General features: G+C 68.0%; 104 protein-coding genes, 1 tRNA gene and 1 pseudogene (2 of these 106 only partly in view). 61 read left to right on the forward strand and 45 right to left on the reverse strand.

From position 1 onward, the window contains the following. A protein-coding gene (locus OXR60_RS00800) for an arylesterase (protein ID WP_267393099.1) crosses the window boundary here: on the reverse strand, nt 1-464 show its 5' portion. It extends 154 nt beyond the left edge of the window; only the first 464 of its 618 coding nucleotides appear in the window; the start codon lies at nt 462-464; its stop codon lies off the left edge, out of view. A gap of 109 nt (nt 465-573) precedes the next feature. On the opposite strand from OXR60_RS00800, the gene uvsE reads away from it, so the two are divergent. Next, on the forward strand, nt 574-1737 hold the full coding sequence (gene uvsE, locus OXR60_RS00805) for a UV DNA damage repair endonuclease UvsE (RefSeq protein WP_267393100.1): 1164 nt from the start codon (nt 574-576) through the stop codon (nt 1735-1737). A gap of 123 nt (nt 1738-1860) precedes the next feature. Here the strand turns inward: uvsE and acs are convergent, their stop codons facing one another. The 3 genes from acs to OXR60_RS00820 form a co-directional block, all read right to left on the reverse strand. Continuing rightward, nucleotides 1861-3798 carry an acetate--CoA ligase gene (gene acs, locus OXR60_RS00810; protein WP_267393102.1) on the reverse strand — a complete coding sequence of 646 codons (1938 nt, stop codon included), beginning with the start codon at nt 3796-3798 and terminating at the stop codon, nt 1861-1863. Nucleotides 3799-3913: 115 nt separating this feature from the next. Next, complete coding sequence (locus tag OXR60_RS00815; protein WP_267393104.1) at nt 3914-5686, reverse strand: cation:proton antiporter; 1773 nt, start codon at nt 5684-5686, stop codon at nt 3914-3916. A gap of 107 nt (nt 5687-5793) precedes the next feature. Next, nucleotides 5794-7014 (reverse strand): NADP-dependent isocitrate dehydrogenase, encoded by a 1221-nt coding sequence (locus OXR60_RS00820; RefSeq protein WP_267393106.1) that lies wholly within the window; start codon nt 7012-7014, stop codon nt 5794-5796. Between the two features lie 190 nt (nt 7015-7204). Here OXR60_RS00820 and OXR60_RS00825 point away from each other — a divergent pair, with 190 nt between their 5' ends. From OXR60_RS00825 to OXR60_RS00900, 16 genes and pseudogenes are all read left to right on the forward strand, one after another. Further along, entirely contained in the window at nt 7205-7927 is a 723-nt protein-coding gene (locus OXR60_RS00825; protein ID WP_267393108.1) for a phosphatidylserine decarboxylase, read from the forward strand. Next, the gene (locus OXR60_RS00830; RefSeq protein WP_267393110.1) at nt 7924-8751 is read left to right on the forward strand and encodes a phosphatidylcholine/phosphatidylserine synthase; all 828 of its coding nucleotides are present in this window, start codon (nt 7924-7926) and stop codon (nt 8749-8751) included. The genes OXR60_RS00825 and OXR60_RS00830 overlap by 4 nt, the downstream gene beginning before the upstream one ends. 536 nt (nt 8752-9287) lie before the next feature. Further along, a complete protein-coding gene (gene rpsB, locus OXR60_RS00835; RefSeq protein ID WP_267393113.1) occupies nt 9288-10139 on the forward strand; it encodes a 30S ribosomal protein S2 in 852 nt (283 codons plus the stop codon). Nucleotides 10140-10301: 162 nt separating this feature from the next. Further along, a complete protein-coding gene (tsf, locus tag OXR60_RS00840; RefSeq protein WP_267393115.1) occupies nt 10302-11234 on the forward strand; it encodes a translation elongation factor Ts in 933 nt (310 codons plus the stop codon). A 412-nt stretch (nt 11235-11646) separates the two neighbouring features. Beyond that, nucleotides 11647-12357: pseudogene (pyrH, locus tag OXR60_RS00845) on the forward strand (UMP kinase); the annotation flags it as partial. A gap of 206 nt (nt 12358-12563) precedes the next feature. After that, entirely contained in the window at nt 12564-13121 is a 558-nt protein-coding gene (gene frr / locus OXR60_RS00850) for a ribosome recycling factor (protein ID WP_267393117.1), read from the forward strand. Between the two features lie 40 nt (nt 13122-13161). Next, the gene (locus OXR60_RS00855) at nt 13162-13911 is read left to right on the forward strand and encodes an isoprenyl transferase (protein WP_267393119.1); all 750 of its coding nucleotides are present in this window, start codon (nt 13162-13164) and stop codon (nt 13909-13911) included. Nucleotides 13912-13921: 10 nt separating this feature from the next. After that, entirely contained in the window at nt 13922-14725 is an 804-nt protein-coding gene (locus tag OXR60_RS00860) for a phosphatidate cytidylyltransferase (protein ID WP_267393121.1), read from the forward strand. Between the two features lie 13 nt (nt 14726-14738). Beyond that, entirely contained in the window at nt 14739-15908 is a 1170-nt protein-coding gene (locus tag OXR60_RS00865; RefSeq protein ID WP_267393123.1) for a 1-deoxy-D-xylulose-5-phosphate reductoisomerase, read from the forward strand. Between the two features lie 20 nt (nt 15909-15928). Next, on the forward strand, nt 15929-17038 hold the full coding sequence (rseP, locus tag OXR60_RS00870) for an RIP metalloprotease RseP (RefSeq protein ID WP_267393125.1): 1110 nt from the start codon (nt 15929-15931) through the stop codon (nt 17036-17038). Between the two features lie 72 nt (nt 17039-17110). Beyond that, entirely contained in the window at nt 17111-19900 is a 2790-nt protein-coding gene (bamA, locus tag OXR60_RS00875) for an outer membrane protein assembly factor BamA (RefSeq protein ID WP_267393127.1), read from the forward strand. Continuing rightward, entirely contained in the window at nt 19900-20637 is a 738-nt protein-coding gene (locus tag OXR60_RS00880; protein ID WP_267393129.1) for an OmpH family outer membrane protein, read from the forward strand. Before bamA ends, OXR60_RS00880 begins: the two co-directional genes overlap by 1 nt. A gap of 38 nt (nt 20638-20675) precedes the next feature. Continuing rightward, nucleotides 20676-21125, forward strand: a complete 450-nt coding sequence (gene fabZ, locus OXR60_RS00885) for a 3-hydroxyacyl-ACP dehydratase FabZ (RefSeq protein ID WP_267393582.1) — start codon at nt 20676-20678, stop codon at nt 21123-21125. A 118-nt stretch (nt 21126-21243) separates the two neighbouring features. Then, entirely contained in the window at nt 21244-21477 is a 234-nt protein-coding gene (rpmE, locus tag OXR60_RS00890) for a 50S ribosomal protein L31 (RefSeq protein ID WP_267393132.1), read from the forward strand. 77 nt (nt 21478-21554) lie between these two features. Further along, on the forward strand, nt 21555-21866 hold the full coding sequence (locus tag OXR60_RS00895; protein WP_267393134.1) for a PilZ domain-containing protein: 312 nt from the start codon (nt 21555-21557) through the stop codon (nt 21864-21866). A 2-nt stretch (nt 21867-21868) separates the two neighbouring features. Beyond that, entirely contained in the window at nt 21869-22012 is a 144-nt protein-coding gene (locus OXR60_RS00900) for a DUF2256 domain-containing protein (protein WP_267393136.1), read from the forward strand. An 11-nt stretch (nt 22013-22023) separates the two neighbouring features. Here OXR60_RS00900 and OXR60_RS00905 read toward each other — a convergent pair. Continuing rightward, nucleotides 22024-22113: transfer RNA gene (locus tag OXR60_RS00905), tRNA-Ser, on the reverse strand. Between the two features lie 95 nt (nt 22114-22208). Between OXR60_RS00905 and OXR60_RS00910 the strand changes: the two genes are divergently transcribed. The 8 genes from OXR60_RS00910 (at nt 22209) to mazG (ending at nt 30133) form a co-directional block, all read left to right on the forward strand. Next, complete coding sequence (locus OXR60_RS00910; protein ID WP_267393137.1) at nt 22209-23252, forward strand: lytic murein transglycosylase; 1044 nt, start codon at nt 22209-22211, stop codon at nt 23250-23252. Nucleotides 23253-23430: 178 nt separating this feature from the next. Beyond that, the gene (locus OXR60_RS00915; protein WP_267393138.1) at nt 23431-24609 is read left to right on the forward strand and encodes a D-alanyl-D-alanine carboxypeptidase family protein; all 1179 of its coding nucleotides are present in this window, start codon (nt 23431-23433) and stop codon (nt 24607-24609) included. A gap of 19 nt (nt 24610-24628) precedes the next feature. Then, a complete protein-coding gene (locus tag OXR60_RS00920) occupies nt 24629-25600 on the forward strand; it encodes an AAA family ATPase (protein WP_267393140.1) in 972 nt (323 codons plus the stop codon). 50 nt (nt 25601-25650) lie between these two features. Then, nucleotides 25651-27198 (forward strand): methionine--tRNA ligase, encoded by a 1548-nt coding sequence (gene metG / locus OXR60_RS00925; RefSeq protein ID WP_267393142.1) that lies wholly within the window; start codon nt 25651-25653, stop codon nt 27196-27198. After that, nucleotides 27198-27974, forward strand: coding sequence for a TatD family hydrolase (locus tag OXR60_RS00930; protein ID WP_267393144.1), 777 nt, complete (start codon nt 27198-27200; stop codon nt 27972-27974). The genes metG and OXR60_RS00930 overlap by 1 nt, the downstream gene beginning before the upstream one ends. Further along, the gene (locus OXR60_RS00935; RefSeq protein WP_267393147.1) at nt 27971-28735 is read left to right on the forward strand and encodes an MBL fold metallo-hydrolase; all 765 of its coding nucleotides are present in this window, start codon (nt 27971-27973) and stop codon (nt 28733-28735) included. The genes OXR60_RS00930 and OXR60_RS00935 overlap by 4 nt, the downstream gene beginning before the upstream one ends. Beyond that, nucleotides 28732-29349, forward strand: coding sequence for a TIGR02281 family clan AA aspartic protease (locus OXR60_RS00940; protein ID WP_267393149.1), 618 nt, complete (start codon nt 28732-28734; stop codon nt 29347-29349). Before OXR60_RS00935 ends, OXR60_RS00940 begins: the two co-directional genes overlap by 4 nt. A 49-nt stretch (nt 29350-29398) precedes the next feature. Next, entirely contained in the window at nt 29399-30133 is a 735-nt protein-coding gene (mazG, locus tag OXR60_RS00945; RefSeq protein ID WP_267393151.1) for a nucleoside triphosphate pyrophosphohydrolase, read from the forward strand. Between the two features lie 125 nt (nt 30134-30258). Here mazG and OXR60_RS00950 read toward each other — a convergent pair whose 3' ends face one another. Then, nucleotides 30259-30753 (reverse strand): MarR family transcriptional regulator, encoded by a 495-nt coding sequence (locus OXR60_RS00950; RefSeq protein ID WP_267393153.1) that lies wholly within the window; start codon nt 30751-30753, stop codon nt 30259-30261. A gap of 32 nt (nt 30754-30785) precedes the next feature. Between OXR60_RS00950 and OXR60_RS00955 the strand changes: the two genes are divergently transcribed. The 10 genes from OXR60_RS00955 to OXR60_RS01000 all read left to right on the forward strand — a co-directional run bounded on the left by OXR60_RS00955 (nt 30786) and on the right by OXR60_RS01000 (nt 41926). Then, on the forward strand, nt 30786-32099 hold the full coding sequence (locus tag OXR60_RS00955; RefSeq protein ID WP_267393155.1) for an HlyD family secretion protein: 1314 nt from the start codon (nt 30786-30788) through the stop codon (nt 32097-32099). Next, on the forward strand, nt 32096-33643 hold the full coding sequence (locus tag OXR60_RS00960) for an MDR family MFS transporter (RefSeq protein ID WP_267393157.1): 1548 nt from the start codon (nt 32096-32098) through the stop codon (nt 33641-33643). Before OXR60_RS00955 ends, OXR60_RS00960 begins: the two co-directional genes overlap by 4 nt. Nucleotides 33644-33651: 8 nt before the next feature. Continuing rightward, entirely contained in the window at nt 33652-35133 is a 1482-nt protein-coding gene (locus OXR60_RS00965; RefSeq protein WP_267393158.1) for an efflux transporter outer membrane subunit, read from the forward strand. Between the two features lie 84 nt (nt 35134-35217). Then, the gene (locus OXR60_RS00970; protein ID WP_267393160.1) at nt 35218-36354 is read left to right on the forward strand and encodes a histidine kinase dimerization/phosphoacceptor domain -containing protein; all 1137 of its coding nucleotides are present in this window, start codon (nt 35218-35220) and stop codon (nt 36352-36354) included. Then, on the forward strand, nt 36338-36778 hold the full coding sequence (locus OXR60_RS00975; protein WP_267393161.1) for a response regulator: 441 nt from the start codon (nt 36338-36340) through the stop codon (nt 36776-36778). Before OXR60_RS00970 ends, OXR60_RS00975 begins: the two co-directional genes overlap by 17 nt. Nucleotides 36779-36871: 93 nt before the next feature. After that, on the forward strand, nt 36872-37330 hold the full coding sequence (locus OXR60_RS00980; RefSeq protein WP_267393164.1) for a MarR family transcriptional regulator: 459 nt from the start codon (nt 36872-36874) through the stop codon (nt 37328-37330). After that, nucleotides 37327-39339, forward strand: coding sequence for an FUSC family protein (locus OXR60_RS00985; protein ID WP_267393166.1), 2013 nt, complete (start codon nt 37327-37329; stop codon nt 39337-39339). Before OXR60_RS00980 ends, OXR60_RS00985 begins: the two co-directional genes overlap by 4 nt. Beyond that, on the forward strand, nt 39336-39563 hold the full coding sequence (locus OXR60_RS00990; RefSeq protein WP_267393167.1) for a DUF1656 domain-containing protein: 228 nt from the start codon (nt 39336-39338) through the stop codon (nt 39561-39563). Before OXR60_RS00985 ends, OXR60_RS00990 begins: the two co-directional genes overlap by 4 nt. Nucleotides 39564-39569: 6 nt before the next feature. Next, a complete protein-coding gene (locus tag OXR60_RS00995) occupies nt 39570-40499 on the forward strand; it encodes an efflux RND transporter periplasmic adaptor subunit (protein WP_267393168.1) in 930 nt (309 codons plus the stop codon). Further along, nucleotides 40496-41926 carry an efflux transporter outer membrane subunit gene (locus OXR60_RS01000; RefSeq protein WP_267393169.1) on the forward strand — a complete coding sequence of 477 codons (1431 nt, stop codon included), beginning with the start codon at nt 40496-40498 and terminating at the stop codon, nt 41924-41926. The genes OXR60_RS00995 and OXR60_RS01000 overlap by 4 nt, the downstream gene beginning before the upstream one ends. 4 nt (nt 41927-41930) lie before the next feature. Here the strand turns inward: OXR60_RS01000 and recR are convergent, their stop codons facing one another. Further along, complete coding sequence (gene recR, locus OXR60_RS01005) at nt 41931-42527, reverse strand: recombination mediator RecR (RefSeq protein ID WP_267393170.1); 597 nt, start codon at nt 42525-42527, stop codon at nt 41931-41933. A gap of 56 nt (nt 42528-42583) precedes the next feature. Between recR and fmt the strand changes: the two genes are divergently transcribed. Both fmt and truA read left to right on the forward strand, forming a co-directional pair. Then, nucleotides 42584-43492: a methionyl-tRNA formyltransferase gene (fmt, locus tag OXR60_RS01010; RefSeq protein ID WP_267393171.1), complete on the forward strand. Its 909-nt coding sequence runs from the start codon at nt 42584-42586 to the stop codon at nt 43490-43492. Next, nucleotides 43489-44238: a tRNA pseudouridine(38-40) synthase TruA gene (gene truA / locus OXR60_RS01015; RefSeq protein ID WP_267393172.1), complete on the forward strand. Its 750-nt coding sequence runs from the start codon at nt 43489-43491 to the stop codon at nt 44236-44238. The genes fmt and truA overlap by 4 nt, the downstream gene beginning before the upstream one ends. Nucleotides 44239-44293: 55 nt before the next feature. Here the strand turns inward: truA and trxA are convergent, their stop codons facing one another. From trxA to OXR60_RS01060, 9 genes are all read right to left on the reverse strand, one after another. Then, the gene (gene trxA / locus OXR60_RS01020) at nt 44294-44617 is read right to left on the reverse strand and encodes a thioredoxin TrxA (RefSeq protein ID WP_267393173.1); all 324 of its coding nucleotides are present in this window, start codon (nt 44615-44617) and stop codon (nt 44294-44296) included. 61 nt (nt 44618-44678) lie between these two features. After that, nucleotides 44679-48107, reverse strand: a complete 3429-nt coding sequence (gene addA, locus OXR60_RS01025) for a double-strand break repair helicase AddA (RefSeq protein ID WP_267393174.1) — start codon at nt 48105-48107, stop codon at nt 44679-44681. After that, entirely contained in the window at nt 48094-51039 is a 2946-nt protein-coding gene (gene addB, locus OXR60_RS01030) for a double-strand break repair protein AddB (RefSeq protein ID WP_267393175.1), read from the reverse strand. Before addB ends, addA begins: the two co-directional genes overlap by 14 nt. Further along, complete coding sequence (locus OXR60_RS01035; protein ID WP_267393176.1) at nt 51032-51787, reverse strand: nucleotidyltransferase family protein; 756 nt, start codon at nt 51785-51787, stop codon at nt 51032-51034. The genes addB and OXR60_RS01035 overlap by 8 nt, the downstream gene beginning before the upstream one ends. Beyond that, the gene (locus OXR60_RS01040; RefSeq protein WP_267393584.1) at nt 51784-52749 is read right to left on the reverse strand and encodes a phosphotransferase; all 966 of its coding nucleotides are present in this window, start codon (nt 52747-52749) and stop codon (nt 51784-51786) included. Before OXR60_RS01040 ends, OXR60_RS01035 begins: the two co-directional genes overlap by 4 nt. Further along, nucleotides 52746-53186 carry a tRNA (adenosine(37)-N6)-threonylcarbamoyltransferase complex ATPase subunit type 1 TsaE gene (gene tsaE / locus OXR60_RS01045; protein WP_267393177.1) on the reverse strand — a complete coding sequence of 147 codons (441 nt, stop codon included), beginning with the start codon at nt 53184-53186 and terminating at the stop codon, nt 52746-52748. The genes OXR60_RS01040 and tsaE overlap by 4 nt, the downstream gene beginning before the upstream one ends. Further along, a complete protein-coding gene (locus OXR60_RS01050) occupies nt 53183-55516 on the reverse strand; it encodes a PAS domain-containing sensor histidine kinase (RefSeq protein WP_267393178.1) in 2334 nt (777 codons plus the stop codon). Before OXR60_RS01050 ends, tsaE begins: the two co-directional genes overlap by 4 nt. A 162-nt stretch (nt 55517-55678) precedes the next feature. Further along, nucleotides 55679-57100 carry an adenosylhomocysteinase gene (gene ahcY, locus OXR60_RS01055; protein ID WP_267393180.1) on the reverse strand — a complete coding sequence of 474 codons (1422 nt, stop codon included), beginning with the start codon at nt 57098-57100 and terminating at the stop codon, nt 55679-55681. 112 nt (nt 57101-57212) lie between these two features. Beyond that, on the reverse strand, nt 57213-57773 hold the full coding sequence (locus OXR60_RS01060) for a YqgE/AlgH family protein (protein WP_267393182.1): 561 nt from the start codon (nt 57771-57773) through the stop codon (nt 57213-57215). 107 nt (nt 57774-57880) lie between these two features. Here OXR60_RS01060 and OXR60_RS01065 point away from each other — a divergent pair, with 107 nt between their 5' ends. The 3 genes from OXR60_RS01065 (at nt 57881) to OXR60_RS01075 (ending at nt 60670) form a co-directional block, all read left to right on the forward strand. Continuing rightward, nucleotides 57881-58360: a peroxiredoxin gene (locus OXR60_RS01065; RefSeq protein ID WP_267393184.1), complete on the forward strand. Its 480-nt coding sequence runs from the start codon at nt 57881-57883 to the stop codon at nt 58358-58360. A 188-nt stretch (nt 58361-58548) separates the two neighbouring features. Continuing rightward, nucleotides 58549-60000, forward strand: coding sequence for an AMP nucleosidase (locus tag OXR60_RS01070; protein ID WP_267393186.1), 1452 nt, complete (start codon nt 58549-58551; stop codon nt 59998-60000). Between the two features lie 88 nt (nt 60001-60088). Then, entirely contained in the window at nt 60089-60670 is a 582-nt protein-coding gene (locus OXR60_RS01075; RefSeq protein ID WP_267393187.1) for a hypothetical protein, read from the forward strand. 365 nt (nt 60671-61035) lie between these two features. Here OXR60_RS01075 and OXR60_RS01080 read toward each other — a convergent pair whose 3' ends face one another. Further along, nucleotides 61036-61797: an alpha/beta hydrolase gene (locus OXR60_RS01080; RefSeq protein WP_267393189.1), complete on the reverse strand. Its 762-nt coding sequence runs from the start codon at nt 61795-61797 to the stop codon at nt 61036-61038. Then, on the reverse strand, nt 61778-62224 hold the full coding sequence (locus OXR60_RS01085) for a GFA family protein (RefSeq protein WP_267393191.1): 447 nt from the start codon (nt 62222-62224) through the stop codon (nt 61778-61780). The genes OXR60_RS01080 and OXR60_RS01085 overlap by 20 nt, the downstream gene beginning before the upstream one ends. Before the next feature lie 182 nt (nt 62225-62406). Here OXR60_RS01085 and OXR60_RS01090 point away from each other — a divergent pair, with 182 nt between their 5' ends. Then, entirely contained in the window at nt 62407-63030 is a 624-nt protein-coding gene (locus OXR60_RS01090; protein ID WP_267393193.1) for a YitT family protein, read from the forward strand. A 48-nt stretch (nt 63031-63078) separates the two neighbouring features. On the opposite strand, the gene OXR60_RS01095 is transcribed toward OXR60_RS01090, so the two are convergent. Continuing rightward, a complete protein-coding gene (locus tag OXR60_RS01095; RefSeq protein ID WP_267393195.1) occupies nt 63079-64149 on the reverse strand; it encodes an aspartate-semialdehyde dehydrogenase in 1071 nt (356 codons plus the stop codon). A gap of 84 nt (nt 64150-64233) precedes the next feature. Then, nucleotides 64234-66486: a S9 family peptidase gene (locus OXR60_RS01100; protein WP_267393196.1), complete on the reverse strand. Its 2253-nt coding sequence runs from the start codon at nt 66484-66486 to the stop codon at nt 64234-64236. 179 nt (nt 66487-66665) lie between these two features. On the opposite strand from OXR60_RS01100, the gene OXR60_RS01105 reads away from it, so the two are divergent. From OXR60_RS01105 to OXR60_RS01120, 4 genes are all read left to right on the forward strand, one after another. After that, nucleotides 66666-67325, forward strand: a complete 660-nt coding sequence (locus tag OXR60_RS01105; RefSeq protein ID WP_267393198.1) for a hypothetical protein — start codon at nt 66666-66668, stop codon at nt 67323-67325. 203 nt (nt 67326-67528) lie between these two features. Continuing rightward, on the forward strand, nt 67529-68377 hold the full coding sequence (locus OXR60_RS01110) for a MoxR family ATPase (protein WP_267393200.1): 849 nt from the start codon (nt 67529-67531) through the stop codon (nt 68375-68377). A 208-nt stretch (nt 68378-68585) separates the two neighbouring features. Continuing rightward, nucleotides 68586-69152: a CHAP domain-containing protein gene (locus tag OXR60_RS01115; RefSeq protein WP_267393202.1), complete on the forward strand. Its 567-nt coding sequence runs from the start codon at nt 68586-68588 to the stop codon at nt 69150-69152. Nucleotides 69153-69223: 71 nt separating this feature from the next. Beyond that, nucleotides 69224-70399: a VWA domain-containing protein gene (locus OXR60_RS01120; RefSeq protein WP_267393585.1), complete on the forward strand. Its 1176-nt coding sequence runs from the start codon at nt 69224-69226 to the stop codon at nt 70397-70399. Between the two features lie 56 nt (nt 70400-70455). Here OXR60_RS01120 and OXR60_RS01125 read toward each other — a convergent pair whose 3' ends face one another. Both OXR60_RS01125 and OXR60_RS01130 read right to left on the reverse strand, forming a co-directional pair. Beyond that, nucleotides 70456-70620, reverse strand: coding sequence for a hypothetical protein (locus OXR60_RS01125; RefSeq protein ID WP_267393204.1), 165 nt, complete (start codon nt 70618-70620; stop codon nt 70456-70458). A gap of 94 nt (nt 70621-70714) precedes the next feature. Beyond that, nucleotides 70715-71800 carry an anhydro-N-acetylmuramic acid kinase gene (locus OXR60_RS01130; RefSeq protein WP_267393207.1) on the reverse strand — a complete coding sequence of 362 codons (1086 nt, stop codon included), beginning with the start codon at nt 71798-71800 and terminating at the stop codon, nt 70715-70717. 166 nt (nt 71801-71966) lie between these two features. On the opposite strand from OXR60_RS01130, the gene rimO reads away from it, so the two are divergent. Beyond that, nucleotides 71967-73307, forward strand: a complete 1341-nt coding sequence (gene rimO, locus OXR60_RS01135) for a 30S ribosomal protein S12 methylthiotransferase RimO (protein WP_267393209.1) — start codon at nt 71967-71969, stop codon at nt 73305-73307. A gap of 128 nt (nt 73308-73435) precedes the next feature. Here rimO and OXR60_RS01140 read toward each other — a convergent pair whose 3' ends face one another. Next, the gene (locus OXR60_RS01140) at nt 73436-75853 is read right to left on the reverse strand and encodes a membrane-bound PQQ-dependent dehydrogenase, glucose/quinate/shikimate family (protein WP_267393210.1); all 2418 of its coding nucleotides are present in this window, start codon (nt 75851-75853) and stop codon (nt 73436-73438) included. 145 nt (nt 75854-75998) lie between these two features. On the opposite strand from OXR60_RS01140, the gene OXR60_RS01145 reads away from it, so the two are divergent. Further along, the gene (locus OXR60_RS01145) at nt 75999-77393 is read left to right on the forward strand and encodes a serine hydrolase domain-containing protein (protein ID WP_267393212.1); all 1395 of its coding nucleotides are present in this window, start codon (nt 75999-76001) and stop codon (nt 77391-77393) included. After that, on the forward strand, nt 77390-78757 hold the full coding sequence (locus OXR60_RS01150) for a leucyl aminopeptidase family protein (protein ID WP_267393214.1): 1368 nt from the start codon (nt 77390-77392) through the stop codon (nt 78755-78757). The genes OXR60_RS01145 and OXR60_RS01150 overlap by 4 nt, the downstream gene beginning before the upstream one ends. Here OXR60_RS01150 and OXR60_RS01155 read toward each other — a convergent pair. After that, complete coding sequence (locus OXR60_RS01155; protein ID WP_267393215.1) at nt 78745-79500, reverse strand: TonB family protein; 756 nt, start codon at nt 79498-79500, stop codon at nt 78745-78747. The two genes, OXR60_RS01150 and OXR60_RS01155, sit on opposite strands and share 13 nt — an antisense overlap. 59 nt (nt 79501-79559) lie before the next feature. Beyond that, nucleotides 79560-80312, reverse strand: coding sequence for a triose-phosphate isomerase (gene tpiA / locus OXR60_RS01160; RefSeq protein WP_267393217.1), 753 nt, complete (start codon nt 80310-80312; stop codon nt 79560-79562). A 125-nt stretch (nt 80313-80437) separates the two neighbouring features. On the opposite strand from tpiA, the gene OXR60_RS01165 reads away from it, so the two are divergent. Beyond that, complete coding sequence (locus OXR60_RS01165; RefSeq protein ID WP_267393219.1) at nt 80438-82378, forward strand: peptidylprolyl isomerase; 1941 nt, start codon at nt 80438-80440, stop codon at nt 82376-82378. Next, the gene (gene trpE, locus OXR60_RS01170; RefSeq protein ID WP_267393222.1) at nt 82378-83868 is read left to right on the forward strand and encodes an anthranilate synthase component I; all 1491 of its coding nucleotides are present in this window, start codon (nt 82378-82380) and stop codon (nt 83866-83868) included. Before OXR60_RS01165 ends, trpE begins: the two co-directional genes overlap by 1 nt. A 49-nt stretch (nt 83869-83917) precedes the next feature. On the opposite strand, the gene OXR60_RS01175 is transcribed toward trpE, so the two are convergent. After that, the gene (locus OXR60_RS01175; protein ID WP_267393225.1) at nt 83918-84352 is read right to left on the reverse strand and encodes a hypothetical protein; all 435 of its coding nucleotides are present in this window, start codon (nt 84350-84352) and stop codon (nt 83918-83920) included. Between the two features lie 162 nt (nt 84353-84514). Between OXR60_RS01175 and OXR60_RS01180 the strand changes: the two genes are divergently transcribed. From OXR60_RS01180 to lexA, 6 genes are all read left to right on the forward strand, one after another. Continuing rightward, nucleotides 84515-85099: an aminodeoxychorismate/anthranilate synthase component II gene (locus OXR60_RS01180; RefSeq protein ID WP_267393227.1), complete on the forward strand. Its 585-nt coding sequence runs from the start codon at nt 84515-84517 to the stop codon at nt 85097-85099. Continuing rightward, nucleotides 85096-86091, forward strand: coding sequence for an anthranilate phosphoribosyltransferase (gene trpD, locus OXR60_RS01185; RefSeq protein WP_267393230.1), 996 nt, complete (start codon nt 85096-85098; stop codon nt 86089-86091). Before OXR60_RS01180 ends, trpD begins: the two co-directional genes overlap by 4 nt. Continuing rightward, nucleotides 86088-86864 carry an indole-3-glycerol phosphate synthase TrpC gene (trpC, locus tag OXR60_RS01190; RefSeq protein ID WP_267393232.1) on the forward strand — a complete coding sequence of 259 codons (777 nt, stop codon included), beginning with the start codon at nt 86088-86090 and terminating at the stop codon, nt 86862-86864. The genes trpD and trpC overlap by 4 nt, the downstream gene beginning before the upstream one ends. Next, on the forward strand, nt 86861-87337 hold the full coding sequence (gene moaC, locus OXR60_RS01195) for a cyclic pyranopterin monophosphate synthase MoaC (RefSeq protein ID WP_267393234.1): 477 nt from the start codon (nt 86861-86863) through the stop codon (nt 87335-87337). The genes trpC and moaC overlap by 4 nt, the downstream gene beginning before the upstream one ends. Nucleotides 87338-87394: 57 nt before the next feature. Next, nucleotides 87395-88585, forward strand: coding sequence for a molybdopterin molybdotransferase MoeA (locus tag OXR60_RS01200; protein WP_267393236.1), 1191 nt, complete (start codon nt 87395-87397; stop codon nt 88583-88585). Between the two features lie 70 nt (nt 88586-88655). Beyond that, nucleotides 88656-89336: a transcriptional repressor LexA gene (gene lexA, locus OXR60_RS01205; RefSeq protein WP_267393239.1), complete on the forward strand. Its 681-nt coding sequence runs from the start codon at nt 88656-88658 to the stop codon at nt 89334-89336. A 296-nt stretch (nt 89337-89632) separates the two neighbouring features. On the opposite strand, the gene OXR60_RS01210 is transcribed toward lexA, so the two are convergent. After that, nucleotides 89633-91831, reverse strand: coding sequence for a ComEC/Rec2 family competence protein (locus OXR60_RS01210; protein ID WP_267393241.1), 2199 nt, complete (start codon nt 91829-91831; stop codon nt 89633-89635). Between the two features lie 70 nt (nt 91832-91901). Between OXR60_RS01210 and gltX the strand changes: the two genes are divergently transcribed. From gltX to OXR60_RS01225, 3 genes are read left to right on the forward strand one after another with little or no spacing between them, the layout of a single operon-like run. Next, on the forward strand, nt 91902-93329 hold the full coding sequence (gene gltX, locus OXR60_RS01215; RefSeq protein WP_267393586.1) for a glutamate--tRNA ligase: 1428 nt from the start codon (nt 91902-91904) through the stop codon (nt 93327-93329). A gap of 12 nt (nt 93330-93341) precedes the next feature. Continuing rightward, the gene (locus tag OXR60_RS01220; protein ID WP_267393243.1) at nt 93342-94625 is read left to right on the forward strand and encodes a citrate synthase; all 1284 of its coding nucleotides are present in this window, start codon (nt 93342-93344) and stop codon (nt 94623-94625) included. A gap of 5 nt (nt 94626-94630) precedes the next feature. Beyond that, nucleotides 94631-94834, forward strand: a complete 204-nt coding sequence (locus OXR60_RS01225; protein WP_267393244.1) for a hypothetical protein — start codon at nt 94631-94633, stop codon at nt 94832-94834. A 3-nt stretch (nt 94835-94837) separates the two neighbouring features. Here OXR60_RS01225 and OXR60_RS01230 read toward each other — a convergent pair whose 3' ends face one another. Both OXR60_RS01230 and OXR60_RS01235 read right to left on the reverse strand, forming a co-directional pair. After that, nucleotides 94838-96202: an ATP-binding protein gene (locus OXR60_RS01230; protein WP_267393246.1), complete on the reverse strand. Its 1365-nt coding sequence runs from the start codon at nt 96200-96202 to the stop codon at nt 94838-94840. Nucleotides 96203-96204: 2 nt separating this feature from the next. After that, a complete protein-coding gene (locus OXR60_RS01235; RefSeq protein ID WP_267393248.1) occupies nt 96205-97305 on the reverse strand; it encodes a DUF2336 domain-containing protein in 1101 nt (366 codons plus the stop codon). Nucleotides 97306-97642: 337 nt separating this feature from the next. Between OXR60_RS01235 and OXR60_RS01240 the strand changes: the two genes are divergently transcribed. Continuing rightward, the gene (locus tag OXR60_RS01240; RefSeq protein ID WP_267393250.1) at nt 97643-98194 is read left to right on the forward strand and encodes a hypothetical protein; all 552 of its coding nucleotides are present in this window, start codon (nt 97643-97645) and stop codon (nt 98192-98194) included. Between the two features lie 4 nt (nt 98195-98198). On the opposite strand, the gene OXR60_RS01245 is transcribed toward OXR60_RS01240, so the two are convergent. Together OXR60_RS01245 and OXR60_RS01250 are read right to left on the reverse strand one after the other, a co-directional pair. Beyond that, nucleotides 98199-99380, reverse strand: a complete 1182-nt coding sequence (locus OXR60_RS01245) for a hypothetical protein (RefSeq protein WP_267393252.1) — start codon at nt 99378-99380, stop codon at nt 98199-98201. A 63-nt stretch (nt 99381-99443) separates the two neighbouring features. Continuing rightward, complete coding sequence (locus OXR60_RS01250; RefSeq protein WP_267393588.1) at nt 99444-99734, reverse strand: Hpt domain-containing protein; 291 nt, start codon at nt 99732-99734, stop codon at nt 99444-99446. A gap of 82 nt (nt 99735-99816) precedes the next feature. Between OXR60_RS01250 and OXR60_RS01255 the strand changes: the two genes are divergently transcribed. After that, nucleotides 99817-102105 carry a hypothetical protein gene (locus tag OXR60_RS01255; protein ID WP_267393254.1) on the forward strand — a complete coding sequence of 763 codons (2289 nt, stop codon included), beginning with the start codon at nt 99817-99819 and terminating at the stop codon, nt 102103-102105. 146 nt (nt 102106-102251) lie between these two features. On the opposite strand, the gene OXR60_RS01260 is transcribed toward OXR60_RS01255, so the two are convergent. The 14 genes from OXR60_RS01260 to nuoG all read right to left on the reverse strand — a co-directional run. Further along, nucleotides 102252-102407: a hypothetical protein gene (locus tag OXR60_RS01260; RefSeq protein WP_267393255.1), complete on the reverse strand. Its 156-nt coding sequence runs from the start codon at nt 102405-102407 to the stop codon at nt 102252-102254. Between the two features lie 94 nt (nt 102408-102501). Next, nucleotides 102502-102768 carry a DUF1467 family protein gene (locus OXR60_RS01265; protein ID WP_267393256.1) on the reverse strand — a complete coding sequence of 89 codons (267 nt, stop codon included), beginning with the start codon at nt 102766-102768 and terminating at the stop codon, nt 102502-102504. A gap of 6 nt (nt 102769-102774) precedes the next feature. Continuing rightward, a complete protein-coding gene (locus tag OXR60_RS01270; protein WP_267393258.1) occupies nt 102775-104412 on the reverse strand; it encodes a ribonuclease J in 1638 nt (545 codons plus the stop codon). Nucleotides 104413-104518: 106 nt separating this feature from the next. Further along, the gene (locus OXR60_RS01275; RefSeq protein WP_267393259.1) at nt 104519-105328 is read right to left on the reverse strand and encodes a type III pantothenate kinase; all 810 of its coding nucleotides are present in this window, start codon (nt 105326-105328) and stop codon (nt 104519-104521) included. Between the two features lie 32 nt (nt 105329-105360). Beyond that, nucleotides 105361-106065 (reverse strand): biotin--[acetyl-CoA-carboxylase] ligase, encoded by a 705-nt coding sequence (locus OXR60_RS01280; protein ID WP_267393590.1) that lies wholly within the window; start codon nt 106063-106065, stop codon nt 105361-105363. 2 nt (nt 106066-106067) lie between these two features. After that, the gene (nuoN, locus tag OXR60_RS01285) at nt 106068-107513 is read right to left on the reverse strand and encodes an NADH-quinone oxidoreductase subunit NuoN (RefSeq protein ID WP_267393261.1); all 1446 of its coding nucleotides are present in this window, start codon (nt 107511-107513) and stop codon (nt 106068-106070) included. Then, on the reverse strand, nt 107513-109042 hold the full coding sequence (locus OXR60_RS01290) for an NADH-quinone oxidoreductase subunit M (protein WP_267393263.1): 1530 nt from the start codon (nt 109040-109042) through the stop codon (nt 107513-107515). Before OXR60_RS01290 ends, nuoN begins: the two co-directional genes overlap by 1 nt. Further along, complete coding sequence (nuoL, locus tag OXR60_RS01295) at nt 109039-111168, reverse strand: NADH-quinone oxidoreductase subunit L (protein WP_267393265.1); 2130 nt, start codon at nt 111166-111168, stop codon at nt 109039-109041. Before nuoL ends, OXR60_RS01290 begins: the two co-directional genes overlap by 4 nt. A gap of 49 nt (nt 111169-111217) precedes the next feature. Further along, complete coding sequence (gene nuoK, locus OXR60_RS01300) at nt 111218-111520, reverse strand: NADH-quinone oxidoreductase subunit NuoK (RefSeq protein WP_267393592.1); 303 nt, start codon at nt 111518-111520, stop codon at nt 111218-111220. A 2-nt stretch (nt 111521-111522) separates the two neighbouring features. Beyond that, on the reverse strand, nt 111523-112134 hold the full coding sequence (locus OXR60_RS01305; RefSeq protein WP_267393268.1) for an NADH-quinone oxidoreductase subunit J: 612 nt from the start codon (nt 112132-112134) through the stop codon (nt 111523-111525). 111 nt (nt 112135-112245) lie between these two features. Further along, nucleotides 112246-112731 (reverse strand): NADH-quinone oxidoreductase subunit NuoI, encoded by a 486-nt coding sequence (nuoI, locus tag OXR60_RS01310; RefSeq protein WP_267393270.1) that lies wholly within the window; start codon nt 112729-112731, stop codon nt 112246-112248. Beyond that, a complete protein-coding gene (locus OXR60_RS01315) occupies nt 112728-112850 on the reverse strand; it encodes a hypothetical protein (protein ID WP_267393272.1) in 123 nt (40 codons plus the stop codon). The genes nuoI and OXR60_RS01315 overlap by 4 nt, the downstream gene beginning before the upstream one ends. A gap of 11 nt (nt 112851-112861) precedes the next feature. Further along, nucleotides 112862-113881, reverse strand: coding sequence for an NADH-quinone oxidoreductase subunit NuoH (gene nuoH / locus OXR60_RS01320; protein WP_267393594.1), 1020 nt, complete (start codon nt 113879-113881; stop codon nt 112862-112864). Between the two features lie 26 nt (nt 113882-113907). Further along, nucleotides 113908-115343: the 3' portion of an NADH-quinone oxidoreductase subunit NuoG gene (gene nuoG, locus OXR60_RS01325; RefSeq protein ID WP_267393274.1), read on the reverse strand. Its footprint extends 559 nt past the window's final position; only the last 1436 of its 1995 coding nucleotides appear in the window; its start codon lies beyond the right edge, outside the window — the gene reads right to left on this strand; the stop codon is at nt 113908-113910.

A 115343-nucleotide genomic window follows, 5' to 3' on the forward strand; every position in this document is an offset into this window, starting at 1 on the left:
AAGAACGGGTCCAACGCTACCGCGTGCCGAGCTGCGAGGGTCGGGTATATCGCGTTGAACCGCCGCGCCCGCTCGCCGAGGATCGCCGGCGCCTGCATCCCGGCGAGTAGCACCGGGATCCGGCAGTCGTGCAGCATTGCGAGGATCGCATCGAGATGGTCGGCCGTGCGCGCGGGATCGACGCCGCGGATGAAGTCGTTGGCACCAAGCTCGACGATCGAAAGATTGGGCGTCCGTGGCAGCGCCGCGAGCACGCGCGGCAGGCGCGCCCGGCCGCCGCTCGTCGTGTCGCCCGATACCCCGGCATTATGAACGCTCGCCCCGGCGAACTTCGCCTGCAATCCACGCTCGAGAACGGCGGGAAAGGCATCGTCGCGGCGAAGGCCATAGCCAGCGGTGAGGCTGTCGCCAAACGCCAGGATAAACGCGTCGGCGGGCGCAGGGGGATGGTCGTGCTGGATCATCGAGTGAAGGCGATATGTGGATCCGCCGCGGCAATTCCAACCGCCGTCCGAAGCAGCCCGTGATCGTCTGCCACAGGGACCCTCAGGCCGCCGGGCTCGTTACCCGTGGATGACCGCTTCCTCGCACCCGCTCCGCCTCGGCTTCCCCGTCAAGGTAATGGGCAAGCCCGGCTTCAAGAGCAACGACACGCGCCGCTGGCAAAGCGAGCCGCACCTCAAGACCTCGCTGGAAGAGGTCGACAAGATCCTGGATTACCTGAAGTCGGTGGATCTCGACATGTACCGGCTCTCCTCGGATCTCGCGCCTTATGCGACCCACCCGGATCTGCCGCAATTCCACTCGATGGTGGCCGACAGCGACAGCGAGCTGGCCGCGTTCGGCGCCAAGGCGCGTGACTATGGCATCCGCCTGTCGTTCCACCCCTCGCAATATGTGCTGCTCAACAGCCCCAATCCCGATCTCACCGCCAAGAGCATCTGGGATCTCGCCAGCCAGGCCGAGATGCTCGACCGGATGGGGCTCGACGACGAAGCGGTGATGGTGACCCATGTCGGCGGGGTGTATGACGATCACGAGGCGAGCCGCGCGCGGTGGATTGAGGGCTGGAACGAATGCCCCGAGCACGTCCGGCGCCGGCTGGTGCTCGAGAATGACGACATCCGCTTTTCCGCCGCCGATGCGCTATGGATTCACGAGCGTACCGGCGTGCGGCTGATCTTCGACTATCAGCACTTCTGGTGCCTCAACCCCGAGCGGCTCGACATGCGCGCGACGCTGGAGAAGTTCCTCGCCAGCTGGCCCGCCGGGGTCCGCCCCAAGATCCATTTCTCCTCGCCGCGCACCGAGATGCGCGAGCTCAAGCAGAAGGTGACCGCGAAGGACCGCGAGAATGCCGCCGCCGGCAAGGCACCGCGCAAGGGGATGGTCACCAAGGCGCCGGTCAAGGCCAATGCCCGGGTCAAGACCGTGCTTCGCCCGCCGATCTGGACTGGGCACGCGGATTTCACCAACCCGTTCGAGTTCGCCACCTTTATGCGCATGGCCGAAGGGCTCGAGTTTGACGTAATGATGGAAGGCAAGGCCAAGGACGTCAGCCTCCTCAAGCTTCGGCCCGACCTGCTCCGCTTCGCCCCTGACGTGGCGGCGCGGTTCGGGATAGAGCCCGACGACGCCGAGTCGCTCGCGCGCGACGAAGCGTCGCTCGAGCAGGGGGTCGGCGTGGACGAGGCGCCGGACGTCGACGAGGGTGCCGAGACGCTGGCGGCGGAATAGCGGGGCGGCCAGCCACGGACCATCGTCACCCCAGCGAAAGCCGGGGTATCCAGCGGCTCCTGCCGACCCGCCCCATGAAGCCTCAGATCCCGTTGGGCAGACGCCGGCAGCAGAAGACCCTCGTCACGCCACCCGGTTCGCCACCAGATCGTCCACCACCGCCGGATCCGCCAGCGTCGACGTATCGCCGAGGCTGCTGACATCGCCCTCGGCGATCTTGCGCAGGATCCGCCGCATGATCTTGCCCGAGCGCGTCTTGGGTAGCGCAGGCGCGAACTGCAGCTTGTCGGGTGCGGCGATCGGCCCGATCTCGTGGCGCACCCATTGCACCAGCGCCGCATGCAATGTGTCGCTCGGCGTTTGATCGGCATTGAGCGTCACATAGGCATAGATGCCCTGGCCCTTAACATCATGCGGCATGCCCACCACCGCGGCCTCGGCGACCGCCTCGTGGAGTACCAGTGCGCTCTCGACCTCGGCCGTGCCCATCCGGTGGCCGGAGACGTTGATCACGTCGTCCACGCGCCCGGTGATCCAATAATAGCCATCTTCGTCACGCCGGCAGCCGTCGCCGGTGAAATACTTGCCGGGATAGGTGGTGAAATAAGCCTGGAAGAAACGGTCCTCGTCACCCCACACGCCGCGCATCTGCCCCGGCCAGCTCTGCGTGATGCACAGATTGCCCTGCGCGACGCCGACCAGCGGCGATCCCTTGTCGTCGACTAGCTGCGGCGCCACCCCGGGCAGCGGCTTGGCGGCCGATCCCGGCTTCATCGCCACCGCGCCGGGCAGAGGAGCGATCATGATCCCGCCGGTTTCGGTCTGCCACCAGGCATCGACGATAGGCGCACGACCCTCGCCGACCACGTCATGGAACCAGCGCCACGCCTCGGGATTGATCGGCTCGCCGACCGAGCCCAGCAGCTTTAGCGAGCTGCGGCTGGTGTGGGTCACGAAGCCGTCGCCGTCCTTCATCAGCGCGCGTAGCGCGGTCGGCGCGGTGAACAGCGTGTGGACATTGTGGCGGTCGACGACCTGCCAGATCCGGCTCGCATCCGGCCAGTTCGGCAGGCCCTCGTACATCAGCGTCGTCGCGCCATTGGCGAGCGGGCCGTAGAGGATGTAAGTGTGCCCGGTAACCCAGCCGATATCGGCGGCGCACCAGAACACCGTCCCAGGCTTATAGTCGAACGCGATCTTGTGGGTGAAGCTCGCCCACAGCAGATAGCCGCCGGTCGTGTGGAGCACGCCTTTGGGCTTGCCGGTCGACCCCGAGGTGTAGAGGATGAACAACGGATCCTCGGCGTTCATCGGCTCGGCCGGGCAATCGGCTTCGGCGTCGAGCGCAAGCTGGTGGTACCAGACGTCGCGGGGGCCCATCGCGATCTCGGCGCCGGTCGCCTTGACGACGATCACCCGCTCCAGCGTCGGCGCGCGCGCGGCGGCTTCGTCGACACAGGCCTTGAGCTTGATGCGCTTGCCGCCGCGGCGGCCTTCGTCGGCGGTGATCACCAGCTTCGAGCCGCAATCCTCGATCCGCCCGGCGAGCGCATCGGCGGAGAAGCCGCCGAACACCACCGAATGGACCGCGCCGATCCGCGCGCAGGCGAGCACCGCATAGGCGGTCTCGAGGATCATCGGCATGTAGAGGGTGACGCGATCGCCCTTGGCGACGCCTTGGCCGCGCAGCACGCTGGCGAAGCGGCACACTTCGGCGTGCAGCTCGCGATAGGTCACCCGCTTGGGGTCCTCGCCGGGCTCGTCGGGCTCCCAGATGATCGCGATCGCATCGCCATGCTTGTCGAGATGCCGGTCGACGCAATTGGCCGCAGCGTTGAGCACGCCATCGGCGAACCACTTGATATGGAAATCGTCCTTGGCGAACGACCAGTCGCCCGCGATCGTCGGCTCGCTGATCCAGTCGAGCCGCTTGCTGGCCTGATCGAGCCAGAAGCCGCCGGGATTGCTGGCAGCGGCCTCGTAGAGTTCTTCGTATTTCTTCTTGTCGAGGCTGGCGTTGGTCCAGTCGCCGGAGACGGGGTAGAGTTCTGGATCGGTCATGCTGGGTCCCGGGAAGGGTGGCAGAGAAGGGCGGGGGCTTGCCTTGAGGGTGTAACGCTAGGCGGATGGATCCGGGTTCGCTAGTGGCGACCGCCTCGTCGCTCACGCGGAGCGATCAGCCGAGATCGCGCAGCCGCCGGACTCGGCGGATCCGCGGTTCACGCTCGAGCTTCGCCTCGGCGCGGATCGACTGGCGCAGCTCGTCGCGCTTTTCATGGATCGAGGCGATCACCGGCCCCATCGCGACGCCGAGATCCACCAGCACCGCCTCGGACAGCTGCAGCGAGCTTTCCAGTGTCTCGGGCACCGCATCGGTTACCCCGGCGCGATAGAGTTCGGCGGCATGGCCCGGATCGCGGGCGCGGGCGATGATCGGCAGCTCGGGGGCGAGCGCGCGCACCGCCCGGGCAAGGCGCACCGTCAGCACCGGATCGTCCATGGTCAGGATCAGCGCGCGGGCGTTGGGGAGGTCGAGCCGCGTCACCAGCTCGCCGCGCGCGATGTCGCCGAACAGCACCGGATAGCCCTGGCGCTTGGCCTCCACCACCGTGTCGATATCCGCCTCGACGGCGATATAGGGCTGCTTGTGCACCGCCAGCAGGTCCGCAACCATCCGACCGACGCGGCCGAAGCCGATCACCACCGCGCCATGGCCGGCGTCGGGCACCGGCGCCGTGGCGTCGCCCCCGCTCGCCGCCTCGATCCGCCGCGACACCAATTGCCCAGCCTTGGCGAGCAATGGCGTGATCGTCAGCCCGATCGCGGTCACCGTCTGCCAGAACGAGGCGGTGGAAGGCAGGATCAGCTGCGCCTGCGCCGCGGTGGCGAGCACGATCAGCGTGGTCTCGGACGGGCTGCCCATCAGCAGGCCGGTTTCCGCCGCGGGGCCGCGCCGGGTCTGCGCCACCCGCAGCAGCAGATAGGTCACCACCGCCTTGACCAGCACCACGCCCGACACGGCGAGGAGCAGGTCGCGCCAATTGGCGAAGATCAGCCGCAGGTCGAGGCTCATCCCCACCGTGATCAGGAACACGCCAAGCGCCAGCCCCTTGAAGGGCGCGGTCATCACCTCGACCTCGCTGTGGTAATCGGTCTCGGCGATCAGCAGCCCGGCGAGCAGCGCGCCGACGATCGGCGACAGGCCAGCCGCGGTGGTGGCAACGCTGGCGACGATCACCACCAGCAGCGACGCGGCAAGGAACAGCTCGGGGCTTTTGGTCCGCGCCGCCTGCGCGAACAATCGCGGCAGCACGATCCGCCCGCCGACATACATGGCGATCACCGTGAGGATGCCGCGCAGCGCCACGCCCGCGATCCCGCTCCACCCGGCCGCCGCGGTAGGTGCCATCGCACCAAGCGCGAAGATGATCGGCACCAGGGCGAGATCCTCGAACAACAACATCGAAAAGGCGCCGCGGCCGACCGGGCTGGTCGTCCCCACCAGCGGCAGCACCAGCGCTGTTGATGACAGCGACAGCGCGAGCCCGAGCCCGGCCGCGCCTGCCCAGGGCTGGCCGAGCAGGTGCAGCGCGATCGTGATCAGCGCCGCCGAGCCGAGCAGTTCGGCGGGCCCGGTGCCGAACACCTGCCGCCTGAGCGACCACAGGCGCTTGAACGACAGCTCGAGCCCGATCGAGAACAGCAGCAGCACGATGCCGAACTCGGCGAACGGCTCGATCGCATGCGGGTTGGAGATGGTGACGTAATAGAGCCACGGCGCATAGCCGGTCAGCGCGCCGAGTCCTGCCGGCCCGACCAGCATGCCGACCAGGATGAAGCCGATCACCGGGCTCACCCGGAACCGCGCGAACGCCGGGATCACCAGCCCCGCCGCACCCAGGATCACCAGCGTGTCGCTGAAGCCCGCATTGTCCAATCCCATCGCCATCGGCGCACTTAAGCGGATCGGCGCGGCTTTGTCAGGCGACCGGCGCAACAAAAAGCCCGGCACCTCGCTCGAGATGCCGGGCATGGTGTCCGATCAGGCCGGGGCGCTTACGCCCAATTGGCCATTTTGGCTTCGAGGTTGGCGCGAACCTGCTCGAAGAACTGCTCGGTAGTCATCCACGGCTGGTCCGGTCCGATCAGGATCGCGAGATCCTTGGTCATGTGGCCGTTCTCGACGGTCTCGATGCAGACCCGCTCCAGCGTCTCGGCGAACTTGGTGACCTCGGGGGTGTCGTCGAACTTGCCGCGATACTTGAGGCCGCCGGTCCAGGCGAAGATCGAGGCGATCGGGTTGGTCGAGGTCGCCTTGCCCTGCTGATGCTGGCGATAGTGACGCGTCACCGTGCCGTGCGCCGCCTCGGCCTCGACGGTCTTGCCGTCCGGCGTCAGCAGCACCGAGGTCATCAGCCCGAGCGAGCCGAACCCTTGCGCGACCTGGTCCGACTGGACGTCGCCGTCATAGTTCTTGCACGCCCACACGAACTCGCCGTTCCACTTCAGCGCCGACGCGACCATGTCGTCGATCAGGCGGTGCTCGTAGACGATCCCCGCTTCCTTGAACTTGTCCTTGAATTCGGCCTCGAACACCTCCTGGAACAGGTCCTTGAAGCGGCCGTCATAAGCCTTGAGGATGGTGTTCTTGGTGGACAGGTACACCGGCCACTTGAGGTTGAGGCCGTAATGCATCGAGGCGCGGGCGAAATCGCGGATCGAATCGTCGAGGTTGTACATTGCCATGGCGACGCCGGCGGTGGGGAACTGGAACACCTCGCGGTCGATTACCTGGCCGTCGTCACCCTCGAACACCAGGCGCAGCTTGCCGGCGCCGGGGACGAGGAAGTCGGTGGCGCGATACTGATCGCCGAACGCGTGGCGGCCGACCACGATCGGGTGGGTCCAGCCCGGGATCAGGCGGGGCACGTTCTTGATCACGATCGGCTCGCGGAAGATGGTCCCGCCGAGGATGTTGCGGATCGTGCCGTTGGGGCTCTTCCACATCTTGTGGAGCTTGAACTCTTCGACGCGCGCCTCGTCGGGGGTGATCGTCGCGCACTTGACCGCGACGCCATGCTTCTGCGTCGCCTTGGCGGCATCCACCGTCACCTGATCCTCGGTGGCGTCGCGATTCTCGACGCTGAGGTCGTAATAATCCAGCTCGACATCGAGGTAGGGCTTGATCAGGCGCTCGCGGATCCACTCCCAGATGATCCGGGTCATCTCGTCGCCATCGATCTCCACGATGGGGTTTTTCACCTGAATCTTGGCCATGTCTTCTTCCTGTCAGACGGGGATTTGGGCCAGCGTCTAGGCACAAGCGGGCAGGGGATCAACCATCGCCGCCCGCACGGCGGTGCCGGCGCCCGCCGCACCCCGGCAACGCTTCGCCTCCCGCCTCCTCTGGGCACCTGCGGTTGCTACCGGCGTTGTGTTGCACGAACAGCACGGTTACACCCCGGTCATGTCATCGTTGGAAAAGCCCCCCGTCACCACGACCACGGTCAAGTGGCGCTTCCCCTCCGTTCATCCCGAGGGGCACAAATATGCCGCGATCGCGCTCGGCATCACCCTGATCGCGACCGTGATCACCAAGGTGCTGTTCTGGCCGCTGCTCGCGGTGGTGATCTGGGTGCTCACCTTCTTCCGCGATCCGATCCGCACCACGCCGACCGGCGAAGGCCTGATCATCGCCCCGGCCGACGGGCTGGTGACGATGATCCAGCGGGTGCCGGTGCCGCGCGAACTGGTGGCTGAACTCGGCGAGGCGCCGCTCACCCGCGTGTCGATCTTCATGTCGGTGTTCGACGTCCACATCAACCGCACGCCGATCGCCGGCACCATCCGCCAGGTCGTCTATATCTCGGGCAAGTTCCTCAACGCCGATCTCGACAAGGCGAGCGACGAGAATGAGCGTCAGCATATCGTCGTCGAGGGGCGTGACGGGCGGCGGATCGGCTTTACCCAGATTGCCGGGCTGGTCGCGCGCCGTATCGTGCCGTTCGTCAAGCCGGGCGACATGGTCGCGACCGGCCAGCGCATCGGCCTGATCCGCTTCGGCAGCCGCGTCGACGTCTTCCTGTCAGACGACATCACCCCCCAGGTCACCCTCGGCCAGCGCTCGATCGCCGGCGAGACGGTCATCGGCCGCGTCGGCGGCCAGCCGGTGATCGGCGTGTCGCAATGATCCCACCGATCGTCCGCCCGGCGCGTCGGCTGAGGCGGGTGCCGCAGGGCCTGCCGTTGCGTGCGGTCGCACCCAATGCGGTCACGGCGCTGGCGCTCTGTTCCGGGCTGAGCGGCGTCCGCTTCGCGATTGCCGGCGAGTGGCAGAGCGCGGTGGCGATGATCATGATCGCCGGCGTGCTCGACGGCATCGACGGCCGCATCGCCCGCCTGCTCCATGGCGAGAGCCGGTTCGGCGCCGAGCTCGATTCGCTGTCCGATGCCATCTCGTTTGGCGTTGCACCGGCGCTGATCATGTATTTGTGGTCGCTCGCGGCATTGCCGCGGATCGGCTGGATGTGCAGCCTGCTGCTCGCGGTGTTCTGCGCGCTGCGCCTCGCCCGCTTCAACGCGCGGATCGACACCACCGATCAGCCGCACAAATCAGCCGGCTTCAACACCGGCGTGCCGGCGCCGGCGGGGGCGGGCCTCGCCTTGCTGCCGATGATCCTGTGGTTCTGGACGGACGAACCGCTGTTCGCCTCGCCCTATCTGGTTGCACCCTGGGTAGCCGGGGTGGCGTTGCTGATGGTGTCGAGCGTCGCGACCTTCTCGTGGAGCTCGCTGCGCCTGCGCCGCACGATCCGCTTCGAGGCGATCGCCGGCGTGGTGTTGCTGGGGGCGGCGCTGGTGTCGGCACCATGGCAGACGCTCAGTGCGGTCTGCCTCGCCTATCTGCTCACGCTGCCATTCAGCATCGCGAGCTATGGTCGCGTCAAGCGGCGCGCAACTGCCGAGCGACTGCGGGAACCGATACCGGAACGGGAGCCGACGCCCAGCGCCTGACGGCGATGCGGCGCTCGGCGGTGGCGAGCGTCGCCAGTGGTGCGAACGATGGTTCGACATGGCCCATGGCAAGGCGCGCCACGCGGCGCCACTGTGGCCCCACCGTCACCGCCATCACGCCTGTGGCAGCCGTGAAGGCGCCGGAGAAAACCAGAATGCTCAGCATCGGAACCATGATCGCATCTCCTGGGCGTTAACCATGACGCCCCTGTAGATAACTGGGAAACCCGTTTTTTGTCAGAGAGTTCCAGCCGGATCGGGAAAACTGTCACCGTTGGGCAAAGTTTCTCGTTAACTTGGACTAATTGCCAGCCGTCGCTCCCTGTCTGGACGCCTTATGTTCCGCTTGTGTTCCGCTGTCAAGCGGGATGGAACACGTTTTGGCAAGCGTCGCTGCAGCATGGTTGATCTTGCGCGCCCGTCCGGCTAATGGGCGCGCCTCAACCCCGCATGGGAAGCATCATAGCCCGGTGCGTGGCGTCTCAGGACGCTCCGTCATCCGCTTCCCAGAGGCATTAACCGGAAGGAATTATCCTATGGCGGCTCCCGTCGTCTCCATGCAGCAGCTCATCGAGACTGGTGCGCACTTCGGCCACCAGACTCATCGCTGGAACCCGAAGATGAAGCCCTACATCTTCGGCGATCGCAACGGCGTCCACATCCTGGATCTGTCGCAGACCGTGCCGCTCTTCGCCCGCGCGCTCGAGTTCGTCTCGTCGGCCGTCGCTGGTGGTGGCAAGGTGCTGTTCGTCGGCACCAAGCGCCAGGCGCAGGAAGCCGTGGCCGATGCCGCGCGCCGCTCGGGCCAGCATTTCGTCAACCACCGCTGGCTGGGCGGCATGCTCACCAACTGGAAGACGATCTCCAACTCGATCAAGCGCCTCAAGACGCTTGAAGAGCAGCTCTCGGGCGACACCGTCGGCCTGACCAAGAAGGAAGTTCTTCAGCTCACCCGCGAGAAGGACAAGCTCGAGATGTCGCTCGGCGGCATCCGCGACATGGGCGGCATCCCGGACGTGATGTTCGTGATCGACGCCAACAAGGAAGAGCTGGCGATCAAGGAAGCCAACACGCTCGGCATCCCGGTCGTCGCGATCCTCGACTCGAACGTGTCGCCGGACGGCATCGCCTTCCCGGTGCCGGCCAATGACGATGCCAGCCGCGCCATCCGCCTGTATTGCGAGGCGATCGCGATCGCTGCGACCCGTGGCGGCCAGGAGCAGCAGTCGCGTCGCGGCATCGATCTCGGCGCACAGGACGTCGCTCCCACCGAGGAAGCGCTGACCGTCGAGACCCCGGCCGCCCAGCCGGGTGACGTCGCCGCCCCCACCGAGTCGGCAGCGACCGAGGGTGCCGCGACCGAGGCAGAGCGCCAGATCGACGCGTAACGGCGCCTAACTTCGACACGCCTTTTCACCGTTCGTGCTGAGCTTGTCGAAGCACTGTCTTTTTCCTGACGCAGGAAAAGGGCAGCCCTTCGACAGGCTCAGGGCGAACGGTTTGTTTTGACAGGTTTCGAGCCTCACGGGCTCAATAGAAGGATCACGAACATGGCCGACATCACGGCAGCAATGGTCAAGGATTTGCGCGAGAAGAGCGGCGCAGGCATGATGGATTGCAAGAAGGCGCTCAACGAGACCGCCGGCGACATGGACGGTGCGCTCGATTGGCTGCGCACCAAGGGCCTCGCCGCCGCGCAGAAGAAGTCCAGCCGCACCGCGGCCGAGGGCCTGGTCGGCGTCGCCACCGCGGGCACCAAGGGTGCTGCGGTCGAGGTCAATTCCGAGACCGATTTCGTCGCCAAGAACGACCAGTTCCAGGCGTTCGTCCGCGAAGTGACCCAGATCGCGCTCGCCACCGGTGACGACATCGAAGCGCTCAAAGCCGAGGCGATGCCGTCGGGCACCACCGTCGCCGAGGTGCTGACCAACAACATCGCCACCATCGGCGAGAACCAGTCGCTGCGTCGCGCCAAGCGCCTCGAAGTGAGCAAGGGCGCGGTCGTGTCCTATGTCCACAACCAGGCGTCGGCCGGCCTCGGCAAGATCGGCGTGCTCGTCGCGCTTGAGTCGGACGCCGCTGACGAGGTCCTCCAGGGCCTCGGCAAGCAGCTCGCGATGCACATCGCCGCCGCCTTCCCGAAGGCGCTCAACGAGGAAGACCTCGACGAGGGCGAGATCGAGCGCGAGCGCGCCATCGCTGCCGAGAAGGCTGGCGAGTCTGGCAAGCCTGCCGATATCATCGCCAAGATGGTCGAGGGCTCAATCGCCAAGTTCCGCAAGGAGCATGCGCTGGTCAGCCAGCTGTTCGTGATGGACGGCAAGACCAAGATCAGCGACGTCGTCGCCAAGGCGGGCAAGGACGCGGGCACCACCATTGTGCTCAAGGACTATGTCCGTTTCCAACTCGGCGAGGGCATCGAGAAGGAAACGTCGGACTTCGCCGCTGAAGTCGCTGCCGCATCGGGCGTGCCGCAGGCGTAACGCGCTCGGGGGAGGGCGCTCGCTCTCTCCCGACGCTGCAGTTGCCGGTCACGGCACAGAGGGAGCCGGCGCAATCCGGCTCCCTTTTTACGACCGTCATCCCAGCGAAAGCTGGGATCTTTATGAGGCTTGGCGACAAGAGTCGCCAGAGACCCGGCTTTCGCTGGGGTGACATAGGTCTACGGCACCGGTCCGTTGCCCAACATCGCCGGCTTCCATGCGATCGCTCGCAAACGGCCGCCAGCCGCCCGACGTCTGGCTGTCGGCTGGGGATGGTGAGCCATCACGATGGCCGGCCGTGCAGAACCGAACAAATTTCCGCGCATCGCCCACCGAACAAGCCCGCCCGAACTTGCCCCTCCCGCGCCCCACGCCTAAGGTCCGCGCCACTTTCCCTTACCGTTAGGATCCCATGACGCCCCCGCGCTTCAAACGAATTCTGCTGAAACTCTCGGGCGAAGTGCTGATGGGCGAGGGCGGTCTCGCCATCGATCCCGTGGTCACCGCCCGCGTCGCCGGCGAGATCGCTGACGCCCGCGCCAAGGGATATGAGCTGTGCATCGTCGTTGGTGGCGGCAACATCTTCCGGGGCCTGTCCGCCGCGGCCAAGGGCATCGAGCGCGCCACCGCCGATTATATGGGCATGCTGGCGACGGTGATGAACGCGCTTGCGGTGCAGAATGCGCTCGAGCAGATCGGCATCGATACCCGCGTCCAGTCGGCGATCCCGATGCAGTCGGTGTGCGAGCCGTTCATCCGTCGCCGTGCCGAGCGTCACCTCGAAAAGGGCCGCGTGGTGATCTTCGCCGCCGGCGTCGGGAGCCCGTTCTTCACCACCGATTCGGGTGCGGCGCTGCGCGCGGCCGAGATGAAGTGTGACGCCTTGTTCAAGGGCACCTCGGTGGACGGCGTCTATGATGCCGATCCCAAGAAGGTCGCCACCGCGCGCCGCTACGAAACAGTGAGCTACAGCCGCGTCCTCTCCGACAATCTCAAGGTGATGGACGCGAGCGCAATCGCGCTGTGCCGCGACAACAACATCCCGATCGTCGTGTTCAACATCCGCGAGCATGGCAATCTCGCCGCGGTCCTTGCCGGCGATGGCGTGTCGACCGTGGTCCAGGCCGAGGAGGCGCCGGTGGCGCAGAACCGTCGCATCACCGACAGCGACCTGCCCGCCGACGTCCATGTCGACGCCAATGGCGAGCATACCACGGCGCAGCAGGAAGAGATCATTCGCGCTACCGAGCAGATCCTTGGTATGGCGCCGGGGGCGCTGAGCGCGCAACTCGCCGCATCGCGCGCCAACAATGTTGAGAAGGAAGACTGATGGCTGCCTATGACAAGGCCGATCTCGAGCGCCGCATGGCCGGTGCCGTTGAATCGCTGAAGCACGATCTGGGTGGTCTGCGCACCGGCCGCGCCTCCACCGCGCTGCTCGATCCGGTCACGGTCGAGGTCTATGGCAGCCATATGCCGCTCAACCAGGTCGCGACCGTCTCGGTGCCCGAGCCGCGGATGCTGTCGGTCCAGGTGTGGGACAAGACCAACGTCGGTCCGGTCGAGAAGGCGATCCGTTCGGCGGGGCTCGGGCTCAACCCGATCAACGACGGGCTGACGCTGCGCCTGCCGATCCCCGATCTCACCGAGGAGCGCCGCAAGGAGCTCGCCAAGCTCGCCAATCAATATGCTGAGAAGGCGCGGATCGCGGTGCGCAACGTGCGCCGCGACGGCATGGACAGCCTGAAGACCGACGAGAAGAAGGGCGTGTTCAGCGAGGACGAGCGCAAGCGCCACGAGACCGAGGTGCAGAAGCTCACCGACGCGACCATCGTCGATCTCGATGCCGCCGCGGCCGCCAAGGAAAAGGAAATCCTGGGCAAGTGACGGTGGCGGTGTGCGTCCCGATGGCCCGCCGGCGGCCGGCGTGAGCACCGCGCCCGTTCTCGCGCCCTTGCTTGCTGGGGTGCCGGCGCCGACCACGGTGCCGCGCCACGTCGCGATCATCATGGACGGCAACGGCCGCTGGGCGAAGCAGCGCCACCTGCCGCGCTTCGCCGGGCACAAGGCCGGGGTCGACGCGGTCCGCCGCGTCACCCGCGCCGCGCGCGCGATGGGCATCGAGGCGCTGACCCTCTACGCCTTCTCCTCGGAAAACTGGCGCCGCCCGGAGGAGGAGGTCAGCGATTTGATGGGGCTGCTGCGGCTGTTCATCCGCAGCGACATAGACGAGCTCGCCCGCGAGAATGTCCGGCTGCGCGTGATCGGCGATTATCGCCGGTTCGCGCCCGATCTCGTCGCGATGGTCGATGGTGCGATCGCCCGCACCCACGACAACACCGGGCCGATTCTCGCGATCGCGCTCAATTACGGCTCGCAGGCCGAGCTGGTCGCCGCCGCGCGCGCGCTCGCAGAGCGGGTCCAGGCGGGCGAGCTCGAGCCCGCCGCGATCACCGCCGAGGCGATCGAGGCCGAGCTCGACACCGCGGCGCTGCCGCCACTCGATCTGGTGATCCGCACCTCGGGCGAGCATCGCCTGTCCAACTTCCTGCTCTGGCAGGCGGCCTATGCCGAACTGCTGTTCGTCGACACGCTGTGGCCCGATTTCACCGCCGACAGCCTTGCCGAGGCGGTCGCCGCGTTCGGCCGGCGCCAGCGGCGCTACGGCGGCTTGTGAGCGCCCACCGGTGAGCGAGCCTGCCTCGGCCAAGCGGCCGCCCGAACTGCTGGTCCGCGCCGTTTCCGGGCTCGGCCTGATCGCGGTGGCGCTGGTCGCGTTGGCGCTCGGCGGGGTGTTCTTCTGGCTGCTCGCGGTCGCCGCCGGCCTGTTCATGATGGCCGAGTGGAGCGATCTCCACGCCGCGCCGCCCCGGCTCAAGCGTATTGCCCAATTCACCCTGTCGGTACCGCTCGCGATCATGTGCCCGATCGCCGCCGGCCCCAATTTCTTCGCGCTCGGCCTCCTTGCCGGCGCCTTCTTCTTCACCGCGATTGTCAGCCGCCGCGGCGATTTGGCGCGCGGCATCCTCTACGTAGGCCTGCCGGTGTTCGCGCTGCTGCTGATCCGCCACCAGCCTGACGGCATTGTCTATGCCGCCTGGACGCTGGCGCTGGTCTGGGCGACCGATATCGGCGCCTATTTCGCCGGCCGCGCGATCGGCGGCCCCAAGCTCGCGCCACGGATCAGCCCGGCCAAGACCTGGGCGGGATTGATCGGCGGCATGATCCTGGCGACCGTGTTCGCCGCGGCGATGCATTACGCCTATCTGCTGCCGGTGCGTCTCGTTCTCGCGACGCCGCTACTTGCGGTGCTCGCGCAGATGGGCGACCTCTACGAAAGCCACCTCAAGCGCCGCGCCGGGGTCAAGGACAGCGGCTCGGTGATCCCCGGCCATGGCGGCGTGCTCGACCGGCTTGACGGACTGGTGCCGGTCGCCCCCGTCGCCGCCTTGCTGATCGTGTTGCCGGCCTTGCTCGCCCAGCCTCTCTAAAGCATCAGACCTCATGAAAACCGTCACTATCCTCGGCGCGACCGGTTCGGTCGGCACCTCGACGCTCGATCTCGTCGAACGCGAGCCCGAGCGCTTCCGCGTGCATGCGCTGACCGCCAACCGCGACGTCGCCGGCCTCGCCGCCGCCGCGATCCGCACCCAGGCCGAGACCGCGGTGGTCGCAGACGAATCCTGCCTCGCCGAGCTCCAGGCGGCGCTTGCCGGGACCGGCATCGCCGCCGCGGGCGGGGCCGAGGCGATCTGCGACGCCGCCGCGTCGGGCGCCGACTGGACAATGGGCGCGATCGTCGGCTGCGCCGGGCTCAAGCCGACCATGGCGGCGATCAAGACTGGCGGCACGGTGGTGCTCGCCAACAAGGAGCCATTGGTCTCCGCCGGCGACATCATCCTCGCTGCCGCGGCGCAGAGCGGGGCAACGCTGCTCCCGGCCGATTCCGAGCATAATGCGATCTTCCAATGCTTCGATTTCGCCGCCCCCGAAAGCGTGCGCCGGATCATCCTCACCGCCAGCGGCGGGCCGTTCCGCGACTGGTCGCTCGAGCAGATGGCGTCGGTGACGGTCGAGCAGGCGGTCGCCCACCCCAATTGGTCGATGGGCGCCAAGATCTCGGTCGACAGCGCGACGATGATGAACAAGGGCCTCGAGCTGATCGAGGCCGCGCGGCTGTTCCCGGTGCCGCATGAGCGGATCGAGGTGGTGATGCACCGCCAGTCGGTGATCCACTCGATGGTCGACTACATCGACGGCTCGATGCTTGCCCAGCTCGGCCCGTCTGACATGCGCGTGCCGATCGCGCACACGCTTGCCTGGCCGCAGCGGATGGCCACGCCGATGGCGCCGCTCGATCTCGTCGCGCTCGGCCGGCTCGATTTCGAGGCATGCGATTCCGCCCGCTTCCCGGCGCTGCGGCTAGCCCGCGAGGCGCTGGTCGCAGGCGGTGCCCGCCCGGCGATCCTCAACGCCGCCAATGAGATAGCGGTCGCCGCCTTTCTCGCGCGACGGATCGGCTTCCTCGAAATTGCCGCAATCGTCGCCGATACGCTGGGGTCATACGATCCGCCCGCGCCCGGCGAGCTCGATGCGGTGCTCGCGATCGATGCCGAAGCGCGTTATCTGGCGGAGGCCCGCATCGCGGGCAAGGCGAGGAAGGACAGCGTTTGATCCAGTCCCCGGGTGTCCTGATGACCGTGATCGCCTTTCTCGGCGCGATCGGTCCGCTCGTCTTCATCCACGAGATGGGTCATTACCTCGCCGGCCGGTTGTTCGGGGTCAAGGCAGAGGCCTTCTCGATCGGCTTCGGCCGCGAGATCGCCGGCTTCACCGATTCCCGCGGCACCCGCTGGAAGTTCGGCTGGCTACCGCTTGGCGGTTACGTCCGCTTCGCCGGCGACATGAACCCTGCAAGCCAGCCCGATGCCGCCTGGCTGTCGCTGCCCGCCGCCGAGCGCCAGCGCACCTTCCAGGCCAAGCCATTGTGGCAGCGCGCGATCATCGTCGGCGCTGGTCCGTTCGTGAATTTGGTGCTGGCGATCCTGATCCTTGCCGGCTTCGCTTATGGCTATGGCGTTGACGCCACCCCTGCGGTGGTCGGCACGGTGGTCGAGGGCAGCCCCGCCGCCAAGGCCGGGATCCGCGAAGGCGATCGCATCGTCTCGATCGGCGGGACGGCGATGGAGAATTTCTCCGATATCGCCAAATATGCGCTGATTCGCCCCGGCGAGCAGGCCGAAGTGCAGTTGGTCCGCGCCGGTCGCCCGGCGGACGTGACACTGGCGATCGGCGTCGTCCATCAGCGCGATCGCTTCGGCAACGATTACCGCATCGGCCGGCTCGGCATCGGCAGCGGTGCCCCCGTGCTGGCGCCGGTCGGCGCGCTCGCCGCGATCCCCGCCGGCGTCAAGATGACCGGCGACATCATCGGCGGCACCTTGCAGACGCTCGGCCAGATCATCTCCGGCCGGCGGTCGATGGACGAGCTCGGCGGCCCGATCCGCATCGCGAAGGTGTCGGGCGAGCAGCTCGCGCTCGGCTGGTCGGCGTTCGTCTGGCTGATCGCGATGCTGTCGATCAATCTGGGGTTCATCAATCTGCTGCCAGTACCGATGCTCGATGGCGGCCACCTGTTCTTCTACGCGATCGAGGCAATCCGCCGCCGGCCGCTCGAACCCAGCATACAGGAATGGGCATTTCGCGGCGGCCTTGCCGCGGTGCTCGCGCTGATGCTGATCGTGACCTTTAATGATTTGAGTGCCGTCGGCCTGTGGCAACGTCTCGCCGGCTTGATCGGCTGACGTGGTTAGGGCAGGGCGCTAAATCAAGACCTGCGGGTCTTGCGTATTTTCGGGGTGGGTTGAGTGACAGCGATGAAGAGTTCCAAGTTCGTCCGTGCGGGCGCGGTGCTGCTGACCGGCACCGTACTGTCGGGCGTACCTGCGATGGCCCAAACCGCCCCGGCATCTGCGCCGGCGCCAACGCCTGCCGCGGCACCCGCCGGTCGTCCGGCGGCGACGCCCGGCGCGCCCGGAGCACCCGGCGCGCAGGTCACTGCGCCGGCTGGTGTCACCCCGGTCGCCCCCGCAGTCGTACGCACCATCAAGACGCTGCGCGTCGAGGGTGCCCAGCGCATCGAACCCGAGACGGTGCTCTCCTACACCAAGCTGCGCGTCGGCATTTCCTATACGCCCGAAACCCTCGATCAGGCGCTCAAGGACCTGCAGGCGAGCGACCTGTTCGTCGAATTCTCGATCGCCGGCGTTGAAACGGGCGACATCGTGGTTCGGATCCGTGAAAATCCGATCATCAACCGCGTGATCCTCGAGGGCAACAAGGCGCTCAAGACCGACAAGATCACCAAGGAGATCAAGCTCGCACCGCGGCAGATCTTCACCCGCACCGCGGTCCGCCAGGATGTCACGCGGATCATCGAGCTGTATCGCCGCCAGGGTCGCTTCGCCGCCGTGGTCAGCCCCAAGATGGTCAGCCTCGATCAGAACCGCGTCGACGTGGTGTTCGAGATCACCGAAGGCCCCAAGTCCAAGGTCCGCCAGATCAACATCATCGGCAACGAGGTGTTCTCCGACGATACCCTGCGCGGGCAGATGGCGACCAAGCAGTCGCGCTGGTTCCGCCTGCTGTCGTCGAACACCTCGTACGATCAGGATCGCCTGAACTACGATCAGCAGAAGATGCGGCAATATTATCTGACGGAAGGCTATGCGGATTTCCGCGTCACCTCCGCAGTGGCCGAGCTGACGCCGGACAAGAGCGACTTCATCATCACCTACGTGGTGGAAGAGGGTAAGCGCTACAAGTTCGGCGACGTCACCGTCGACAGCGAGATCCGCGACTTCGACAACAAGAAGCTTGCCGCCAGCCTGCCGATCAAGAAGGGCGACTGGTACAACGCCAAGCAGGTCGAGGATTCGATCGACCACCTCAGCGAGGCCGCCGGCCTGTTCGGCTATGCCTTCACCGACGTAAACCCCGATTACAACCGCGACGCCGACACGCTGACGATGGGGATCAACTTCCACATCGCGCAGGCGCAGCGCACCTATGTCGAGCGGATCGACATCAACGGCAACACTCAGACGCAGGACAAGGTGGTGCGTCGTGAAATCCGCTTGGCGGAGGGCGACGCCTTCAACAGCTTCCAGGTCAAGCGGTCGCAGGATCGCATCAATTCGCTGGGCTATTTCCAGGACAAGATGGAGATCAAGCAGAATCCGGGCTCGCAGCCTGACCGGATCGTGCTCGACACCACGCTTGAAGAGAAGTCCACCGGCGAGCTGCAGCTCTCGGTCGGCTATTCCAGCCTCGAGCAGTTCATCATCCAGGCCAACATCACCCAGCGCAATTTCCGCGGCAAGGGCCAGGAGCTGCGCGCCGGCGTCAACTATTCGAGCTATTCCAAGTCGATCGAGCTGGGCTTCACCGAGCCCTATCTGTTCGACAAGAACGTCGCGGTCGGTGTCGATCTGTTCCGCCGCGACTATAACTCGTTCAACTATGTCGGCGACGATCGCCAGACCACCTACTCGCAGGTGTCCACCGGCTTCCAGGTCCGCGCCGGCGTGCCGCTCACCGAATATTGGTCGCTGTCGGGCCGCTATGGCCTGTCCTACGACAAGGTCGGGCTCGATCAGGCGACCTACTTCACCGACGGTGTCTGCGATCCGCTCAAGGCCGGCCGCTATCTCTGCGAGGCGATCGGCAACCGCTGGACGTCGTCGGTCGGCTACTCGCTGATCTACGACAGCCTCAACAGCCGCCTGCGCCCGACGGCGGGCTCGCGCGTGTCGTTCAGCCAGGATTTCGCCGGGCTCGGTGGTGACGTGAAGTATATCCGCACCCGCGCCGAAGGGTCCAAATTCTGGGGCATCGGCGGTGGCTTCGTCGCCTCGCTGGTCGGCGAGGGCGGCTATATCAAGTCGCTCGAGGGCAGTCGCGGCGAAGGCATCGACAGCGTTCGCATCACCGATCGCTTCTATCTCGGCATGCCGCAGTTCCGCGGCTTCGACATCCGCGGCATCGGTCCGCGCGTGAAGCGCATTCCCTATACCACCAACGATGCCGGTCAGCAGGTGCTGGTCACCGACAAGGACTCGATCACCGACGATGCGCTCGGCGGCAACGCTTATTACCTGGCGCGTGCCGAGCTCGAGATTCCCTTGGGCGCCGGCGCCCGCGAGCTCGGGCTGCGGCCGTCGATCTACGTCCAGGCGGGCAGCTTGTTCAGCCTGACCAAGCCGCTGCCGACCACCAAGTTCCCGACCATCACCGATGCCGCCGGCAACGTCACCGTGCTGCCGATCTCGAGCCAGGTGTATGACAGCGCGGGCCGGCCATTGTATCTGGTGTCGTCGACCGACACGACCAACGCTGGCGCGTACACCACCTGCGCGATCGGCTATTCCTCGGTTGCGGGCGGCGCCTGCACCGGCAGCTCGACCAACACGCTGTACCAGACCTCGATTTCGCCGTTCAACGAGGTATATTACGGCAGCAGCGCGCTGCCGCGCGTGACCATCGGCATCGGCGTCAACTGGAACTCGCCATTTGGTCCGCTGCGCATCGATCTGGCCAAGGCCTTGATCTCGCAGGCCGGCGACGACCCCAAGCTCATTACCTTCAACGTAGGGACGCAGTTCTAATGAAGACCATCACCAAGACTTCGCTGGCGGCACTCGCCGGCGCCTCGGTTGCGCTGCTCGGCACCGCCGCTGCCGCCCAGACCGGCGGTATCGCCACCGCCCAGCCGGATGCGGCGATCCTGTCGGCCAAGGCGTTCGCCACCGCCAACCAGACGATCTCCACCCAGTTCAAGACCCAGCTGGATCAGGCGAACACCCAGCAGACCGCGCTGCGCAACCAGATCCGCACCATCCTCGACACCAACAAGGATGGCCAGGTCTCGCAGGCCGAGCTCCAGGCCGGCCAGGCGCAGGGCAGCGCGCTCGGCAACCAGGTTCGTGCCGCCGAGACCAAGGCGCAGCCCGCGATCGACGCGCTCAACGCGCCGGCGCTGAAGGCCCAGGCCTATGCGCTCGAGCAGATCGCTCAGAAGTATGATCCCGCGCTCCAGGCGGTGGTCGCGGCTAAGAAGATCAACCTGGTGCTCGCGCCCAACGCCGTTCAGTACGCGCCGGCTGCTACCGACGTCACCCGTGACGTGATCGCCGAGATCGACCGCTCGACGCCGACCGTGACCACCACCGCGCCTGCCAATTGGCAGCCGAGCCAGGATACCGTGCAGCTGCTCCAGCAGTATCGCCAGCTGGTCTATGTCAACGAAATGCGCCGCCAGCAGGCCGGTCCGGCCGGTGCCGCTCCTGCGGCCGCGGGTACCCCGGCGCCGGCCGGCTCGCGCAACGCCCCCACGGGCCGTTGAGCGACGCCGCGGTGACGCAAGCCACCGACAAGCCCGTGATGACCGCGCTCGATATCGGGCGGGTCATGGCGGCCCTGCCGCATCGCTACCCGATGCTGCTCGTCGACCGTGTCGAGGAACTCGTTCCCGACCGGTCGATCGCGGCGATCAAGGCGGTGACGATCAACGAGCAGTTCTTCCAGGGTCATTTCCCCGGCCGGCCGATCATGCCGGGCGTGCTGATCGTCGAGGCGCTGGCACAGGCCGCGGGCATTCTCGCGGTCGAGAGCCTCGGCCTCGCCGGCTCGGGCAAGCTCGTCTACTTTATGGCGATCGACGGCGCCAAGTTCAGGAAGCCGGTCGAGCCCGGCGTCCTGCTGCGGCTCGAGGTCGAGTTCGTGCAAAAGCGCTCAAGCGTCTGCAAGTTCTCAGGCGTGGCGAAGATCGATGGCCAAGTGGTTGCCGAAGCCAACTTTACCGCGATGATTGCTGATCCGCCCAAGGCCTGAGGCCATGGCGCCTATGCGCGACCTTAGCGAAGTTATCTTGATGTTCGGGGCGCGTTCCGCTAGGGGCGCGCCTCTTTTCCAGGGCTGGTCGGAACCAGCCATTGCCGGAGCATAGACGATGAAGGCCGATACCCATCCCGACTATCACACCATCAAGGTCCAAATGACCGATGGCACCGTGTTCGAGACCCGCTCCACCTGGGGCAAGGAAGGCGACACGATGACCCTCGACATCGACCCGCTGGCGCATCCCGCCTGGACCGGTGGTCGCGGCACGATGCTCGATACCGGCGGCCAGGTCGCCCGCTTCAACAAGCGCTTCGGTGGTGGTCTCACCCTCCGCAAGAGCTGATGCTTTCGGCCGGTCTCGCACAATCTCGAGGCCGGCCGCTTGACGCGGCGTTAACTACCGGATTTTACACCGGTCCCATGTTCGCCGCCGAGTTTGAACCTGCCGAGATAGACGAGCAGCGCCACATGCCGCGCGCGCCGGTGTCGCTCGACGCCGAGATCGGCAAGGCCGGTCGATCGCTGTGCCGGGTGGTCGACGTCTCGATCCACGGCGCCCGCCTCCAGACCTATGTCGAGCTCACCAAGGGCAGCGTCATCTGGCTGACGCTGCCGGGCGCCGATCCCATCGCCGCCGATGTGATGTGGGCCGACGACTTTGCCGCCGGGTGCCGCTTCCACCGCCCGCTGCCGATGGAGCTGTTCGACCAGTTGGTCGCGCTCAACCGCTGACCATGGCGCACCACAAGCTCACCCTGCCGACCAAGACCTGCGCCGCCTGTGCGCGCCCATTCGCGTGGCGCAAGAAGTGGGCGCGTGATTGGGACAACGTCAAATATTGCTCGGACCGGTGCCGTGCCCAGGGCGACAAGCCCTAGCCCAAGCGGGATGGCGGAGAGGGTGGGATTCGAACCCACGGTAAGCTTGCACCTACGGCGGTTTTCAAGACCGCTGCCTTAAACCACTCGGCCACCTCTCCGCGCTGCGCCCCCGATAGTCGCACCGCGCCGTCACGTGCAAGAGCCGGGACGATAAGGGGTTCACCGCCCGGGCTCGCTGTGGCAGTTTTGCAGCATGTGGGGCAACAGAGTATCAGTGTGGCTGCGGCGCGGCGCCTTGGGTGTCATTGCCGCGACGTCCTGCATTGCGCCAGCCGCAGCGCAGGACGAGCAGGGCTTCCAGGCCTATTTGCCCATGCTGCGCCAGCAGGCGCTGACGGCCGGCGTCACCCAGCGCACGATCGATGCGGTGTTCCCGACGCTGACGCTCAGCGATCGCACCATCCAGCTCGATCGCGCCCAACCAGGTAATCCCGGCAGCACCGCAACACCGCCGTTCGCGCCCTACAAGACCGCCCATGTCGATGGCGCGCGTATCGCCCGCGGTCGCGACACCTTCCTGGCCCAACGTGCGCGGCTCAGCCGCGTCGAGCAGCAGACCGGCGTGCCGGAGTCGATCATGGTCGCGATCTGGGGCCACGAAACCAATTACGGCACCTATACCGGCAGCTTCGATCTGCTGCGCAGTCTGGCCAGTCTTGCCTATGAAGGACGCCGGCGTGAGCTGTTCGCGGGCGAGTTCATCGCCGGGCTCAAGATGCTCGATCGCGGCGTCTCGCGCGAGCAACTGAAGGGGAGCTGGGCCGGCGCCACCGGCAACCCGCAATTCCTGCCCTCGGTGTACCTCCGGATCTCCCGTGACGGCGACGGTGACGGCAAGGCCGATATCTGGAACAGCCCCGCAGACACGCTCGCCTCGATCGGCAACTATTTCGCCGACGCGGGTTGGCGCCGCGGCCAGCCCTGGGGCCTCGCCGTCAGCGTGCCACTGACGCTGAACCGCGCCGATCTCACCAACCGCCTCGTATCGCCACGCTGCCCGCGCGTGTTCGAGCGCCACAGCCGCTGGCGAACGATCGCCGAATGGCGCGCGCTTGGGCTGGCGCCGCAGGCACGCGGCTGGCCGGCCGACGACGTGCTTGCGACGCTGATCGAGCCCGACGGCCCCGGCGCCACCGCCTATCTGCTGACCGGCAACTACCGCGTCATCCTCGATTACAATTGCTCCAACTTCTACGCCTTGTCGGTCGGGTTGCTCGCCGATGCGGTCGAAGGATGAGCGCGACCAGCGGGTGCTATCTTGATCGCAACGCTCGCGCAGCGATACAAAGATGGCAGGGCCGGTAACGCCCGCGTGACGTCGCTTCACCGCGCCGTTATGGCGACGTCCAGAGCCTGCCTTCCAGTCTGATCCGGTGTGCGGATCGCGTTTTCCTTCCAAGTTGGACCACCCATCCATGAACAAGCTGATCGCCGCCCCGCTCGCCGTCTCCCTCGTGGTCGGGTCGTTCGCCGTCCCCAGCATGGCGGCTGCGCCGCAGTTTCAGGGCACCGCGCCGATCGCCTTCATGGAGGATCTATCGTCGGGTGCGGTGCTGTACAATCGCGACGCCGATCGGCGGATGCCGCCTGCTTCGATGGCAAAGATGATGACCGTCTATGTCGCATTCGAGATGGTCAAGAAGGGTGAGCTCAAGCTCGACCAGACGTTCCCGGTTCGCCCGGAGACCTGGCAGAAGTGGCACGGTCCGCAGGCCGGTTCGACGATGTTCCTCTCGCCCAACGAGAATGTCAGCGTCGAGAACCTGCTCAAGGGCATCGTCACCTTGTCGGGCAACGATGCCTGCGTCGTGCTCGCCGAGGGCATTTCGGGCACCGAGCAGACCTTCACGGATCGCATGAACGATGCCGCCAAGCGCCTCGGGTTGAGCAACAGCCATTTCGGCACCGCCAACGGCTGGCCGGACAATGGCGTGACCTACGTCACCGCGCGTGATCTCGCGCATCTCGCCTCGGCGACGATCAAGGACTTCCCGGATCTCTACAAGCGCTTCTATTCGCTGCCCAGCTTCACCTGGGGCAAGACCCTGGGCGCCGGCAGCGACATCACCCAGGCCAATCGCGATCCGCTGCTGGGCCGCGTGGCCGGCGCCGATGGGCTTAAGACGGGCCACACCGACGAGGCCGGCTACGGCTTCACCGGCTCGGCGCAACAGAATGGCCGCCGGCTGGTAATGGTGGTCGCCGGGCTGACCAGCTCGACCGGACGCGCCGAGGAATCGGTGCGCTTCATGGAATGGGGCTTCCGCGCCTGGCAGGCCAAGCCCGTGGTCGCCAAGGGCAAGCAGGTCGGCACCGCCGAGGTGCAGATGGGGAGCTCGAGCAGCGTCGGTCTGGTCGCCCCCGAACAGCTCACGGTCGCGCTGCCGGCGGGTGCGGTGCCGCAGATGGCGGGCAAGATCGTCTATGAAGGACCGATCAAGGCGCCGATCAAGGCAGGCCAACACGTCGCTGATCTGGTCATCACCTCGGCAGGGCTGCCGGAACAGCATCTGCCGCTGGTCGCTGCTGAAGACATCGGGGAAGCAGGGTTCTTCGGCCGCGCCTGGGCCGGCTTCAAGTCGCTGTTCGGCTGATCGGATCGCGGGTGATCGGGTGACCCTGTTCGGCAACGCCGCCGCGCACGCCGCCTTCGCCGCGGCGATGCGCGGGGGGACGCTCCACCACGCCTGGCTGCTGGTCGGCCCTGAAGGCGTCGGCAAGGCGAGTTTTGCCAGGATGGCGGCACAGCGCCTGCTCGCCGAAGCGGCCGGCGCAGCTGGCCTTCCGGGCGGATTCGCGGTGCCCGAGGGCGTGCAGGCCCGCGCACTGATGGAGGCAGGATCGCATCCTGACTTCCGGCTGCTCACCCGGCTGGCCAAGGATCCCGACAAGCCGGACCAGGATATCGCCCGCAGCATCACCATCTCGCAGGTCCGCTCGCTGCAGCCGATGTTCGCCACCCGCCCGTCGATGGGGCCGAGGCGCATCGTACTGATCGATGCGGTCGACGATCTCGAGCGCAACGGCGCCAACGCGCTGCTCAAGAACCTGGAAGAGCCGCCGGCGGGTACCGTCTTCCTGCTGGTCAGCCACGCGCCAGGGCGGCTGCTACCGACGATCCGGTCGCGGTGCCGGCTGCTCCGGTTCGGCTCTCTCAACGACGACGACATGGCAGCGGCGCTGCGCCAGCACCTACCCGACGCCGCCAAGGACGATATCGCCGCCTTGGTCCGCACCGGCGACGGCGCGCCGGGGCGGGCGCTTCGCTACGCGGGACTGGATGTCGCCGGCCTCGACGCCGCTATCGGGGCGATTGCCGCGAGTGGCGATCCCGACAACAGTCGCCGGGCGCGGCTTGCCAAGACCTTGGCGGGCAAGGCCAACGCCGATCGCTACGCGCTGTTCCTCGAGCGGGCAGCGACAATGATCGCCCACGAGGCGCGTACGCGGTCTGGCGTGCGGCTCAAGGCGGCGATCGATGCCCAGGCCGCCGCGCGCGATCTCGCCGGCGCGGCGCTCGGCCTGTCGCTCGATCCTCAGGCGACGGTGTTCGAGATGAGCGGGATCCTCGCCGCGCTGCACTGAGGCAACGCAGCGGCTTCACCTGCCTCGGGGGATGCTCTAGGAGCCGCGGCATGGCCGATCCTTTCTACATCACCACTGCCATCAGCTACCCCAATGGCCGCCCGCACATCGGCCATGCTTATGAAGCGATCGCCGCCGACGCGATTGCGCGCTTCCAGCGGCAGGCGGGGCGCGACGTGCGCTTCCAGACCGGCACCGACGAACATGGCCTCAAGATGGTGCAGACCGCGCGTGATCGCGGCGTCGCGGTCGCCGATCTCGCCACCGAGATGTCGTCGATGTTCAAGGCGATGTGCGACCGGCTGTCGATCTCCTATGATCGCTTCATCCGCACCACCGACGCTGATCATTATCGCGCCAGCCAGGCGATCTGGCAGGCCATGGAAGCGAACGGCGACCTATATCTCAGCCGCTACGAGGGCTGGTATTCGGTCCGCGACGAGGCGTTCTATGACGAGAAGGAACTGAGCGGGGAGGGCGATGCCCGGCTGTCGCCGCAGGGCACGCCGGTGGAGTGGACGGCCGAGGAGAGCTGGTTCTTCCGCCTGTCGAAATATCAGCAGCCGCTGCTCGATCTCTACGCCGCGGAACCGGATTTCGTCCGCCCCGACGGCCGTCGCAACGAGATCGTCCGTTTCGTCGAAGGCGGGTTATCCGATCTGTCGGTGTCGCGGACCAGCTTCGACTGGGGCGTGCCGGTGCCGGGCAGCGACGGCCATGTGATGTACGTGTGGGTCGACGCGCTGACCAACTATCTTACTGGTGCGGGCTATCCGGACAAGGGTGACGAATGGCGCTACTGGCCGGCCGATCTGCACCTGATCGGCAAGGACATTGTGCGCTTCCACGCGGTCTATTGGCCGGCGTTCCTGATGTCGGCGGGGATTGCGCTGCCCAAGAGCGTGTTCGGTCACGGTTTCCTGCTCCACCGCGGCGAGAAGATGTCCAAGTCGCTCGGCAACGTGGTCGACCCGGGCGAGTTGGCCGATGCCTTCGGCGTCGACGCGCTGCGCTACTTCCTGCTCCGCGACGTCAGCTTCGGCCAGGATGGCAGCTATTCGGCCGAGGCGATCGTCACCCGCGTCAATGCCGAACTCGCCAACAGCTTCGGGAACCTTGCCCAGCGGACCTTGTCGTTCATCGCCAAGAACCTCGACGGCGCGCTCCCTGAGTTCGGCCGCAGCGATCCGGCGGATGCGATGCTGATCGAGGAGATCGTGGTCGCCTGCGCGGCGCTCAAGGCCGGCTTTACCGATCTGCTGCTGTCGCAGGGGATCGAGGCGTGGATGCGCGGGGTGTTCGCCTGCAACCAGTATATCGACGTCCAGGCACCCTGGGCGCTGCGCAAGACCGATCCGGAGCGGATGCACGCGGTGCTGGGGACGCTGGTGCGCGCGATCAGGATGTTGGCGATTGCGATCCTCCCGGTGGTGCCTGGCGGGGCAGGGAAGGTGCTTGACCAGATCGGTGCCGACGAGCGCGATCATGCCGCGGTCGACGACGATGGCTGGTATGCCCGCAAGGCGGGGGAGGGCTTCCGCATCCTCGCGCCGACCCCGGCCTTCCCACGGCTCGAGCTACCGGTCGAGGCGGCGTGATGTTCGCCGACAGCCATTGCCACCTCAACTACAAGGGGCTGGTCGACGATCAGGCGGCCGTGCTTGAACGCGCCCGCGCGCGCGGGGTAGGGGCTATGCTCAACATCTCGACCCGCGAGAGCGAGTGGGATGCGGTGATCGCGACCGCCGAGCGCGAGCCCGATGTCTGGGCATCGGTGGGGATCCATCCCCATGACGCGGATCACCACCCGCACATCGACACCGCTGCGCTGGTCGCGCGTGCCGCGCACCCGCGGGTGATCGCGATCGGCGAGAGCGGGCTCGACTATCATTACGACCATTCGGATCGGGCACGGCAGCAGGCCAGCTTCCGCGCCCATATCGGCGCCGCGCGGGCTGCTAACTTGCCTATCATCGTGCATACGCGCGATGCCGAGGAGGATACGTTGGCGATCATGCGCGAGGAGATGGAGGAGGGGGCCTACACCGGCGTCATCCACTGTTTCACCGCGAGCGGCGCCTTTGCCGATCAGGCACTTGCGCTCGGTCTCTACATCTCCATCTCAGGTATCGTGACCTTCAAGAATGCGACCGATCTGCAAGCCGTGGCCGCGCGATTGCCCGCGGAGCGGCTGCTGATCGAGACCGATGCGCCGTTCCTCGCGCCGATCCCCCATCGCGGCAAGCCGGGCGAGCCTGCCTTCGTCGCCGATACCGCGGCGTTCCTGGCCAAGCTGCGCGGGGATACGGTCGACGATCTCGCCGCAACGACGGCTGCCAATTTCTTCACCTTGTTTGGGAAAACCAAGGCTTGAGGATCCGCATCCTCGGCTCGGGCACGTCATCCGGCGTGCCGCGGATCGGCAACGACTGGGGCGTGTGCGACCCCGCCGAGCCGCGCAACCGCCGCACCCGCGCGTCAATCCTGATCGAGCATGACGGCGTTCGCGTGCTGGTCGACACCAGCCCCGACATGCGCGAGCAATTGCTTGCCGCCGAGGTGGGCGCGGTGGATGCGATCATCTGGACCCACGACCATGCCGATCATTGCCACGGCATCGACGACGTCCGCCAGATCTTCCACGCGCTCGGCCGGCCGGTGCTCGGCTATGCCCGCGCGCCGACGCTGCAGGCGCTGCGCGAGCGCTTCACCTATGTGTTCGCCGGGCGGCAGGGCTATCCGCCCACCGTCGAGGGTGCCGAGTTGCCGGACCGGCTGACGATCGGCGGGATCACCATCTCGGTGGTCGACCAGCCGCACGGCAAGATCTTCTCGGCAGGCTTGCGGATCGAGGCTGGCGGTGCGGTGGCGGGCTATGCCACCGACTTCCACGAGTTGACCCCGGCGATGCGGGAAATCTACCAGGGCCTCGACCTGTGGATCGTCGACGCGCTGCGCTATGCGCCGCATCCGACCCATCCCGACGTGCCGCAGGTGCTCGGCTGGATCGAGGCGCTCGCACCAACCCGCGCGGCCTTTATCCACATGGATCACAGCATGGATTACGCCACCCTAGTGGCGGCCCTGCCGGCAGGCGTCGAGCCGGGCTATGACGGGCAAGAATTCCGGCTATGAACCCGGATCTCGGCGCCAACGCGTTGCTGTACGCGCTGCTGCTGATCCTGCCGCTGTCGGCGCTGATCGCGCGCCGCGTGCCCGTGGTGCGCACGCTGGTGATGCTGGTTACCTGGGGCGTCATTTTCTGCTTGCTGTTCATGGTGCTCAGCCAGCGTGAGAAGTTCGACCCGTATCTGCGACGGATCGCCAGCTTCCTCAAGCTGGACGACCAGCAGGTGGTCGGCCGCGAAACGCGGATCCGGATGGCCAGCGATGGCCATTTCTGGGCACGTGTGACGATCGGCGGCGTGCAGCGGCGGATGCTGGTGGATAGTGGCGCGACGATCACGGCGCTCTCGACCCAGACCGCGACGGCTGCGGGGCTGGACGTGACGAACAGCATGTTTCCGATGGTGCTCAATACCGCCAATGGACCGATCACCGCCAAGACCGCCACGGTCGAGGAGATCCGGCTCGGCGACGTCGTTGCGCGCGATCTTGGGGTTGTCGTATCGCCGGCCTTCGGTGACACCGACGTACTGGGCATGAACTTCCTGTCAAAGCTTAAGTCATGGCGGGTGGAGGGGCGGACCTTGATATTAGAACCTCACCACCATCAGAGTTTTACATAATGTATATTATCGGACTGGGCGGTGAGGCCCTTCCTAAGGGGTTGTTGTGATGATCGAGCGGCTGGTGGCGATCATGGCGCGGCTGCGCGATCCGGAGCGTGGATGCGAATGGGATGTCGCACAGACCTGGGCGACGATCGTCCCCTACACGATCGAGGAAGCCTATGAGGTGGCTGATGCGATCGAGCGCAACGACCCTGCCGATCTCAAGGACGAACTGGGTGACCTGCTGCTCCAGGTGGTATTCCACAGCCGTATCGCCGAGGAGGCCGGCGCCTTCACCCTCGCCGATGTGGTCACCACCGTCAGCGACAAGATGGAACGCCGGCATCCTCATATCTTCGGCGATGCGGACACCAACCCAGGTTGGGAGAGCATCAAGGCCGCAGAGCGCGCCGGCAAGGCGGACGATTCCAGCGCGTTAGCAGGTGTCGCTGCAGGTTTGCCAGCGCTGCTGCGTGCGGTGAAGCTGCAGAAGCGCGCCGCGCGGGTCGGGTTCGACTGGCCCGATGCCGAGGGCTCGCGTGCGAAGATCGACGAGGAACTGGCCGAGGTGGCGAGCGCCCCGCCCCAGGAGGTGGAGGAAGAAGTCGGCGACCTGCTGTTCGCGGTGGTCAACTGGGCACGCCACCTCGGCATCGACCCGGAAGCGGCCCTGCGTGCCGGCAACGCCAAGTTCGAGCGGCGCTTCCGCGGCATGGAGGCGATCGCCGGTGACGCGTTCGAAGGTCTCGATCTCGATAGTAAAGAAGCATTGTGGGTAGAGGTTAAAAGCAGAGGCTGAAAGCCTCACGACTTATCTGTCGGGATGGTCACCACTTTTCTAGCGTTGCCGTTCGTGAGCGGTCGTATGTAGACTGAGGATATTGCGGCTCACATCGGCTGTCGCGGCGTGTAGATTCTTCGGCCTTACCGCGCCTCTTCGCGCTCCACGGCGGCCATCATCTTCGTCAAAATCGCGTCCATTTGCTCGCGCTCGGCCGGATCGAGATCGCCGAACACACCGTCGATCAATTCGCGGCGTAGCGGCTCGGTCGCCTCGATGACGCGCCTGCCCTGATCGGTGACCGACACCTGCTTGACCCGACGATCATGCGCATCGGGCATGCGCGTGACCAAACCGTCGCGTTCGAGGCCGTCGATCGCCTCGGTGACGGTACGCGGCGCAAAGCCAAAGAAATCGGCGATATCGGCGGCACGCGCCGGGCCGTGCTTGCTCACGTAGAGCAGCATCTTGGTGCGCGACAGCGAGGCCCCCTCCTCCGCCATCCGCTTATCGAGGAGGCGGTGCAGGCGCAGGAACAGCCGAAAGAAGCTGCCGGCAAGGATTTCGCAGTCGGTCATCTTGTGAGGACCCTCATTAAATGGTCTTGCGCATTGCTGCAAGTGCGAATATTGCGGCATCTTCCCTTCGTTCGACGACGAGACAGATCCGCATGGCCGACCATGATCAGCACGACAGCGCCCCCCGCGATCGGGCGCCTGACCAGCGGGATGGCGAGCAGCACGATGCAGCCGATCGCCGCGAGAGCGACGATGCCCGGCACGACGACAGCGACAGCGATGGCGACGCCAAGGATGACGACAAGAAGCCGGCCAAGCCCTCGCCGCTGAAAAACCCGCGGGTGCGGATCGTGCTGCTGCTGGTGCTCGCGCTGATCGTGATCGGCGGCGTGCTGTGGTTCCTGCGCTACCAGAGTGTCGGCAAGTACATGCAGAGCACCGACGATGCCTATATCCAGGCCGATGCTGTTACCGTGTCGCCCAAGGTGTCGGGTTATGTCGACCAGGTGCTGGTCGCCGACAATCAGCAGGTGAAGGCCGGCCAGCCGCTGATCCAGATCGATCCGCGCGATTATCGTGCGCAGACCGCCCAGGTCGAGGCGCAGATCGACGTATCGCGCGCCAACGCCGCGGGCGTCCGCGCGCAGATCGGCGAACAACAGGCCGCCGTGGCGCGGGCGCAGTCCGATCTCAGCGCCGCCGAGACCGATGCCGCTTATGCGCGTTCGGAAGTCGCCCGCTACACCCCCCTCGCCGCCACCGGCGCGGAAAGCCGCGAGAAACTGTCGCAGCTCCAGAACCAGGCACGCCAGTCCGCCGCCCAGGTCGCCAGCGCGCGCGCCGCACTGCTCAGCGCCCAGCGCAAGATCGGCACGCTCAACACCCAGGTGAAGCAGGCGCTCGCCCAGGGCGAAGCCAGTCGCGCGCAGCTCGATGCCGCGAACGTCAACCTCGGCTCGACGCTGATCCGCGCCAGCGTCGACGGGCGGATCGGCGACAAGACGGTGCGGGTCGGCCAATATGTCCAGTCGGGCACCCGGATGATGTCGATCGTTCCGGTGCAGCAACTCTACATTGAGGCAAATTTTAAGGAAACGCAGCTCGGGCTGATGCGGATCGGCCAGCCGGTGACGCTTGAGGTCGATGCGCTGCCGGGGGTCGAGATCCATGGCCGCGTCCAGAGCCTGTCGCCGGGCACCGGCGCGCAATTCTCGCTGCTGCCGCCGCAGAATGCGACGGGCAATTTCACCAAAATCGTCCAGCGCGTCCCGGTGCGGATCGCGATCGACGCCGGCCCGGCGACGCGGCAGCTGCTGCTGCCGGGGATGTCGGTGGACGTGACGGTGGATACACGTTCGGCCAAGGGCGACAAGGAGCGGATCCGCAAGGAGCAGGAGCAGCATAACGACCGCCGCGAGCAGGCCCAGGAGCAGCGCCAGCAGGGCCAGGGAGCCGGCAACCCGTGAGCAGCGCCGCGCCGGCTGCGCCCGAGCGCGCCGATCTGGGTGCCTGGCTCGCCGTCGTCGCGGGTAGCCTGGGCGCGCTGATGGCGACGCTCGACATCTCGATCGTCAATTCGGCGCTGCCGACCATCCAGGGCGAGATCGGCGCCAGCGGCACCGAGGGAACCTGGATCGCGACCTCCTATCTGGTCGCCGAGATCATCATCATCCCGCTCTCGGCGTGGCTGGAGCGCGTACTCGGCCTGCGCACCTTCCTGCTCATCGCCTCGGTGCTGTTCACGGCCTTCTCGGTGGTGTGCGGCCTGTCGACGACGCTGACGATGATGATCATCGGCCGCGCCGGCCAGGGCATCACCGGCGGCGCGCTGATCCCGACCGCGATGACGATCATCGCCACCCGACTGCCGCGATCGCAGCAGCCGATCGGCACCGCGCTGTTCGGCGTCACCGCGATCCTCGGGCCGGTGCTCGGGCCGCTGATCGGCGGCTGGCTGACCGAGAACATTTCCTGGCATTACGCCTTCTTCCTCAACATCCCCGTCGGCGCGCTGCTGCTGGTGCTGCTGCTGGTCGGGCTGCCGCACCAGAAGGCGCATCTGCGCGATCTGCTGCAGGCGGACTGGCTCGGCATCGTCGGGCTGGCGCTCGGGCTCGGCGGCATGACCGTGGTGCTCGAGGAAGGGCAGCGCGAGCAATGGTTCCAGTCGTCGTTGATCATCCAGCTCACGGTGGTGACGGTGGTCGGCTACATCCTGCTGTTCGCCGGCCAGCTGTTCTCGGCCAAGCCGGTGATCAAGCTGCGGCTGCTGCTCGATCGGCAGTTCGGCAGCGTCGCGATCATGGGGCTGGTGCTCGGCATGGTGCTGTACGGCAGCAGCTATGTGATCCCGCAGTTCCTCGCCGCGATCGCCGATTACAACGCGCTGCAATCGGGCAAGGTGGTGTTGCTGAGCGGCATCCCCAGCCTGCTGATGATGCCGTTCGTGCCCGTGCTGATCCGCTATGTCGACATTCGCCTCGCGGTGGCGATGGGTCTGTCGCTGATGGCGCTGAGCTGCTGGACCGATACCGTGCTGACCGCGCAGTCGGTAGGCAGCGCATTCACCGATTCGCAGCTGCTGCGCGGGGTCGGCACCATTCTCGGCTTCGTGTTCCTCAACCAGGCGGCGATCGCCTCGGTCAAGCCCGAGGAGGCGGGCGATGCCGCCGGGCTGTTCAGCGCCGCGCGCAATATCGGCGGGTCGCTGGTGCTGGCAGGGATCGCGACCATCCAGGACCAGCGCAGCTACCTGCACAGCCGGCGGCTCGACGACCTGCTCAACAGCAACTCGGTGGCGCTACAGGACTATCTCGCCACGGTGACGCGCAGCGTCGGCGATCCTGCGGCGGCGGTGCAGCAGATCGGCCAGACGATCGCGCGAGAGGCGCTGGTGATGACCTATAACGACCTGTTCTGGCTGCTCTCGGTGGGCATCCTGCTCGTCACCCCGCTCGTCCTGTTCCTTCGCCCGCTGCCCCATGGCAAACCAGCGGCGGCGATGCATTGAGGCTGTCCATGCGCTCCTTCCCCCTCCCCCTGCTGGTATCGGCGCTGGCGCTGGCAGGCTGCACCGTCGGCCCCAACTATGCCGGCCCGACCAAGACCGCGTCGGATCCGGCGATCCGCCCGGGCTTCGTTCGCGCCGACACCACGGTGACGGCCGCCGCGCCGGGCGTCGCCGCCTGGTGGACGACGCTCAACGATCCGCTGCTCACCGCGCTCGAGACCCGGGCGATGGCGGCCAATCCCAATATTGCGGTGGCGCAGGCGCGGCTCCGCCAGGCGCGCGGTGCGTTGCGGCTTGAGCGCGCCAACAGCGCCCCCAACGCCAGCGCGAGCGCGACCTATCTGCATGCGCAGGTGCCAGGCATCGATCTTGGCAGCCTCGGCGGCAGCGGGAGCGGCGACACCGGCACCGGTGCCGCGCAAGGCACCAGCAGCAGCGACGAGATCAGCTCGCTCAACTTCTACAATGTCGGCTTCGACGCGACCTGGGAGATCGACCTGTTCGGCGGTCGCCGCCGCAGCGTCGAGGCGGCACGGGCACAGCTAGGCGCGGCCGAGGCCAACCTCGCCGATGCGCAGGTCAGCCTCTCCGCCGATGTCGCTCAGGCCTATGTCAATCTGCGCGACGCGCAGCGGCGGATCGTGCTGTCGCGCCAGTCGGCGGCGATGCAGCAGCGGATGCTCGATCTCACCCAGCAGCGGTTCGACCGCGGCGCCGCCTCGGCGCTCGATGTCGAGCGGCTGCGCGGCCAGGTGGAAACCACCAATGCGCAGGTGGTGCCGCTCGCCGCCGAGGTGGAGAGCTATCTCAACGCGCTGGCGGTACTGACCGGCGCCGAGCCCGGCGCGCTCGACGCGATGCTGACCCCGCTCGCGCCGGTGCCGTTGCCGCCCGCCGCGGTGGCGGTCGGCGACCCGGCAGCGTTGCTGCAACGCCGCCCGGACATCCGCGCCGCCGAGCGCCAGCTCGCGGGCCGAACCGCGCAGATCGGCGTTGCCGAGGCGGCGCGCTTCCCCAAGCTCACGCTGATGGGCCTGGTCGGGCTCGGCGGCACCAGCCTTTCCGACCTTACCGATCTCGGCAATCTGACTGCGCTCGCGGCGCCGATGCTGCAATGGAACTTCCTCGACTTCGGCCGCGCCGGCGCGCGGGTGACGCAGGCCAAGGGTCAGCGCGATGAGGCGGAGGCGAACTACCGCGGGGCGGTGCTGCGCGCGCTCCAGGACGCCGAGGACTCGCTGTCGCGCTTCGGCCACCGCCGCGAGACGGTCGCCAGCCTGGTCCGCACCAAGGCGTCGGCCGATCGCGCTGCGGCGTTGATGCAGCAGCGCTTCCAGGCGGGCACCGCGACGCTGATCGACACGCTCGACGCCGAGCGCCAGCGCGTCGCCGCCGAACAGAATCTGTCGCAGGGGACCGCCGGGCTCACCGGCGACTATGTCTCGCTGCAAAAGGCGCTGGGACTCGGCTGGACCCCACCGCAGTCCTGACGCGATGACTAACTGATTATCGGCGCGGCGCTTTCCGGCGTGCCGGTGTTGCGCTGTTAACTGTCGGCTGGCTAAGGCGGCGTGATGATGGATCCAGCGCATCGGACTGGTCACGACCGGCGGGCGACCGATGGCGGCGATCATGGCGTGTCGGTCCCGCAGCGCTATTTGGCGTTGCTTGCCGATGTCGCGGAACGGCTGCTCGCCGCGGGCAGCGCCGCACGGATGGTCGACGAGCTGTTCACGCTGATCCGCACCGAGCTGCGGCTCGATGTGTTCTTCAACTACCGCCTGCACGATGACAGACTGATCCTCGAGGCGCATGGCGGGCTGACCGATGCCCAGGCGGCGGATGGCGGCGAGCTGGCGATCGGCCAGGCGATCTGCGGCACCGTCGCGCGTGAACGCCGGCCGCGTCACGCCACCAGCCTGCAACGCTCCGAGGATCCGATGGTGGCGTTCGTCAAGAACGTCGGGCTCGACGCTTATGCCTGCACGCCGCTGGTTCATGGCGACGTGCTGCTCGGCACCCTCGGCTTCGGCCGGCGCTGGGCCGATCGCTTCACGGCCGACGAATTGAGCTTCCTGCATACCGTCTGCCATTATGTCGCGCTCGCCAAATACCGGCTGCGGGTGGAGGAAGAACTGCGCCTGGCGGTGACGTCGCGCGAGCGGCTGCTCGCCGAGCTCAACCATCGCGTGCGCAACGCGCTGCAGGTGGCGGTAGGACTGGTCGCCATGGAGCTGGCGGCCCATCCCGACCCCAGCGAAGGCGCGGCGCTGAAGGCGGCCGCCGACCGGCTGCAGGTGCTCGCGATCGCGCATCGACCGCTCTACGCCACCGGATCGCCCGATACCGTCGACGTCGCGGCGCTGCTCGCCAGCGTGGTCGAGGAAGCGTCGACCGGCGTGTCGCTTGCCGCCGTCTCGGTGGCGCGCCCGCTGCCGGTGGAGGCAGCGGTGGCGTTCGCGCTGCTCGTCCACACGCTGCTCGATGGCCGCGCCGACGATGCACCGGTGCGGCTGACGGCGGACATCGTGATCGATGATGGCGGACGCCAGCGGCTCGCCTTGTTGTTCAGCGGCTGCTTGCGCGATAGGAGCCAGGCGCCGACCGCCAGCCAGCGGCTGGTACGCGCCCTCGCCCACCAGCTACGCGCGACCTTCGACGATCGTCCCTCCGGCCTGATGTTGTCTCTGCCTTATGCTCTCTCCGACTGACTTCCGCGACGCTGCTGCGGACGCCCCGACGCTCAAACTGCTGGTCGTCGAGGACGAGGCCCTGGTGGCGATGCTGATCGAGGATGCACTGACGCTGCATGGCCATAGCGTGATCGGGATCGCGGATACGCTGGCGGACGCGCTGGCGCTCGCCGATGCGGAGACACCCGACATGGCGTTATGCGACGTCAAGCTCGCGCTGGGCGATGATGGCATCGCGGTGGCCGAGGCGCTGGCGGCACGCGGCGTCCCCTGCATCTTCCTCAGCGGCAATTGCCCGCCGTCGGCGAGCAACAAGCTGATCATCGGCTGCATCGCCAAGCCGTTCCACAACGCCAGCCTCGGCGATGCCGTGAACGCCGCTTATGGCTGCGCCAAGGGAACGGCGCCGACCTCGATGCCGTCGATCCTCAACCTGTACTGAACCGAGCGCCTCAGCGCAGTCGGTCAGAGGCGTCACAATAAGGCCCGGCTACAACCACTTGCTAATAGATAGATAGCTAACTATCTAGCGGGCGTGACCCACCCTGCCACTCTGCAACGCGACTTCGGCTCACGGCTGGTGCCGCTTGCGCGCCTTTATCGCCGCTACCTCGATCGCGGCCTGGCCGATCTGTCGCTGTCGCATTCCACCGCGCTGGCGGTGATGGTGCTGGGCCGGATGGGCGATGGCGTGCGCCAGGGTGCGCTTGCCGACGAACTCGGCGTCGAAGGTCCGACCGTAGTGCCGCTGCTCGATCTTATGGAGCGGACCGGCCTGGTCGAGCGCCGCGTCGATGCCAGCGACAAGCGGGCACGGTCGCTGCATCTTACCGATGCCGGTCGCGCGCTTGCCCGGCAGGCGGAGGAGCGTTCGGTCACGATCCGTCGCGCCGTGTTCGACGCTGTGCCCGATGCCGATCTGGCGACCGCGTTGCGCGTGCTTGATCAAGTTCGCACCGCGCTGTCCACCACCGGCGGCGAGGATGTGGCATGATGGCCGGCTCCGGTTTTCGTGAATGGGTCTTCTCGTGGAATTGCTTCATCGCCGCGATGCTGGCGTTGTTCATCTCCTTCTCGATCGGCCTCGAACGGCCGTTCTGGGCGATGACCACCGTCTACATCACCAGCCAGCCGCTGAGCGGCGCAGTGCGCTCGAAGGCGGTGTTCCGGCTGATCGGCACGATCGTCGGCGGCGCGGCGACGGTGGCCATCGTGCCGGTGCTCTCCAACGCGCCCGTGCTGTTGTCGCTCGCGCTCGCCTTATGGGTGGCCGGCTGCCAGTTCATCTCGCTGCTCGATCGTACGCCGCGTTCCTACCTGTTCATGCTCGCCGGCTATACGGCGGCCCTGATCGGCTTTCCCTCGGTCGCCCACCCCGAGCTGATCTTCGACACGGCCGTGCTGCGGGTGCAGGAGATTGGCCTCGGCGTGATCTGCGCCGCGCTGGTCCACTCGCTGATCTTCCCGCGTAGCGTCAGCGCGGCGATCGGGCTGCGCGTCGCCACGCTGATGCGTGAGGCCGACGCCTGGATCGCCGACGTGCTCGGTGCCGAGGCACAAGGCCGCACCGACGGCGAGCGCCGCCGTCTGGCCGCCGACGTGACCGAACTCCACGCCCTGTCCATCCACTTGCCGTTCGATACCGCGCGGATCCGCCCGACCCGCGCCGTGCTGGCGACGCTGCAGGACCGGCTGGTGCTGCTGCTGCCGCTGGTGTCGGCGGTGGAAGACCGGCTGCGGACGCTGGACACGGTGCGCAGCGACGTTGCTGCATTGGTCGCGGAGATCCGCGCCTGGGTGATCGATCGTGATGACCCGGCTGATCCCGAGCGGGCAGCGGCGCTGGCTGCACGTTGCCGGCAGGCCGCCGCGGCCACGCCCGAGCACGACTGGGACGGGTTGCTGACGCTCAATCTGTGCGCGCGGCTCGGCGAATTGGTCGACGCGCTGGCGATGACGCATGATCTTGCGGCACGGGTGATCGATCCGGAGCACGTCCGCCGCGATGTGGCGCCGTTCATTCCGTCACGGGTGCGGCGTCTGCATCGCGACTATGCGGTGGCGGCCTTGTCGGCGACGGCCACGATGGTCGCGCTGCTCGGCTGCTGCACCTTCTGGATCGCCACCGGCTGGCCCGAGGGCGCGACCGCAACGATGATCTCGGCGGTGATCTGCTGTTTCTTCGCGACGATGGACGATCCGGTGCCGGCGCAGCGCAGCTTCCTGGTGTGGACCGCGATCGCGGTGCCGATCACCGCCGTCTATCTGTTCGCCATCCTGCCGATGGTGCACAATTTCGAGACGCTGACGCTGGTGCTGGCCCCGGCGCTGCTGGTGCTGGGTTTGCTGATGGCGCTGCCGCACTGGTATGGAAAGATGATGCCGCTAATGATCGGCTTCGGGGGCGGGCTGGCGCTGACCAACAGCTTCTCCGCCGAGGCGGCGGGCTTCATCAACAGCAACGTCGCGCTGCTGATCGGCACCGCGGCGGCGATCTTCGCGACCCGGCTGATGCGGGTGATCGGCGCCGGCACCGCGATCCGCCGGCTCCGTCGCGCCGGCTGGCGTGATCTCGGCACGCTCGCCGGCCATGCCGCGCCGGCGCTGCGCATGGCGTGGAACAGCCGGATGCTCGACCGGGTCGGGCTGCTCGCCGCACGCATTGGCGATGAGGAGCAGCAGGCCGGCGACGGCGGGGACGGCGACGCCGCCACGGCGGCGCTGCGCGAGCTGCGGATCGGCGCCGGGCTGATCCAGCTCGACGAGGTCGGCACCGCCGCCGAGGTGCGCAGCGCAGTCGGCGCGCACTATCGCGCCCGGGTGAAAGGGCGCGAGGAGCAACCCGCCCCTGCCCTGCTCGCGCAGATCGACGATGCGATCACCGACGGCTTTGCGGTCGCCGATGCCGACGATCGCCAGCGAACCTTGTCGGCGCTCACCGCCCTGCGGCGCAACTTCTTCCCGGCGGCGCCGGCCTGGGTGCCGGACAGGATCGCCGCATGACTGGCGAGATCAATCTCGGTGGCGTCTATGTCCACCCGCTGCTGATCGCGGCGATGCTCGCGTTCATCGTCGCCGAGCTGATCGGCTGGGGATTGTCGCGGACCGGCTTCTACCGGCTGGTGTGGCATCGCGGGCTGTTCGATGTCGCGATGACCGTCATCCTCTGGGCCGCACTGGCGGCCTTCCTTACCGGCGGCAGCCTTTCTGCCGCCCTGATCGGCTGAAGGCACATGAAGAAGATACTGATCCTGCGCGTCGCGGTGACGCTGGCGGTGGTCGCCGTCGCCCTTCTGGCGGCGCAGCGGCTGTGGCAGCATTACGAGGTGGAGCCGTGGACCCGTGACGGGCGGGTACGCGCCGATATCGTCCAGGTCGCGCCCGACGTGTCGGGGCTGGTGACCCAGGTGCTGGTTCGCGACAACCAGCCGGTGTCGGTGGGCACGCCCTTGTTCATCGTCGACCGGCCACGTTATCAACTTGCGGTGTCGCAGGCGACGGCGGCGGTTGCTTCGGCGCGGGTGCAATTGCTTCAGGCGCGGCGCGAGTCCGGGCGCAACCGCCAGCTCGGCGATCTCGTCGCCGGCGAGGTGCGCGAACAGGGCGATGCCCGGGTCGCCCAGCTCGGTGCGGCGCTCGACCAGGCCGAGGTGACGCTCGCCACCGCGCGGCTCAACCTCGCCCGCACCGCGGTCAAGGCGAGCGTCGCCGGCACCGTCTCCAACCTCGACCTGCGCCCCGGCGATTACGCGACCGCCGGCCATCCCGAGTTCGCTATCATCGACTCGGGTTCGATCCACATCATCGGCTATTTCGAGGAGACCAAGCTGCCCCGCGTTCATGTCGGCGACCCGGTCGCCGTGCGGCTGATGGGTGACGATCGGGTGATCACCGGCCACGTCCAGAGCATCGCCGGCGGCATCGAGGATCGTGATCGCAGCGCCGGCGCCAATCTGCTCGCCAACGTCAACCCGACCTTCAGCTGGGTGCGGCTGGCACAGCGAATCCCGGTGCGGATCGCCATCGATCGCTTGCCCGCCCACCTCGATCTGGTGGTCGGCCGCACCGCGACGGTCGAGGTCCAGCCGCGCGTAGCACCCGTTGCCCGCACGACCCCCGCCCCGCGGGTCGCCAATGCACAAGCGCAGGAGCCTTACGCATGACCCGCTCGTTTACGCGCTTCGTTACGCTGCTGGGCTGCGCCACCGCCATCGCGGGCTGCACCACGGTAGGTCCTAATTATCATCGCCCGGGCGACGCCGTGATCGAGAAGCCGACGGCGCAGGGCGCCTTCGTCGGCGGCAGCGAGCGCGCCTATGCGCTGGCCCCGGTGCCCAATCACTGGTGGCACCTGTACAACGACCCGCAGCTCGACCGGTTGGTCGACGAGGCGCTGACCGCCAATACCGATCTGCGCATCGCCACCGCCAATATCGCACGTGCACAGGCATCGCTCGATCTTGCCGAGGACAATCGCCGCCCGCAGTTCGGGATTACCGCCGCGCCGGGTTATGCGCAGCGGTCGGCCGAAGAGGAGCTCCTTCCAGGTGCGGCGCTGCCGAGTTCGTTCGTCTATGCGGCCAGCGGCTCGGTTTCCTATCAGCTCGATCTGGTCGGCCAGGTGCGGCGCGCGATCGAAGCGGCGGATGCCGATGTCGCCGCTACGCAGGCGGCGCGTGACAGCGTCCGCATCACCGTCGCCGCCGATACCACGCGTGCCTATCTCGATGCCTGTTCGGCAGGTCGCGAAATCGGGGTCGCCCAGCGTGCGCTCGATCTGCAGAGCCGCACCACCGCGCTCACCCAGCGGCTGGTGCGCGGCGGTCGCGGTATCTCGCTCGATGCGACGCGGTCGCAGGCGCAGGAGTCGCAAGTCCGCGCGACCATGCCGGCGTTGCGCGCGGCCAAGCAGCTCGCGTTATACCGACTGGCCACGCTCACCGGCCGGCCGCCGGCCGAGTTCGACCGCTCGGTAGCGGCGTGCACCGCCGAGCCGCATCTGGCGCAGGCGATCCCGATCGGTGACGGCGCCGCGCTGCTCAAGCGCCGACCCGATGTGCGCCGCGCCGAGCTCGAGCTGCATGCCGCGACCGCGCGGATCGGCGTCGCCACCGCCGAGCTCTACCCGCAGGTGTCGCTCGGCGCCTCGGTCGGTTCGGTCGGGCTGGCCGATCGGGTGCTCGGTAGCGACACCTTCAAATTCTCGCTCGGCCCGCTGATCCATTGGGATTTCCCCAACCGCGGCAGGGTACGGGCGCGGATCGCGGCCAGCCAGGCCGAGGCAGACGCCGATTATGCGCGGTTCGATGGCGTGGTGCTCGGCGCACTGCGCGAGACCGAAAGTGCGCTCACCGTCTATGCACGCGATCTCGACCGGACGGCAGACCTGCGCGCTGCGCGCGGCCAGGCGGCCAAGGCGGCGGCCGATGCCGAGACGCTGTTCCGCGCCGGCCGCACCAGCTTCCTACCGGTGCTCGATGCGCAGCGGACGCTGATCGGGGCGGATCAGATGCTGGCGGCGCAGCAGACCCGGCTCGCCACCGACCAGGTGCAGTTATTCCTGGCGCTCGGTGGCGGCTGGCAGGCTTGACGCCTCATCCGACCGGTCGTCGCGCGCGCAGCGCCTGGGCGAGCGTGCCTTCGTCGAGATAATCCAGCTCGCCGCCGACCGGCAGGCCGTGGGCGAGCTGGGTGACGCGGACGGGAAAGCGCTCGATCCGCTCGGCGACGTAATGCGCGGTGGTCTGGCCTTCGAGCGTCGCGTTCATCGCCAGCACCACCTCGTCGATCCCGCCGACCTCGATGCGGCGGACCAGCGTGTCGATCGACAGGTCCTCGGGCCGCACGCCCTCCAGCGCCGACAGGCGGCCGCCAAGCACGTGGAAGCGGCCGGGGAACAGCCGCGAGCGCTCCAGCGCCCACAGATCGGCCACCTCCTCGACCACGCACAGCGCACGCGCGTCTCGGCGCGGATCGGCGCAGATCGCGCAAGGGTTGGCGGTGTCGACATTGCCACACACGCTGCAGGTCTCGAGCCGTTCGTCGACCGCCTCGAGCGCCGCACGCAGCGGCCCGAGCGCTGCTTCGCGCTTCTTGAGCAGGTGGAGCACGGCGCGCCGCGCCGAGCGGGGCCCGAGGCCCGGCAGTCGCGCCAGCGCCTGGGTGAGGGTTTCGATTTCGGGAGACGCCATCGCGGGAACAGATAGGGGGTTGCGCCGCTCGCCGCCAGCGCGTTGAAGCACGGGCCATGCGGATCATCTTCATGGGCACCCCCGCGTTCGCGGTCCCAACGCTCGACGCGCTCGTCACGGCCGGCCACCAATTGGTCGCCGCCTACAGCCAGCCGCCCCGCCCGGGCGGGCGCCGCGGGCGCGAGCTGGTCGCCTCCCCCGTCCAGCAGCGTGCCGAGCAGCTCGGTGTGCCGGTACGCACCCCAGTGAGCCTGCGCGATGCGGACGAGCAGGCCGCGCTGGCGGCACTGGACGCCGATGTCGCGGTGGTTGCGGCTTATGGCCTGATCCTCCCCCGGCCGGTGCTCGCGGCGCCGACGCATGGCTGCCTCAACGTCCATGGCTCGCTGCTGCCGCGGTGGCGCGGCGCGGCGCCGGTACAGCGCGCGATCCTGGCCGGCGACGCCGAGACCGGCGTCGGCATCATGCAGATGGAGGCGGGGCTGGATACCGGGCCGGTACGCCGCGAAGGCCGCACCCCGATCGACGGCAAGACCGCCGGTGAGCTCACCGACGAGCTGGCGGCGCTCGGTGCACGGCTGATGGTCGAGGTGCTGGCCGATCTCGCGGGCAACCCGCCGATCGCGCAACCCGAGGAGGGCGTGACCTACGCCAGCAAGATCGACAAGGCCGAGGCGCGGCTGGATTTCACCGGCTCAGCGGTCGCGGCCGAGCGTCAGGTGCGCGCGTTCAACCCGGCGCCCGGCGCGTTCTTCGAGATCGGCGCAGAGCGGGTCAAGGTTCTGGCGGCGCAGGTGCTGCCCTTCACCTTCTTCGGCGCAGGCGAGACGGTCGACGACCAATTGACCATCGCCTGCGGCGACGGCGCGATCCGGCCGACGATCGTCCAGCGCGCCGGTCGCGGGGTGAGCACCACGGCCGAGCTGCTGCGCGGCTTCCCGATCCCCACGGGCACCCAGCTTTGACACGGTTCGCGCTGACGGTGGAGTTCGATGGCCGGCCGTTCATGGGCTGGCAGCGCCAGAAGCACGGGCCGAGCGTCCAGGGCGCGATCGAGGCCGCGGCGCAGGCGATCACCGGCGAGGAGGTCGCGGTGCATGCCGCCGGACGGACCGACGCCGGGGTGCACGGGCTGGCGATGCGCGCGCATTGCGACATCGCCAAGCCGATTGCGCCGTTCCGGCTGATGGAGGCGCTCAACGCGCGGCTGCGCCCGTCGCCGGTGGCGATCACCGCCTGCGCGGTCGTCGCCGGCGACTGGCATGCGCGCTTTTCCTGCGTCGGCCGCGCCTACGAATATCGCATCGTCGCCCGCCGGGCGCCGCTGACCTGGGAACGGGGGCTGGCCTGGCAGGTGCCGCAGCCGCTCGATGCGGCGGCGATGCACGAGGCGGCGCAGCAACTGGTCGGCCGCCATGATTTCACCACCTTCCGCTCGGCGCATTGCCAGGCCGACAGCCCGGTGCGAACGCTCGACCGGCTCGACGTCGAGCGATCGGGCGAGCGGATCGCGATCCACGCTGCGGCGCGCTCATTTCTGCACCATCAGGTGCGCTCGATGGTAGGCTGCCTGGCGATGATCGGCCTCGGCCGGTGGTCGCGCGACGATCTGGCAGAAGCGCTGGCGGCGCGGGACCGCGCCCGCCTCGGGCTCAACGCACCGCCCGACGGGCTGTTCTTCGTGCGCGCGGTGTATCCGGACGAGGGCTGACCACGCGATCCCCCTCGTCCGCGCCGGCTCCGGCGCGATGCCGGAGCCTTGGTGCTTAGGCGAGTTCGCCTTCGAGCCAGGCCTTGATCCGGCCCTTTGGCTCGGCGCCGACCTTGGTCGCGGCCGGCGCGCCGCCCTTGAACAGAATCATCGTCGGAATACCGCGCACGCCATAGCGGCCGGGCGCATCGGGATTTTCGTCGATGTTGATTTTGGCGATCGTCACCTGCTCGCCGAGTTCCTCTGAAATCTCCTCAAGGCTCGGCCCGATCATCTTGCACGGGCCGCACCATTCCGCCCAGAAATCGACCAGCACTGGGCCATCGGCCTTGAGCACGTCGGAATCGAAGCTGGCGTCGGTGATCTTCTTGGTGGGCATAATGAACTCCTTGTCTCGGCCTATCTAGGATGCCGGTGCGGCTGGCTCAACGGCCATGGCCCTAGCTTTGCTCCCTCGGCTGCAAGCCGGGCTTGTGGGCGGCGAGCAGCGCGGGCGACAGCTCGAACAAGCGCGGCCCGCTGGTGTAGAGTAACGCCGCCTCGATACGCCGGCCGGGGAAGATCACGCCAAGCGCGAGCGCATAGGCAGCCATCTGGCCCAGGTGATAGGATGGGATCTCGCCCTCGTCGGTCGGCGGGCGCCGCGCCGTCTTGAAGTCGACGACCCTGATCCGGTCGGGCGCGATCAGCAGCCGATCCACCGTGCCCGACACCACCAGACCGCCCTCGATCGCCGCGGTGATCGGCGCTTCCGCCAACGCATGCGGCCCGAACAGCTCGGCCAGCGCCGGATCGTCGAGCACGGCGAGCACATCCGCCACCAGCCGGGCGCGCTGCGCCGCATCGCCGACGCCGCCGGCCCCCGCCAGCCAGCGATCGGCCGCCGCCGCTCGGTCGCTCGCGGGCACCGGCGGCAGCCGCTCGAACAAGGCGTGGAGCAGCCGGCCGCGCTCGGCAGCGGCGCGCATTGCCGGGCTCGGCGGTGGATCGCTGACCTCGTCGTCACCGAGCGACGATGGCGCAAGCGGGCGCGACGGCCGCGCTTCCTTGGGCGCCGGCTCGAGCGCCCAGGCCGGCAACGGCTCCTCGGCAGGCGCCTTGCCCTGCGGCATTGGCTTGGCCTTGACCGGCTCCTGCGGCACGATGCCGACAAACCGGCGCGGGCCGTCTTCCGGCGCGACGCCCAAGGCGGTCAGCGCGCGATCGGCGGCGGCGTACCAGCTCATCGTCGGCGGTACGCCCTTGGCGCGCGGTCCGAGCGCGCCGCCAATCACCAGCCGCTCCTCGGCGCGGGTGGCGGCAACATAGAACAGCCGCCAATGCTCCTCCAACTCGCGATGCTCGATCGCGGTGATCGCCGCATCGAGCGGCCCACCGCGTTCCGCCGAGCGCGGGCGGAACACCGGAATGGCGGCGGCACCGGGCTCGGGCGTCCATTTGACCAGCGCCCGCGGCGCGGCGGTGGGATCGACGGTGGCGTCGGCCAGGATCACCAGCGGTGCCTGCAGCCCCTTGGCGCCATGCGCAGTCATCACCCGCACCGCATCGAGCGGCGCCGAGGGATCGCGGACGATCTCGACATCGCCGCGATCGAACCAATCGAGGAACCGCTGCAGCGACGGTGTGGAGGTGGTCTCGAACGCCAGCGCCGCGTTGAGCAGTTCCTCGATCGGGTCGCGCGCCTCGGCGCCGAGCCGTCGGATCAGCTTGCGGCGGCCATCGAGCGACCCGGAAAGCAGCTCCTCAAGAAATTGATAGGGCGTGGCAAAATCGGCGCGCCCGAGCATCATCCGCAACGGCGCCACCCGCTCCTCGCTGAGCGTGGTGCCGAGGTGCCGCCACAGGCTGCCCGATGGGCGCGGTGCGGCCTGCATCAGTTCGTCCTGCGTCCAGCCGATCAGCGGCGACACCAGCAGCGCGGCGAGCGACAGATCGTCGTCGGGCTGGAGCACGAAGCGGATCGCCGCGAGCAGATCCTGCACGGCGAGCGGTGCGTTGAGCCGCAGCCGGTCGACCCCGGCCACCGGCACGCCCTCGGCATAGAGGCGCGCGACGATCAGCGAGGCAAGATCGCCGCGGCGCTTGACGAGGATCATCACGTCCTCGGGCCGCAGCGGACGCCCCTTGCTCTCGAGCATCAGCCCGTCGGCCAGCCAGTCCCGCACCGCGCGCGCTACCCGCGTTGCCTGTACGCGGACGGTATCGTCGATCCAGCCTTCTTCGTCCTCGTCGTCGCCGCCGGCGACCACGGGCGGCCACAGCTCGACGACGCCGGGCCCCCTGACCTCGCTCGCATGAGTTTCGACCTCGCCGGCGATGCCGAGCCCCGGCTCGCCGATCGCGCCGATCGCGGCATCGACGAATTCGAGCACGGTCCGGGTGGAGCGGAATGAATGGGTCAGCGACAATTGCTCGAACGGCAGGCCGCGCTCATGCTCGGGCCATTGGTCGTCGCCCTCAACCTCGGCGGCGCGGCTACGGAAATGGCCCTCGGCCCAGCGGAAGTTGATCGGATCGGTGCCCTGAAAGCCGAAGATCGCCTGCTTGAAGTCACCGACGGTGAACAGCGTCCGCGTCGACGGTGCATAGATGCCGCAGCCGACGAAAAACTCACCGGCCAGCGCGGTGACGATCTTCCATTGGCTGAGATTGGTATCCTGCGCCTCGTCAATCAGCACATGCTCGGTCGCCTGGTCGAGCTTGTAGCGGACCCACTCGCCGATGCCCGGCTGTTCGAGCAGGGCCACGGTGACCGCGATCAGATCGTCGAAGTCGACCGCACCGGTGCGGCGCTTGGCGGCAGCATAAGCGCGGGCATAATCGCGGCCGACCTCCAGCGCGTCGGCGAGCAGATCGGCATAAGCGGCGCGCTGGGTGAGCGAGAGCAACGCCAGGCACTGGTTGCCGAGCTCGGCGGCGAGGTCCTCATAATCGGGCTCATGGTCGAGCTGTTTCTTGGCGACCTTGCGCGGTTCGCCCTTGCCGGTGAACACAGCGTCACGCAATTCCTTGAGCGTCATCGCCCGCGAATCCGGCGCCGCGGCGAGCCAGGTTTCGAGCTTGGTGGCATGGCCGAGCCCGGTCGCCGTCGCCCAAGCGCGATTGGCGGCGGCAAGGCGGCCGATCACCTCCCCGTCGATCTCATCGCACCCGGCGGCGATCGCCTCGCCGATGTCGCCCTGCGGCAGATCGAGCGTGCGCCGCAGCCAGGGCTGGATGCCCGAGGGTAGCGCGTCCAATGCCGTCAGCGACCGCGCGCAGGCGAGCAGGAAGCTTTCCGCCCCGCCCTCGCCCATCCGCAGGCTGAGCGCGCCGATCGTCTCGATCGGGCGCTCGCGGCCCTGACGCTCGGCATCGGCGAGCATCCCCGCCAGCGTCTCGCGGGCGAGCACCGCTTCCTCGCGTGGTTCGAGTGGACGGAAACCCGGGGTGAGGCCTGCTTCCACCGGGAAGGCTGCGAGCAGGCTCTGGCAGAAGCCGTGGATGGTCTGGATGCGCAGGCCTCCGCCCGGCGCATCGAGCACCCCGGCAAACAGCGTGCGTGCCCGCGCCTGCATCGCCGGCGTGGCGCGTTCGCCGAGCGCCTCGAGGTCGGCAGCAAGCTGCGGCCCCGGCATCCGCACCCAGGCCGCCAGCCGGTTGCTGATCCGCTGCGCCATCTCCGCGGCGCCGGCCTTGGTAAAGGTCAGGCAGAGGATCGCGCCGGGATCGACGCCGCGCAGCAGCAGGCGGAACACGCGAGCGGCGAGCACCTGGGTCTTGCCGGTGCCCGCCGAGGCGGACAGCCAGACATGTGCCTGCGGGTTGCTGGCGGCGGCCTGATTGCCCTTCAGCCGCGGCAGGGTGCCGAGCGCGTCACTCACGGCCATACCATTCGTCGCGGCGCATCAGCTGGTCATACTCGGCATAAGGGGCATATTCGGGGACGAGCTTGGCGGTGAACGGCTCGGTGCCGGTGAGCCATTTGCCGACGGCATCGACGAAATTGGCCATGGCGATGGTGGTGAACTCGGCGGTGACGATCCGGTCGCGCTTGCCGTCGGGATCGACCGGCGTCGCAACATAGCCGAAGGCGTCGCGGTTCTTGCCGAGCGACCAATATTCGAATGCCTGCGCCTTGCCGTGCAGCCCCTCGAACCCGCCGCGTTCGGCAATCGCGCCGAGCAGGCCGAGCTGGAGGCTGTAGCCGGCGCGGACCGCCGCGGTGGAGGGCGGCTTGCCGGTCTTATAGTCGACGATGGCGAGGCTGCCGTCGGCGAGCCGGTCGACCCGGTCGTAGCGCCCGGTCAGGGTGATGCCGGCGACGGTGATGCTGCCCTTGCCCTCGGCACTGGCGACGACGCGGTCCGTCTCGGCTTGCGCGCCGACCTGGCCGGCGATCCAGTCGATCGCCTCCATCAGCCGCGGCCGCCACAAGGCGCGCATCATCGGGTGGGTGCGCTCGTCGTCGAGCATGGCGATGGCGCGGCCGTGGAGCGCATCCACCGCGCAGGCGTCGAGCTTCCACCATTGCTCGAGGATGTCGTGAACCGCGGTGCCGCGCCACGCCGCCGACGGATCGGCGTCGACTGGGTCGAGCGGCATCAGTCCGAGCACGCGGCGGGCGTAGAAGGAATAGGGATCGGCCTTGAGGCGATCGATCTCGGTGACCGAGATCGCCTTGGGCCGCTGTTCGGCGGCGAGCATCGGCGCAGGGCGGGTCGCCGGCGCATAGTCATGCGGCTGGTCGAGCGCGTGCGACCAGCGTTCGAGGGCGCCCGCCCGGACGAAGCGGTCGCCCGCCATCGCCTGCAGCCGCAGCCACAGACGCGAGGCCAGCGCCGGCGACGCGGCGTCCCGGCGCGCGCGCGTGACCAGCACCTGGGGCGCGCCGAGCGCCTGGCCGAAGTCGTGAGCGGCGACGCCGACGCCGCGCTCCAGTCCCGGCAAGCCCAGTGTCGCGCGAATCTTGGGCGCGAGCCACGGATCGGGCGCGGGCTTGCCCGGCCAGACGCCTTCGTTGAGGCCACCGAGCACCATCAGGTCGGCGGTCTGCAACCGCGCCTCGATCGCGCCGTAGATCGCAAGCCGCGGATGCGAGCCGGGCGGCGGCCGCACCGCGACCTCGTCGAGCAGCCCGCGCAGCAGCGGCGCGAGCCCGTCGGGATCGATGAGCGGCGGTCCGTTGCCGGCTTCGGCTTCGAGGTCGGCGAGGAATTCGGCCGCAGCGCGCCCGGCCGGCCCGGCCCATAGTTCGTCGCCGCACAGGGCCTGCGCGGTGGTGCGCAGCACCTCGACCAGCGCCGCCGTCGGCTGGCGACCCATGTCGACCGCAAGCTCGATCGGGCGCAGCAGACCGGCGACGTCCAGCCACCAGTCGCCGGGCGTGCCGCGCTTCTCGGATAGATGCGCGGTGATCCCGTCGAGCCCGGCGGCAGGACGGGGCCCGCGCAGCCGGCGATCGAGGGAGCGCGCGCCGTCGAGCCACGACAGGCGCTCGTCGCCGCTGCGCACCAGCGGGTGCTTGACGAGCGCGAGCAGCGCCATCGGCGCGAACCGCTGCGCCGCCGCCTCGGCAAGCGCGAGCAGCAGCGTACCCGGCGGCAGGATCGACAGCGGCCGCCCCGCGGTATCGTCGATCTGGATGTTCCAGCGCTTGAGATGCGTCGCGACGCGCCTCGCGAGCGCCCGATCGGGCGTCACCAGCGCCGCAGTCCGCCCCGCCTCCTCCAGCGCCCCCCGCAACGCCAGCGCGATCGTCTGGGCTTCTTCGGCGGGGGTTGCGAGTTCGGCGGCGCTGACCCCGACCAGGCGGCGGTCCTCGGCAGCGAGATCCGTCCATTTGCCGGTAAAGGCGGCAGGAGCGAGCGCGTTGGCGATCGCACGCCCGCGCGCGGCGCCGCCATCGGGACCGCCGCCGTCGCGCCAGCGTGCCACCTCGCCGCGGCCGACGCCCATCCGGTCGAGCAGCAGCTTGAGGTGGAATTGCGGATGGGTTTCGATCGATCGGCGGACGACCCCGGTAACGGGATCCGGCCGGTGCGGCCCGAGCGCCTCCCATTCCTCGTCGGGCAGCGCGAGGTCGAGCCCGGCGAACACGGCCATGCCACCCGGCGCCTCGGCGACGCAGCGCATCAGCCGGGTCACCGCAGGCGCCGGATCGGTGATGCCGGCTGCGCAGAGGAAGCCGGTTGGCGGCGTCTCGCGCCAGCGCGCGACCAGCCGATCGAGCAGGATGCGACGGCGGCTCGCCGCATCGATCAGGCCCAGCCGTGCGAGTTCGGTCGGCCAGCTCTCGATGACGATGCCGAAGGTGGCGAGCGCGCGTTGCCAATGCTCGGTCAGCTCGGGCGCGAGATCGATGTCGCGGAGTCGCTCGGGCGCGATCTCCTCGACCAGCAACTGATCGAGCGTGCCGCACAATTCGCCGGCGAGCCGCACCGCCTCGGCCGTGTCGATCGGGCTGCCGCTGCGCTGGCGTTCCTCGAACACCAGTCGCGCGAGGATCATCCGCCGCTGCATCGGCGCGACCGCGGCCGGTGGCGGATCGTCGTCGGCGGGATCGAGCGCCACGCCGACCGCCTCGCCGAGGTCCGGGCTGCCGAGCGCGACCAGCCGCGGCAGCAGCAGGCCACCACCGCTCGCCCGCACGAACGCATCGGTGATCGCGCGCACGGCGCGGTTGTTGGGGAGCAGCACCATGCCCCGGGCGAGCGCCAGCGGGTCAGACCCTGCGCGACGCATCAGCCCGGCGACGAGCGCGTCGGCAAAGGCGCGGTGCGAGGGAATGGTGAACAGCTGAGGCTTGGCGGCCTCAGCCATAAGCGATCATCGCCTCGGTCTTGGGAATGGCGGCAGGCGTGCCGACATCGAACCACAGGCCCTGGTGGACCTGCGCATAGGCGCGGCCCGCGGCGATCGCGCGATCCCAGAACAGGTTGGTCGAGAACGGCCCCTCGGGCCAGGCCGCGATGATCCGCGGGTGGATGATCTGGATCCCGGTGTAGACGAACGGCGCGGTGCGGCCGGGCTTGCGACGGCTGGTAATCCGCCCGTCGGCGGCGACGTTGAAGTCGCCCTGCCCCTTATGGTTGTTGGCGCGGGCATAAGGCACCACCAGTAGCAGCGCGTCCATCGCCGCATCGTCCCAGCGCGAGGCGAGCAGCTTGATCGCATCGACCGGGCCATCCAGCCAGAGATTGTCGCTGTTGACCACCAGCACCGGCTCGTCCCCGAGCAGGCCGCGGGCCTGGACCAGCCCGCCGCCGGTTTCCATCAGCTGCGGGCGCTCGTCGGAGATCACCACCTCGATGCCATCGTCGCGATTGCTGACATGCGCGGCCAGCGTGTCGGCGAGGTAATGGACGTTGACCACCGCGCGCTTGATGCCCGCCGCTGCCAGGCGATCAAACACATGGTCGATCAGCGGCTTGCCAGCGACCTCGACCAGCGGCTTGGGGCGGCTCGCGGTCAGAGGCCGCATCCGCTTGCCGAGACCGGCCGCCATCACCATCGCGGTGGTCGGCACCAACCCACCCGGATCCGGGCGGAGGCTACGCTGCCGGCTCATCGCGCCAGCACCAGCGGGTCGCCGCGCCGTTCGGCAGGGATGTTGGCGGCAAACCAGGCGGCGACCGGCGCCAGCACCGGCTCGGCGAGGTCGCGCTCGAGATAGGCCCAGACCCGCGGGCACAGGGCCGCGTAACGCGCCTTGCCGTCGCGTCGCCACAACCGGGTAAAGATGCCGATGACCTTGGCGTTCCGCTGTGCGCCGAGCACATGATAGGCCTGCATGAACGCCTCGTTCGCGCCGGTCGCGGCACGATAGCGGGCGAGCATCTTCTCCTCCACCGCCGGCGCGACGTCACGGCGCGCATCCTGGAGCAGCGAGACGAGATCATAGGCTGGGTGGCCGGCGAGCGCGTCCTGGAAGTCGAGCAGCCCCAGCCGCCGGTCGGGGCCAACCAGCATCAAGTTTTCGGCATGGTAATCGCGCAGCACGGTAACGGGCTCGGCGGTGAGCGCGTGGTCGAACACGGCGTCCCAGGCCTCGCGATAGCCTTCGAGATCGGGCACGATGCCCACCGCATCACAATACCAGTCGACGAACAGCGTCACTTCTCGGTGCAGCACGGCGCGATCGTAGGGCTGCAGTGCGCCCGCGGGCTGCTTGGCCAAGGCCACGAGCAGGTCGATCGCAGGTGCGTAAAGCGCGAGTTCGGACAACGGCTCCGCATCGGCCGCCTCCCGCAGGCGATCGTCGCCAAAATCCTCGATCAGCACGAGGCCCTGCTCGAGATCGGCGGCATAGATGGTCGGCGCGGCGAAGCCATGGTCGCTTAGCCACTCGGCGATGGCAATAAACGGTCGCGGATCCTCATGCGGCGGCGGAGCGTCCATCAGGATAGCGCTGCGATCCCCCGCGTGGACGCGAAAATACCGGCGAAACGAGGCATCGCCGGCGAGTGGCCGGATCTCCCCGCCCCAGCCGTGCGCATCGAGAAAGGCGGCAGCGCCGGCGGGCGGGATCATATCGGCCATCGCGGCTTCCATGACGCGGGTACCTGCGCTGTCAAGATTCGTGCGCCGTCCGGAGCTGTCTCCAGGTGTAGCGCCAGCGCATCCGACCACCATCCGGGCGCCCGCTCGGGCCATTCCACAAGGATCAGCGAATCGGACCGGGCATCGTCGAGCCCGAGCTCGTCGATCTCGCCAGCGTCTTCAATCCGATACAGATCGACATGCAGCACCGGCAGCCGGGTCTCGGGCGGGGCATAGGATTGGACGATCGCGAAACTCGGGCTTGGCGCCTCGCCGATCAGCCCGAGGCTGGCGAGCAGCCCGCGCGCGATCGTGGTCTTGCCCGCGCCAAGGTCACCATTGAGGGTGATGACATCACCCGGGCGGACCAGCGCCGCCAGCCCCGCCCCGAACGCCTCGGTTGCTTGGCTATCGGCCAAGCGAGTCATCGACGCGGCAGCTCAATGGTGACCAAGGTGCCCTCCCCTGGTTCGGAGACGAGATCAATGCTGCCACCATGCGCCTCGACGAACTGCTTGGCGAGCGGCAGGCCAAGCCCGAGCGCCCGTTCGCCGGTCGGCTGCATGCCTGGCGCTGCGAACCGGTCGAACGCGCTGGCGACAGTGGCCGTGTCCATCCCAAAGCCATCATCCGACACCACGATTCGCGCTGCGGTGGCGCTGCCGTCGGCGTGGAGGAGCACCCGGCCGCCCTCGGGCGTGCCGGCGACGGCGTGGCGGAGCAGATGCTCCATCACCTCACGCAATCGCCGCGGATCGCCGGTGACCCGACCCACCGAGCGGGAAATCTCGAGCGCTAGATCGAGCTTCCGCCGCCGGATTGCCGGCATCAGCGTGTCCGCCGCCGCCCGCGCGACCGCGGCGAGATCGACGTCCTCGCGCTCGATATCCGCGCTGCCGCCGCCACGGGTGAGATCGAGGACATCGTCGACGAGCAGCCCCAGCCGCTCCACCGAGTCGAGGATCGCCTCCACATAACCTTCGGCCGCGGTGGAGAGCTTGCCGGCGTAGCCGCCATGCAGCATCTCGGCGAAGCCGCTGATCGAGGTCAGCGGCGTGCGCAGCTCGTAGCTCATGTTGGCGACGAACTGCGTCTTGACCTTGTCCGCCGCTTCCAGCGCGTCGGCGCGGTCGCGCAGCGCCTGTTCGGCGCGGCGGCTGTCGGTGATGTCGAGCATGGTCAGGAGCGCGTTGCCGTCCGGCAGCGGCACCGCGGCGAACTCGAAGTGACGACCATCGGCGAAGGCAACCCGGCCGGTGCGCTGCTGGCGCTCGGCAGTGGCGGATTTGACGAGCTCGGGGATCAGCACCGCGCGATTGGGGGTGGCAAGCTTCGCGGCCGCCGCTTCGGCGAAGGCGTCGACGCGCGGATGAGCCGCTAGGAACTCCTCCTCGAAGCCCCACAGCGCGCGCATCCGGTTGTTCCACAATTGCAGCTTGCCGTCGGTGGCGAACACCGCAAGCGCCTCGAACAGATTGTCGAACGTCGCAGTGCGGACGCGCAGCAGCGTGTCGCGTGCGCTGGCGAGCTGGACCTGCTCGGTGCGGTCCTCGAAGATCAGTAGTAGCCCGCCGTCGGGCAGCGGCTGAGCGACCACGCGCAGGTGGGTGCCGCCGGTGAGGTGCCAATTCTCCTCGGTTGCCCCCTCGCCCGGCACGAACCATTCGCGGCGCTCGGCTTTCCAGCCGGGGAAGTCGCGCACCTCGGGCAGCCGATTGGCTTCGCGCATGCGCTCGAGCACGCGATCGAATTCGGGGCGATCCGCCAGCCATTCGGCGCGCATCGCGAACATGCGGCGGAACGGCTGGTTGCAGAACACCAGCGACCGGTCCGCGCCGAACTGCGCGACCCCGGCGGAGAGGCGATCAAGCATCGCGCGCTGCGCCTCGGCGAAGCGCTTGGCGCCGGCACGCGATTGTTCGAGATCCTCGATGTCCACGGCAAAGCCAGCGACGCCGCCATTGGGCAGCGGCACGTCATGCACCTGGAGCGAGCGCCGCTCGCCGCTGATGGTGGCAGGAACGATGTCCTGATGCGGGCGGCCGGTGGCGCGGGCCTCGGCGGCGCCGGTCTGTGGTCCGCCGCGTGCGGAGCCCTCGACCAGTTCCACCCCGCGGGCGATCACCTCGGCAGCGCTGCCGCCTTCCACCGCCGTCACATAGGCCGAATTGACCATCGACAGCTTCAGGTCGGCGCCGCGGTACCACATCGGCAACGGCGCCGCCTCGATCAGCCCGGTTAGCGCGTCGAACGCTGCGGCAAGGCGCGAGGCTTCGCCGCCCAGCCGCGCGATCTCCGCCTCGGTATCGGTGGCGTCGAAAGCCCACAGGATCACCGCGCCGGTGGCGCCCAACTCGCCCGGCGCGCGGCTGCCGCGCACGGTGATCGCACGACCCGAGCCTTGCGGATGGAGCGCGCGGGTGAAGCTGCGCCCGGCACGCTGGGCGGCGAGCACGTCCGCACCGAGCGCCGCGGCCTCGTCGCTGCTGAGGCCGACGTCGTCACCGACCAGATCGACCATGAAGCGCGGCGCCACCGCGAGGCCGAGCCAGTCGACCATTCGCGCCGGCAGCTCGACGCGGCCGTCGGCACGGACCAGCATCGCAAGCGCCGGCGCGGCGCTGCGCAGCGCTTCGGCTTCGCGGCTCCCGGCGGTGAGCGCGAGCGCCTGGCCGCGCTGCCGCCAGCCGGTGAACAGCGCCACGCCGGCGCCAGCGATCAACAGCGCCATCACCGCGCCGCATCCAACCGCTGCCATCACCGAAAGCTGGATCAACGATTACCCCTCTGGCGCGCATGAGCCGCCAAGCACCTCTATTGCAACGCTGCGCGGGGCGAAAGCAACGGCCGCGAGTGTGGGCCACAGCAAAAGGGCGGAGCCGAAGCCCCGCCCTCTTACCTGTTCGGCTGGATCTGCCGCTTAGTAGCGGTAGTGATCCGGCTTGAACGGGCCTTCCACCGGCACGCCGATGTAGCCGGCCTGCTTCGGCGTGAGCTTCGACAGCTTGACGCCGAGCTTCTCGAGGTGGAGCGCGGCGACCTTCTCGTCGAGATGCTTGGGGAGCACATAGACTTCGTTCTTGTAGTTCTCGCCCTTGGTGAAGAGCTCGATCTGCGCCAGCGTCTGGTTGGTGAACGACGCCGACATCACGAACGAGGGATGGCCCGTCGCGCAGCCGAGGTTCACCAGGCGGCCCTTAGCGAGGATGATGATCTGCTTCCCGTCGGGGAACTTCACCAGATCGGTACCCGGCTTCACTTCGTCCCACTCATAGTTGGAGAGGGCGGCGATCTGGATCTCGCTGTCGAAGTGGCCGATGTTGCAGACGATCGCCATCGGCTTCATCGCCTTCATGTGATCGGCGGTGATGACGTCGGCGTTGCCGGTGGCGGTGCAGAAGATGTCTGCACGCTGGACGGCCTCGTCCATGGTGACGACCTCGAAGCCCTCCATCGCCGCCTGCAGCGCGCAGATCGGGTCGATCTCCGTGACGAGGACGCGGGCGCCGCCGTTGCGGAGCGACTGCGCCGAGCCCTTGCCGACGTCACCGAAGCCGGCAACCGCGGCGACCTTGCCGGCGAGCATCACGTCGGTGGCGCGACGGATCGCATCGACCAGCGATTCCTTGCAGCCGTAGAGGTTGTCGAACTTCGACTTGGTCACCGAGTCGTTGACGTTGATCGCCGGGAACGGCAGCTCGCCCTTCTTGGCGATCTCGTACAGACGGTGGACGCCGGTGGTGGTCTCTTCCGAGACGCCCTTAAGGTTCTTGACCGTCTCGGTGAGGTAGCCCGGGAACTTGGCGACGAATGCCTTCACCGAGCGCTGGAACTCGACCTCCTCGTCATTCTCCGGCTCGCCGAACGACGCACCGGCCTCGAGCTTGGCGCCCCACAGCGCGAACATGGTGGCATCGCCGCCGTCGTCGAGGATGATGTTGGCGGTCTGCCCGGTGGTGCCGGCACCCCAGTTGAAAATATCGCCGACATAGTCCCAATAATCGGCCAGCGTTTCGCCCTTAACGGCGAACACCGGGATGCCGGCGGCCGCGATGGCGGCGGCGGCGTGATCCTGGGTGGAGAAGATGTTGCAGGTTGCCCAGCGGACTTCGGCGCCGAGCGCGACCAGCGTCTCGATCAGCACCGCGGTCTGGATCGTCATGTGCAGCGAGCCGGTGATGCGCGCGCCCTTCAAGGGCTGCGACGCGCCGAACTCGTCGCGCAGCGCCATCAGGCCGGGCATCTCGGTCTCGGCGATATCGATCTCCTTGCGGCCGAAGGCGGCAAGGCTGATGTCCTTGATGACGTAGTCATGCTGTTCGGCTGCGAGCGCGGTGGCCACGGGAATTCTCCTCAATCTTCGCTAACATCGCGCATATCGACATGCGCGCAAGCCGCCCAAGTAGCGACCCGGCCGCCCCAAATCAAATATAAAGATATCTTTATATGATGTCTCAGGCGGTGCCGGTGGCGGCGACCAGCAGCCGCGGGTCGATCCCGGCATCGGCAAAGGCCGCGGTCCAGCGCTCGGGCGCGGGGACGTCGAACAGCAGCCGCTCATCACCCGGCAGATTGAACCAGCCGGGCCGGGCGAGCTCGCCATCGAGCTGGCCCTCGCCCCAGCCGGCATAACCGAGCGCGACCACATAGCGCCCCGGTCCGTTGCCCTCGGCGATCGCGCGCAGCACGTCGACGGTGCTCGACAACGCCCAGCGGCCGCCGACGTCGATCGTGTCCTGCCCGCCCCAATCGAGCGTGTGGACGACGAAGCCGCGGCGCGGCTCGACCGGGCCGCCGAAATGGATCGGCGCATCGGGGGCGACGCCATGGTCGATCTCGAACTGATCGAGCAGATCGTGGAGCCCGAGCCCGTCGATCACCGCGCCAAGACCGATGCCGATCGCGCCCTCGGCATCGTGCGCGCACATCGCGATCACCGCGCGCTCGAAGTGCGGATCGGTCATCGCCGGCATGGCGAGAAGGAATTGGCCGGACAAATAAACGGGTTGGATCATGATGACCCACCATAGGCGCGGTCCACCCGCGCCACCATGCTTGAATTCGCCGCCCGCCTCGCCGAGGAAGACGCCGCCCGCCAGCTTCGGCGGACAGGAGATGGATGATGACGATCAGCGTCGGCGACCGACTGCCCACCGCAACCCTGGTCAAGGTGACCGCCGACGGCCCCGACCAAGTCAGCACCGACGATTTCTTCGCCGGCCGCACGGTCGCGCTGTTCGCCGTTCCCGGCGCCTTCACCCCGACCTGCTCGGCGCGCCACCTGCCGGGCTTCATCGACAAGGCCGACGAGCTCAAGGCCAAGGGCGTCGACAAGATCGCCTGCACCTCGGTCAATGACGCGTTCGTGATGGGCGCCTGGGCGAAGTCCGCCGAGGCGCAGGGCATTACCATGCTCGCCGACGGCAACGGGGCCTTCGCCGAGGCGCTGGGGCTGACCATGGATGGCAGCAAATTCGGCATGGGCACGCGCAGCCAGCGCTATGCGATGCTGGTCAAGGACGGCGTGGTGGAACAGCTCAACATCGAAGAGGGCGGCGAGTTCAGGGTCAGCTCGGCGGAGTATCTGCTCGGCGCGATGTGACCTGCGTTGCCGCCGCCGTCATGCTGAACGTGGTTCGGTGTTGATGGCTTGCGCTGCCGGCTGGCGTGCGGCGGCGGGTGGGCCATGGATCCTGAAGCGAGTTCAGGATGACGGTGGGCGGTGAGGCGGCGCGAGGCGGCGCTGCCCGCCGTCTTGCCTCTGTCACCCGGCCCGCGTAACAATCCCGGATGTCAACTGCATCCCAGATCGTCTCCGACCTCGACCGGCTGTATCGCGCCTCGGTCGACCGCCTCCAGGCCGCGCTCACCGCCTATCTTCGCGATGGTACACCGCCAGCCGCCGAAACGCGCCGCGATGGCTCGTTCGCCTATCCCGAGATCCACCTCACCTTCCGCGGCAGCGACGATCGCCCGGCGCCGCTGCGCTCGTTCGGCCGCCTGGTGTCGCCCGGCGAGTATCGGATCAGCGTCACCAAGCCGGGGCTGTTCGCGGACTACCTCACCGAGCAATTGACGCTGCTGATCGAGGATTATGACGTCGATGTCGCGGCGGTGGAGGGGCGGCAGGAGATCCCCTTCCCCTACGTGCTCGATCCCGGCCATGCGCTGAGCCTCGACACCGTCTCGGCGACCGAGCTGGCGCGGCACTTCCCCGCCACCGAGCTCGCGCATATCGGTGACGAGATCGCCGACGGATTGTGGGCGCCGCACGACGAGGTCCGCCCGCTGGCGCTGTTCGACGGGCTGCGCACCGACTTCAGCCTGGCGCGGCTGCGCCACTATATGGGCACGCCCGCCGAGCACACCCAGCGTTTCGTGCTGTTCACCAACTACCATCGCTATGTCGACGAGTTCGTGCGCTGGGCGGCATCGCAGCTGGGGCCGCGCGAGGATGGCAGCCCGAGCCGGTTCACCGCCTTGTCGGGCGCGGGCAATGTGATGATCGAGCGCGCCGAGGACGTCGACACAATCGTGTCCGACAGCGCGTGGCGGCGGCACCAGATGCCGGCCTATCATTTAATGGCGGACGACCGCACCGGCATTACCCTGGTCAACATCGGCGTTGGCCCGTCCAACGCCAAGACGATCTGCGACCATCTCGCGGTAATGCGCCCCGAGGCTTGGCTGATGATCGGCCATTGCGGCGGGCTGCGCCCGAGCCAGCGGATCGGCGACTATGTGCTCGCCCACGCCTATCTGCGCGACGACCATGTGCTCGACGACGTGCTGCCGCCCGAAATCCCGGTGCCCGCGATCGCCGAGGTCCAGCAGGCGTTGGCGCGCGCCTCCGAGATCGTCTCCGGGCAATCGGGCGAGGAACTCAAGCGACGGCTGCGGACCGGGACGATCGTGACCACCGACGATCGCAACTGGGAGCTGCGCTACTCACGCTCGGCGCTGCGCTTCTCGCTGAGCCGCGCGGTCGGCATCGACATGGAGTCGGCGACGATCGCCGCGCAGGGTTACCGCTTCCGCGTACCCTATGGCACGCTGCTGTGCGTGTCCGACAAGCCGCTGCACGGCGAGCTCAAATTGCCGGGCCAGGCCAACCGTTTCTACGAGCGCGCGATCAGCGAGCATATGCGGATCGGGATCGAGACCTGCGAGCAGTTGCGGCTCGAAGGGGCCAAGCTGCACAGCCGCAAGCTGCGCGCGTTCGACGAGCCGCCGTTCCGCTGAGGCGCGGTCGGACCGCCGGCGAGGATGTCGGGGAAACCATCGGCGGTTAATGCGTTACGGTAGCGAATCATTTCAGGGAGCTATAGCCGTGGCCGACGAGACCCCCGACACGCCCAAGACCGACACCCCCGCTACCCCGCGCCGGCGCGCGCCGCGCAAGGCGTCCACCGCGCGCAAGACCCCGGCGCGGTCGGCGGCCGGCAGCTCGCCGGTCGACGCGGCCGAAGAGGCGGTGAAATCGGCGGTGGAGAAGACCGAGACCACGGCCAAGGCTGCCGTCAGCAAGGCGGAAGGCGCGTTGAGCTCGGCGGCGAAGGCCGTGAAGCCGCGCTCGACCAAGCGCGCAACGCCCCCGGTCGCATCACGCAAGCCGGCCGCATCGGCGAGCAAGTCGGCAGGCGCCAAGTCGTCCGCCGCCAAGCCCGCGGCCGCGAAGGCGCCGCGCGCCAAGACGAGCCGCAAGTCGCCGGCCCGCAAGCCGACCAAGGCCGGCAGCAACTGGGGCGTCGCCGCCATCGCCGGCGGCATCGCCGCAGCCGGCGCCGCGACCGCGGCTGCCCTGCTGGCGCTGCGCGGCAGTACGCCCAAGGTGCCGCTGCTCAGCGGCAGCGCGCATCAGCCCGACGGCACGGATTCGTCCAAGTCGTTCGAAGCCGGGATTGCCGACTAGAACAGCGTTCCGGAGTGAGGTGGCGGGGCGGTCGACGTGCGACTGCCATGGGCGTCTTGCCGCATCGTTACACTCAGCGGAGATTGGCATTGCCTGGAGCCTGCCGATTGCTGGCCAAGGGGGAGACCCCAGCTTTTGCTGGGTTGACGGCTGAGATCGGGTGGCCGCCGCGCCGAGCCCTCACTCACACCGTCATGCCAGCGGAAGCTGGCATCTCCTCGAGGCTGCCCGTTCGCGCGCCACGGGGAGACCTTAGCTTTCGCTGGGGTGACGGATAGGGGCGGACGACGATCGGGGACGAATGACCCTCGGGGCGGGCGACAGGCCGATGCTGTTGGATGGCTCCGGTCCACCACCGCCCTGCGCTATTCCGTCAGGAAATCCGCGATCTGCTGACCGAGCTCGGGCTTGGTGACGGCGCTCATGTGATTGCCGGGGATCACCGCGGCGCGGGCATGGCGCATCGCGGCGGCGAGATCGACGGTCGAGCCATTGTCGTCGTCATCGACGCCGGCGACCACCAGGCTCGGCACGGCGATCTGCCGGACCGCCTCGAGCGGGGTGTCGACGAAGGTGTCGAGCACGTGGAGCAGCGCCACCGGATCACCGCCCGTGGTCTTGAGGAACGCCTCGGTCAGCCACTCGCTGCTGCCGCGCTCGTGGCGGCCGAGATTGGTGAGCACATGGCGGAAATAGCCGCCGCGACCGGCCGTGTGGAGAATACCGCGCAGCCCCATCCCCGACAGCACGGCGCGCCGGGGGGTAGCGCCGTTGGCGAGCATCCGCACCGCGGTGCGCGCGCCGAGCGAATAGCCGGCGAGATCATAATCGGTGAGGCCGAGCTGCTCGACGAGGGCGAAGCCGTCGCGCATCAGCGCATCGGGCGGGTAGGCTGCGGCATCATGCGGGCGATCGCTGGCGCCATGGCCACGCAGATCGGGCATGATCACGCGAAAGTCGCGCGCGGCGATCAGCGCGGCATGGCCGTACTTGATCCAATTGACCTCGGCATTGGAGAAATAGCCGTGGATGAGCACGAGCGGACGCCCCTCACCCATCTCGCGCCAGGCGAGGCGGGTGCCGTCGAAGCTGGTGACGTAGCTCGGTTCAATCGGGGAGGTGGCCAAGGGTCTCGATCCATTTGTTGCTGATGCGCTGGTTCTGGTCGGTCCGCTGCGTCGGAAGGTCGCGCGTGTCCAGCCATTCCGGGTGCCAGCTCTCGACGCCCGAGTGGCTGACCGGGCGGAAGTGCGAGGGATCATCGAAGCTGCCGACGGTCAGGTCCATCGCCGGATGATCGTCCGACTCATAGGTGAGCGGGGTGCCGCAGGCCGAGCAGAAGCCGCGCCGCGCGAACGGCGACGAGCGATAGCGCTCGGGCGGCTGGGTGGTCCAGGTGAGATCGGCGGTGTCGATGCCCTTGAGCGCGATCGAGACGCCGCTGGTGGCGCGCTGGCACATCCGGCAGTGGCACAGATAGGCGTCGGTATCCGCCACCCGCGCCGCATAGCGGATCCGGCCGCACTGGCAGCCGCCGGTCATGATCGTGGTCATCGCGTCCTCCTTGTCGCGAACAGGGGCCCTGCTTGTACCGGACCGAGACGGCGGGCGGCGAGGAATTTGCTTCGCCCTGCTGCGGCAGGGCTGGATCGCGCCCGGCAAACGCGCCACTAGCGGTGGTTCGCCGGCAGAAGCGAGCGATCGGAGAGGTACTCGCCCCTTATCACCGAGGTCCGATGCAGCCGCGCGCCGATTCCCTTCCCCTTGGACGTCCCCATAGCGTCGCCGAGGATGCCTATGCGCTGGTGATCGGCTGCGTGCTGCTGGTGCTGGGGCTGATCTTCCTCAAGGCAGCTGGGCTCGTCACCGGCGGCGTCGCGGGGATCGCGCTGCTCCTCTCCTATCTGGTGCCGCTGCCCGCGGGCGTGCTGTTCACGCTGATCAACATTCCGTTCTTCGTGTTCGCGCACAAGGTGATGGGCGGGCGGTTCGCGGTGAAATCGATGCTGGTGAACCTCGGCATCGCGAGCTTCTCGGCGCTATCGCGGGTGTCGATCAGCGTCGTCGGCGTGCATCCGGCGTTTGCGGCGCTGGTCGGCGGCACCGTGATCGGGCTCGGCATCCTGGTGCTGGCGCGGCACCAGGCGGGGGTCGGCGGCACCGGGGTGATCACCCTGTGGCTGCAGCGCACCCGCGGCTGGAACGCCGGGCGGACGCAGATCGTGCTCGACGTGCTGATCCTGGCGGCGGCGATCCCGGTGGTGAGCGGCAGGCAGCTTGCCTGGTCGGCGCTCAGCGCGGTCGCGATCAGCCTGATCCTGATCGCCTGGCACCGGCCGGGGCGGTACATCGGCCATTGAGCCGGCCACGTCACCCCAGCGCAGGCCGGGGTGACGGCTGGCGATCGCTCAATCGGTGGTGTCGTCTTCCAGCAGGTCGACGTCGAGCGCCGGCGTGTCCTTCTTGAGGTGGCGGCGGCCGAGCAGCTCGGCGATCTGCACCGCGTTGAGCGCGGCGCCCTTGCGCAGATTGTCGCTGACGCACCACAAGGACAGGCCGTTCTCCACCGTCGGGTCCTCGCGGACGCGGCTGATGTAGGTGGCGTCGTCGCCGGCGGCCTCGATCGGGGTGATGTAGCCGCCGTCCTCATGCTTATCGATCAGCATGATCCCGGGTGCCTCGCGCAGGATGTCCTTGGCCTGTTCGGCGCTGATCTCGTCGTGGAACTCGATGTTGACCGCCTCGGAATGGCCGACGAACACGGGGACGCGCACGCAGGTCGCCGACAGCTTGATCTTGGGGTCGAGGATCTTCTTGGTCTCGACCACCATCTTCCACTCTTCCTTGGTGGAGCCGTCGTCGAGGAAGTTGTCGATATGCGGGATGACGTTGAAGGCGATCTGCTTGGTGAACTTCTGCGCCACCGCGGGATCGCCGACGAAGATGTTGCGGCTCTGCTCGAACAGCTCGTCCATCCCGGTCTTGCCCGCGCCCGACACCGACTGATAGGTCGCGACCACCACGCGCTTGATGCGCGCGGCGTCGTGAAGCGGCTTCAGCGCCACCACCAATTGCGCGGTGGAGCAGTTCGGGTTGGCGATGATGTTGCGCGCGGTATAGCCGTCGATTGCGGCGGCGTTCACCTCGGGCACGATCAGCGGCACGTCCGGATCCATCCGGTAGAGCGACGAATTGTCGATCACGGTGCAGCCGGCGGCGGCGAACTTGGGGGCATAGACCTTGGTCGCCTCCGAGCCGATCGCGAAGATCGCCATGTCCCAGCCGGCGGGATCGAAATGCTCGATGTTCTGGACCTTGAGCTTGCGATCGGTGTCGCCATAATCGATCATCTCGCCCTGGCTGCGCGACGAGGCGAGCACGGCGATCTCGTCCGCCGGGAAGTCGCGCTCGGCGAGGATGTTGACGACTTCGCGCCCGACGTTGCCCGTCGCACCGGCGACGACGATCCGGTAACCCATTACACTTCTCCGTGGATGCGGGAGCGCCGATAGACGCTCGCTGCCCGACATGAAACCCTCCGCCGCCTATCGAGCGGCGAACTTTTATTTCGCCGGCTTGTTCTTCACATTGCGATCGAGGAACTCGAGGATGGTGTTCCAGACGTGCTGGCTGATCACCGGGCCGCCGACGCGGTGGGTGTAGCCAGGGTAGAACATCATCTCGAACGGCGTGTCCGTCTCCTGCATCCGCGCGACCACCTTGGTGCTGTTGTCGAGGAAGACGTTGTCGTCGGCCATGCCGTGGATCAGCAGCAGCGGATCCTTGATGTTGGCGGCATCCTCGATCGCGGCCGAGGTGGCATAGCTTGCCGGGTCCTTGGCGGGATCGCCGAGATAGCGCTCGGTATAGTGGGTATCGTACAGCTGCCAGTCGGTGACCGGCGCGCCCGAAACCGCCGCGGCATAGACGCCCGGCGTTTTCTCGAGCATCTTCAGCGACATATAGCCACCGTACGACCAGCCGTAGGTGGCGATCTTGGCGCCGTCGACGAACGGCAGCGACTTGAGATAGTTGGCGCCGGCGAGCTGGTCCTCGACCTCGACCGTGCCCATCGCATGGTAGATCGCGTCCTCGAACGTCTTGCCGCGGTTGTACGAGCCGCGATTGTCGATCTGGAAGAAGATCCAGCCCTCGTCGACCAGGAACTGCGGCAGGGCGCCCTGCCAGCCGCGGGTGACCTGCTGGCCGGTGCCGGGGCCGCCGTAATGCTGGAAGAACACCGGGTATGTCTTGCCCGGCGCGATCTTGGGGGTGATCATCTCCCAGTAGAGCGTGGTGCCGTCGGCGGCCTTGATCGTGCCGAACTTGGTCTCGCGATGGCTGGCGAGATAGGGGTAATAAGGGTGCCCCGGCACCACCGCATTCTCGTTGATCCAGGCGATCCGCTTGCCCGCGGTGTCGGCCATATAGACCTGCGCCGGCTGGCTCGGCCCCGAGCGCGAGATGATAAAGCGGGTCGCGGCGGCGTCCATCGAAGCGCCATGGGTGAAGCCACGCTCGGTGAGGCGGGTGACCACGCCGGGATGAGCGATGTCGACCTGGTAGAGCTGCTGCTCGAGCACGTCGTCCTTGGTGCCGGTGAAATAAAGCCGGCCCTTGGCCTCGTCGACCCCGACCAGACCGGTGACGACCCAGTCGCCCTTGGTGAGCTGGGTCCATTGCCCCGCCTTCCAGCGGTAGAGATGGCCAAAGCCGTCGCGCTCCGAGCGCCAGATCAGGCTGCCGTCCTTCATCGCGCGATAGTCGTCGGACAGGTTGAGCCAGCTGCGCTCCCCCGATTTCTCGGTGAACATCACGCTCGCCTTACCGGTGATGGGATCGACGCGGAGCATGTCCAGCGTCTTCTGGTCGCGGCTCTGGCGCTGGACGAGCAAGGTCTTGCCGTCGGGCGTCCAGTCGACGCGGGCGAGATAGATGTCGGGGTCGGCACCGAGATCGACCTTCACCTCGCCCGAGCCATCGGGCTTCATCACATAGAGGGCGACGAGCGCATTGGGGGTGCCGGCGGCAGGATAGCGCTGGTCATAGGTCTTGGTGCCGGCGGCGCCGATCGAGGCGCGGGTGGCGACATGAACCGGCGCCTCGTCAAACCGCTCGACGGCGATGTGGCGCTCGTCAGGGCTCCACCAATAGCCGGTGAAGCGATGCATCTCCTCCTGCGCGACGAACTCCGCCTCGCCGAAGTGCACGGTGCCGCCGCCGCCGGTGGTGACGGCATGAGCGGTGCCGCCAAAGAGCGGCTGGGCGAACAGATTCTGATCACGGACGAAGCTGACATAGCCGCCGTGCGGCGACACGATCGGGTTGAGCTCGCCGCCGGGGATGCTGGTGAGCCGGGTGACCGTGCCGTCGAGCGCGGCAAGGTAGAGGTCGCCGTCAAGGGGGACGAGGATGGTCTTGCCGTCGGGCGACCACTCATAGGCGACGATGCCCTTGGACCCGCCGATGCGCGCGCGCTCGCGCTGCATCTTCTCGGCCTCGCTGAGTTCGGCGCCGGAACCGACCTTCTTCGAATCCAACAGCATGCGCTCGGCACCGGTGCTGGTGTCGCGCGCCCACAGATCGCTGCGCTCCTTTTCATCGGCGCGCGGCCGCAGAAACGTCAGCATCCTGCCGTCGGGCGACAGCTTAAGCGCGCGCGGCTGCGAACCGGACAGATCGGGGCTGCCGAACACCCGGGCGAGGGTGAGATCGCCGGTAGTCGCCGGGGCGGTGACTTCCTGCCCTGCTCCGTCAGCGGCCATTGCCGACGTTCCCACCGAAGCCAGAGCCACTGCCATCACCCATGCGCGCATCCCATGTCCTTTGCGACCCAACGTCCCGGCGTTCATAAGCCCCGGCTGGCCGACGTAAAGCCGGGTTTGGGATGGTTACCGTGCCGTACACCCTGTCTTTACGTGCTTCTGTATAGAAGCTGGCAGAGAGTGACGTCGCCGTCTGGGTTTGGGGATGGCGACGAATGAGCCGGGGTAGCATGTTGAACACTGTACAGACACGTCAGCACCATAGCGCCTGGGACCTGGTCACCCGGCTGGGTGCCACGGACGGCAGTGCCGGCCACCCCCATTTGGCGCAGCTGATGGCCGCCAGCGCGGCGCATCGCGACCTTGCCGACGCGGTCCACGCCTTGTGCGACGTTCATGCCCAGCATCCCGGCATGCCTGCCGATGCGCATCTGTGCTGTGCCCAGCCGGATGCGTGCGACTGGCTTGACGAGGTTGCCGCCGCCTTTGCCGGCGAACGCGCCTATCTCGCCCGACTCGCCGCCGCCGCCGGGCCGACGCCGTCGACCCCCGGCCAGGCCGAGAGCGAGGCGGCGATGACCGCGAGCCGCCACGCGCTCGAGATGCTCGCCCGCTCCGAACGGCGTGGCTGCGCGACCGGCGCGGTAGCGGCGCTGGTGCTTGACTGGACGCCGATCCGCCATCTGCTCGACCGCGCCGCGCAGCGCTTCGGCGTCGAGCCGCCACGCTGCACCCTGCCCCGCCAGGCCACTACCGCCGCGAGCATCGAGCCGCTCGGCGCCACCCCGGCGACGGAACGCGCGATCACCTTCGGTGCCCAGCAGCTGTTCGCCCAGCATCGCGGGCTGTGGGACCTGCTGGAAGCCCGGGCGCACGCGCGCAACGGGTGAACGTGGGGGTGACTTGAGCCGGCCCAGTTGCTCTGCGTTGGGGTGCGGGTGCGGGTGCGGGTGTCTCTGTCTTCCCCGTCATCCTGAAACGAGTTCGGCGTGACGGGTAATTTGGCGCGTTCGCCTCTGGTGTACCGCCGCCGCGTTCGCGGCTAGGGCATGCCCATGGCGGCGACACGCGTCTGCCGCTGGTGGGGATGGTGATGAAGCGCTTCGACGGCACGCAACGCTATGTCGCGACCGAGGATCTCAAGGTCGCGGTCAACGCCGCGGTGACGTTGCGGCGGCCGTTGCTCGTCAAGGGCGAGCCGGGCACCGGCAAGACGGTGCTCGCCTATGAGATCGCCAAGGCGGCGCAAGCCGAGTTGATCGAGTGGAACGTCAAGTCCACCACCAAGGCGCAGCAGGGATTGTACGAATATGATGCCGTCGCCCGGTTGCGCGACGGCCAGCTCGGCGACCCGCGGGTGCACGACATCGGCAATTACATCCGCCGCGGCAAATTGTGGGAGGCGTTCACCCGGCCGACGCCGCCGGTGCTGCTGATCGACGAGATCGACAAGGCCGACATCGAATTCCCCAACGATTTGCTCCAGGAGCTCGATCGCATGGAATTCCATGTCTACGAGACCGGCGAAACGGTGCGCGCCGTCGAGCGTCCGATCGTGGTGATCACCTCCAACAACGAAAAGGAACTGCCCGACGCTTTCCTGCGGCGCTGCTTCTTCCACTATATCAAGTTTCCGGATCGCGAGACGATGCAGGCGATTGTCGACGTCCACTTCCCCGGCATCCAGCAGCTGTTGGTCAGCCGCGCGATGGACCTGTTCTACGAAGTGCGCGAGGTGCCGGGGCTGAAGAAGAAGCCGTCGACCAGCGAGCTGCTCGACTGGCTGAAGCTGCTGCTGCACGAGGACATGCCGCTCGAGGTGCTGCAGAACCGCGATCCCACCAAGGCTATCCCGCCGCTGCATGGCGCGCTGCTCAAGAACGAGCAGGATGTGATGCTGTTCGAGCGGCTGGCCTTCATGGCCCGGCGGCAGGGGCGCTAAAGCCGGATTATTCGCGGGGCGGCTAGTGAAAATTATCCGCTCCACTGCAGCCGCGTTTTGGCGATACCGTAGTGGCTGACAGCAAAGAACGTCAGCATTACTGAGGCTTGTTACGCCTCCGCAACGGCGGCAACATCTTGCCGCTTTCACCGTCGCTTTACCATGGTCGGCAACCCTGCAGTCACATGGCGCCCGCTATCTCGCGGTAATGCGGAACTTTCTTTCCTCATGCGTGATGCGTGCAGCGGCAATGGCGGCGGCAACCATCGCTGCCGCTCCCGCCGGTGCGACCGCGCTGCTCGACTATGTCGGCCAGTGCGTGCCGTTCGCGCGTGAGGCATCCGGCATCCAGATCTACGGCGATGCCTGGACGTGGTGGGACAAGGCCGCGGGCCGTTACGATCGCGGTCATGTGCCGCGCCCGGGATCGGTGATCGTCTTCGCCAAGACCGCGCGGTTGCCGCTTGGTCACGTCGCGGTGGTGAGCCGCGTGGTAGAGCATCGGGTGGTGATGCTGACCCACGCCAATTGGTCGCGGCAGAATGGCGAGCGCGGCCACGCCGAGCAGGACGTGACGCTCTACGATGTCTCGCGCGACAACGACTGGAGCACCGTCAAGGTTTGGTATCGCGACAATGACGGGCTGGGCGGCAGCCTTTATCAGGTCGACGGTTTCATCTACGGCGGCCATCCGGCGCGCGGGCTGACCGCGAGCAACCCCGATTATGTCGGCGCGCTGATCGATGCCTATGTACCGGGGATCGCCTCGCGCTGATCGAGCGCGCGAGGGCTGTTCGCCTTCGTTCGGCTGTGGCAACGATCAGGCTCCTCGCAGCGCAGGCGCCGATGTTCCTCTCCTTCCTCGACGAGCTGCGCGCCGCGGGCATTGCCGCCAGCCTGAAGGAGCATCTGCTGCTGCTCGAGGCGCTTCACGCCGAGGTGATCGAGCGCACGCCGGAGCAATTCTATTATCTCGCCCGCGCCACCTATGTGAAGGACGAGGGCCAGTTCGATCGGTTCGACCAGGTCTTCGCCCGGGTGTTTCGCGGCATGGAGGGCAGCATCACCCCGGCAAGCGAAGTACCGGCCGACTGGCTGAAGGCGATCGCCGAACACTATCTCACCGCGGAGGAGCAGGCCGCGATCGCCTCGCTCGGCTCATGGGACGAGATCATGGCCGCGCTACGCCAGCGGCTGGAGGAGCAGCATGAGCGCCATCAGGGTGGCAGCAAGTGGATCGGCACCGGCGGCACCAGCCCGTTCGGCAACGCCGGCTATAATCCCGAAGGGGTGCGGATCGGCGGCGAGGCGCGCCACGGCCGGGCGCTGAAGGTGTGGGACCAGCGCGCGTTCCGCAACCTCGACAGCAGCCGTGAGCTCGGCACCCGCAACATCAAGGTCGCGCTGCGCCGCCTGCGCCGGTTCGCGCGCGAGGGCGCCGCCGACGAGCTCGACATCGACGGCACGATCCAGGGCACCGCGCGCCAGGGCTGGCTCGACGTGCGGATGCGCCCCGAACAGCGCAACGCGGTCAAGCTGCTGCTCTTCCTCGACGTCGGCGGCTCGATGGATCCGTGGGTGAGCTTGTGCGAGGAGCTGTTCTCGGCGGCGACCGCCGAATTCAAGCACCTTGAATTCTTCTACTTCCACAATTGTCCGTATGAGGGCGTGTGGAAGGACAACCGCCGCCGGTTCGCCGAGCGGACGCCGACCGCCGAGTTGCTCCACCGGTTCGGCAGCGATTATAAGCTGGTGTTCGTCGGCGACGCCGCGATGAGCCCCTATGAGCTGACCCAGCCGGGCGGATCGGTGGAGCATGACAACGCGGAAGCCGGCGCAACGTGGCTGCGCCGGCTGGTCGACACTTATCCGGCGGCGGTGTGGCTGAACCCGGTGCCGACGGCGCAATGGGATTATTCGACATCGGCGACCATCGTCCGCGAATTGATCACGGACCGCATGTATCCGCTGACACTCGGCGGCCTCGACGCGGCGATGCGCGAGTTGACGCGCAAGCGGTGAGCGAACGCTGGACGGCGACACATGCAGCCCGCCCGGCTGATCAACAACAATTCCGCTCAGGCGGAGATGATCATCGCTTCCGAGCGCAAGGCTTCGAGCTTGCGCGTGTAGCTTTCGACCAGCAACAGACGGCGTTCACGGGCTTCCGGCGTCAGCGCGCGGCTGGCGGCGGTACGTTCAACACTCAGGCGGCGAAGATAGTAACGTACATCTGATTCCACCGACGTCCCTCCCCGGGTTATCGACTTAATCTATGTATATGACCATGATGCTACCAAACAATCGTTAACATCGCTCCCAGCGCCGGTACGAGGCTTAACTGCGGTGGATGATGCCGCCAGGCAGCGGATGGGGGGCGCCGGTGGTGCCGGGGAAGCTGTTCGGCAGCCCGACGAGGGTCCGCACGGCCATATAGGCGAATCCTTCCGCCTCGAGCGCGTCGCCGTTCCAGCCGTGCGAATCGCTGGGTTCGGGGACGAGTCCGGTGCGCTCGGCGATCATCGCCAGCAGCGTCGGGTTGTGGCGACCGCCGCCGGCGACCAGCAGGTGGCGCGGCCGCGTGGGCAGATGGGTGAGCGCATCGGCGACGGTGGCGGCGGTGAAGGCGGTTAGCGTCGCGGCACCGTCGGCGGCGGACAGCCCGCGCACCGGCTGGATGGTGAAATCGCTACGATCGAGCGATTTGGGGCCGGGCGCGGCGAAGAACGGATGATCGAGCATTGCGGCGAGGATGCCCTCGTCCACCTGCCCGCTGGCGGCGAGCGCGCCATCGGCATCGTAGCGCGCGCCGGACTGCGCCTCCACCCAGCTGTCGATCAGGCCGTTCGCAGGGCCGGTGTCGAATGCCACCAGATCGCCATCCGCGCCGACATAGGTGATGTTGCCGACGCCACCGAGGTTGAGCACCGCGACCGGCAGGTCGAGCCGGGCGGCAAGCGCGGCATGGTAGACCGGCAGCAACGGCGCGCCCTGGCCGCCGGCGGCGACATCGTTGCTGCGGAAATCGCTGACCACGGTGATGCCGGTGGCGCGCGCGAGCACGGCGCCGTCGCCGATCTGCCAGGTCCAGCCGCGATCGGGGCGGTGGGCGACGGTCTGTCCGTGATAGCCGATCACCGACACCTGCTGCGGCTCGACGCCGGCCTCGCGGAGCAGCTTGTGGACGGCAAAGGCGTGGGTGCGGTCGATCAGCTCGGCGGCGGCGACCAGATCGGGGCTGGCGCGCGGCTTGTCGAAGGTCAGCGCCAGCTGCGTGGCGGCGGCGAGCTGGGCGCGCGCGGCGTCCGAATAGGCTGCGCCGCGAAACGCCAGCGCACGCACCTGCGACTCGCCATCGGTATCGATCAGCGCGGCATCGATGCCATCGAGCGAGGTACCGGACATCAGGCCGATCGCGAGCATATGAGGTACCTTGGCTTGGTTGCGGAGAGGACCCCGCTACGCCGGTCCCACCCCTGCGCTCGTAGCGGCAAGCGGCGCGCTTGGACAGGCGCGGCGCGGCAAACGGGGCGATCGTTCCGACGCAACTGGAAAAATGCCGCGATGTGCCTTATGTGCGCGCGCTCCCATGGCAACCAAACTCCCCCTCCCGCCGCGCGTCGGCATGGTCTCGCTCGGCTGTCCCAAGAATCTGGTCGACAGCGAGCGGATCCTTACCCAGCTGCGCTCGGACGGCTATCAGATGTCGCCCGACTATGCCGGCGCCGATGTCGTGCTGGTCAATACCTGCGGCTTCCTCGATTCGGCCAAGGAGGAAAGCCTGGAGGCGATCGGCGAGGCGATCGCGGAAAACGGCCGCGTCATCGTCACCGGCTGCATGGGCAAGGAAGCCGAGACGATCCGCGCGCGCTTCCCGGGCGTGCTCGCGGTGACCGGTGCGCATCAATATGAGCAGGTGGTGGAGGCGGTTCATGCCGCTGCGCCGGCGAACCTGTCGCCCTATCTCGATCTGGTGCCCGATGCCGGGCTCAAGCTGACGCCGCGGCATTACAGCTACCTCAAGATTTCCGAGGGCTGCAACCATCGTTGCTCCTTCTGCATCATTCCCAGCCTACGCGGCGACCTCGTCAGCCGCCGGCCCGACGCGATCCTGCGCGAGGCGGAGAAGCTGGTCGCGGCGGGCACCCGCGAGCTGCTGGTGATCAGCCAGGACACGTCGGCTTACGGGCTCGACCTGCGCCATGCCTCCTATCCGCTGAAGGGCGGCGGCGAGGTGCGCGCGCACATGACCGATCTCGCCCGCGAGCTCGGCCGGATCGCGCCCTGGGTGCGGCTGCACTATGTCTACCCCTATCCGCACGTCGACAACGTCATCCCGCTGATGGCCGAGGGCCTGGTGCTGCCGTATCTCGACATCCCGTTCCAGCATGCCGCGCCTTCGGTGCTGAAGGCGATGAAGCGCCCGGCGAACGACGCCAAGGTGCTGAGCCGGATCCACGGCTGGCGCGATATCTGCCCGGACATCGCGATTCGTTCGACCTTCGTGGTCGGCTTCCCCGGCGAGACCGAGGCGGATTTCCAATATCTGCTCGACTGGCTCGACGAGGCGCAGCTCGACCGCGTCGGCGCGTTCCGGTTCGAGCCGGTGGAAGGCGCCAGCGCCAACCTGCTGCCCGATCAGGTGCCCGAGGAGGTCAAGGAAGAGCGCTACGCGCGGATCATGGCCAAGACCGCAGCGATCTCGGCGGCGAAGCTCGCGGCCAAGGTAGGCCGGACGCTCGCGGTGATCGTCGACGAGGTTGGCGAGGAGGGCGCGACCGGCCGGTCCTATGCCGATGCGCCGGAGATCGACGGCGAGGTGTTCCTGCGCGATGCCGCGCATCTCAGCGTCGGCGATATCGTCCCGGTCGAGATCGAGGATGCCGACGAGCACGACCTCTATGGGGTGCCGGTGACCGCCGCCCACTGACCGTTGCCCGGTTGCGGTGGCCCCAGCGGCAGCCGGGCCTCCTCTACCCTTGCCCTCGCGGCAGGACATCCCAACGTTCGCTGGGATGACGGGATGGGAGGAACCGGTCGCCCGGCTCCCCCTTTCCTTCAGCTGTTCTTCGGCAGCGCCCAGGCGATCACCTGGTCGCCGATAGGCGTTTTCATGAAGTGGTGGCCGCCGGTCATCAGCACCACATATTCGCGGCCGTTCTGTTCATAGACCATCGGCGTCGCCTGGCCGCCGGCGGGTAGCGCCTGCTGCCAGAGGATCTTGCCGGTCTTGAGGTCGATCGCCTTGAACAGATCGTCGGTCGCCGCGGCGACGAAGATCACGCCGCCCGCGGTGACCACCGAACCACCGTTGTTGGGCGTGCCGATCGTGAACGGCAGGTAGCTCGGGATCCCGAACGGCCCGTTCTTGCGCGCCGAGCCGAACGGCTTGTCCCAGATCGTCTTGCCGGTGGCGATGTCGATCGCGCGGATCCCGCCATAGGGGGGCTGCTTGCAGAGCATGCCGGTGAACGGCATCTGCCAGCCGGCGTTGACGTCAACCGCATAAGGCGTCTGCGCCTGGGGATCGCCGGCGCCCTCGGCATGCGGCTTGTCGCCGCGGCTGCCGTTGCCGCCCTTGTCCTGCTGCGCAAGCGCCGCATTCTGCTCGCGGGTGAACCAGCCCTTCTTGTCGGCCTCGGCACGGGGCACGAGGCGGACGTAGTTGGGCATGTCGTTGTAGTTGGCGACGATTACGCCGCGCGCGGGATCCACCGCGACGCTGCCCCAATCAGTGCCGCCATTGTAGCCGGGATATTCGATCGAGTGACGGGCCACTTCGGGGGGCGTGAAGAACCCCTTGTAGCTCGCGCGCTTGAAGTTGATCCGGCAGATCATCTGGTCGATCGGCGACATGCCCCACATGTCATGCTCGGTCAGCGGATCCTTGCGCAGGGTCTGCCACAGCGACACCATCTGGGTGGGCGAGCGCTGTTCGGGTTCGACACCGCCGCCGGGCGCCTTGATCATCGCGGTCGGCGTCAGCGGCTTGCCGGTGGCACGATCGAGCACGTACATGTCGCCCTGTTTAGACGACACCAGCAGCGCAGGCGTGCCCTTATAGTCGATCAGCGTCGGCTGGCTGCCGAAGTCATAGTCCCACACGTCCTTGCGCACCGGCTGGAACTTCCAGCGCGGCTTGCCGGTGGTGACATCCAGCGCGACAATCGAGGTGCCGAAATCATTCTCGATCGGCGAGCGCAACGTGCTCCAGTAATCGACCGTCGAATTGCCCATCGGCAGATAGACCAGGCCGAGCTGCTCGTCGCCGCTCGCCATCGTCCACATGTTGGGCGTGCCGCGTGACCATTCCTGGCCGGCCGGCGGATAGCCGTTCCACTCAGGATGCTTCATGTCCCAGGCGAAGCGGAGCTTGCCGGTGACCGCGTCGAAGCCCTGGATCACGCCCGAGGGCTCCCAGCGCTGCTGGCCGTCGGTGGTCTGGTGACCGGTGACGGCGATACCGCGGATGATCACCGGCGGCGAATTGATCGAGACGAGACCCGGGAAGACATGACCCATGCCGATCTTGGCATCGACCTGGCCGTTGGTGCCGAAGTCGGCGCACGGACGGCCGGTCTTGGCATCGACCGCGATCATGCGGGCATCGAGCGTGCCCTCGATAATCCGGGTGGCGCAGGCCGCATCAGGCTTGGCACCGGGGACGGCATAATAGGTCACGCCGCGGCAGGCCGCGGTATAAGGGATCCACTCGTCGGCGACCTTGGGATCGAAGCGCCAGCGCTCCTTGCCCGTTGCCGCGTCCATCGAGATCATGATGCTCTTGGCGCTGCACAGGTACAGCGCGTCGCCAACCTTGAGCGGGGTGGTCTCGGCACCGTATTTGTTCATGCCGCCGGCGTCGGGCATGTCGCCGGTATGGCTGAGCCACACCTGCTCCAGCTTGCCGACGTTGCTCGCGTTGATCTGGGTGAGCGGCGAATAGCGGCGCGCGGCACCGGTGCCGCCATAGGAAGGCCAATCCGCACCGGTCGCCTGGCCGGACGGATCCATCATCCCCTGCGAATTGGCCGCCGGCAGCCCGGCGATCGCCTGCTCCTGCGTGCCGAGCACGGTGAACAGGATCGCGGTTGCCACCACCACGCCGGCGATGCTGCCACCAGCAAGCTTCCAGCGATTGGCCGCGCGGGTCAGCGTCGGCATGACAAGCAGGGTGGCGATCAGCAGCACGATCGGCGCAATGATGCGGGGCACCAGCGCCCAGACCAGATTGCTGCGCGAATCGAAAAACGCCCACAGCACGGTGAGCAGGGTGATCGCGATATATAGATAGGCGCCGGCGAGGCGGCCGCGGATCATCAGCACCCCGGCGGCGAGCATCGCCACCCCGGTGATGAGGTAATAGAGCGATCCGCCCAGGGCCGCGAGCCAGGCGCCGCCGACGCCGAGCACCAGCCCGATCGCCGCTATCACCACACCCAATATGATTGCCGACCAGCTTCGCCGTTCGTGCATGCCGTTGTCTCCTTGTGTCGTCCCGGTGGCTGCCGATCGACGCTGGAAGGTCTTGATACGGCTTGCTTGCCAAAGCGAACCCCGTTTGGTCGGAACAGTTCCGTAACGGTTGCGCCAACGTTATGTTTCTGTTTTCGGTAGCGACATGATCGCTCGCCTTGCTCTAGCCATGCTGATTGCATTGCCCGCCCCTGCCCTGGCGCAGGCCCTGTCCGCCGACGATACCGCGCGCATCGATGCGCTGGTCGCCCGGTCGCTGCACGACACGGGCGTGCCGTCCGCCTCGGTCGCGTTGGTGCGCGGCGGCAGGATCGTGCTCGCCAAGGCCTATGGCAAGCAGTCGGAAACCGCGAAGAGCGCCGATCCCGCGGCGCTCTACCAGATCGCGTCCATCTCCAAGCAGTTCACCGCCGCCGCGTTGTTGTTGCTGGAGGACGAGGGCAAGCTCAGTCTCGATGACACGGTGGGCAAGTACGTGCCCGGCATCACCGATGGCGACACCATCACCATCCGCCAGTTGCTCAGCCATACCTCGGGCCTGCGCGATTATTGGCCGCAGGATTACAGCTTCAAGGCGATGGCGACGCCGGTCAGCCCCCGCGGGATCGTCGATCGCTGGGCCACCAAGGGCCTCGATTTCGCGCCCGGAAGCCAGTGGCAATATTCGAACACCGGCTATGTCGTCGCGGGCATGATCGTCGAGAAGGTCAGCGGCAAGCCGCTGCTCGACTTCCTCCAGGAGCGCGTGTTCCGGCCGCTCGGCATCAAGGCGATCGATCAGGACAAGGCGATCGGGCCGGGCTTTCCGCAGGGGTACAAGCGCTATGCGCTGGGGCCGGTGCGGGTGGAGACGCCGGCGGCGCGTGGCTGGCTCTATGCGGCAGGCGAGCTGGCGATGAGCGCACAGGATCTCGCCAAATGGGATATCGCCCGGATGGACCGGACGTTGCTGCCCGCCGACGACTGGGCGGCGCAGGAGACCGCGGTCAAGCTCACCGATGGCAGTTCGACCGGTTATGGCCTTGGCGTGTCGGTCGGCAGCAAGAACGGGCGCAGCTTCGTCGAGCATAGCGGCGAAGCGGTCGGATTCCTATCGGAGAACATCGTCTACCCGCAGGACAAGGTGGCGATCGTGGTGCTCGTCAACGCCTGGTTCGCCGATGCCCAGACCCGCATCGCCACCGACATCGCCGGGGTGCTGCTGCCCGCCCCGGCGGGGGACACGGGCGACGCGCGCGGGCTGGACACGGCCAAGGCGCTGTTCGGGCAATTGCGCACCGGCACGATCGACCGCGCGATGCTGACCGAGGATGCAAACTTCTATTTCACCCCCGCGGCACTCGCCGATTATCGCACCAGCCTCGCCCCTCTCGGCGAACCAACCAGCTTCGTCCAGGTCGGTACCGCCAAGCTGCGCGGCGGCTTCGTCCATCGCGGCTATCGCGTCACCTATCCCGGCCGCACTCTCTCGGTGAGCACCTTCGCCCTCCCCGGAGTCGGCCAAGCCTATGAACAGTTTCTGGTGAGCCCTGCGCAATGACCGATTTCACCGCCCTGCTGCTTGCCGATCGCGGGCAACCCGCCAACACCATCGAGATCGTCGCCGCCGCCGATTACCCGGCCTGGCTCGCCGCCAAGCCGCCGCGGGTACGCGCCGCGCTCGCCGCGCAGCGCTTCGCCGGCAAGGCGGGGACGCATGCCATCTATGCCGACGATGCGCTCGCCGCGGCGGTGATCGCCGATACGGCGACGCCCTGGACGTTGGCCAAGCTGGTCGAGGCGCTGCCGGCGGGCACCTATCGGGTGGCGGGCGAGCTGGGCGGCGCGGGGCTCGGCTGGCTGCTCGGCCAATATCGGTTCGAGCGCTACCGCGCCACCGACGACACGGCGCCGCGGGTGCTGCTGACCCACGACGTCGCGGCGCTCGACGAGACGGTGCGGCTGGCGGCGGCGACGGCCAGCGTCCGCGACCTCGTCAACACCGGTGCGTCCGATCTCGGCCCGGCCGAGCTGGAGACGGCGGCGGAGGCGCTGGCCAAGCGGCATGGCGCGAGCCTGGCGGTGACGCGCGGCGATGCGCTCGCGCAGGGCTATCCGATGATCCACACCGTCGGCATGGCCGCCAGCAAGGACCGCGCGCCACGGCTGATCGAGCTCGAATGGGGCGATCCTGCGCATCCGCGGGTCGCGCTGGTCGGCAAGGGCGTGTGCTTCGACACCGGCGGGCTCGACATCAAGCCGTCGTCGGGCATGCGGCTGATGAAGAAGGACATGGGTGGCGCCGCGCACGCGCTGGCGCTGGCCGAGCTGGTGATGGCGGCGCGACTGCCGGTGCGGCTCCACCTGCTGATCCCGGCTGTAGAGAATGCGATCGCGGGCAATGCCTTCCGCCCGGGCGACGTGCTCAAGAGCCGGCTCGGGCTGACCGTGGAGAACACCAACACCGATGCCGAGGGGCGGCTGATCCTCGGCGATGCGCTCGCCAAGGCTGCGGAAGGCAAGCCCGAGCTGATCCTCGACTATGCGACGCTGACCGGCGCGGCGCGGGTGGCGCTCGGCCCCGACTTGCCGCCGCTGTTCACCGATGAGGAGTTGCTCGCCGCCGAGCTGCTCGCGGCGGGCGTGGCCGAGGACGATCCCTTGTGGCGATTGCCGCTGTGGGACGGCTATGACGAGATGCTCAAGTCCGACATCGCCGATCTCGTCAATGCGCCGGACGGCGGCTTTGCCGGGGCGATCACCGCGGCGCTGTTTCTTCGCCGATTCGTGCCGCGCGGCATCGCCTGGGCGCACATGGACGTGTTCGCGTGGCGGCCGACCGCCAAACCGGGCCGGCCCAAAGGCGGCGATGCCTATGCGCTGCGGGCGAGCTTTGCGTTGCTGAAGGAGCGTTATCGGCGCTGATCGCCCGGCGCCCGCGGCCCGTCGCCGTCGATGTCCCATTCCTGTTCGCGCAGCACCGTCGAGGGCACCGGGCGGCCCTGGCCATCGCGCCACGGCCTGTAGCGGAAGCGCTGCTCGATGATCCGGCAGGTCAGCGCATCGATCTCGGCATTGCCGCTCGAGCGCGCGATCCGGCAGTCGGACACATGGCCATCGGCCTCGACGTAGAAGCGCATCGCCACCGTGCCGCGGAAGCCTTGCTGGCGCGCCCAGGCGGGCAGGTCGCCACCGCGAACGTTGCCCGCGATATGCCGTGGCGGCGTCTCGCGGCCGCTGCCGTCGCCCTCGCCGTCACCGCCGGCACCCGTACCGTTGCCGTCGCCGCCGGCACCGGTGCCCGGGCCGATCCGGTCGGCAGCGCCCGAGGTCGACTGGATACCGACCGACGGCAGCGGCGCGACCACGATCGGCGGCGGCACGGTGACAATCACCGGCACCGGCGCGGTAACCGCGGTGGCTTTGGACCGCAGGTTGGGCGGCGCGGCGGCACCGGCCGGGCGCTGCACCTTGCGCGGTGGCGGCACCGTCTTCACCGGCGGCGGCGTATCGGGCAGCACCGCGAAGGTCGCGAGGGTACGATCGACTATGGCCCCCGGCCAATGCACCGCAAGCCCGAGCACCAGCGCATAGCCGAGCGCGGCGACGACTGCGGCGGTCGCCAGCGCCGCACCGGTCCGTTCGCGAAGGCGTGGCGACAGCGTCATTGTTTCGACAGGTGGTTGGCGACCGCAGAAAATCAATGCGCGCGCCGGGGAAAGCGGCGTCAGCCGATCGCGGCAGCGGCCTCGATGATCGGCACGAATGACGCGGCGGCAAGGCTGGCGCCGCCGACCAGCGCGCCATCGACATTGTCGAGCGCCATGATCGCGGCAGCGTTGGTCGGGCTGACCGAGCCGCCGTAAAGGATGCGGATCGCCTCGCCGCGCTCGGCGCCGAGCAGCAGGCACAGCTTGGTGCGGATCACGCCGTGCATCGCCTCGATATCGTCGTGGGTAGGCGTGCGGCCGGTGCCGATCGCCCAGGTCGGCTCATAGGCGATGGTCAGCCAGTCCGCCGCGGCGTCATGCGGCACCGACAGCTCGATCTGCGAATCGACCAGGTTCGTCGCCCGGCCGACATCGCGCTGGCCTTCGTTCTCGCCGCAGCACAGGATCACGCCCAGCCCCTCGCGCCGCGCCGCCATCGCCTTGCCCCAGATGTCGTGACTGCGTTCGCCAAAGGCGATGCGGCGCTCGGAATGGCCGACCAGGGTGAAGCTGGCACCGGCTTCCTTGACCATCCCGGCCGAGACGCTGCCGGTGAAGGCGCCCGAGGCGGCGGCATGGACGTCCTCGGCGCCGATCCTGAGCTGGGTGGCGCGGGCGGCGGCAGGCGCGATCAGGGTGAAGGGCACGGCGATCTCGACGTCGACCTGCGGATGGGCGAGCGCGGCCGCGGCGATCCCGTCGAGCTCGCCGAGCGCGGCCAGCGAGCCGTTCATCTTCCAATTGCCGGTCACCAACTTGCGTCGCGTCATGCCTACTCCCTTGCCGACCGGCCGTCGCGGGCCGCTCCGGGCTTCGATGACGACCCGCACGCTTGATGGCAAGGCGCACCGCCCCTAAAGCACCCGTTCCACTGTCCGGGGCGATCGGTTCCTTCATGCTCAGCTTCTTCCGCCGCTTCACCCATTCGAAGCTTGGCGTGATCATCACCTTCATCGTCCTCGGCGTGATCGCGCTTGCCTTCGCGGCCGGTGACGTCACCGGCCTTGCCGGCAACGCCACCAGTGGCTTGACCGGCAACAACGTCGCCACGGTAGGCTCAGAGAAGATCACCAGCGCCGGCCTCAAGGCGCGAGTGCAGAGCGAGCTCGAGGCAGCGCGCCAGCGCCAGCCGACCGCGACCATGGAGCAGTTGCTCGCGCAGGGCGGGCTGCAGGGCGTGCTCGAGCGCGAGATCAACACGCTGGCGCTCGAACAGTTCGCCAAGCGCAACGGCATGGCGGTGAGCAAGCGGTCGGTGGACGGCCAGATCGCCAGCATTCCCGGGCTGCAGGGCCCCAACGGCCAGTTCGATCCCGCGATCTACCAGCGGCTGCTCGGCGAGCGCAAGCTGACCGATGCGCAGGTCCGCGGCGACATCGCCCGCGACACGCTGTCGCAGGCGCTGATCCTGCCGACCATCGGCGCGACGCAGGTCGGCGAGCAGATCGCGCTGCCCTATGCCTCGCTGCTGCTCGAGAAGCGTTCCGGGCAGGTCGGCTTCGTGCCGACCAAGGCGATGGCCGCCGGCGCCGCGCCCACCGATGCCGACATCCAGGCCTTCTACACGCGCAACCGCGCCCGCTATTCGCTGCCCGAGCGCCGGGTGATCCGCTACGCCCTCGTCACCCCGGCGATGATCGCCGCGCGCGCGGTGCCGACCGATGCCGAGATCGCCCAGGCCTATGCCCAGCAGCGCCCGCGCTTCGCGGCCAAGCAGACCCGCACGATCAGCCAGGTGGTGATCGCCGACCAGGCCGGCGCCAACGCGCTCGCCGCCAAGGTCAAGGCGGGTGCCTCGATCGCCGATGCCGCCCGCGCCGCGGGTCTCGAGCCGCTCACCCAGACCGGGGTCGAGAAGCCCGCTTATGCGCAGACCGCGTCACCGGCCGTCGCCGACGCGGTGTTCGCGGCGCCGCAGGGCGCTGTGATCGGCCCGGTGCGCGGCGCGCTCGGCTGGATCGTCGCCAAGGTCGATTCGATCAACCAGGTGGCGGGCAAGTCGCTGGAGCAGGCACGGCCCGAGCTGGTCACCGCGCTCACCCAGCAGAAGAGCCAGGCCGCGCTCGGCGCGATCCATGATGCGCTGGACGACTCGCTGTCCAAGAACGCGACCTTTGGCGAAGCGGTCACCCACCAGAAGCTGAGCCCGCTCACCACCCAGCCGCTGGTCGCCAACGGCACCAATCCGGCGACGCCCGGCGTGGCCGCCGACCCCGCGCTCGCCCAGATCGTCGCCGCCGGCTTCCAGGCTGCGGAAGGCGATGCCCCGCAGCTGGTGACGATGGGGCAGGACGGCAGCTTCGCGGTGGTCGCGATCGGCCGGGTGCTGCCCGCCGCGCCGCGGCCGATCGCCGAGGTGCGCGCCGCCGTCGCGCAGGATGTCGCCACCGATCGCGCGCGGGCCGCCGCCCGGGTGCTCGCCGCGACCATTCTCGCCAAGGTCAACCAGGGCACGCCGCTCGCCCAGGCGCTTGCCGGCAGCGGCCGCGCGCTGCCGCCGATCCAGCCGATCACCGCCAGCCGCGGCGAGCTGGCCGACCAGCGTCGTGCCCAGCCGCCGCTGGTGATGCTGTTCAGCATGCGCCAAGGCACCGCCAAGATGCTCGAGGCGCCCGGCAACGCCGGCTGGTTCCTGATCAAGCTCGATCGCATCGAGCCCGGCAACGCCGCGGGCAAGCCCGACATCGTCAAGTCGACCCGCACCGATCTCGGCCGCGCGGTGGGCAATGAATATGTCCAGCAGTTCGCTCGCGCGGTGCGGCTCAACGTCGGCAGCAAGACCGACGCCGCCGCCGTTGCCCGCGTCCGCGCCGAGCTGAGCGGCGCCGGCAACTAATGACCCCGGCCGAGGTGGTCGCCGCCGGCAGGCCCGTGTTCGTGTGGCGCCAGCAGGTCGCCGACACCGAGACGCCGGTCGCCGCCGCGCTCAAGCTGATCGAGCCCGGGCGCGGCGATTTCCTGCTCGAGTCGGTCGAGGGCGGGGAAACCCGCGGGCGTCACAGCCTGATCGGGCTCGCGCCCGACCTGGTGTTTCGCGCGCAAGGCCATCAGGCGACCATCAACCGCCGTTGGGCGCACGACCGCGACGCCTTCGAACCGCTCGCCCAGCCGACGCTGGAGGCGCTGCGATCGCTGGTCGGCGAATGCCGCGGCGAGGTGCCGCCGGAATTGCCGCGCGCGCTCGCCTGTCTGGTCGGCTATTTCGGCTATGAGACGATTGGGCTGGTTGAGCAGTTGCCGCAGCCCGATGCCGACCCGCTCGGCCTGCCCGACATGCTGTTCGTGCGGCCGACCACGATCCTGGTGTTCGATCGTCTCGCCGACACGTTGTTCCTGGTCGCACCGGTGTGGCCCGACACGGGCCGGCCCGCTGCGCTGCTGGTGACGGAAGCCGAGGAGCGGCTCGACGCGGTGGCCGCTCGGCTGGCGACGGCGACGCTACCAGCGCCAGCGCAGGCCGAGCCGGCGGAGCTTGCCTATACCCCCGCGCTGCCGCCGGAACGCTATGCGGCGATGGTCGGCAAGGCGCAGGAGTACATCCTCGCCGGCGACATCTTCCAGGTGGTGCTGGCGCAGCGCTTCTCCACCCCGTTCGCGCTGCCGCCGTTCGAGCTGTATCGCTCGCTGCGCCGGATCAATCCGTCGCCCTTCCTCTACCATCTCGACCTGCCCGGTTTCGCGCTGATCGGCTCCAGCCCCGAGATCCTGGTGCGCGTGCGCGATGGCGCGGTGACGATCCGTCCGATCGCCGGTACCCGTCCGCGGGGGCGCACCGCCGCCGAAGACGAGGCCAATCGCGTGGAGCTGCTCGCCGACCCCAAGGAACGGGCCGAGCATCTGATGCTGCTCGATCTCGGTCGCAACGACGTCGGTCGCGCCGCGGCGCCTGGCAGCGTGCGGGTGACGAGCAGCTACGGCGTCGAATTCTACAGCCATGTGATGCACATCGTGTCGAACGTCGTCGGCGACCTGTCGCCGTCACGCGACGCACTCGATGCGCTGTTCGCCGGCTTTCCGGCCGGCACCGTCAGCGGCGCCCCCAAGGTACGGGCCTGCCAGATCATCGCCGAGCTAGAGCCCGAACGGCGGGGCGCTTACGCCGGCGGTGTCGGCTATTTCTCGGCCGATGGCTCGATGGATTCGTGCATCGTGCTGCGCACCGCCGTGGTGAAGGATGGTGTGATCCACGCCCAGGCGGGCGCGGGGATCGTCGCCGACAGCGTCGCCGCATCGGAGCAGCGCGAGTGCGAGGCCAAGGCTGGCGCGATCCTGGCCGCGGCGCGCGATGCGGTGGCGCGGGCGGCGGCCGGGCGGTTCGGACAATAGATCTTCGGGCGCGCTTACTGCCCGCCCTCGCCTCGCCGGCGGCCTCGGATCAGGGCACCTGGCTCGCGTCAGCCTGCTGGGCGCGACGGTCGGCGGCCCATTGGCGGTTGGTCATCAGCGCGCAGCCGCTCTGGCCGCCGGTGCCGACCGGCGAACAGGTATCGGGCAGCCCGCCCGCTACCCGGCCGACCTCATCAACGGTCGCAGCGCGATTGGCCCAGCTTTGGTTCTGCGCGGGGATCGGCCCGCTGTTACGGAATTGCTTGGGGATGCGGTACGGCTGATCGAGCGTTGAGCAGACGATGATCTCGGTGCTCGTGTTGGGCGGGCACTTCTGGCCGGCACCGAGCGTCACGCTACGGATGCGCTGCGGCGGGTTGCCGCCCTCGGCAGGCACCGCATCGGCAGCGGTGGCGGCCGACGTTTGGGCAACGGCTACCCCGGGGAATGCGATCAGCGCGGCGATCAGCAACGGGCGAAACATGGGTGGCTCTCCTTACAGGCCCTCCCAACGCGCGGGAGCCGGCCAGGCTCCCATGCGCTTAGCCGCGGCAACATTGCCAGGAGATTGCGCGCTTGCCGCGATTGCGTGGCGGGGATCGGCGCCAGAGATTGCACGGGCGCACGCTTCGTTTATGGCGGCGCGATGATCCTCGTCGTCGACAATTACGACAGCTTCACCTGGAACCTGGTCCATTATCTGATGGAGCTCGGCGCCGAGGTGGAGGTCGTCCGCAACGATGCCATGTCGGCCGGCCAGGCGATTTCGTCGGGCGCCGAGGCGTTCCTGATCTCGCCGGGGCCGTGCACGCCCAATGAAGCCGGGGTGAGCCTAGACCTGGTCGCCGCCGCGGCCGATGCCGGCCGGCCGCTGCTCGGCGTGTGCCTAGGCCACCAGGCGATCGGCCAGCATTTCGGCGGGCTGGTGGAACGCGGCGGGCTGATGCACGGCAAGACCTCGCCGGTGCTCCACGACGGTACCGGGCTGTTCGCGGACCTGCCCTCGCCATTTACCGCAACCCGTTATCACAGCCTGATCGTCAACGACGTGGCCGCGCCGCTGGTGGTCAACGCCACTGCAGCCGACGGCAATGTAATGGGGTTCCGCCACGCGACGCTGCCGATCCACGGCGTCCAGTTCCACCCCGAGAGCATCGCCACCGAACACGGCCATGCGATGCTCGCCAATTTCATGCGGCTCGCCGGGCTGCCGGTCAAAGAGATCGCGTGACCACCCTGTCGCTATTGCCGGATCCGTCGACGCCGCTGTCGCACGAGAGCGCCGCCCAGGCCTTCGCCGACATCCTCGACGCCCGGGTGAGCGACGAGGCGATCGGCGAGTTCCTGCTCGCGCTGTCCGATCGCGGCGAGACCAGCATCGAGATCGCCGAGGCTGCGCGTGCGCTGCGCCAGCGGATGATCCCGATCGAGGCAACGCCCGGCGCGATTGACGTGTGCGGGACGGGGGGCGATGGCCACCATACGCTCAACGTCTCCACTGCAGTGGCGCTGGTGGTCGCGGCCGCCGGTGTGCCGGTCGCCAAGCATGGCAATCGCGCCGCCTCGTCCAAGGCGGGCGCGGCGGACACGCTCGAGGCGCTGGGGCTCGATCTTGCCATCGCCGGTGCCACCGCCGAGGCGAGCCTGCGCGATCTCGGCATCGCCTTCCTGTTCGCCGCCAATCATCATCCGGCGCTGGGGCGGATCACCCCGCTGCGCCGGCGGATTGGCAAACGCACTATTTTCAATCTGATGGGCCCGCTCGCCAACCCGGCGCGCGTCACCCGCCAGCTGATCGGCATCGCCCGGCCCGATTACGCCTCGCTCTATGCCGAGGCACTGGCGCAACTCGGCACCGAGCGCGCCGCGGTGATCTCGGGCGAGGAGGGGCTCGACGAGCTCTCCGGCGCGGGGCCGAGCATCGCGGTGACGGTCGGCGACGTCGCCCTGCCCCGCACCATCACCCCCGACGACGCGCGGCTCGCCCGTCATCCGCTCGCGGCGATCCGCGGCGGCGACCCGGCCTATAATGCCGCAGCGCTGCGCGCGCTGCTCGACGGCCGGCACGGCGCCTATCGCGACGCGGTGCTGCTCAACGCGGCCGCGGCGCTGGTCGTCGCCGGCCACAGTCCGACGCTGGCGGCCGGTGCCGAAGCCGCCGCCCTTACCCTGGACCATGGCAGCGCCGCGGCCTTGCTCGATTCGTGGATCGCCTACCGATGACCATCCTTTCCCGCATTATCGAAACCAAGCGCGCCGAAGTTGCCGCGCGCAAGGCGACGACCAGCCTCGCCGACCTCGACGCGGGAATCGCCGCGGTGAGCAAGCCGCGAGGGTTCCGGGCCGCGCTCGATGCGCGCCCCGGCCACGCGCTGATCGCCGAGATCAAGAAGGCGAGCCCGTCCAAGGGGCTGATCCGCGAGGATTTTGATCCGCCGGCGCACGCCCGCGCCTATCAGGCGGGTGGCGCCGCCTGCCTGTCGGTGCTGACGGATGAGCAGTGGTTCCAGGGCAGCGACGACTATCTGGTCGCGGCGCGCGCGGCGTGCACGCTTCCGGTGATCCGCAAGGACTTCATGGTCGATCCCTGGCAGGCGACCGAATCGCGTGCGCTCGGCGCCGATGCGATCCTGATCATCGTCGCGGCCCTCGACGACGGCCAGATGCGCGAGATCGAGGCGTCGGCGAGCGAATGCGGCATGGATGCACTGATCGAGGTCCATGACGAGCATGAACTGGAGCGCGCGCTCAAGCTCAACAGCCGGCTGATCGGGGTCAACAACCGCGACCTGCGCGATTTCAGCGTCGATTTCCAGCGCAGCTACGAGCTGATCGGCAAGGCGCCGGAAGGCTGCACCTTCGTTGCCGAAAGCGGGCTCACCAGCCGCGCCGATCTTGACGCGATGGCGGCGCATGGCGTGCACTGCTTTCTGATCGGCGAGGCGCTGATGCGCGAGCCGGATATCGAGGCGGCGACGCGGGCGCTGGTGGGATGAGCGGCCTCACCCATCTCGACGCCGACGGCGCGGCGCACATGGTCGACGTCGGCGACAAGGCGCCGACGTCGCGCGAGGCGGTGGCGACCGGGCGGATCGCGATGACTCCCGAGGCGCTCGCGGCGATCCGCGACGGCGCCGCGCAGAAGGGCGACGTGATCGCGGTCGCGCGCGTCGCCGGGATCATGGCCGCCAAGAAGACCGCCGAGCTCATCCCCTTATGCCACCCGCTGCCGCTGACGCGCGTCGCGATCGATATCGAGCTTGGTGACGACACCATCACCGTCACCGCCAAGGCGCGGACCGATGGCAAGACCGGCGTCGAGATGGAGGCGCTTACCGCCGTCTCGGTGACGCTGCTGACGATCTACGACATGGCCAAGGCGCTCGACAAGGCGATGGTCATCGATGGCGTGCGGCTGCTGAGCAAGGTCGGCGGCAAATCTGGCGCATGGCACGCGCCACGCACCTGACCCGTCGCACGGATCTGCCATGTTGACCCGCCGCCGATCTGCGCCCACCGCCCGGGCGTGACCCTGCTTCCCATCGCCGAGGCGCAAGCGCGCCTGTTCGCTCTCACCACGCCCGTGGCCGCCGAGACCGTGCCGCTCGCCGCCGCCGCGGGCCGCTGGGCCGCCGCGGATGTTCTCGCCCGCCGCACCCAGCCCGCGGCTGATCTGTCGGCGATGGACGGCTATGCGATCCGCTTCGCCGATCTCCCCGGCCCTTGGACGCTGGTCGGCGAGAGTGCCGCGGGGCGGCCCTATGCAGGCGGAATCGCTGCGGGGCAGACTGCGCGGATCTTCACCGGCGCGGCGATGCCCGCGGGCGCCGATACGGTGATGATCCAGGAGGAGGTGAGCCGCGACGGCAATCGCGTCCACCTTACCGGCGAAGGCCCGCCGGCGCTCGGCCGCAACACCCGGCGTCGCGGGCTCGACTTCCACGATGGCGACCGGCTGATCGGCGCAGGCGAGCGATTGACCCCGGCGCGGATCGCGGTGGCGGCGACCGGCGGGGCAGCGAACCTGGCGGTCAACCGCCGGGTGCGGGTCGCGCTGGTCGCGACGGGCGACGAGCTGGTGCAGCCGGGCGACACCGGCGCGCCGCACGATCCCGCCGCGCTGCCGGAATCCAACCGGGCGATGCTGGCGGCGATGCTGGCCGATTTGCCGGTCGAGATCGTCCATCTCGGTATCCTTCCAGACGATCTTGCGACGTTGCGCGATGCTTTCGCCGCCGTCGACGCGGACCTCCTCGTCACCACCGGCGGCGCCTCGGTCGGCGACCACGACCTGGTCCGACCCGCGCTCGAGGCCGCGGGCGGGAGCATCGATTTCTGGCGGATCGCGCTGCGTCCGGGCAAGCCGATGATGGCGGGCCGGCTGGGCCATACGATCGTGCTCGGACTGCCGGGCAACCCCGTATCCGCCTTCGTCACCGCGATTCTGTTCGTGAAGCCGATGATCGCCCGGCTCGGCGGCGCTGCCGACCCGCTGCCGCGCAGCAGTGCCGCGATCCTTGGCGAGGACCTCCCCGCCAACGGCCCGCGCACCGACTATCTGCGCGCCGAGATCCGCGACGGCCGCGCCTATGCCTCGACTATTCAGGACAGCTCGATGCTGCTCACCCTGGCGCGTTCGCACTGCCTGATCGTCCGTGCCGCAGGGGCGCCACCGGCGCCGGCCGGCGACTCGGCGGAAATCCTCGTCATCGCCTGATCAGCGCGCTTGACGGACGTCATGGCGTTCCCTAGAAGTTCCGCGTCTGTTCTGGTACGGAAGGACCGCCATGCTCACCCGCAAGCAGCACGAACTCGTCTGCTTCATTCACGATCGGCTCGAAGAGACCGGCGTCTCGCCGTCATTCGAGGAGATGAAGGAAGCGCTCGACCTGAAGTCGAAATCCGGGGTGCACCGCCTGATCAGCGCGCTCGAGGAACGTGGCTACATCCGCCGCCTCCCCAATCGTGCGCGGGCGCTGGAAGTGGTCAAGATGCCCGAGCGCGGCGATCGCAAGGTCGCGACCCCGGTCGCGCCACCCGCCCGCACCAGCAACGTCCGCGCGACCGCACCGACGCCTGCGAATGATGTGATCGAGATCCCGCTGCACGGCCGCATCGCCGCCGGTGTGCCGATCGAGGCGTTCGAGGGCAGCTCGATGCTCGCGGTGCCGGCAGCATTGCTCGGATCGGGCGAACATTATGCGCTGGAAGTGTCGGGCGATTCGATGGTCGAGGCCGGCATTCTTGATGGCGATTTCGCGCTGATCCGTCGAACCGAGACGGCGCGCGACGGCGAGATCGTGGTGGCGCTGATCGAGGACAGCGAGGCGACACTCAAATATTTCCGCCGCGAAGGTGCGATGGTCCGGCTTGATCCGGCCAACCGCGCTTATCAGCCGCAGCGCCATGCGCCATCGCATGTACGGGTGCAGGGCAAGCTGTCGGGGATCCTGCGCCGCTACGATTGAGGGTGGTGGCACGGCCGATGGTCGGTCGTGGCGAGGTTGATGTAGTGGGGTGATGGAGCGGCAGGCTTGGTGCCCGGTGACTCTTGAGCCCTGATCGTCGCTATTGCTGCTGTCTCAAGGGTGCCGAGGCTGGCGCGATGGGGTAAGTAAGCGGCCAACCACCGCTCTCCCCTGTTCGTCATCCTGAACTTGTTGCAGCGTCCATGGCCGACGCGTGCGCCACGCTCGCGAACAGTTCTGGCCGTGGATCCTGAACCAGGTTCAGGATGATCGGGGTTTGCGGGCGGCAGTCGTGGTCAGCGTGGACGAGGTGGCGACGAGCGGCGGCGGGGCCAGGACTTATAGTTCGGACGCGCTGGCGCAATGGTCGGCGCCACAAGCCAGGGGTGGCGGTCGCCCGGCGTGCGGACCGTTGCAACCTTCCCGGTCGCCAGCGTCACCGCGATGCCGCCGGTACGCGCCAGGACCGGCCTGTCGACCCTTAGCCAGCGTGGCGTGCAGCGGCGCGGCAGCCAGCGCTCGCTGACGACGATGTCGGCGTTGGCACAGGCGCTGCTCAGATCCTCGGTCGGCACGGGGTAGGCGCTGCGGGTCGCCATGATCCGCCAGCTTGTAGCGCCATTTGCCACATCGGTGATGCACAGGTCACGGCTGCACCGCGCCGCGGGCTGGTCGGCAAGCAGCATCGGCTCGCCGTCGACACCGCCGTTCTCGGCGAGCATGCTGCGGGTGTAATCGCCGGCGCGATCGCGGAGCAGCGCCAGGCCCGCAGGGGTGCGGATCGCGAGATGGCGCCCGTCGCCGGTGACGAGCAAGTCCGGTGGCGGCGTGGTGAGAGCCCAGAGCGCGCCGGCGGCAAGCGGCGCCAGCCCGAGCGCACGCCAGCGGGTGCGCCACAGCATCAGCCACAGCCCGCCCCCGATCATCAGCCCGAAGGCGGCGCCCGGCATCGCCGGGAGCGCGACCGCGGCGCCGGGCGCCGCTGCGACGCTGCGCGCGATCCATAGCAGCGCCTGGAGTGCGACATTGACGAGCCACCACAGCGGCGCCCCGATCCCCGCGAGATCGGCAAACAGTGCCAGCGCCTCCAGCGGCATGATCACGAAGGTGGTGAGCGGGATGGCGACGATATTGGCGAGCGCGCCATAGAGGCCAGCCTTGTGGAAGTGGAACACTGCGATCGGCATCAGCGCGAGTTCGACGGCGAGGCCGGTGACGAGCAGCGAGGCGGTGCTGCGCGCCAAGGCGCGTGCCCTGCCCTCCTCCCGCGCGGCGACCTGCGCCATCACCCAGGGGTGTTCGTGCAGCGCGACGATCGCGGCGATCGCGGTGAAGGAGAGCTGGAAGCTTGGACCCACCAGCGCTTCTGGCCACAGCAGCAGGACCACCAGCGCCCCCATCGCGAGCAGCCGGAGGGTCATTGCCTCGCGACCCAGTGCTAGCGCTAGCAGCACCAGCAGCGCGGCGACGCAGGAGCGGATCGTCGGCACCTGGCTGCCGGTCAGCAAGGTATAGCCGATCGCCGCAAGCGCACCGGCGATGCCGGCGACCAGCGGCAGGCGGAGGCGCAGCGCGACGAACGGGAACAGCGCCAGCAAGCGGGTGACGAGCAACATGGTCGCGGCGACCGCGGCGGTGATGTGGAGACCGCTGACCGACAGGAGATGGGCGAGCCCCGCGCGCCGCATCGCATCGGCGTCGTCGGTCGCGATAGATCCCTCGTCGCCGGTGGCGAGCGCCGCCGCGATGCCGCCGCCACTGCCGGGCAGCTGCGCGGTGATGTGTCGGGTCAGGCCGGCGCGTAGCCCCGAACCGGCAACACCGGGTGTGATCACCTTGACCGGTGCGAAGCCGCGGCCGGTGGCGCCGATCCCGGCGAACCAGGCGACGCGGGCGTAGTCATAGGCGCCGGGTACCGCCGCGCCGGGCGGCGGCATCAGCCGCGCCTGGATGCTGATCACGGCTCCGGGGGCAAGGCCGGCCGGCTCGTCGGCTTCGGCGAGGTTGACGCGGATGCGTGGCGGCAGCGATGCGCCCACCACCGGCGCCAGCGTCAGCCGGACGAGTGCCCGCGCGGCGAGCGGCTCGACCGCGAGGACCTTCGCCTGGAAGGTGGCGACCACCGGCCGGGCGAGCACCGGTGCCGCCACGCGATCGGCGCGCCACCAGACCAGCCCGATGCCGAGCGCGACCGTCAACGCCGCGATCGCGAGTGCCCGCGCCGCCCGACCATGGCGTCCGAGCGACAGCGCGCCGAGCCCGATCGCCACCAAAAGGGCGACAGCCTGCCGCCAGGCATCGGGGCTTGGCAGGGTGAACCACAGCCCGATCCCGATGCCGAGCGCGACCGGCAGCCACAGGATCAGCTGGTCACGCTCCGCCTCGAGCCACCTTTCGAGGAACGCGAATGTCGCAGCGCGGGACCATGAGGGCCGCCACGGCGTTTGAAGGCACCAGGGGCGCGTGCTAGGGGTCGCCACGGCTGACTTGGCCATCACCAGCGAAGATTGGGAGCAGGCGCGGTTGAGCGCAATAGTTGAAAACGCACCGGCAACGTCCGGCGACATCGATGCCCCCGCAACGGGCGGCGGCGGGCGCATCGTCACGCGCTTCGCGCCCTCGCCGACCGGTTACCTCCATCTCGGCGGTGCGCGCACCGCCTTGTTCAACTGGCTGTACGCGCGTCACCACGGCGGCACCTTCCTGTTACGGATCGAGGATACCGACCGGGTGCGCTCCACCCAGCCGGCGATCGACGCTATCCTTGCCGGGCTGACGTGGCTGGGGATCGACTGGGACGGCGACGCCGTGTTTCAGTTCGCCCGCGCCGAGCGCCATGCCGCGGTCGCGCACCAGATGGTCGGGGCTGGCTATGCCTATCGCTGCTACATGACCGCCGAGGAGATCGCCGCGCAGCGCGAGGCCGCGCAGGCGGCCAAGAAGCCGGTGCGGATCCGCTCGCCGTGGCTCGATCGCGATGCTGCCGAGGCGCCGGAGGGCGCGCCGTTCGTCGTCCGCCTCAAGGCACCACGCGAGGGCGCGGTGACGATCCAGGATCAGGTCCAGGGCGCTGTCACCGTGCAGAACGCCGAACTGGACGACATGGTGCTGCTGCGCTCCGACGGTACGCCGACCTATATGCTCGCGGTGGTGGTCGATGACCACGACATGGGGGTGACCCATGTCATCCGCGGCGATGACCATCTCAACAATGCTTTTCGCCAGCTGCCGATTTACCGGGCAATGGGTGCGATCGAGGGCGGATGGCCGGACCCGGTCTATGCGCATATCCCGCTGATCCACGGCACCGACGGCGCCAAGCTTTCCAAGCGCCACGGCGCGGTGGGGATCGAGGCCTACCGCGACGAACTCGGCATCCTGCCGGAAGCGTTCGACAATTACCTGCTGCGGCTCGGCTGGGGCCATGGCGACGACGAGATCATCAGCCGCGCGCAGGCGGTCGAATGGTTCGACCTGTCCGGCGTCGGCAAGAGCCCGTCGCGGTTCGATCTCAAGAAACTCGAGCATCTCAACGGCCACTATATTCGCGAGGCAGACGACGCCCGGCTCGCGGCGCTGGTTGCCCCGATTGGTCACTATGGTGATGTTTCGTTGCTGGAGCAGGCGATGCCGGTGCTTAAGGCGCGGGCGGCCAATCTCAACGAGCTGGCCGCCGGCGCCGGCTTCCTCTTCGCCCAGCGTCCGCTGGCGATGGACGATGCCGCAGCAGCGCTGTTAACCGACGACGCGCGAGCGCTTTTGGTCAAGCTTCATGCCGCACTTGACGCGGTGCAGCAGTGGGATCAGGAGGCCACCGAAGCAGCGGTTCGGCAGGTGTCCGAGGCAGAGGGCGTCAAGCTCGGCCAGGTCGCCCAGCCGCTCCGCGCCGCTCTCACCGGGCGCAAGACCTCGCCCGGCATCTTCGACGTGCTCGCGCTGCTGGGAAAAGAGGAAAGCCTCGGCCGCATCGCGGACCAGACCACGAATCGCTAGGAAGGACGACCCATGACCGACGCTGCCAAGCTCTCCCTGGACGGCAAGGATTTCGACTACCCGGTCATGTCGGGGAGCGTCGGTCCCGACGTCGTCGACATCCGCAAGCTCTATGCGCAGACCGGCGCCTTCACCTACGATCCGGGCTTCACCTCGACCGCCTCGTGCCAGTCGAAGCTGACCTATATCGATGGCGACGAGGGCGTGCTGCTGCACCGCGGCTATCCGATCGGCGAGCTCGCCGAAGAGTCGAGCTTCATGGAAGTGGCCTATCTGCTGCTTAACGGCGAGCTGCCGAACCAGGGCGAGCTCACCACCTTCAACCGCACGATCACGCGCCACACCATGGTGCACGAGCAGCTCGCGACCTTCTTCCGCGGCTTCCGTCGCGATGCGCATCCGATGGCGATCCTGTGCGGCGTGGTTGGCGCGCTCTCGGCCTTCTACCATGACTCGACCGACATCCACGATCCGGTGCAGCGTACGATCGCCTCGCACCGCCTGATCGCCAAGATGCCGACGATCGCGGCGATGGCTTACAAGTACAGCGTCGGACAGCCGTTCCTCTACCCGGACAACTCGCTCTCCTACACCGGCAACTTTCTGCGCATGACCTTCGGCGTGCCGGCCGAGCCCTATGAGGTGAACCCGGCGGTCGAGAAGGCGATGGACCGGATCTTCATCCTCCATGCCGATCACGAGCAGAATGCCTCGACCTCGACCGTGCGCCTCGCCGGTTCGTCGGGCGCCAACCCGTTCGCGTGCATCGCCGCCGGAATCGCCTGCCTGTGGGGCCCGGCGCATGGCGGCGCCAACGAGGCGGCGCTCAACATGCTGCGCGAGATCGGCACGCCCGAGCGCATCCCCGAGTTCATCGCCCGCGCCAAGGACAAGAACGATCCGTTCCGCCTGATGGGCTTCGGCCATCGCGTGTACAAGAACTACGACCCGCGCGCGACGGTGATGCAGAAGACGGTGCGCGAGGTGTTCGATGCGCTCAAGGTCAACGATCCGTTGTTCGATACCGCGCTGCGGCTCGAGGAGCTGGCGCTCAGCGACGACTACTTCATCGAGAAGAAGCTGTTCCCGAACGTCGACTTCTACTCGGGCGTGATCCTGTCGGCGATCGGCTTCCCGACCTCGATGTTCACCGTGCTGTTCGCGCTCGCCCGTACCGTCGGCTGGGTGGCGCAGTGGAACGAGATGATCACCGATCCCGATCAGAAGATCGGCCGTCCGCGCCAGCTGTACAACGGCCCGGTCCAGCGGTCGTACACCCCGCTCGGCGAGCGTTAAGACTCGTGGCCCGGCTCCGCCCGATCATCCTCGCCATCGGCGTGCTCTGCACGCTGATGGGGCTGCTGTGGATCGGCCAGGGGCTGGCTTACGTCCATTGGCCGCAATCGAGCTTCATGCTCGACCAGCGGCCGTGGGCAGACCGCGGCGCGGCGCTCGCCGTGCTCGGCCTGCTGATGATCCTGGTCGGGCGGCGGCTGCGCCGCTGACGCTCAGCCCGCGGCCGCATGGTCGATCGGCAGCGTCAGGGTGAATTGAGCACCCTCGCCCGGTCTGCTCTCGACCGTCAACTCGCCGCCCATCGCCCGTGACAGGCGCCGCGCGATATAGAGGCCGAGGCCGTTGCCGCCCGGCTCGGTGGGGTCGACCCGCTCGAACTTGTCGAAGATGCGCGCCTGGTCTTCGACGGCGATGCCCTTGCCCTGATCGGCGACCACGACCTCGGCCATCGTGCCAATATGCCCGGCGGTGATCGTGACGACGCTGCCGCCCGGCGAATAGCGCACCGCATTGCCGATCAGATTGACCAGGATCTGCAGCGTTCGGCGGAAATCGCCGAGCGCCGGCACCTCGATCGTGGCGAGCGGCTTGGCGATCGCGACCCCGGCATCGTCAGCGCGCACCGCGAGCAGTCCGGCTGCCCGGCGAGCGACATCGGCGAGATCGATCGGCTCGGCGACCAGCGCGAAGTCGGAGCGCTCGACCGCGTGGAGATCGACGAGATCGTCGACGAGGCCGAGCAGATGGCGTCCGGCATTGGCGATGTCGGAAGCGTAGTCGACATAATCCTGCTGCACCGGGCCTTCGGCGGCGGCGTTGATCGTATCGGCATGCGCGACAATCCGCGCGAGCGGCGTGCGCAATGCCTTGTCGAGGCCTTGGGTAAAAGCGGGCGAGATCGCCGGCAACGGCGGCGCGGCGGCAGTGGCATCGGTTTCGATGCGCGCGGTGCCGACAAATCCGGCGAAGTCCCCCATGGTGTCACGACGGACCGCCGCAGCGAGGATCACCGCGCGATCGCTGCCGCGCAGCCGCGCCCTCTGCTCGGCCAGCGGCTTGCGGCGGGCGACCGCGTCGAGCAGCGGCAGCGTGCCGTCACCATGTTCGGCGAGCGATACCAGCGCGGTGAGCGGCTTGCCGAGCAGCTCCAGCGCATCGATGCCGAGCTGTCGCGCGGCGTCGATCGAGACGAAGGTCAGCAGCAACGCCGCATCGGTTTCCCAGCGCAGCTCGCCGTCGCCCCGCTCGTGCGCACGCTCGGTGGCGGGTGACGGCGCCGCCACCCTGAGCTCGCGCCAGCCGCTGATCGCAAGGCGTACGCTGTCGCCATTGGGCTGGGCGCGGACCCACAGATCGAGATCCGCGTCGACGTCGGCGATCGTCACCCCGCGCGAGACGATGATGCCCAGGCGACGGGCGAGCCGCGCGATCGTCGCCAGCGCCGGAACGGCAAGCGGCGCACCGATCATCCCGCCGGCGCGCTCGTTGAGCGCCTCCAGTGCCGGGTCGGCGGTGGTGACGCGCCCCTCCGCATCGATCATCGCGTGCGACACGGGCACGTCAGGCAATCCGTCCATCTTCACCAATTGCTTTCCCGGGTCAGGGCGTCGATCGCCGCGCGAAGATCGTGATGGAGCGTGAGCGGTGCCAGTGACGAGCGGGCGGCCTCGACCGGTACCGCCGCAATGGCATCGAGTTCGTCGGCGAATTGCTCGATATTGCGGCGCGGATCGGCGTCGGCGAGCGCCAGCGCGATCTGGGCGATGGTCGCTCGATCAAGCGCGGCGGCACGGAGCGCCAGCCACAGCCGATCGCCCTCGGGTTCGAGCAGGATCTCGCGTGCAACGTCGAAGTCGAGGTCGACGGCACGGCCGAGCACGGCGATGAACAACAGCAGTCGCCGATCGGCGAGCGCCTCGAGCAACAGTGGGCCGAGTTCGTCGGCACGGGCGTCGATCGCGCCCGCCAGCCGCATCGCCACCGCTTCGACCCGTCCGCCCTCGTCATGCGCGCCGAGGCTGCGATGCGCTGCCTCGACAATCGCACGATCCACCGCCGCGTCCTCGCCGATTGCAGCAGCGGACGCCTCGCGGATGCAGGCGGCCGACCACCAGACCAGTTGGTGATGGCGCTCCGCGGTGAGATCCCCCGCTCCCGGCGTGCCATTGTCGCTGGCGGACCGGCGCCGCGCCTCGGCGGCGAGCAGCGCTCGCGCCGCCGCGGCGACGATGCTGTCGTCGACATCGGCGAGGCGGATCAGCAGGCTCGGTCGGTCGGCGACAGCATGGTGGATCGGCAGCGCCTCGGCGATGAGATCCGCGCGCACCCTGGCGAGCAGCTCGTCCATCAGCCGACGATCGCGGAGCAGGCCGGCACGCGCCAGCCGGCGCACGACCTCGTCATGGTTCTGGAGCAGCGCCTCGGCGCGGGCATCGGCACCGCGACCGGCGAGGATCCGCGCGGCGTGGCGGCGAATGTCTGTCTCGACCGCACCCACGGTCGCGGCGAGCACCGCCGCGACCGCGTGGCGGGTGCGCTCGTCGAGCCGGGCATCGTCGGCAAGGAAGAAGTCGGCGATCGTTCCCGTCAGCCGCGCCGCCGCCCGACCGGCCGCGCCACGCGCGGCGGCAAGCCGCGCATCGAGAGAGGCGCGATCCAGCGGAGGTGGTCCGGCCGACATGATCTGGCTCCTAGCCCGGCCGTCGTTAAGGCGAGACTAACCGTCGGCGTACCGACAGGCCCGAAAATCTGCCGTCTTCCACGTGTCTTCCCCTTTGCGCACGCCCGCGACGGCTGATGTTAGAGCCGCGACCATCGGCCAAGCAGGCCGGTTGGCACAAGCGGGAACTGGGCCTCACGGCGGCGGTTTGCGTGAAAACTGTCTCTGTCGGGAACACTTGCGGCGCCGGTCGCAATCGGGTCAAGGCGGGAGGGTGATCCGCGGGCAGCGCTGCATCTGTCATCTTTTTGCTCCGTCACGCGTTACTTATTGGCGTCAACAGCCGGACGGGGGAGCGATGTTCGACCAATTCGACGCAAAATACCCCACACCGGCGCATGCCGCGGCGGCTGAACGACGCGAGCGCGGGCGTGTTCAGGCCGAGTTTCGCCGGGGCCGGCGCACGGTGTTGCGGGATCGCGCAGCCAAGGTCACGATTGCAGCGGCGCTGGTCGGTGCCGTTGCGGGTGCGCTGGTGCTGGATGCAGGCCTGCGGCATCGCGCGGGGGCGCCAGCGGCGTCACCCGCCGCAACCGACCAGGCCGTGCCGGCGTTCCGCCCTGCCCCGTCGGCGCCGAAATTAAGCGAACTCGCGGAGGCATCGCCCCCGATCAACGCCGTTAGTGCACCCGCGCCTCGCGATACCCGGCGCCCTGCGACCGCCACTCCGGCCCGCGTGGCGACCAATAGAGGTGCCGACACGGCTTCTTCTGTTTTGGCCGGTTCGCCGCAAATTGCTGAGCCGCTGCAGGGCGAGGCACTCAGGCTTGCGTTGATCGAGGATCGCAAGCGGACGATGGAGCTGAACGACGCCGAGTTGAGCCGCCTCGCGAGCAAACCCACGCAATGACCGGTCAGCGGCGGCTGCGGAGGCGCTCGATCGCCGCGTACAGCGTGGCGGTGGCATAGATGCAGGCCATACCCAGGCCGAGGTAGGGCGCGAACAGCAGCGCCCCAAGCCACAGCAAAAGGAGGTAGGCGACCGCGCTGCCCCACCACAACCGCCGCGGCACCCCGCCGAGCGCGCGCTCGGCGAGCACGCCGATCGCCACCAGGACGAGCGCCAACAATGTCGGCACCGCATTACCAAGCCGTTGCGCCTCGCCATGTGCATAGAGCAAGGCCGCGAGCGCGGGCAGCGCCGCCTCGGCAACCCGCAATCCGGCGGACGGCCCAGGCTCGTCACGTAGATCGCCCAGCATCGCGCCAAGCGTGAAGCCGATCGCCCCCAGCAGCGCGAGCAGCAACCCCGCGACCGGAAAGGAGAAAACGAGGAGGAGCAGACCAACCAGCCCGATCCCGCCGGCAGCCGCGCCGATCGCTAGCGTCGGCACCGCGCGCGGCACCAGCAGCGGGATCACCGCGCGCGCGAGCGGCGCGGTGACGAACCGCTCGAACCAGCCATTGCGACCGGACACCATCGCCGCCATCACCGATCGGCTGCGCCCCTCCAGCATCGCGGCGCCGTGCCCGATGCCATGGCCACTCGCGACGGCGCTGTCGGGCAGCATGATGTGGACGGCGCGTGCCTGCGAGGCGAGCCGGACCAGGGTTGATTGCATGTCATAATCGCGCGGCAGCGCGGCCAGCTCGGCGATGCGGCGCGGATCGAGCCGGGCCACGCCGGCCCAGCTGGTGTTCCCGCCCACCCGCTCGTAGATCGATCCTGCCTCCTGCTCGGGTAACACCAGCAAGGCGTCATTGCCCTCGCGCGCCATCACCGCCACTACCTTGAGCGAGGTGGTTAGGCCGTCGGCGAGCATCACCAGCTTGGCGAGCGGATGCAGCTTCTCATGCGCCTCGGCAGCGGATCTCACCGTATCAACCGCGACCCCGCGCCGGCCGATGCGGTTGATCGCGCCGAGCAATTCGGGGGTGAGCCGCGACACCACGATCACCAGCTGCGACGCGCCCGCGCCGATCAGCAGCCGCGCCTGATATTCGATCAGCGTGACGCCGCCGAACGGCAGCGTCGCGGTGAGCATCGCCGGCCGATCGTCCGCGTCGTGAATGGCAAAGAGGAGGCCGGCAAGCATCCAGCCGCTGTTACGGGGTAGCGCCCGTGATGCAAACCCGTTCCGTCCGCCGACGGACGGCGTTCAGAGGCGCTCGATCGCCCGGCGCAGCTTGGTTAGCATAGCCCGGTCCATCGGCAGGTCGGCGGCCTGCATCGCCAGCGCCATCAGCCGCACCGCGCCGAAGCTCGCGGCCAGTCCGCGCAGCCGCGAGGCGGCGTCGCGCCAGGCATCACGGTTCTCGGCGCGCGCCATCGCGTCGACGGCACGCTGCGTGCTCTCGACGAAGGCCAGCCGCAGCTCGGCGATCAGCCCGGGCTCGTCACCGACTGCCGCTGCCAGATTCGCGTCTATTGCTCCGGGATCATAGGCCATGCCGCCCATGTAAAAGCGGTCTGCTTAAGCAAGTGTTGCGTGGGGGCTTTGTCGTTACGGCAAAGCCGGGTAGGCTCGAGGCATGAACGGGGGTTCCATGATCGTCGACATGCGGGGCGAGGCCCATCAGAGCGAACGGCCGCACGAGCCGAGCCTCAGGCACATCATCAACGAATCGCGCGAGAACAGCATGCCGTGGGACGATGAACCCGAATCCCAGGGCCTGAGCTGGCTGGCACCGGCCGCGGCGCTGATCGTGTGCCTGGCCTGGATCGGCGGCATGCTGTGGGTGGCGCGCGATGCGCTGGTCGGCCTATCACCGGTCGCTCTGGTCGAGTTCATCGCAGCGCTCGCGGTGATCCCGGCGCTGGTCGGCATCGTCTACCTGCTGACCCAGCGCACCAGCCGCGCGGAGGCGCTGCGCTTCGGCCGAACGGCGCAGGCGATGCGCGCCGAGGCCGCCAATCTGGAACGCGCCGTCGCCGGCATATCGGCCTCGCTCGACGACAATCGCCAGGCGGTCGCCGAGCAGATCGGTGCGCTGATGGCGATGGGCGACACCGCGAACGAGCGGGTCGCCGCGATCGGACGCAGCATGGCCGTGGAGATCAGCGAGGCCGATCAGCATGCGCAAGAATTGTCGCGAGCCGCAGGCGACGCCCAGGCGAGCCTCGGCGTGCTGCTTGCCTCGCTGCCGCGTGCCGTCGCCGAAACCGCCGAGATGCAGCGCTTGCTCGAGGCGACCGGCCTTGCCGCGAGCGAACAGGCCGCCGGGCTCGACGCCCAATTGCTTGCACTCGCCGATCGCGGGCGCGAGGCAGATTACGTAGCCGGCGGTGCGGCGCAGAAGCTTGCCGCACATATCGTGCGGATGGAAGCGACCAGCGAGACGGCGGGCGAGCGGCTGGAGGCGGTCACCGCGGCGATGTCGGGCGAGGTCGATGCGCTGCTCGGCCGCACTGCCGAGGCGGTGGACGAATCGCGCAAGGCGATCGCCATCCAGGGCGATGCCATGCTGGCGATGCTGCGCGCCAACCAGGCCGCGCTCGACCATGCCGCCCGCGACAGCGCCGAAGCGATGGCGGAACGGATCGCGGGAATCGAGGACGTCATCGATCGCGTCACCGCGCGGCTTGGCGAGCAATATCATGCCAGCGATGCGCTGCTCACCGGGCTCGACGAGGGCATCGGCCGCGTCGAGACCCGGCTCGACGTGCTCCACAGCGAGGGCACCGATCGCTCGCAGATGCTCGCCGCCTCGATCAGCGCACTCGGCGGTTCGGCCGATGCGATGACCGAGGCGCTGCGGACCGGCCAGGATGTCGCCAGCCGCACCATCAGCACCACCGAATCGCTGCTGATCGCGCTTGATGCCGCGGCGCGCGAGATCGACGAGACGCTGCCCGACGCGCTTGCCCGGCTCGACGCCAAGATCGGCGCCAGCCAGCAGGTGGTGGTTCAGGCCAAGCCCGAGCTGCTCGCGCTGGTCACCGCGGCCGAGAGCACCCATGATGCGATCGAGGCGATCGCCGGCGTGATCGCGGACCAGCGCCGGACGCTCGATCAATTGTCCGGCGGCCTGATCCAGACGCTGAGCGACGGCCGCGCCAAAGCCGATGCGCTCGGCATGATGGTGGAGGAGGCGATCGGCCGCACCCACCAGTTCGCCGATGATGCTGCGCCGCGGCTGGTGGACGCGCTACTGCGGGTCCGCGAATCCGCCAATGTCGCCGCGGATCAGGCCCGGGAGACGCTCGCGAGCGTGATCCCCGAAGCGGCCGAGGCGCTGGAAGCCGCGACCGGCGAGGCGATGCGCCGTGCCACCACCGACACGGTGACGCGACAGGTGCGCGCGATCGAGGAGGCGACCGGCGATGCGGTCGAGGCCGCAACCCGCGCCACCGAGCAGCTCGCCCGCCAGGTACAGGCGATCGTCGCCCAGACCGCGACGGTGGAAGCACGCATGGTGGACGCGCGCGCCGAGCGCGAGGAAGCGGCGAACGACAGCTTCGCGCGCCGTGCCTCGCTGTTGATCGAGGCGCTCAACTCGGCGGCGATCGACATCACCCGGGCGCTGGCGCCCGACGTGTCGGACAGCGCCTGGGCCGCGTATCTCAAGGGCGATCGTGGCGTCTTCACGCGTCGCGCGGTGCGCATCCTCGAGCCGGGCGACGCGCGCGAGATCGCCGACCTGTATGACGACGACGCGGCGTTCCGCGACGCGGTCAACCGCTACATCCACGATTTCGAGGGCATGCTGCGCGGCATTCTCGCGGAGCGGGACGGATCGCCGCTGGGAGTGACGTTGCTGTCTTCGGACATGGGAAAGCTGTACGTGGCGCTGGCGCAGGCGATCGAGCGGCTGCGCTGAGAACAGCGGACTTTCGCGCGGCAGTGAAGCGTGGCCGGAAGCCGCAAGGATTAGGCCGTCATCTCAGCGGAAGCTGGCATCTCCACACCAGCAGACCCCCATGAGCCGAGAATGACCCCAGCCTTCGCTGGCGTAACAGCTATTGCTTAGAACAGCCGGGGTAATGCCTGACCTGCGAGCTCCGCCTCCACCGACTCGATCGCTGCGGAGATCTGCGCCGCGACCAGCGGTACGCCGGCGGCATCCATCAAGCTGAGCGCACGGTTGAGCAGGTCGAGGGTGCAGAGATAGGTCTGTGGCATGGAGTTGGTCGATCAATAAGGGAGGCTTCGCGTAGGCCGAACGGTCCTTCGCCACAATGATCTACCCGGAAAGCCTATGATCCCAAAGGTTTGGTTAACGCGGCCCGAGCACGTTGATCATCTCGGGCGTGAGCCAGCCGAAGCGGTAGTTGGCGAGGAACAGCGCAAACAGCAGCGTCGCAACGATCGTCACCCGCCCGGCGATGCGGCCGAGGCGGAAATCGTGCGGGGCGCTGTCAGCCTGGCCGGGGACGATCACGCCCCCGGCCTCATGGGTGGTGCGAACACCCCAGGGCAGGACCAGGAAGACGGAGAACGCCCAGAACAGGACGTAGATCGCGAGCATTGAGGTCCAGCGCACGGGGCGTCAGGCCTGGATCACCAGCACGTCAACGATCGGCTTCTTGCCGGTCCAGCGCGTGGCGATCTTACGCACCGCGAGGCGCACGTCCTCGCGGCGGCGGTCGAGCTCGCGCTTGCCGCCCTTGAGCGCCTCGGCAGCGGCGTCGATGGCATCCTCGACAAAGGCGGCGCGATCTTCCTCGACCGGCACGCCCTGGACACGCACCTGCGGGGTGCCGACCATCCGGCCGTCACGACCGATCGCCACCGCGACCGAGATCTGGCCGTTGAGCGCGAGCTTGCGGCGCTCGTTGATGGTCGAGCCGTCCGCCGGCAGGATCACGTCGCCGTCGAGCACCAGCCGGCCTACCCCGGCCTTGCCGACCTTCTCGGCCTTGCCCGGGAGCAGGCGAACGATGTCGCCGTCCCCCTGGACGATCGCCTGCGGGATACCTTCGGACAGGCCGAAGCGGGCATGCTCCATCATGTGCCGCATCTCGCCGTGAACGGGGATCAGCACCTTGGGGCGCATCCACTTGTACATCTGGGCGAGCTCGGGCCGCCCCGGGTGCCCCGAGACATGGACATGCGCCTGCCGCTCGGTGATCATCTGCACGCCCTTGGCGGCAAGGATATTCTGGATGCGGCCGATCGCGACCTCGTTGCCGGGGATCTGCTTGGACGAGAAGATCACCGCATCGCCCTGCTCGAGCTTGATGGTATGGCTGCCGTCGGCGACGCGGGCGAGCGCGGCGCGCGGTTCGCCCTGGCCGCCGGTGGCGACGATCAGCACCTTGTTGCGCGGGAGCCGCATCGCAGTCTCCGGATCTACGGTCTCGGGGAAGTCGCCGAGATAACCGGTGGCGCGCGCCACCTTGAGGATCCGATCGAGCGAACGGCCGGTGACGCAGAGCTTGCGACCGGTCTCGCGCGCGACTTCGCCGAGCGTGTGGAGGCGCGCGGCGTTGGACGCAAAGGTGGTGACGAGGACGCGGCCCTTGGCGCTCGCCACCGCCTTGGCGATGCCGATGCGGACGCTCGCCTCCGAGCCCGAGGCCTCGGCGTTGAAAATGTTGGTCGAATCGCAGACCAGCACGTCGATGCCCTTGTCACCGATCGCGCTCAACTGCTCGGGGCTCGAGGGCTTGCCGATCACGGGCGTGGGATCGAGCTTCCAGTCACCGGTGTGGAACACTCGGCCGACCGGCGTCTCGATGATGAGCGCATTCGGCTCGGGGATCGAGTGCGACAGCTCGACGAAGTCGATGCCGAACGGACCGACCTGGATCTTCTTGCCGGGCTGGACGATGCGCAGCTTGACGCGGTTGGCGATGCCCTCCTCTTCGAGCTTGCCGCGGATCAGGCCGGCGGTGAACGGGGTCGCATAGAGCGGCACGCCGAGATCCTCGGCGAGGTACGGCAGCGCGCCGATATGATCCTCGTGACCGTGGGTCAGCACAATGCCGACCAAATCGTCGAGGCGTTCCTCGATGAAGGCGAGGTCCGGCAGCACGACGTCGATGCCGGGGTAAGCCGCATCGGCAAAGGTGATGCCACAATCGACCATCAGCCATTTGCCGGCATGACCGTACAGATTGACGTTCATGCCGATCTCGCCGGAGCCGCCGAGAGCGCAAAACAACAGTTCATTCTTGGGAGTCATTGAGTTCCTTACTACGTCCCGGCCGATGCCGGGTTTGAGGACGCGTGCGCGCATGGCACGAGACCTGCGGCCGATTGATGGGCCAGATGGGAGCCTGATTTGAGCCTCAGGCTGAGGCGATCTTTGATAGGATATGGGCCTTCTCGTGCATGATCGCCAGCCCCTGGATGGTGAGATCGGGCTCGATCACGTCGAAGACGTCGGTATGGCGCTCGAACAGCGTGGCGAGACCGCCGGTAGCGATCACCTTGACCGGCCGGCCGACCTCCGCCTTCATCCGCGCGACCAGCCCTTCGATCATCGCGATATAGCCCCAGTAGATGCCGATGGTCATCTGATCGACCGTGTTGCGGCCGATCACGCCCGCAGTCGCCGGCGCCTCGATCGCGATCCGCGGCAGCTTGGCTGCGGCGCTGACCAGCGCGTCGAGCGAGAGGTTGATGCCGGGTGCGATGATCCCGCCCTTGTAGGCGCCGCTGTAATCGCTGACGTCGAGCGTGGTTGCGGTGCCGAAATCGATGACGATAAGATCGCCCGCGTGCAATGTGTGCGCGGCGATCGTGTTGACGGCCCGGTCCGCGCCGAGGGTCTGCGGCTCGTCGACATCGATGACGATGCCCCATTCCACCGGCGCACGCCCGGCGATCAGCGCCTCGGTGCGGAAATATTTGCTGCTGAGCACCTGGAGGTTGTGCAGCGCGCGCGGCACCACCGTGGCGACAATCACCGCAGTGACCTGGTCGCGGTCATAACCCTCAAGCGCGAGCAGTTGGCTGAGCCAAACCGCATATTCGTCGGCGGTGCGGCGCGGATCGGTAGCGATCCGCCAGCGCGCCTTGATCTCACGCGCGCCGCCTTCCTGGTCGACCAGCGCAAAGACGACATTGGTGTTGCCGGCATCGATCGCGAGCAGCATGGGTCAGTTCCACTCCGTTGGGCGGCGCCTGCTCACAGCAGGAACACGTCCGCGGCGTGGATGACACGCCGCTCCCCCGTCGCCAAGCGCAGGATGAGCGCGCCATGCGCGTCCAGCCCGTCGAACAGCCCGTCGGCGGTGCTGCCATCCGGCAGGCGCGCCGATAGCGCGGTGCCGATCGGGTGCGCGGCATCGAGCCAGGCGCTGCGGATCGGGCTCAACCCTTCGCCCCGCCATCGCGACAGCCAGCGCCCGACCGCCTCCGCCAGCGTCTCGAGCAAATCAGCCGGCGCGACGGTGGCACCCTGCGCGGCAAGGCTGGTCGTGGCGCGATCGGGCAGATCGGGATGGTGAGCGAGATTGACACCGATGCCGATCACCACGGCATCGTCGACGCGCTCGAGGAGAATGCCGGAAAGCTTGGCGCCCGCGACGAGCAGATCGTTTGGCCATTTCAGCACCGCCCTCGCCGCACTGCCGAGGTATACGCTTACCGTCTCGTGCAACGCGACCGCTGCCATCAGCGCCAGGCTCGCCGCAGCAGCATCGGTCGGACGAACGCGGACCAGCGTCGAGGCGGACAGGTTGCCAGGCGGCGAGGTCCACGCCCTGCCCTGACGGCCGCGACCGGCGGTCTGCCGCTCGGCGCGGAGCCACAGCCCCTCCTCGGCGCCGGCGCGCGCGAGGAGGAGCATGTCGGCATTGGTGGATCCCGTCTCGGCGACGGTCCGGATGATGGTCAGAACAGCGCCCGCGCGGCGGTGAGCGTCCAGACGCCGAGCGGCGCGAGAACGATCCAGCCAACCGGCGACACGAAGGTGGCGGCGATGGCGATCATGCCGCCCTCGACCACCGAGCCGTCGCGCTGAAACTCTGGCGCGGGATCGTCGAAATACATCACCTTGACGACGCGAAGGTAGTAATAGGCGCCGATCACCGAAGCGACGAAGCCGATCACCGCGAGCGGGTACAGCCCGGCCGCCACGGCGGCGTTGAACACCGCGAGCTTGGCGTTGAACCCGAGCAGCGGCGGGATACCGGCGAGGCTGAACATGAAAATCGCCATGGCCGCAGCGAGACCCGGGCGCGTGCGCGACAAGCCCGACAGGCTCGCCAGCGTCTCTACCGGCTGGCCGGTGGCATCGCGCATCTGCAGCACGACGAGGAAGCCGCCAAGCGTCATTGCGATGTAGATGGTTAGGTAGAACAGCACCGACGCGACGCCCTCGGGCGTGCCGGCGGCGAGGCCGACCAGCGCGAAGCCGACGTTGTTGATCGACGAATAGGCCAACAGCCGCTTGATGTTGGTCTGGCCGATCGCCGCCACCGCACCGAGGATGATCGAGGCGAGCGCCGCGAAGATCACGATCTGACGCCATTCGCCGGTCGCCGGGCCCATCGCCTCGACGGCGACGCGCACCGCGAGACCCATCGCCGCGACCTTGGGGGCCGACGCGAAGAACGCCGTCACCGGGGTGGGGGCGCCTTCATAGACGTCGGGCGTCCACATGTGGAACGGCACCGCGGAGATCTTGAACGCCAGGCCAGCGAACACGAAGACCAGCCCGAACAGCAGACCGAGCGAGCGCGGACCGGCGTAGGCGGTGGCGATGCCGCTGAACAAGGTGGTGCCGCTGAACCCGTAGACCAGGCTGATTCCGTATAGCAAAATGCCGCTCGCGAGCGCGCCGAGGATGAAATACTTCAATCCCGCTTCGGCCGAGCGGATGTCGCGGCGCATGAAGCTGGCCAGCACATAAGCGGCGAGGCTCTGCAGCTCGAGGCCCACATAGAGCGTCAGCAGATCGGACGCCGACACCATCATGCCCATGCCCGCAGCCGACAGCAGGATCAGCACGGGATATTCCGGCCGCAGATCGTCGCCAGTGGTGCGCTGGAAGAAATTGGGCGCGAGCAGGATCGCGACGGCGGAGGCGATGAAGATCAGCGTCTTAGCGAAGCCGGCGAACGCATCGGCGCGATACAGGCCGTCGAAGGCCGAGCCACCGCTGGAGGCGGGGCCGAGCAGCGCGACGCCGGCGCCGGCGAGAACGGCGACTGCAGCCCAGGAGATCGCCCGGGTCGACGCCGGGCCACCCCAGGCAGCGACCAGCATCAGCACGATCGCCCCTACCCCGAGGATCACCTCGGGCAGGGTCATGGCGAGGTTAGCGGCGTAATCCATCAGTGTGCGCTCTCATCGGCGGCGGCATGAACCGCGGCGGGCCGGCCTGCGGTGGGTTGGGAATCGCTATGCGGCGTCGCGCGGTCGATCCGGGCGAGCAGCACGCCGACATCCTTGCGCATCGGTGCCATGAAGCTCTCGGGATAGACGCCCATCCACAGTGCCACCGCGGCGATCGGGGCGAGCAGCCACAGCTCGCGGCCCGACAGATCCTTCATCTCGCGAACGTCGTCGGCCTTGATCTCCCCGAACACCACGCGGCGGTAGAGGTAGAGCATGTAGGCGGCGCCGAGGATGATGCTGGTGGTGCAGAGCAGCGCCGTCCAGGTCGAGACCTGATAGGTCCCCATCAGCGACAGGAACTCGGCGACGAACCCGCTGGTCCCCGGCAGGCCGATCGAGGCCATGGTGAAGAACAGGAAGAACAAGGCATAGCGCGGCATGTTGATCGCGAGGCCGCCGTAGCGCGAAATCTCGCGGGTATGGAGGCGATCGTAGATCACGCCGACGCACAGGAACAGCGCGCCCGAGACGAGGCCGTGGCTGAGCATCATGATCATCGCGCCCTCGATCCCCTGCCGGTTGAAGGCAAAGAGGCCGATGGTGACGATCGCCATGTGCGCGACCGAGGAATAAGCGATCAGCTTCTTCATGTCGCTCTGCACCAGCGCGACCAGCGAGGTGTAGATCACCGCAATCGCGGATAGCGCGAAGATCAGCCAGGTGAGCTGGCCCGACGCCTCGGGGAACATCGGCAGGCTGAAGCGCAGGAAGCCGTAGCCGCCGAGCTTGAGCAGCACGCCGGCGAGGATCACCGACCCGGCGGTCGGCGCCTGGACGTGCGCGTCGGGCAACCAGGTGTGGACCGGCCACATCGGCATCTTGACCGCGAAGGAGGCAAAGAAGCCGAGCCACAGCAGCGTCTGGATATGCGCCGGGAAATCATGGTTCATCAGCGCGGGGATGCTGGTGGTATGGGCCTGGCCGACCATGTAGATCATCGCGACCAGCATCAGCAGCGAGCCGAGCAGCGTGTACAGGAAGAACTTGTACGACGCGTAGATCCGGTTCGCGCCGCCCCAGATGCCGATGATCAGGTACATCGGAATGAGGCCGGCTTCGAAGAAGATGTAGAACAGGTAGAGGTCCTGCGCCGCGAAGGTGCCGATCATCAGCACCTCGGTTAGCAGGAACGCCGCCATATATTCCGGCACCCGCGTCGTCACCGAGCGCCAGCTGGCGCCGATGCAGATCGGCATCAGGAACACGCTGAGCATGATCAGAAGCAGCGCGAAGCCGTCGATGCCGAGGTCCCAACGGAACACGCCAAGGTTGGCGCCCTGCTCGACGAACTGCCACTGCGCGCCGCCGATATCGTAATTCGCCCACAGCAGGATGCCGAGCGCAAAATCGATCAAGGTGGCGGCGAGCGCCAGCGTCCGCGCCGCCGAGGCCGACACGAACAGGCAGACGATGGCGGCGATCGCGGGGATCGCCAGCATCACCGAGAGGATGGGGAAGCCGCTCACTTCGTGATCGCCCAGGTAACGGCCGCGGTAAGCCCGATCAGCATGACGAAGGCATAGGTGTAGACATATCCCGTCTGGAACCGGCCGGCGACCCGGCTGGAGAGCTGCGCCACCCAGGCGGCGCCGTCAGGCCCGAACCGGTTGATCGTCTTCTCGTCGCCACGATGCCACAGCCAGCGGCCGAGCGCGAAGGCGGGACGAACGAAGATCAGGTGATACAGCTCGTCGAAATAATATTTGTTGAGCAGGAAGCGGTAGAGGATCCGGAACTGGCTCGCCACCGCGACCGGGAAGCCCGGGTTCGCGATATAGGCATACCAGGCGGTCACCAGGCCGAGCAGCATGGCGATCGTCGCCGACAGCTTGATCATCACCGGTACGCCATGCATCGCGTGCATCAGATGCTCGCGGAATGCGATGTCGCCCTTCCAGAAGGTCTCGCCCGAAGTAGGCTCGATGAAATAGCCGTGGAAGACGAAACCGGCCGCGATCGCACCGATCGACAGCAGCACCAGCGGGATCAGCATCGGCGGCGGGCTCTCGTGCGGATGATAGCCACCAGTGCCTGCAGGCAGGTCCTGCTGCGCCGGGCCATGTTCCGACGGATGATCGCCCGAGTCCTCAGCCTTGGCAGGGTTGCCGTGGGCCTCGTCCGGATGATGCGCGTCGTGGCCGTGCGCGTGGGCATGGTCGTCATGGCCGTGGCCGTGCGCATCATGCACCGCATGCTGGATATGCTCCGACGCGGCCCAGCGCGGCGTGCCCCAGAAGGTGAGGAACATCAGCCGCCACGAATAGAAGCTGGTGATCGCCGCGACCGCGACGCCGACGAACCACACGCCGGGCTGACCCGCCGCCCAGGCGGTCTCGATGATCGCATCCTTGGAATGGAAGCCGGCAAAGCCGATCTGCGGCAGGCCGAGGATGCCGGGAATGCCGACTCCGGTGATGGCGAGCGTGCCCATCATCATCGCCCAGAAGGTGAGCGGGATGCTTTTGCGCAGGCCGCCGTAATAGCGCATGTCCTGCTCATGGTGCATCGCGTGGATCACCGAGCCGGCGCCGAGGAACAGCAGCGCCTTGAAGAAGGCGTGGGTGAACAGGTGGAACATCGCCGCGCCATAGGCGCCGACGCCCGCGGCGAAGAACATGTAGCCGAGCTGCGAGCAGGTCGAATAGGCGATCACGCGCTTGATGTCGGTCTGCACCAACCCGACGGTGGCCGCGAACAGGCAGGTCGCGGCGCCGACGGTGGTGACGACGTGGAGCGCCGTGGGGCTCATCTCGAACATCGGCGACAGGCGGCAGACCATGAACACGCCGGCGGTGACCATCGTCGCCGCGTGGATCAGCGCCGACACTGGGGTCGGGCCTTCCATCGCGTCCGGCAGCCAGGTGTGAAGGCCGAGCTGCGCCGACTTGCCCATCGCGCCGACGAACAGCAGCAGGCAGAGCACGGTCATCGTATCCAGGCGCATGCCGAGGAAGCCGATGGTCGAGCCCGCCATGGTCGGCGCGGCGGCGAGGATCGCCGGGATCGAGACGGTGCCGAACACTAGGAAGGTGCCGAAGATGCCGAGCATGAAGCCGAGATCGCCGACACGGTTGACCACGAAGGCCTTGATCGCGGCGGCGTTGGCCGACGGTTTGCGGAACCAGAAGCCGATCAGCAGGTAGGAGGCGAGACCGACGCCTTCCCAGCCGAAGAACATCTGCACCAGCGTGTCCGCGGTCACGAGCATCAGCATCGCGAAGGTGAACAGGCAGAGATAGGCGAAGAAGCGCGGCTGATCGGGGTCCTCGCTCATATAGCCCCAGCTATAGAGGTGGACGAGCGCCGAGACGCTGGTGATCACCACCAGCATCACCGCGGTGAGCTGATCGACGCGGAGCGACCAGGCAACGGTCATGTCGCCGCTGGCGATCCACTCGAACACCGGCACGACATGCGCGGTGCTGGTGCCGGCGAGGAAGCCGAGGAAGATCGGCCAGCTCAGCGCGCAGCTGATGAACAGCGCCCCCGTGGTGATCAGCTTGGCAGGCGCAAAGCCGATCGCCTTGTTGCCGAGCCCCGCAATGGCGGCGGCGAGCAGCGGCAGGAATACAATGAACAGGATCGAAGTCACCGACCGGCCTTCCGCTTGCGGGAGGTATTACGCGTAGCGTGCAAGGACATCACCCCTTCATCCGGTTGACGTCATCGACCGCGATCGTGCCGCGGCCACGGAAATAGATCACCAGAATGGCGAGGCCGATCGCCGCCTCGCCAGCTGCGACGGTGAGCACGAACATCGCGAACACCTGGCCGACGAGATCGTGCAGATAGGCCGAAAAGGCGACCAGGTTGAGGTTCACCGCGAGCAGGATCAGCTCGATCGCCATCAGGATGACGATGATGTTCTTCCGGTTAAGGAAGATGCCGAGCACCCCCATGGTGAACAGGATCGCCGCGACGACCAGATAATGGATTAGGCCGATCGTCACAGCTGGACCCCCTGCCCGACTTGCGGTTGCGTGTTGCGCGTCGCGTCCTGCGGACGGCGCGCGTTCTGGCGGCTGATGTTCTGGCCACGGACACCGCCGCGCTGGCGATGGGTGAGCACGATCGCACCAATCATGGCGACGAGCAGCACAAAGCCGGCGCCTTCGAATACGAACAGATAGCGCGTGTAGAGCAGATTGCCGATCGCCTGGATGTTCGGCACCGCGGCGTCGACCGGTGCGATCCGCTGCGCGACCTGTACGCCACCAGCGGTCCATGCCTTGAGGCCGATCACGATCTCGATCAGCAGCCCGGCGGCGAGTGCCAGACCGAGCGGCAGATAGCGTGCGAAGCCCGCGCGCATCTCGGCAACCTCGATGTCGAGCATCATCACTACGAATAGGAACAGCACCGCGACCGCGCCGACATAGACGATGACGAGCAGCATCGCGATGAACTCGGCGCCGACCAGCACCATGAGCCCGGCGGCGTTGAAGAACGCGAGGATCAGCCACATCACCGAATGGACCGGGTTGCGCGACGAGATGGTCATCGCGCCCGAGCCGATCACGATGATCGCGAACAGGTAGAAAGCGAGGGCCTGGATCACAGCGTCACCGTCACCACGGCAGGCGCCATGGTCTGTTCGAGGTTGGGCTTGAAGCACGAGATCCCGGCAGGCGCAGGGATGACGGAAGTGGGAAGAACCATGCGCGGGCGCCTAGCGGTACGGCGCATCGGCGGCAAGGTTCGCCGCAATCGAACGCTCCCAGCGATCGCCGTTGTCGAGCAGCTTGGCCTTGTCGTAGATCAGCTCCTCGCGCGTCTCGGTGGCGAACTCGAAGTCCGGCCCCTCGACGATCGCGTCGACCGGGCAGGCTTCCTGGCACAGGCCGCAGTAGATGCACTTGGTCATGTCGATGTCGTAGCGCGTGGTGCGACGGCTGCCGTCGTCACGCGGCTCGGCCTCGATGGTGATCGCCAGTGCCGGGCACACTGCCTCGCACAGCTTGCAGGCGATGCAGCGTTCCTCGCCATTGGGATAACGGCGCAGCGCATGCTCGCCGCGGAAGCGCGGCGACAGCGGGTTCTTTTCATACGGGTAGTTGATCGTCGCCTTGGGCTTGAAGAAATACTTCAGCGTGAGGGCATGAGCCTTCACGAATTCCCAAAGCGTGAACGATTTGACGAGCTGAGCGACGCTCACGATCCGTTTCCTATCATTCGGTCGATCAACACGACCACCAAGCCGATCACCACGCCCGCCAGGGCCCGGTTAAGCAGCGCGCCGGGCCGCAGCCCCGCGCGTTCGATCGCTGTCTGCATGCGCGCGCCGATCACATCGGTACCCGCATCAGCATCAGCACGCCCGACACCAGGAACACCCAGAACAGCGACAGGGGCAGGAACACCTTCCAGCCGAGCCGCATCAGCTGATCATACCGGTAACGCGGCACGGTCGCCTTCACCCAGCTGAACAGGAAGAAGAAGAACCCCATCTTCAGCAGCAGCCAGATGATGCCCGGCACCCAATAGAGGAAGCCGATGTTCAGCGGCGGCAGCCAGCCACCCCAGAACAGCGTAGCGTTGAGCGCGCACATCAGGATGACGTTGGCATATTCGCCGAGCCAGAACAGCGCAAAGCTCATCGAGCTATATTCGGTCTGGTAACCGGCGACGAGCTCGCTCTCCGCCTCGGTAAGATCGAACGGCGCGCGCTGCGTCTCGGCGAGGCTGGAGATGAAGAACATCACCGCCATCGGGAACAGCAGCGGGTTGATCCAGAAGCCGTTGATCCAGCCGAGGCCATGGCCCTGCTGGGCGACGACGATGTCGGACAGGTTGAAGCTGCCCGCCCACATCACCACCGAGATCAGGATGAAGCCGATCGCGACTTCGTAGCTGACCATCTGCGCGGCCGCGCGGAGCGCCGAGTAGAAGGGATATTTGGAGTTGGACGCCCAGCCCGACAGGATCACGCCGTAGACGCCGAGCGACGAGGCCGCGAGCACGTAGAGCAGGCCGACGTTGATGTCGGCAAGCACCACGCCCGCCTGCCACGGGATCACCGCCCAGACGATCAGCGCCACCGTGAAGGTGATGATCGGTGCGAGCAGGAAGAGCCCGCGGTTGGCCGCCGACGGCACGATGGTTTCCTGGAGGAACACCTTGAGACCATCGGCAAAGCTCTGCAGCAGGCCGAACGGGCCGACCACGTTGGGGCCGCGGCGCAATGCCATCGCCGCCCAGATCTTGCGATCGGCATAGATGATCATCGCCACCGCCAGCATCAGCGGCAGCGCGATCACCAGAATGCCGATGATGGTCGCGACGAACCACGCCCAGCCATACGGCATGCCGACCGTGTAGGTGAAGAAATTAGTCACTCCGCGGCCTCCGCGAACTCTTCGCCATGGATCAGTTCGGCCGAGCAGCGCTGCATCGTCGGCGATGCGCGGCAGATCGCGTTGGTCAGGTAGAAATCCTTGATCGGGTAGCCGGCGAGATCACCCTGCGCGGCACCGTCCAGCGACGGCGGGTTCCAGGCGAAGGTGGCAAGGCCGGGGCTGCGCAGCGCCGGAACCTCGGTCGCCATCGCCTCGCGCAGGCCGGCCAGGCTGTCGAACGGCAGGGTGTGGCCGAGCACTTCGGACAATGCACGGAAGATCGTCCAATCCTCGCGCGCATCGCCGGGGGCGAACACGGCCCGCTCGCCACGCTGGACGCGGCCTTCGAGGTTCACCCAGGTACCCGATTTCTCGGCATAGGTGACGCCCGGCAGGATCACGTCGGCATGGTGCGCACCCTGGTCGCCATGATGACCGACATAGACCTTGAACCCGGCGAACTTGGTGAAGTCCACCTCGTCGGCGCTGAGGAAGAAGGTGAGCTTGGCATCGGCGAGGTCGGCGATGCCGCCCGTCTGCGCATAGCCGAGCATCAGCCCGCCCATCCGCGCCGCGGCCATGTGGACGACGTTGAAGCCGTTCCAGCCGTCACGCACCAGGTTGAACTCGCTCGCGAACTTGAGCGCAGCGCCATGGCCGCCCTTCAACGCGCCACCGCCGACGATGACCATCGGCTTGGCGGCGTTGCGGAACAGCTCCGCCGCGGCTTCCGGCAAATTGCCGAGCAGCGACAGCTCGCTGCCGAGCCACTCGACCTTGTAGGTCAGGTCGGTCTCGGGCCCGATCGCATAGACCTTGGCGCCCTTCTTGATCGCCTTGCGGATCCGCGTGTTCACCAGCGGCGCTTCCCAGCGCAGGTTGGTGCCCACCAGCAGAATCGCATCGGCCTGTTCCACGCCGGCGATGGTGGTGTTGAAGTTCACCGCGGCGAGGCTGGACGTATCATAGTCCATGCCCGTCTGGCGGCCTTCGAGCAGCGTCGACCCCATCGCGGCGAGCATCGCCTTGGCGGCGTACATCGTCTCGCAGTCGAGCTGGTCGCCCGCGACCGCGGCGACGCTCGATCCGGCATTGACCGCCTTGATCGCTGCGAACGCCTCGTCCCAGCTGACCGGCACGAGCTTGCCGCCCTTGCGGATGAACGGCTTGTCGAGGCGGCGGCGGACCAGGCCGTCGACATGGTGGCGGGTCTTGTCGCTCGCCCACTCCTCGTTGACGTCCTCGTTGATGCGCGGCACGCAGCGCAGCACCTGGCGGCCGCGGCTGTCGAGGCGGATGTTGGTGCCCACCGCGTCCATCACGTCAATCGCCAGCGTCTTCTTGAGCTCCCAAGGCCGCGCCTCATAGGCGTAGGGCTTGGAGGTCAGCGCACCGACCGGGCAGAGATCGACGACGTTGCCGCTGAGTTCGC

Origin of the sequence: Sphingomonas sp. GC_Shp_5, from assembly GCF_026540855.1 — a bacterium.
Classification (GTDB): Bacteria; Pseudomonadota; Alphaproteobacteria; order Sphingomonadales; family Sphingomonadaceae; genus Sphingomonas.

Coding starts and splice junctions, on each gene's coding strand:
- uvsE (WP_267393100.1), top strand. CDS start 574: ATGACCGCTTCCTCGCACCCGCTCCGCCTCGGCTTCCCCGTCAAGGTA.
- acs (WP_267393102.1), bottom strand. CDS start 3,798: ATGACCGATCCAGAACTCTACCCCGTCTCCGGCGACTGGACCAACGCC.
- OXR60_RS00815 (WP_267393104.1), bottom strand. CDS start 5,686: ATGGCGATGGGATTGGACAATGCGGGCTTCAGCGACACGCTGGTGATC.
- OXR60_RS00820 (WP_267393106.1), bottom strand. CDS start 7,014: ATGGCCAAGATTCAGGTGAAAAACCCCATCGTGGAGATCGATGGCGAC.
- OXR60_RS00825 (WP_267393108.1), top strand. CDS start 7,205: ATGTCATCGTTGGAAAAGCCCCCCGTCACCACGACCACGGTCAAGTGG.
- OXR60_RS00830 (WP_267393110.1), top strand. CDS start 7,924: ATGATCCCACCGATCGTCCGCCCGGCGCGTCGGCTGAGGCGGGTGCCG.
- rpsB (WP_267393113.1), top strand. CDS start 9,288: ATGGCGGCTCCCGTCGTCTCCATGCAGCAGCTCATCGAGACTGGTGCG.
- tsf (WP_267393115.1), top strand. CDS start 10,302: ATGGCCGACATCACGGCAGCAATGGTCAAGGATTTGCGCGAGAAGAGC.
- frr (WP_267393117.1), top strand. CDS start 12,564: ATGGCTGCCTATGACAAGGCCGATCTCGAGCGCCGCATGGCCGGTGCC.
- OXR60_RS00865 (WP_267393123.1), top strand. CDS start 14,739: ATGAAAACCGTCACTATCCTCGGCGCGACCGGTTCGGTCGGCACCTCG.
- rseP (WP_267393125.1), top strand. CDS start 15,929: ATGACCGTGATCGCCTTTCTCGGCGCGATCGGTCCGCTCGTCTTCATC.
- bamA (WP_267393127.1), top strand. CDS start 17,111: ATGAAGAGTTCCAAGTTCGTCCGTGCGGGCGCGGTGCTGCTGACCGGC.
- OXR60_RS00880 (WP_267393129.1), top strand. CDS start 19,900: ATGAAGACCATCACCAAGACTTCGCTGGCGGCACTCGCCGGCGCCTCG.
- fabZ (WP_267393582.1), top strand. CDS start 20,676: ATGACCGCGCTCGATATCGGGCGGGTCATGGCGGCCCTGCCGCATCGC.
- rpmE (WP_267393132.1), top strand. CDS start 21,244: ATGAAGGCCGATACCCATCCCGACTATCACACCATCAAGGTCCAAATG.
- OXR60_RS00895 (WP_267393134.1), top strand. CDS start 21,555: ATGTTCGCCGCCGAGTTTGAACCTGCCGAGATAGACGAGCAGCGCCAC.
- OXR60_RS00900 (WP_267393136.1), top strand. CDS start 21,869: ATGGCGCACCACAAGCTCACCCTGCCGACCAAGACCTGCGCCGCCTGT.
- OXR60_RS00910 (WP_267393137.1), top strand. CDS start 22,209: ATGTGGGGCAACAGAGTATCAGTGTGGCTGCGGCGCGGCGCCTTGGGT.
- OXR60_RS00915 (WP_267393138.1), top strand. CDS start 23,431: ATGAACAAGCTGATCGCCGCCCCGCTCGCCGTCTCCCTCGTGGTCGGG.
- metG (WP_267393142.1), top strand. CDS start 25,651: ATGGCCGATCCTTTCTACATCACCACTGCCATCAGCTACCCCAATGGC.
- OXR60_RS00930 (WP_267393144.1), top strand. CDS start 27,198: ATGTTCGCCGACAGCCATTGCCACCTCAACTACAAGGGGCTGGTCGAC.
- OXR60_RS00940 (WP_267393149.1), top strand. CDS start 28,732: ATGAACCCGGATCTCGGCGCCAACGCGTTGCTGTACGCGCTGCTGCTG.
- mazG (WP_267393151.1), top strand. CDS start 29,399: ATGATCGAGCGGCTGGTGGCGATCATGGCGCGGCTGCGCGATCCGGAG.
- OXR60_RS00950 (WP_267393153.1), bottom strand. CDS start 30,753: ATGCCGCAATATTCGCACTTGCAGCAATGCGCAAGACCATTTAATGAG.
- OXR60_RS00955 (WP_267393155.1), top strand. CDS start 30,786: ATGGCCGACCATGATCAGCACGACAGCGCCCCCCGCGATCGGGCGCCT.
- OXR60_RS00965 (WP_267393158.1), top strand. CDS start 33,652: ATGCGCTCCTTCCCCCTCCCCCTGCTGGTATCGGCGCTGGCGCTGGCA.
- OXR60_RS00970 (WP_267393160.1), top strand. CDS start 35,218: ATGATGGATCCAGCGCATCGGACTGGTCACGACCGGCGGGCGACCGAT.
- OXR60_RS00975 (WP_267393161.1), top strand. CDS start 36,338: ATGCTCTCTCCGACTGACTTCCGCGACGCTGCTGCGGACGCCCCGACG.
- OXR60_RS00985 (WP_267393166.1), top strand. CDS start 37,327: ATGATGGCCGGCTCCGGTTTTCGTGAATGGGTCTTCTCGTGGAATTGC.
- OXR60_RS00990 (WP_267393167.1), top strand. CDS start 39,336: ATGACTGGCGAGATCAATCTCGGTGGCGTCTATGTCCACCCGCTGCTG.
- OXR60_RS00995 (WP_267393168.1), top strand. CDS start 39,570: ATGAAGAAGATACTGATCCTGCGCGTCGCGGTGACGCTGGCGGTGGTC.
- OXR60_RS01000 (WP_267393169.1), top strand. CDS start 40,496: ATGACCCGCTCGTTTACGCGCTTCGTTACGCTGCTGGGCTGCGCCACC.
- recR (WP_267393170.1), bottom strand. CDS start 42,527: ATGGCGTCTCCCGAAATCGAAACCCTCACCCAGGCGCTGGCGCGACTG.
- fmt (WP_267393171.1), top strand. CDS start 42,584: ATGCGGATCATCTTCATGGGCACCCCCGCGTTCGCGGTCCCAACGCTC.
- trxA (WP_267393173.1), bottom strand. CDS start 44,617: ATGCCCACCAAGAAGATCACCGACGCCAGCTTCGATTCCGACGTGCTC.
- addA (WP_267393174.1), bottom strand. CDS start 48,107: ATGGCCGTGAGTGACGCGCTCGGCACCCTGCCGCGGCTGAAGGGCAAT.
- addB (WP_267393175.1), bottom strand. CDS start 51,039: ATGGCTGAGGCCGCCAAGCCTCAGCTGTTCACCATTCCCTCGCACCGC.
- OXR60_RS01035 (WP_267393176.1), bottom strand. CDS start 51,787: ATGAGCCGGCAGCGTAGCCTCCGCCCGGATCCGGGTGGGTTGGTGCCG.
- OXR60_RS01040 (WP_267393584.1), bottom strand. CDS start 52,749: ATGATCCCGCCCGCCGGCGCTGCCGCCTTTCTCGATGCGCACGGCTGG.
- tsaE (WP_267393177.1), bottom strand. CDS start 53,186: ATGACTCGCTTGGCCGATAGCCAAGCAACCGAGGCGTTCGGGGCGGGG.
- OXR60_RS01050 (WP_267393178.1), bottom strand. CDS start 55,516: ATGGCAGCGGTTGGATGCGGCGCGGTGATGGCGCTGTTGATCGCTGGC.
- OXR60_RS01060 (WP_267393182.1), bottom strand. CDS start 57,773: ATGATCCAACCCGTTTATTTGTCCGGCCAATTCCTTCTCGCCATGCCG.
- OXR60_RS01065 (WP_267393184.1), top strand. CDS start 57,881: ATGACGATCAGCGTCGGCGACCGACTGCCCACCGCAACCCTGGTCAAG.
- OXR60_RS01070 (WP_267393186.1), top strand. CDS start 58,549: ATGTCAACTGCATCCCAGATCGTCTCCGACCTCGACCGGCTGTATCGC.
- OXR60_RS01085 (WP_267393191.1), bottom strand. CDS start 62,224: ATGACCACGATCATGACCGGCGGCTGCCAGTGCGGCCGGATCCGCTAT.
- OXR60_RS01090 (WP_267393193.1), top strand. CDS start 62,407: ATGCAGCCGCGCGCCGATTCCCTTCCCCTTGGACGTCCCCATAGCGTC.
- OXR60_RS01095 (WP_267393195.1), bottom strand. CDS start 64,149: ATGGGTTACCGGATCGTCGTCGCCGGTGCGACGGGCAACGTCGGGCGC.
- OXR60_RS01100 (WP_267393196.1), bottom strand. CDS start 66,486: ATGCGCGCATGGGTGATGGCAGTGGCTCTGGCTTCGGTGGGAACGTCG.
- OXR60_RS01105 (WP_267393198.1), top strand. CDS start 66,666: ATGTTGAACACTGTACAGACACGTCAGCACCATAGCGCCTGGGACCTG.
- OXR60_RS01110 (WP_267393200.1), top strand. CDS start 67,529: ATGAAGCGCTTCGACGGCACGCAACGCTATGTCGCGACCGAGGATCTC.
- OXR60_RS01115 (WP_267393202.1), top strand. CDS start 68,586: ATGCGGAACTTTCTTTCCTCATGCGTGATGCGTGCAGCGGCAATGGCG.
- OXR60_RS01120 (WP_267393585.1), top strand. CDS start 69,224: ATGTTCCTCTCCTTCCTCGACGAGCTGCGCGCCGCGGGCATTGCCGCC.
- OXR60_RS01130 (WP_267393207.1), bottom strand. CDS start 71,800: ATGCTCGCGATCGGCCTGATGTCCGGTACCTCGCTCGATGGCATCGAT.
- rimO (WP_267393209.1), top strand. CDS start 71,967: ATGGCAACCAAACTCCCCCTCCCGCCGCGCGTCGGCATGGTCTCGCTC.
- OXR60_RS01140 (WP_267393210.1), bottom strand. CDS start 75,853: ATGCACGAACGGCGAAGCTGGTCGGCAATCATATTGGGTGTGGTGATA.
- OXR60_RS01145 (WP_267393212.1), top strand. CDS start 75,999: ATGATCGCTCGCCTTGCTCTAGCCATGCTGATTGCATTGCCCGCCCCT.
- OXR60_RS01150 (WP_267393214.1), top strand. CDS start 77,390: ATGACCGATTTCACCGCCCTGCTGCTTGCCGATCGCGGGCAACCCGCC.
- OXR60_RS01155 (WP_267393215.1), bottom strand. CDS start 79,500: ATGACGCTGTCGCCACGCCTTCGCGAACGGACCGGTGCGGCGCTGGCG.
- tpiA (WP_267393217.1), bottom strand. CDS start 80,312: ATGACGCGACGCAAGTTGGTGACCGGCAATTGGAAGATGAACGGCTCG.
- OXR60_RS01165 (WP_267393219.1), top strand. CDS start 80,438: ATGCTCAGCTTCTTCCGCCGCTTCACCCATTCGAAGCTTGGCGTGATC.
- trpE (WP_267393222.1), top strand. CDS start 82,378: ATGACCCCGGCCGAGGTGGTCGCCGCCGGCAGGCCCGTGTTCGTGTGG.
- OXR60_RS01175 (WP_267393225.1), bottom strand. CDS start 84,352: ATGTTTCGCCCGTTGCTGATCGCCGCGCTGATCGCATTCCCCGGGGTA.
- OXR60_RS01180 (WP_267393227.1), top strand. CDS start 84,515: ATGATCCTCGTCGTCGACAATTACGACAGCTTCACCTGGAACCTGGTC.
- trpC (WP_267393232.1), top strand. CDS start 86,088: ATGACCATCCTTTCCCGCATTATCGAAACCAAGCGCGCCGAAGTTGCC.
- moaC (WP_267393234.1), top strand. CDS start 86,861: ATGAGCGGCCTCACCCATCTCGACGCCGACGGCGCGGCGCACATGGTC.
- lexA (WP_267393239.1), top strand. CDS start 88,656: ATGCTCACCCGCAAGCAGCACGAACTCGTCTGCTTCATTCACGATCGG.
- OXR60_RS01210 (WP_267393241.1), bottom strand. CDS start 91,831: ATGGCCAAGTCAGCCGTGGCGACCCCTAGCACGCGCCCCTGGTGCCTT.
- OXR60_RS01220 (WP_267393243.1), top strand. CDS start 93,342: ATGACCGACGCTGCCAAGCTCTCCCTGGACGGCAAGGATTTCGACTAC.
- OXR60_RS01230 (WP_267393246.1), bottom strand. CDS start 96,202: ATGGACGGATTGCCTGACGTGCCCGTGTCGCACGCGATGATCGATGCG.
- OXR60_RS01235 (WP_267393248.1), bottom strand. CDS start 97,305: ATGTCGGCCGGACCACCTCCGCTGGATCGCGCCTCTCTCGATGCGCGG.
- OXR60_RS01240 (WP_267393250.1), top strand. CDS start 97,643: ATGTTCGACCAATTCGACGCAAAATACCCCACACCGGCGCATGCCGCG.
- OXR60_RS01245 (WP_267393252.1), bottom strand. CDS start 99,380: ATGCTTGCCGGCCTCCTCTTTGCCATTCACGACGCGGACGATCGGCCG.
- OXR60_RS01250 (WP_267393588.1), bottom strand. CDS start 99,734: ATGGCCTATGATCCCGGAGCAATAGACGCGAATCTGGCAGCGGCAGTC.
- OXR60_RS01255 (WP_267393254.1), top strand. CDS start 99,817: ATGAACGGGGGTTCCATGATCGTCGACATGCGGGGCGAGGCCCATCAG.
- OXR60_RS01260 (WP_267393255.1), bottom strand. CDS start 102,407: ATGCCACAGACCTATCTCTGCACCCTCGACCTGCTCAACCGTGCGCTC.
- OXR60_RS01270 (WP_267393258.1), bottom strand. CDS start 104,412: ATGACTCCCAAGAATGAACTGTTGTTTTGCGCTCTCGGCGGCTCCGGC.
- OXR60_RS01275 (WP_267393259.1), bottom strand. CDS start 105,328: ATGCTGCTCGCGATCGATGCCGGCAACACCAATGTCGTCTTTGCGCTG.
- nuoN (WP_267393261.1), bottom strand. CDS start 107,513: ATGGATTACGCCGCTAACCTCGCCATGACCCTGCCCGAGGTGATCCTC.
- OXR60_RS01315 (WP_267393272.1), bottom strand. CDS start 112,850: ATGCAGACAGCGATCGAACGCGCGGGGCTGCGGCCCGGCGCGCTGCTT.
- nuoH (WP_267393594.1), bottom strand. CDS start 113,881: ATGCCGTATGGCTGGGCGTGGTTCGTCGCGACCATCATCGGCATTCTG.